This window comes from Pantoea vagans (genome assembly GCF_004792415.1).
Classification (GTDB): Bacteria; Pseudomonadota; Gammaproteobacteria; order Enterobacterales; family Enterobacteriaceae; genus Pantoea; species Pantoea vagans.
On record NZ_CP038853.1, the window covers coordinates 3318287 to 3433629 of the forward strand.

Annotated in this window: 96 protein-coding genes, 1 riboswitch and 1 other annotated feature (2 of these 98 running past the window's edge); of the genes, 39 read left to right on the forward strand and 57 right to left on the reverse strand. The window is 56.4% G+C overall.

Going from position 1 to position 115343, the window contains the following annotated elements:
* Positions 1-1156, reverse strand: partial view of a pyruvate dehydrogenase (acetyl-transferring), homodimeric type gene (aceE, locus tag EGO56_RS15735; RefSeq protein ID WP_135910077.1) — the beginning only. Its footprint begins 1511 nt before the window's first position; the window shows 1156 of its 2667 coding nt (coding positions 1-1156); it begins with the start codon at positions 1154-1156; the stop codon falls past the left edge of the window.
* 101 nt (positions 1157-1257) lie between these two features.
* Positions 1258-2022 (reverse strand): pyruvate dehydrogenase complex transcriptional repressor PdhR, encoded by a 765-nt coding sequence (gene pdhR / locus EGO56_RS15740; RefSeq protein ID WP_033781878.1) that lies wholly within the window; start codon positions 2020-2022, stop codon positions 1258-1260.
* A gap of 516 nt (positions 2023-2538) precedes the next feature.
* Here pdhR and aroP point away from each other — a divergent pair.
* From aroP to EGO56_RS15755, 3 genes are all read left to right on the forward strand, one after another.
* Positions 2539-3894 (forward strand): aromatic amino acid transporter AroP, encoded by a 1356-nt coding sequence (gene aroP, locus EGO56_RS15745; RefSeq protein WP_135910079.1) that lies wholly within the window; start codon positions 2539-2541, stop codon positions 3892-3894.
* A 198-nt stretch (positions 3895-4092) separates the two neighbouring features.
* Entirely contained in the window at positions 4093-5505 is a 1413-nt protein-coding gene (locus tag EGO56_RS15750) for a glycoside-pentoside-hexuronide (GPH):cation symporter (protein WP_033731579.1), read from the forward strand.
* Positions 5502-6461, forward strand: coding sequence for a glycoside hydrolase family 43 protein (locus tag EGO56_RS15755; protein WP_135910081.1), 960 nt, complete (start codon positions 5502-5504; stop codon positions 6459-6461). The genes EGO56_RS15750 and EGO56_RS15755 overlap by 4 nt, the downstream gene beginning before the upstream one ends.
* Here EGO56_RS15755 and ampE read toward each other — a convergent pair.
* Positions 6443-7297, reverse strand: a complete 855-nt coding sequence (gene ampE, locus EGO56_RS15760) for a beta-lactamase regulator AmpE (RefSeq protein ID WP_135910084.1) — start codon at positions 7295-7297, stop codon at positions 6443-6445. The two genes, EGO56_RS15755 and ampE, sit on opposite strands and share 19 nt — an antisense overlap.
* Positions 7298-7313: 16 nt before the next feature.
* Complete coding sequence (gene ampD, locus EGO56_RS15765; protein ID WP_135910086.1) at positions 7314-7865, reverse strand: 1,6-anhydro-N-acetylmuramyl-L-alanine amidase AmpD; 552 nt, start codon at positions 7863-7865, stop codon at positions 7314-7316.
* Positions 7866-8062: 197 nt separating this feature from the next.
* On the opposite strand from ampD, the gene nadC reads away from it, so the two are divergent.
* The 4 genes from nadC to hofC all read left to right on the forward strand — a co-directional run bounded on the left by nadC (position 8063) and on the right by hofC (position 12154).
* The gene (gene nadC, locus EGO56_RS15770) at positions 8063-8959 is read left to right on the forward strand and encodes a carboxylating nicotinate-nucleotide diphosphorylase (protein ID WP_135910592.1); all 897 of its coding nucleotides are present in this window, start codon (positions 8063-8065) and stop codon (positions 8957-8959) included.
* Between the two features lie 175 nt (positions 8960-9134).
* Positions 9135-9590, forward strand: coding sequence for a prepilin peptidase-dependent pilin (gene ppdD, locus EGO56_RS15775; protein WP_013356781.1), 456 nt, complete (start codon positions 9135-9137; stop codon positions 9588-9590).
* Positions 9577-10962, forward strand: a complete 1386-nt coding sequence (gene gspE, locus EGO56_RS15780) for a type II secretion system protein GspE (protein WP_135910087.1) — start codon at positions 9577-9579, stop codon at positions 10960-10962. Before ppdD ends, gspE begins: the two co-directional genes overlap by 14 nt.
* The gene (gene hofC / locus EGO56_RS15785; RefSeq protein ID WP_135910089.1) at positions 10955-12154 is read left to right on the forward strand and encodes a protein transport protein HofC; all 1200 of its coding nucleotides are present in this window, start codon (positions 10955-10957) and stop codon (positions 12152-12154) included. Before gspE ends, hofC begins: the two co-directional genes overlap by 8 nt.
* 26 nt (positions 12155-12180) lie before the next feature.
* Here hofC and EGO56_RS15790 read toward each other — a convergent pair whose 3' ends face one another.
* Complete coding sequence (locus tag EGO56_RS15790) at positions 12181-13221, reverse strand: GMP reductase (protein WP_033781869.1); 1041 nt, start codon at positions 13219-13221, stop codon at positions 12181-12183.
* Positions 13222-13455: 234 nt separating this feature from the next.
* On the opposite strand from EGO56_RS15790, the gene coaE reads away from it, so the two are divergent.
* Genes coaE through yacG form a run of 3 tightly spaced genes read left to right on the forward strand, consistent with a single transcriptional unit; the run spans position 13456 to position 15021 of the window.
* A complete protein-coding gene (gene coaE / locus EGO56_RS15795; protein ID WP_135910091.1) occupies positions 13456-14064 on the forward strand; it encodes a dephospho-CoA kinase in 609 nt (202 codons plus the stop codon).
* 4 nt (positions 14065-14068) lie between these two features.
* Positions 14069-14812, forward strand: coding sequence for a cell division protein ZapD (gene zapD, locus EGO56_RS15800; RefSeq protein ID WP_013356776.1), 744 nt, complete (start codon positions 14069-14071; stop codon positions 14810-14812).
* Positions 14813-14820: 8 nt separating this feature from the next.
* Positions 14821-15021 carry a DNA gyrase inhibitor YacG gene (gene yacG, locus EGO56_RS15805; RefSeq protein ID WP_013356775.1) on the forward strand — a complete coding sequence of 67 codons (201 nt, stop codon included), beginning with the start codon at positions 14821-14823 and terminating at the stop codon, positions 15019-15021.
* Between the two features lie 27 nt (positions 15022-15048).
* On the opposite strand, the gene mutT is transcribed toward yacG, so the two are convergent.
* The 22 genes from mutT to ilvI form a co-directional block, all read right to left on the reverse strand.
* Entirely contained in the window at positions 15049-15444 is a 396-nt protein-coding gene (gene mutT / locus EGO56_RS15810) for an 8-oxo-dGTP diphosphatase MutT (RefSeq protein WP_135910093.1), read from the reverse strand.
* 154 nt (positions 15445-15598) lie between these two features.
* Positions 15599-18304: a preprotein translocase subunit SecA gene (secA, locus tag EGO56_RS15815; RefSeq protein WP_135910094.1), complete on the reverse strand. Its 2706-nt coding sequence runs from the start codon at positions 18302-18304 to the stop codon at positions 15599-15601.
* A gap of 74 nt (positions 18305-18378) precedes the next feature.
* Complete coding sequence (secM, locus tag EGO56_RS15820; protein WP_323859492.1) at positions 18379-18885, reverse strand: secA translation cis-regulator SecM; 507 nt, start codon at positions 18883-18885, stop codon at positions 18379-18381.
* A 301-nt stretch (positions 18886-19186) separates the two neighbouring features.
* Entirely contained in the window at positions 19187-20104 is a 918-nt protein-coding gene (gene lpxC, locus EGO56_RS15825; RefSeq protein WP_013356769.1) for a UDP-3-O-acyl-N-acetylglucosamine deacetylase, read from the reverse strand.
* A gap of 101 nt (positions 20105-20205) precedes the next feature.
* Positions 20206-21360 (reverse strand): cell division protein FtsZ, encoded by a 1155-nt coding sequence (ftsZ, locus tag EGO56_RS15830; RefSeq protein ID WP_003854738.1) that lies wholly within the window; start codon positions 21358-21360, stop codon positions 20206-20208.
* Between the two features lie 71 nt (positions 21361-21431).
* A complete protein-coding gene (gene ftsA, locus EGO56_RS15835) occupies positions 21432-22688 on the reverse strand; it encodes a cell division protein FtsA (RefSeq protein ID WP_010253890.1) in 1257 nt (418 codons plus the stop codon).
* Positions 22685-23524 carry a cell division protein FtsQ gene (gene ftsQ / locus EGO56_RS15840; protein ID WP_013356768.1) on the reverse strand — a complete coding sequence of 280 codons (840 nt, stop codon included), beginning with the start codon at positions 23522-23524 and terminating at the stop codon, positions 22685-22687. Before ftsQ ends, ftsA begins: the two co-directional genes overlap by 4 nt.
* A gap of 1 nt (position 23525) precedes the next feature.
* Complete coding sequence (locus EGO56_RS15845; protein WP_135910096.1) at positions 23526-24446, reverse strand: D-alanine--D-alanine ligase; 921 nt, start codon at positions 24444-24446, stop codon at positions 23526-23528.
* Complete coding sequence (gene murC, locus EGO56_RS15850; RefSeq protein ID WP_013356766.1) at positions 24436-25914, reverse strand: UDP-N-acetylmuramate--L-alanine ligase; 1479 nt, start codon at positions 25912-25914, stop codon at positions 24436-24438. The genes EGO56_RS15845 and murC overlap by 11 nt, the downstream gene beginning before the upstream one ends.
* A 70-nt stretch (positions 25915-25984) precedes the next feature.
* Positions 25985-27043 (reverse strand): undecaprenyldiphospho-muramoylpentapeptide beta-N-acetylglucosaminyltransferase, encoded by a 1059-nt coding sequence (gene murG / locus EGO56_RS15855; protein WP_135910098.1) that lies wholly within the window; start codon positions 27041-27043, stop codon positions 25985-25987.
* Complete coding sequence (gene ftsW, locus EGO56_RS15860) at positions 27040-28254, reverse strand: cell division protein FtsW (protein ID WP_003854750.1); 1215 nt, start codon at positions 28252-28254, stop codon at positions 27040-27042. Before ftsW ends, murG begins: the two co-directional genes overlap by 4 nt.
* Positions 28254-29570 (reverse strand): UDP-N-acetylmuramoyl-L-alanine--D-glutamate ligase, encoded by a 1317-nt coding sequence (gene murD, locus EGO56_RS15865; RefSeq protein WP_135910100.1) that lies wholly within the window; start codon positions 29568-29570, stop codon positions 28254-28256. Before murD ends, ftsW begins: the two co-directional genes overlap by 1 nt.
* A 2-nt stretch (positions 29571-29572) precedes the next feature.
* Positions 29573-30655, reverse strand: coding sequence for a phospho-N-acetylmuramoyl-pentapeptide-transferase (gene mraY, locus EGO56_RS15870; RefSeq protein WP_013356763.1), 1083 nt, complete (start codon positions 30653-30655; stop codon positions 29573-29575).
* Positions 30649-32007: a UDP-N-acetylmuramoyl-tripeptide--D-alanyl-D-alanine ligase gene (gene murF / locus EGO56_RS15875; RefSeq protein WP_135910101.1), complete on the reverse strand. Its 1359-nt coding sequence runs from the start codon at positions 32005-32007 to the stop codon at positions 30649-30651. Before murF ends, mraY begins: the two co-directional genes overlap by 7 nt.
* The gene (murE, locus tag EGO56_RS15880) at positions 32004-33491 is read right to left on the reverse strand and encodes a UDP-N-acetylmuramoyl-L-alanyl-D-glutamate--2,6-diaminopimelate ligase (protein ID WP_135910103.1); all 1488 of its coding nucleotides are present in this window, start codon (positions 33489-33491) and stop codon (positions 32004-32006) included. The genes murF and murE overlap by 4 nt, the downstream gene beginning before the upstream one ends.
* The gene (locus EGO56_RS15885; RefSeq protein WP_013356760.1) at positions 33478-35247 is read right to left on the reverse strand and encodes a peptidoglycan glycosyltransferase FtsI; all 1770 of its coding nucleotides are present in this window, start codon (positions 35245-35247) and stop codon (positions 33478-33480) included. Before EGO56_RS15885 ends, murE begins: the two co-directional genes overlap by 14 nt.
* 16 nt (positions 35248-35263) lie before the next feature.
* Positions 35264-35584: a cell division protein FtsL gene (ftsL, locus tag EGO56_RS15890; RefSeq protein ID WP_003854764.1), complete on the reverse strand. Its 321-nt coding sequence runs from the start codon at positions 35582-35584 to the stop codon at positions 35264-35266.
* The gene (gene rsmH, locus EGO56_RS15895) at positions 35581-36522 is read right to left on the reverse strand and encodes a 16S rRNA (cytosine(1402)-N(4))-methyltransferase RsmH (RefSeq protein WP_013356759.1); all 942 of its coding nucleotides are present in this window, start codon (positions 36520-36522) and stop codon (positions 35581-35583) included. Before rsmH ends, ftsL begins: the two co-directional genes overlap by 4 nt.
* A gap of 2 nt (positions 36523-36524) precedes the next feature.
* Positions 36525-36983, reverse strand: coding sequence for a division/cell wall cluster transcriptional repressor MraZ (gene mraZ / locus EGO56_RS15900; protein ID WP_135910105.1), 459 nt, complete (start codon positions 36981-36983; stop codon positions 36525-36527).
* A gap of 494 nt (positions 36984-37477) precedes the next feature.
* Entirely contained in the window at positions 37478-38488 is a 1011-nt protein-coding gene (gene cra, locus EGO56_RS15905; RefSeq protein WP_013356758.1) for a catabolite repressor/activator, read from the reverse strand.
* A gap of 196 nt (positions 38489-38684) precedes the next feature.
* Entirely contained in the window at positions 38685-39176 is a 492-nt protein-coding gene (gene ilvN / locus EGO56_RS15910; RefSeq protein WP_010253849.1) for an acetolactate synthase small subunit, read from the reverse strand.
* Positions 39177-39178: 2 nt separating this feature from the next.
* Positions 39179-40903, reverse strand: a complete 1725-nt coding sequence (ilvI, locus tag EGO56_RS15915) for an acetolactate synthase 3 large subunit (protein WP_135910107.1) — start codon at positions 40901-40903, stop codon at positions 39179-39181.
* A 730-nt stretch (positions 40904-41633) separates the two neighbouring features.
* Between ilvI and leuL the strand changes: the two genes are divergently transcribed.
* The 5 genes from leuL to leuD all read left to right on the forward strand — a co-directional run bounded on the left by leuL (position 41634) and on the right by leuD (position 46484).
* Positions 41634-41717 (forward strand): leu operon leader peptide, encoded by an 84-nt coding sequence (leuL, locus tag EGO56_RS22700; RefSeq protein WP_099257765.1) that lies wholly within the window; start codon positions 41634-41636, stop codon positions 41715-41717.
* Between the two features lie 90 nt (positions 41718-41807).
* Entirely contained in the window at positions 41808-43370 is a 1563-nt protein-coding gene (gene leuA / locus EGO56_RS15925; protein ID WP_033781852.1) for a 2-isopropylmalate synthase, read from the forward strand.
* Between the two features lie 2 nt (positions 43371-43372).
* Entirely contained in the window at positions 43373-44464 is a 1092-nt protein-coding gene (gene leuB, locus EGO56_RS15930) for a 3-isopropylmalate dehydrogenase (RefSeq protein ID WP_135910109.1), read from the forward strand.
* Positions 44465-44468: 4 nt separating this feature from the next.
* Positions 44469-45875, forward strand: coding sequence for a 3-isopropylmalate dehydratase large subunit (leuC, locus tag EGO56_RS15935; RefSeq protein ID WP_013356753.1), 1407 nt, complete (start codon positions 44469-44471; stop codon positions 45873-45875).
* A gap of 3 nt (positions 45876-45878) precedes the next feature.
* The gene (gene leuD / locus EGO56_RS15940) at positions 45879-46484 is read left to right on the forward strand and encodes a 3-isopropylmalate dehydratase small subunit (protein ID WP_003854779.1); all 606 of its coding nucleotides are present in this window, start codon (positions 45879-45881) and stop codon (positions 46482-46484) included.
* Between the two features lie 272 nt (positions 46485-46756).
* On the opposite strand, the gene EGO56_RS15945 is transcribed toward leuD, so the two are convergent.
* Positions 46757-47935 carry an MFS transporter gene (locus tag EGO56_RS15945; protein ID WP_135910111.1) on the reverse strand — a complete coding sequence of 393 codons (1179 nt, stop codon included), beginning with the start codon at positions 47933-47935 and terminating at the stop codon, positions 46757-46759.
* 253 nt (positions 47936-48188) lie between these two features.
* On the opposite strand from EGO56_RS15945, the gene sgrR reads away from it, so the two are divergent.
* The 4 genes from sgrR to thiQ all read left to right on the forward strand — a co-directional run bounded on the left by sgrR (position 48189) and on the right by thiQ (position 53292).
* Entirely contained in the window at positions 48189-49850 is a 1662-nt protein-coding gene (gene sgrR / locus EGO56_RS15950) for an HTH-type transcriptional regulator SgrR (protein ID WP_135910113.1), read from the forward strand.
* A 35-nt stretch (positions 49851-49885) separates the two neighbouring features.
* Positions 49886-49988: riboswitch (TPP riboswitch) on the forward strand.
* A gap of 46 nt (positions 49989-50034) precedes the next feature.
* Positions 50035-51021: a thiamine ABC transporter substrate binding subunit gene (gene thiB, locus EGO56_RS15955; RefSeq protein WP_135910115.1), complete on the forward strand. Its 987-nt coding sequence runs from the start codon at positions 50035-50037 to the stop codon at positions 51019-51021.
* Positions 50997-52604, forward strand: a complete 1608-nt coding sequence (gene thiP / locus EGO56_RS15960; protein ID WP_135910117.1) for a thiamine/thiamine pyrophosphate ABC transporter permease ThiP — start codon at positions 50997-50999, stop codon at positions 52602-52604. Before thiB ends, thiP begins: the two co-directional genes overlap by 25 nt.
* Positions 52591-53292, forward strand: coding sequence for a thiamine ABC transporter ATP-binding protein ThiQ (thiQ, locus tag EGO56_RS15965; RefSeq protein ID WP_135910119.1), 702 nt, complete (start codon positions 52591-52593; stop codon positions 53290-53292). Before thiP ends, thiQ begins: the two co-directional genes overlap by 14 nt.
* A gap of 3 nt (positions 53293-53295) precedes the next feature.
* On the opposite strand, the gene EGO56_RS15970 is transcribed toward thiQ, so the two are convergent.
* Positions 53296-54060, reverse strand: a complete 765-nt coding sequence (locus EGO56_RS15970) for a DedA family protein (protein WP_135910121.1) — start codon at positions 54058-54060, stop codon at positions 53296-53298.
* Positions 54061-54228: 168 nt separating this feature from the next.
* On the opposite strand from EGO56_RS15970, the gene polB reads away from it, so the two are divergent.
* From polB to rluA, 3 genes are all read left to right on the forward strand, one after another.
* Complete coding sequence (polB, locus tag EGO56_RS15975) at positions 54229-56589, forward strand: DNA polymerase II (protein WP_135910123.1); 2361 nt, start codon at positions 54229-54231, stop codon at positions 56587-56589.
* Between the two features lie 153 nt (positions 56590-56742).
* Entirely contained in the window at positions 56743-59649 is a 2907-nt protein-coding gene (rapA, locus tag EGO56_RS15980; RefSeq protein ID WP_135910125.1) for an RNA polymerase-associated protein RapA, read from the forward strand.
* A 313-nt stretch (positions 59650-59962) separates the two neighbouring features.
* Complete coding sequence (gene rluA / locus EGO56_RS15985; RefSeq protein WP_013356744.1) at positions 59963-60616, forward strand: bifunctional tRNA pseudouridine(32) synthase/23S rRNA pseudouridine(746) synthase RluA; 654 nt, start codon at positions 59963-59965, stop codon at positions 60614-60616.
* A 59-nt stretch (positions 60617-60675) separates the two neighbouring features.
* Here the strand turns inward: rluA and djlA are convergent, their stop codons facing one another.
* Entirely contained in the window at positions 60676-61485 is an 810-nt protein-coding gene (gene djlA, locus EGO56_RS15990) for a co-chaperone DjlA (protein ID WP_013356743.1), read from the reverse strand.
* Positions 61486-61667: 182 nt separating this feature from the next.
* Between djlA and lptD the strand changes: the two genes are divergently transcribed.
* Genes lptD through apaH form a run of 6 tightly spaced genes read left to right on the forward strand, consistent with a single transcriptional unit; the run spans position 61668 to position 68481 of the window.
* On the forward strand, positions 61668-64043 hold the full coding sequence (gene lptD, locus EGO56_RS15995) for an LPS assembly protein LptD (protein WP_135910127.1): 2376 nt from the start codon (positions 61668-61670) through the stop codon (positions 64041-64043).
* A gap of 54 nt (positions 64044-64097) precedes the next feature.
* Positions 64098-65393, forward strand: a complete 1296-nt coding sequence (gene surA, locus EGO56_RS16000) for a peptidylprolyl isomerase SurA (protein WP_033731525.1) — start codon at positions 64098-64100, stop codon at positions 65391-65393.
* A complete protein-coding gene (gene pdxA, locus EGO56_RS16005) occupies positions 65383-66375 on the forward strand; it encodes a 4-hydroxythreonine-4-phosphate dehydrogenase PdxA (protein WP_135910129.1) in 993 nt (330 codons plus the stop codon). Before surA ends, pdxA begins: the two co-directional genes overlap by 11 nt.
* Positions 66368-67189: a 16S rRNA (adenine(1518)-N(6)/adenine(1519)-N(6))-dimethyltransferase RsmA gene (gene rsmA, locus EGO56_RS16010; RefSeq protein ID WP_033781836.1), complete on the forward strand. Its 822-nt coding sequence runs from the start codon at positions 66368-66370 to the stop codon at positions 67187-67189. Before pdxA ends, rsmA begins: the two co-directional genes overlap by 8 nt.
* 3 nt (positions 67190-67192) lie before the next feature.
* A complete protein-coding gene (gene apaG / locus EGO56_RS16015; protein ID WP_013356738.1) occupies positions 67193-67570 on the forward strand; it encodes a Co2+/Mg2+ efflux protein ApaG in 378 nt (125 codons plus the stop codon).
* A gap of 53 nt (positions 67571-67623) precedes the next feature.
* Positions 67624-68481: a bis(5'-nucleosyl)-tetraphosphatase (symmetrical) ApaH gene (gene apaH / locus EGO56_RS16020; RefSeq protein ID WP_033781834.1), complete on the forward strand. Its 858-nt coding sequence runs from the start codon at positions 67624-67626 to the stop codon at positions 68479-68481.
* Positions 68482-68515: 34 nt separating this feature from the next.
* Here apaH and EGO56_RS16025 read toward each other — a convergent pair whose 3' ends face one another.
* The 5 genes from EGO56_RS16025 to carA all read right to left on the reverse strand — a co-directional run bounded on the left by EGO56_RS16025 (position 68516) and on the right by carA (position 77175).
* Positions 68516-70399, reverse strand: a complete 1884-nt coding sequence (locus EGO56_RS16025) for a PhoX family protein (RefSeq protein WP_135910131.1) — start codon at positions 70397-70399, stop codon at positions 68516-68518.
* A gap of 90 nt (positions 70400-70489) precedes the next feature.
* A complete protein-coding gene (gene folA, locus EGO56_RS16030; RefSeq protein ID WP_013356735.1) occupies positions 70490-70972 on the reverse strand; it encodes a type 3 dihydrofolate reductase in 483 nt (160 codons plus the stop codon).
* Positions 70973-71392: 420 nt separating this feature from the next.
* Complete coding sequence (locus EGO56_RS16035; protein ID WP_135910133.1) at positions 71393-72532, reverse strand: porin; 1140 nt, start codon at positions 72530-72532, stop codon at positions 71393-71395.
* Positions 72533-72784: 252 nt separating this feature from the next.
* Complete coding sequence (carB, locus tag EGO56_RS16040) at positions 72785-76012, reverse strand: carbamoyl-phosphate synthase large subunit (protein ID WP_013356733.1); 3228 nt, start codon at positions 76010-76012, stop codon at positions 72785-72787.
* 14 nt (positions 76013-76026) lie between these two features.
* Complete coding sequence (carA, locus tag EGO56_RS16045; RefSeq protein WP_135910135.1) at positions 76027-77175, reverse strand: glutamine-hydrolyzing carbamoyl-phosphate synthase small subunit; 1149 nt, start codon at positions 77173-77175, stop codon at positions 76027-76029.
* A 115-nt stretch (positions 77176-77290) separates the two neighbouring features.
* Between carA and EGO56_RS22350 the strand changes: the two genes are divergently transcribed.
* Entirely contained in the window at positions 77291-77458 is a 168-nt protein-coding gene (locus EGO56_RS22350; protein WP_167493440.1) for a hypothetical protein, read from the forward strand.
* 186 nt (positions 77459-77644) lie between these two features.
* Here EGO56_RS22350 and dapB read toward each other — a convergent pair whose 3' ends face one another.
* The 6 genes from dapB to ribF all read right to left on the reverse strand — a co-directional run bounded on the left by dapB (position 77645) and on the right by ribF (position 84373).
* A complete protein-coding gene (dapB, locus tag EGO56_RS16050) occupies positions 77645-78460 on the reverse strand; it encodes a 4-hydroxy-tetrahydrodipicolinate reductase (protein WP_135910137.1) in 816 nt (271 codons plus the stop codon).
* A gap of 223 nt (positions 78461-78683) precedes the next feature.
* On the reverse strand, positions 78684-79637 hold the full coding sequence (ispH, locus tag EGO56_RS16055; RefSeq protein ID WP_013356728.1) for a 4-hydroxy-3-methylbut-2-enyl diphosphate reductase: 954 nt from the start codon (positions 79635-79637) through the stop codon (positions 78684-78686).
* On the reverse strand, positions 79618-80088 hold the full coding sequence (fkpB, locus tag EGO56_RS16060) for an FKBP-type peptidyl-prolyl cis-trans isomerase (protein ID WP_135910139.1): 471 nt from the start codon (positions 80086-80088) through the stop codon (positions 79618-79620). The genes ispH and fkpB overlap by 20 nt, the downstream gene beginning before the upstream one ends.
* Positions 80089-80091: 3 nt before the next feature.
* Positions 80092-80598: a signal peptidase II gene (gene lspA / locus EGO56_RS16065; RefSeq protein WP_061061572.1), complete on the reverse strand. Its 507-nt coding sequence runs from the start codon at positions 80596-80598 to the stop codon at positions 80092-80094.
* Complete coding sequence (gene ileS, locus EGO56_RS16070) at positions 80598-83414, reverse strand: isoleucine--tRNA ligase (RefSeq protein WP_135910141.1); 2817 nt, start codon at positions 83412-83414, stop codon at positions 80598-80600. The genes lspA and ileS overlap by 1 nt, the downstream gene beginning before the upstream one ends.
* A gap of 29 nt (positions 83415-83443) precedes the next feature.
* A complete protein-coding gene (ribF, locus tag EGO56_RS16075; protein ID WP_135910143.1) occupies positions 83444-84373 on the reverse strand; it encodes a bifunctional riboflavin kinase/FAD synthetase in 930 nt (309 codons plus the stop codon).
* Between the two features lie 306 nt (positions 84374-84679).
* Between ribF and rpsT the strand changes: the two genes are divergently transcribed.
* Positions 84680-84943 (forward strand): 30S ribosomal protein S20, encoded by a 264-nt coding sequence (gene rpsT, locus EGO56_RS16080; RefSeq protein ID WP_008925553.1) that lies wholly within the window; start codon positions 84680-84682, stop codon positions 84941-84943.
* Between the two features lie 36 nt (positions 84944-84979).
* On the opposite strand, the gene nhaR is transcribed toward rpsT, so the two are convergent.
* The 4 genes from nhaR to dnaK all read right to left on the reverse strand — a co-directional run bounded on the left by nhaR (position 84980) and on the right by dnaK (position 90394).
* Positions 84980-85888, reverse strand: coding sequence for a transcriptional activator NhaR (gene nhaR, locus EGO56_RS16085; RefSeq protein WP_135910145.1), 909 nt, complete (start codon positions 85886-85888; stop codon positions 84980-84982).
* An 8-nt stretch (positions 85889-85896) separates the two neighbouring features.
* Positions 85897-87069 (reverse strand): Na+/H+ antiporter NhaA, encoded by a 1173-nt coding sequence (gene nhaA / locus EGO56_RS16090; RefSeq protein ID WP_135910147.1) that lies wholly within the window; start codon positions 87067-87069, stop codon positions 85897-85899.
* A gap of 164 nt (positions 87070-87233) precedes the next feature.
* Positions 87234-88379, reverse strand: a complete 1146-nt coding sequence (gene dnaJ / locus EGO56_RS16095; protein ID WP_135910149.1) for a molecular chaperone DnaJ — start codon at positions 88377-88379, stop codon at positions 87234-87236.
* 104 nt (positions 88380-88483) lie between these two features.
* Positions 88484-90394: a molecular chaperone DnaK gene (dnaK, locus tag EGO56_RS16100; protein WP_013356720.1), complete on the reverse strand. Its 1911-nt coding sequence runs from the start codon at positions 90392-90394 to the stop codon at positions 88484-88486.
* A gap of 304 nt (positions 90395-90698) precedes the next feature.
* Between dnaK and satP the strand changes: the two genes are divergently transcribed.
* Complete coding sequence (gene satP, locus EGO56_RS16105; RefSeq protein WP_135910151.1) at positions 90699-91268, forward strand: acetate uptake transporter; 570 nt, start codon at positions 90699-90701, stop codon at positions 91266-91268.
* 50 nt (positions 91269-91318) lie between these two features.
* On the opposite strand, the gene EGO56_RS16110 is transcribed toward satP, so the two are convergent.
* The 3 genes from EGO56_RS16110 to tal all read right to left on the reverse strand — a co-directional run bounded on the left by EGO56_RS16110 (position 91319) and on the right by tal (position 94399).
* Positions 91319-92626: an MFS transporter gene (locus EGO56_RS16110; RefSeq protein WP_135910153.1), complete on the reverse strand. Its 1308-nt coding sequence runs from the start codon at positions 92624-92626 to the stop codon at positions 91319-91321.
* Positions 92627-92732: 106 nt separating this feature from the next.
* Complete coding sequence (gene mog / locus EGO56_RS16115; RefSeq protein WP_033731492.1) at positions 92733-93320, reverse strand: molybdopterin adenylyltransferase; 588 nt, start codon at positions 93318-93320, stop codon at positions 92733-92735.
* Positions 93321-93445: 125 nt separating this feature from the next.
* Complete coding sequence (gene tal / locus EGO56_RS16120; RefSeq protein ID WP_013356716.1) at positions 93446-94399, reverse strand: transaldolase; 954 nt, start codon at positions 94397-94399, stop codon at positions 93446-93448.
* A gap of 209 nt (positions 94400-94608) precedes the next feature.
* Between tal and yaaA the strand changes: the two genes are divergently transcribed.
* Positions 94609-95382, forward strand: a complete 774-nt coding sequence (gene yaaA, locus EGO56_RS16125; protein ID WP_135910155.1) for a peroxide stress protein YaaA — start codon at positions 94609-94611, stop codon at positions 95380-95382.
* Positions 95383-95445: 63 nt separating this feature from the next.
* Here yaaA and thrC read toward each other — a convergent pair whose 3' ends face one another.
* From thrC to EGO56_RS16150, 5 genes are all read right to left on the reverse strand, one after another.
* Positions 95446-96729: a threonine synthase gene (thrC, locus tag EGO56_RS16130; protein ID WP_033731486.1), complete on the reverse strand. Its 1284-nt coding sequence runs from the start codon at positions 96727-96729 to the stop codon at positions 95446-95448.
* A gap of 3 nt (positions 96730-96732) precedes the next feature.
* Complete coding sequence (thrB, locus tag EGO56_RS16135; protein ID WP_013356712.1) at positions 96733-97662, reverse strand: homoserine kinase; 930 nt, start codon at positions 97660-97662, stop codon at positions 96733-96735.
* Between the two features lie 2 nt (positions 97663-97664).
* On the reverse strand, positions 97665-100127 hold the full coding sequence (gene thrA / locus EGO56_RS16140; RefSeq protein WP_135910157.1) for a bifunctional aspartate kinase/homoserine dehydrogenase I: 2463 nt from the start codon (positions 100125-100127) through the stop codon (positions 97665-97667).
* A gap of 26 nt (positions 100128-100153) precedes the next feature.
* Positions 100154-100272: a sequence feature (Thr leader region), on the reverse strand.
* Positions 100211-100279: a thr operon leader peptide gene (gene thrL, locus EGO56_RS16145; protein WP_071822204.1), complete on the reverse strand. Its 69-nt coding sequence runs from the start codon at positions 100277-100279 to the stop codon at positions 100211-100213. (Overlaps the previous feature by 62 nt.)
* Before the next feature lie 188 nt (positions 100280-100467).
* A complete protein-coding gene (locus tag EGO56_RS16150) occupies positions 100468-101172 on the reverse strand; it encodes a tRNA/rRNA methyltransferase (protein WP_033781810.1) in 705 nt (234 codons plus the stop codon).
* Between the two features lie 609 nt (positions 101173-101781).
* Between EGO56_RS16150 and arcA the strand changes: the two genes are divergently transcribed.
* Positions 101782-102498: a two-component system response regulator ArcA gene (gene arcA / locus EGO56_RS16155; RefSeq protein WP_010253677.1), complete on the forward strand. Its 717-nt coding sequence runs from the start codon at positions 101782-101784 to the stop codon at positions 102496-102498.
* 71 nt (positions 102499-102569) lie between these two features.
* Here arcA and creA read toward each other — a convergent pair whose 3' ends face one another.
* Positions 102570-103043: a protein CreA gene (gene creA, locus EGO56_RS16160; protein WP_033731476.1), complete on the reverse strand. Its 474-nt coding sequence runs from the start codon at positions 103041-103043 to the stop codon at positions 102570-102572.
* 194 nt (positions 103044-103237) lie between these two features.
* Here creA and robA point away from each other — a divergent pair, with 194 nt between their 5' ends.
* Complete coding sequence (robA, locus tag EGO56_RS16165; protein ID WP_135910159.1) at positions 103238-104119, forward strand: MDR efflux pump AcrAB transcriptional activator RobA; 882 nt, start codon at positions 103238-103240, stop codon at positions 104117-104119.
* Positions 104120-104158: 39 nt separating this feature from the next.
* Here robA and gpmB read toward each other — a convergent pair whose 3' ends face one another.
* Entirely contained in the window at positions 104159-104806 is a 648-nt protein-coding gene (gene gpmB, locus EGO56_RS16170) for a 2,3-diphosphoglycerate-dependent phosphoglycerate mutase GpmB (RefSeq protein WP_013356707.1), read from the reverse strand.
* 204 nt (positions 104807-105010) lie between these two features.
* Between gpmB and yjjX the strand changes: the two genes are divergently transcribed.
* Positions 105011-105529 (forward strand): inosine/xanthosine triphosphatase, encoded by a 519-nt coding sequence (gene yjjX, locus EGO56_RS16175; RefSeq protein WP_013356706.1) that lies wholly within the window; start codon positions 105011-105013, stop codon positions 105527-105529.
* Here the strand turns inward: yjjX and trpR are convergent, their stop codons facing one another.
* Together trpR and sltY are read right to left on the reverse strand one after the other, a co-directional pair.
* Entirely contained in the window at positions 105530-105850 is a 321-nt protein-coding gene (gene trpR, locus EGO56_RS16180) for a trp operon repressor (protein ID WP_135910161.1), read from the reverse strand.
* Between the two features lie 45 nt (positions 105851-105895).
* Positions 105896-107815 (reverse strand): murein transglycosylase, encoded by a 1920-nt coding sequence (sltY, locus tag EGO56_RS16185; RefSeq protein ID WP_135910163.1) that lies wholly within the window; start codon positions 107813-107815, stop codon positions 105896-105898.
* A gap of 271 nt (positions 107816-108086) precedes the next feature.
* Between sltY and atzF the strand changes: the two genes are divergently transcribed.
* The 4 genes in view from atzF to urtA are tightly spaced (at most 27 nt apart) and all read left to right on the forward strand, a layout consistent with a single transcriptional unit that may run on beyond the window.
* Entirely contained in the window at positions 108087-109883 is a 1797-nt protein-coding gene (atzF, locus tag EGO56_RS16190; RefSeq protein WP_135910165.1) for an allophanate hydrolase, read from the forward strand.
* Between the two features lie 2 nt (positions 109884-109885).
* Complete coding sequence (uca, locus tag EGO56_RS16195) at positions 109886-113503, forward strand: urea carboxylase (protein WP_135910167.1); 3618 nt, start codon at positions 109886-109888, stop codon at positions 113501-113503.
* A gap of 9 nt (positions 113504-113512) precedes the next feature.
* A complete protein-coding gene (locus EGO56_RS16200) occupies positions 113513-114214 on the forward strand; it encodes a GntR family transcriptional regulator (RefSeq protein ID WP_135910169.1) in 702 nt (233 codons plus the stop codon).
* Between the two features lie 27 nt (positions 114215-114241).
* Positions 114242-115343: the 5' portion of an urea ABC transporter substrate-binding protein gene (urtA, locus tag EGO56_RS16205; RefSeq protein WP_135910593.1), read on the forward strand. The gene runs 167 nt beyond the window's last position; the window shows 1102 of its 1269 coding nt (coding positions 1-1102); it begins with the start codon at positions 114242-114244; its stop codon lies beyond the right edge, outside the window.

The following is a 115343-nucleotide window of genomic DNA, read 5'->3' on the forward strand; positions in this document are numbered from 1 at the left end:
CTGGCTTGCCTTTGGTATCCTGCGCTTTTTTCAGTGCCGCATAGATTTTCTTCGGATCGTGGCCGCCACGGTTCAATGCCCAGATTTCATCATCGGACATATCTTTAACCAGCGCCGCGGTTTCAGGATATTTGCCGAAGAAGTGCTCACGCACATAGGCACCATCACGGGATTTGAAGGTCTGGTAGTCACCGTCAACGGTTTCGTTCATCAGCTGAATCAGCTTGCCGCTGGTATCTTTGCGCAGCAGCTCATCCCAGCGTCCGCCCCAGATGACCTTGATCACTTCCCAGCCAGCACCGGCAAAGATGCCTTCCAGCTCGTTGATGATCTTGCCATTACCGGTTACCGGGCCATCCAGACGCTGCAGATTGCAGTTGATGATGAAGACCAGGTTATCCAGTTTTTCACGGGTGGCGATGGTAATCGCACCTTTAGATTCCGGCTCATCCATCTCGCCATCACCCAGGAAGGCGTAAACGGTCTGAGCAGAGGTGTCTTTCAGGCCACGGTGTTCCAGATACTTCAGGAACTTCGCCTGATAGATCGCTGACAATGGACCCAGACCCATTGATACGGTCGGGAACTGCCAGAATTCCGGCATTAGTTTCGGGTGCGGATAAGAAGAGAGACCTTTACCGTCAACTTCCTGACGGAAGTTGTTCATCTGATCTTCAGTCAGGCGACCTTCAAGGAACGCACGGGCATAGATGCCTGGAGAGATGTGGCCCTGGAAATAGACCAGATCGCCGCCATCCTTGTCACTGCGGGCGCGGAAGAAGTGGTTGAAGCACACTTCATAAATCGTCGCAGAAGACTGGAAGGAGGACATGTGACCACCGAGTTCCAGATCTTTCTTCGACGCGCGCAGCACCGACATGATGGCGTTCCAGCGGATTGCGGAACGGATACGACGTTCAAGAGAGGTGTTGCCCGGATAATCGGGTTCATCTTCAACGGCAATAGAGTTGATGTAGTTGCTGATTGCAGACGAACCTGCAGCCACTTTTACGCCGCCTTTGCGGGCTGCACCCAGTACCTGATCAATCAGATACTGTGCACGTTCAACACCTTCTTCACGGATGACCGATTCGATCGCCTGTAGCCAGTCACGAGTTTCAATCGGATCCACGTCATTGTGTAAACGTTCTGACATGGGTGTGTTCCTTATCTGTGTCTAATACGTTGAATAATCGGGAGCCTGTTAAAGCAGATGCAGGCAGCCTCGTCTGATGTCCGTACGATCTTTGTCGCACGTTATTCCTTACGTTGCTGTAAACGACGCAGGGAGCGTTCTCGACGGCTCTGCTCCCGACTTCTGTCCAGCAAGATTTCCTCTATGAACGCCAGGTGACGGTGTGAAGCCTCGCGCGCTTTTTCTGGCTCACGAGCCACAATCGCCTCAAAGATTCTGGCGCGGTGACCGCTCACTTTTGCCAGCATTTCCCGGCGCGAGTAGAGCAATTCGAAATTCTGACGAACGTTTTGTTCCAGCATAGGGCCCATTGAGCGTAGCAAATGTAAAAGCACAACATTATGGGCCGCTTCTGTGACAGCGATCTGATACTGCATCACTGCGTCCGCTTCGGCGTCTAAGTCGCCGCTGTCCTGCGCCTGCTGGATATGCACATGGCAGTCGCGAATGCGCAGCAGGTCTTCTTCCGTGCCGCGCAGAGCTGCGTAATAGGCCGCGATGCCTTCTAAGGCATGACGTGTTTCCAGCAGGTCAAACTGTGATTCCGGATGGTCGGCGAGAAGCTCAACGAGTGGATCGCTCATGCTTTGCCAGAGATGCTCCTGTACGAATGTTCCGCCACCCTGTCGGCGCAGCAATAATCCTTTGGCTTCTAAGCGCTGGATCGCTTCGCGGAGAGATGGACGTGAGACATCGAATTGTTTAGCGAGTTCGCGCTCAGGGAGCAGCTTCTCTCCCGGACGCAGTGTCCCTTCCATAATCAGGGATTCGAGCTGTTGCTCGATAGCGTCGGAGAGCTTGGGTTGGCGAATCTTACTGTAAGCCATCATCCCTTCTTATTAAGCCAATCGTCCGGAGTAAATTGGTAATACCAATTGCAAAGAGGTGCCGGTAAAGTAACAAAGTATTCACCTTGTGTCTATATGGTGTCTGCGACATTCACATCCCCCGCAAGCCTGTGCTGACGCTAACTCGCGGTTAAAAAAATGAAAAATCCTCGTTCCTGTAAATGTTAAATAAATGCACTTTTACCAAACCTTACACCCGCTCAGGGCCTGAGCGCAGCGGTAACCATAAGTGAAAGCTATTCGTCATTAACGGCATTTCATGGCAGAAGTTTGCGGGGGACAGACGTGACCGGGACGGCGTTTTTTCAGTCAACTCTCAGCACGAAAGGCGAAAGCAGGTGCAAAGAGATTCGCTTATCACTATTCTTGTCGCCAGGGTAGCAGATGGCAGCATTCAGCAGGCCAGATACCGTAAAATAATCAATACGTTATTGTAACTACTTCATTACAGCGGACTGCGCTGCGAACGAAGAATAAAAACATCACGAGGTTTGTATGGAACAACAGCAAGGCGAAGCGCTGAAACGTGGTCTTAAGAACCGCCACATTCAGCTCATCGCGCTGGGTGGTGCAGTGGGAACCGGGCTGTTTCTGGGCAGCGCATCGGTCATTGAATCCGCCGGACCGGCCGTTATTCTGGGCTATGCGATTGCCGGTTTTATTGCCTTTTTAATCATGCGTCAGCTGGGTGAAATGGTGGTGGAAGAGCCGGTCGCCGGCAGCTTCAGCCACTTCGCGTATAAATACTGGGGCAACTTTGCCGGCTTCGCCTCAGGCTGGAACTATTGGGTGCTCTATGTGCTGGTTGCCATGGCAGAGCTCACCGCCGTCGGTAAATATATCCAGTTCTGGTGGCCAGACTTTCCGACCTGGGCCTCAGCCGCCATCTTCTTCGTGATGATCAACGCCATCAACCTGACCAATGTGAAAGTGTTCGGTGAGATGGAGTTCTGGTTCGCCATTATTAAAGTGGTTGCGGTCATCGGCATGATCCTGTTTGGTGGCTGGCTGCTGTTCAGTGGTCACGCGGGTCCGCAGGCAACCGTGCGCAACCTGTGGGAACAGGGCGGCTTTTTCCCGCACGGCATCGGCGGTCTGGTCGCGGTCATGGCAATTATCATGTTCTCGTTTGGCGGACTGGAGCTGGTGGGTATCACCGCTGCAGAGGCTGACAACCCGGAAGTAAGCATTCCAAAAGCCACTAACCAGGTGCTGTGGCGTATTCTGATTTTCTACATTGGTTCACTGGCGGTGCTGCTGTCTCTGATGCCGTGGAGCCGTGTCACGTCAGAAGTCAGTCCGTTCGTCTTTATTTTCCACGAGCTGGGCGATGCCATGGTAGCGAATGCGCTGAACGTGGTGATCCTGACGGCGGCCCTGTCGGTCTATAACAGCTGCGTTTATTGCAACAGCCGCATGCTGTTTGGTCTGGCACAGCAGGGCAATGCGCCGAAAGCGCTGCTGAAAGTCGATCGTCGCGGTGTGCCGGTCTTAACCATTCTGGTCTCGGCTGTTGCCACTGCGCTGTGCGTGCTGATCAACTACCTGATGCCGGGCGAAGCGTTTGGCCTGCTGATGTCGCTGGTCGTCTCCGCGCTGGTGATCAACTGGGCGATGATCAGCCTGGCGCACCTCAAGTTCCGTCGTAAGAAAGATCAGCAGGGCGTCACCACCCGCTTCAAAGCGCTGCTCTATCCGGCGGGTAACGGGATTTGCCTGGTCTTCCTGGCGGCGATTCTGGTGCTGATGGCGACCACGCCGGGCATGGCGATCTCTGTCTGGCTGATCCCGGTCTGGCTGGTCATTCTGGGTATTGGTTACTTTATCAAGAACCAGACGCAAAAGGCCTGATGCCTTACCGCGTACTGTGACCTCCTGTGGGAGGTTGCAGTACGTCACCCGCGTTCCCCTGCCCCTCTTCAGCCCCGATCCAGTTCACACTTCTCTTCCCGCACCTGTTTTGTCCATCTTCATGACGAATTACTCCCATTCATCTCGCTGATTTGATGACAATAATTCCTGTTCACACTGGATGCGCAGGAGAAAACCATGAAAGGTGCAGCCCTCTCGTTTCGGGAAAAACTGGGTTATGGCATGGGCGATGCCGGATGCAACATGATTGGCGGTGCCATCATGCTGTTCCTGAACTACTTCTATACCGATGTTTTCGGGCTGGCTCCGGCGCTGGTCGGAACCCTGCTGCTTTCGGTCCGGGTGCTGGATGCAGTCACCGACCCGATTATGGGTGCCATCGCCGATCGCACCCAGAGTCGCTGGGGCCGTTTTCGTCCCTGGCTGCTGTGGGTTTCCGTGCCCTATGTGGTCTTCAGCGTTCTGATGTTCACCACGCCAGACTGGACTTACCACAACAAGGTGATCTGGGCCTTCGTCACCTACTTCCTGATGTCGCTGACCTATACCGCGATTAACATTCCTTACTGTTCGCTGGGCGGCGTGATTACCAACGATCCCGGTGAGCGTGTCTCCTGCCAGTCTTACCGCTTTGTCATGGTCGGCATCGCCACGCTGATACTGTCGCTGTCGCTGCTGCCGATGGCGGAGTGGTTTGGCGGTGAAGACAAAGCACGTGGCTATCAGATGGCGATGGCGGTACTGGCCACCATTGGTCTGGCGATGTTTCTGTTCTGCTTTGCCACGGTACGGGAACGTATTCGCCCGGCCGTGCCGAGCAATGATGATCTGAAGAAAGATCTGCGTGACGTCTGGAAGAATGACCAGTGGGTGCGCATTCTGCTGCTGACCTTCTGTAATGTCTGTCCTGGCTTTATCCGCATGGCGGCCACCATGTATTACGTGACCTGGGTCATGGGCCAGTCAACGCACTTCGCCACGCTGTTTATCAGTCTGGGAGTCATTGGCATGATGTTCGGCAGCACGCTGGCAAAACTGCTCACCGATCGCTGGTGCAAACTCAAAGTCTTCTTCTGGACCAATATCGCACTGGCCCTCTTCTCCAGCGCCTTCTACTGGATCGATCCCCATGCTACCGTGATGGTTGTGGTCGCCTATTTTGTGCTGAATATTCTGCATCAGATCCCCTCTCCGCTGCACTGGTCGCTGATGGCCGATGTGGATGACTACGGCGAATGGAAAACCGGCAAACGCATTACCGGTATCAGCTTTTCCGGCAACCTGTTCTTCCTTAAGGTGGGACTGGCGGTGGCTGGTGCGATGGTCGGCTTTCTGCTGTCGATCTACGGCTACAATGCAGGCGCTAAACAGCAGTCACCCGAGGCGATTAACGGCATCATGCTGCTGTTCACCGTTATTCCGGGCGTCGGCTATCTGATTACTGCAGGTGTGGTGCGGCTGATGAAGGTTGACCGCAAAATGATGATTACCATCCAGCAGGATCTTGCGCTGCGCCGCGAAAACTTCCATGAGTTACACACTGTTCGCCTGCGTAACGGTGTTGTCACGCCAACCGGAGATGTTAAATGACTGCAATCCTGCCGAATCCTTTTATTGAGCAGCGCGCCGATCCCTTTATCCTGCGCCATGAACAGCACTACTATTTTGTGGCCTCGGTGCCGGAATATGACCGGCTGGAGATCCGGCGCGCTACCACGCTGGCTGGCCTGCGCAGCGCCGAACCAGTTGTGGTCTGGCGCAAGCCCGCGAGTGGTTCCTGCAGCGAATTAATCTGGGCACCTGAGCTGCACTACATTGACGGTCAATGGGTCATCTATTTCGCGGCAGCCCCGACGCGGGAGATCAAAGAAGGACTGTTTCAGCACCGGATGTATGCGCTGGTATGCGAAGCCGCAGATCCGTTGCAGGGCGAATGGCAGCCCTGCCGCCGCGTCTTCAGTCAGTTCGACAGCTTCTCACTGGATGCTACCCACTTCGTGCATCAGGGCAAAAACTGGTATCTCTGGGCGCAGAAAGATCCCCTGATTCCCGGCAACTCTAACCTCTACCTGGCTGAGCTGCTGAATCCCTGGACGCTGAAAGGCACGCCGGTGATGCTAAGCCGGCCGGAATATGAGTGGGAATGTGCAGGGTTCAGTGTTAATGAAGGTCCGGCGGTCATCCGTCACGGCGATCGGCTGTTTGTGACCTACTCCGCCAGCGCCACCGATGAGAATTACTGTCTGGGGCTCCTGTCGATTGCCGCAGATGCCAACCCGCTTGATGTCGCGGCCTGGCAGAAATCAGCGCGACCAGTTTTTGTGTCCAGCTGGGACAACCACCAGTACGGGCCGGGTCACAATAGCTTTACTCAGGATGAGGCAGGACGCGACGTGCTGGTTTACCATGCGCGTAATTACACTGAAATTGAGGGCGATCCACTCTGGGATCCGAACCGCCATACCCGACTGAAATATTTCAGCTGGCGGGAAGATGGCACGCCCGATTTCGGCGTGCCACCTGCTGATTACACCAGCGTGCCGTAAATCGTCAGCAACGCGACGGCAACAACCAGCACCAGCGAAGTCCGTTTCGCTAACGCCACGGCCACCCGTGGCGTTTCAACTTTATCGGTGTGCGGATCGCGCGACAGTGAGAACTGCGCCAGCATCGTCAGCACGTGATACTGAGAACGGTGACGATCGGTCAGCGAGGCAAACCAGGCGGGCAGCGCTTTTTCGCCGTGGCCCAGCAGCGCGTAAGCGACACCCGCCAGCCGCACCGGGATCCAGTCGAGCAGATGCAAAATCGCATCCACGCCTGATTGCGCTCGCGCCATCGGTGTACCGTGCTTTGCCAGCCAGCCCTGCCAGGCGCGCAGAAACGCGTAACCCACCAGCAGCGCCGGTCCCCACGGGCCACCCACCACCAGCCAGAACATCGGGGCGAGATAAAAACGGAAGTTTATCCAGATCAGCGCATTCTGCAGCTCGCGCAGGAACTCACGTTCGCTGCACTCCACCGGCACACCATGGATTAGCGTCAGCTCAGCCGCCATCGCCTGATGTGCCGCGTCGTCGTCATGGCTGGCCGCTTTCAGGTAGCGATGGTAGTGCTGACGTACTGAGCCGGCACCGATGCAGAGCAGTCCGGCAACGATCCAGAACAGCAACTGCAGCACGCCAAACAGCAATCCTTTCAGACTCCAGACCACCAGCGCGGTCAGCGCCATCGCCAGTAAGGTCATCAGCAGGGTTCGCATCATGGAGTAATGGCGGCGATGGCGAAAAATTGGCTCCAGCCGGTGTTCGAGCTGCCAGTGCTCGCCCAGTTTGAACAGGCGCTCCCAGCCTAAAACCAACAACAAGGTAAACAACGTCATACTGACCCCGCAAAAATCACGATTTTTGCTGCGTTAACAGCTGTTTGTAGTAGTCCCAGTCAAAAGCAGGTCCGGGATCGGTTTTGCGTACCGGCGCGATGTCGCTGTGCCCCGTGATACGCGAAGGCGTTACCGGATAGTGTTGCAGCAGTAACTGCGTGACCTGCTGCAAGGCCCGATATTGCGCCTCGCTATACGGCTCGCTGTCAGTTCCTTCCAGCTCAATACCGATGGAGAAGTCGTTGCAGTTTTCACGTCCTTCAAACTGCGAAATGCCTGCATGCCAGGCGCGTTTGTCAAAGGAGACATATTGCACAATCTCCCCGTCACGACGAATCAGGCAGTGTGCTGCCACTTTCAGCGCGGCGATATCCGCAAAATAGGGATGGGCATCCGGCGGTAATGTGCCGGTAAACAGTCTGTCAATCCAGGGGCCGCCAAATTCACCGGGTGGCAGGCTGATATTGTGGATCACCAGCAGTGAAGGCGCCTCATCGTCAGGGCGTTCATTACAATGCGTTGACGGCACGTGACGCACACCGGTCAGCCAGCCCTGTTTGATTTTCATACCGTTTTTCCTTATATCGCCAGGCTGAGAATAGCATGAATAATAAAGGATTCTTGCCTCTTAGTGTGTCGGTCCGGTGACATTAAATTGCCCTTTGTTAAGGATACTAAACAAAATGCTATCCACTGCTGGAACCTGATGCCGGTTCAGGCTATTGTGACCGCCTCTGTCCTTCCTGTTTCTGGAGTAAAATGCCTATGTCATCCCGTGGTTACGATCCCGACAGTCGCCGTCAGGCCCTGATCAAACGCATTGAAAGTGACATCCCGGATGCCGTTGCGCTGGCGTTAAAAGAGGATCTCGGTGGTGAAATCGACGCCGATCGCGACATTACCGCGCAGCTGTTACCTGCTGAAACGCAGGCCCATGCGCAGGTCATCACCCGTGAAGCCGGTGTTTTCTGTGGTAAACGTTGGGTTGAAGAGGTGTTCATTCAGCTCGGCTCGCATGTGGCTCTGAACTGGCATGTTGAAGATAGTGATCGGATCGAAGCAGATCAGTTGCTGTTTGAAATTGAGGGGCCTGCCCGCCTGCTGCTGACCGCCGAGCGCACGGCGCTTAATTTTGTACAGACGCTCTCGGGCGTTGCCACTGAAGTCAGCCGCTATGTTGCGCTGCTGGCGGGAAGCCAGACGCAACTGCTGGATACGCGCAAAACGCTGCCAGGACTGCGGACTGCACTTAAATATGCCGTACTGTGCGGCGGAGGCAGCAATCATCGCCTCGGCCTCTCTGACGCCTATCTGATCAAAGAAAACCATATTATTGCCAGCGGATCGATTGCTCAGGCAGTCGAACGCGCGCAGTGGCTGCAGCCCGATGTGCCGGTTGAGGTAGAGGTGGAATCATTAGAAGAGTTACGTCAGGCGCTGGAAGCGGAAGCCGACATTGTGATGCTGGACAACTTCAGTCTGGAAGCGATGCGTGAAGCCGTCGAACTCAACCAGGGGCGGACGCTGCTGGAGGTTTCCGGCAACGTGACCGAAACCACCCTGCCGCAGATTGCCCTGACCGGCGTGGACTACGTCTCGGTTGGCGCGCTGACCAAGCATGTGCGGGCGCTGGATCTCTCAATGCGTTTTAAACAAAAATAGCCTGTCCCGCCGTAACCTGACACGGCGATTTTGCGACCCCGCTTCCGGCGCAGTTTCGACTGCGCTGCAATTCTGAAATCTCTTCACATCACGCTTTCCAGTTCGCCGATCTCTGACTGTCTTTCACCGCCCCCGATTTTTACCCTGTCGCCTTCTTAACTCAGGAGACGATGTGATGAATTATCAACGTGGATTTACGCTGGTTGAACTGATGATTGTGGTAGGTATTGTGGCCATCTTAAGTGCCATTGGCCTGCCCGCTTATCAAAACTATCTGCAGCGTGCGGCCCTCACCGACATGCTGCAAACGATGGTGCCCTATAAAACCGCGGTAGAGCTTTGCGCCATGGAGCGCGGTGGTCCCACACAATGTCAGGCCGGAGAAGCAGGCATTCCGGCAGCCAGAGGATCGCGCTATGTCTCAACACTGAGCGTGACCAACGGGGTAATTACGCTGACTGGCCAGGAGAGCCTGAATGGTCTGAGCGTTGAAATGCTGCCGATCTGGGACAGCACAGAGGGCGGCATCAGCTGGCAACGCAGCTGCACCAGCAGTAATACCAGCCTGCAGGACAACTGCCGGGAACAATTCCGCTTTGCGGATAAAGGAGCCAGCGATGAGCAAGCCTGATGAGACGATTGCGGCATTATGCCAGCGCTATCGCGCTCTGGTTCTGCACCATGATGCCAGTCTACTGCGCGTCGCCGTCGCGGAGAGCGTGCCGCCCGGACTGGCTGAAGCGCTCAACTTTGCCAGCCAGTGTCAGATTGAGATCGAATGCTGGCCGCAGGCCCGGCTTGATCAGCTCCAGCACGCTGATAAACCGCTGGTTGCGCGCGAAGAGACACCTGCCGAGTCAGCAATTGAAGCGACACAGCTTATCCTGCGTCAGGCACTGGAGCGACGAGCCTCCGATGTGCATATCGAACCCTGCCGCGAGGGTCTGCGTGTGCGACTGCGCATTGATGGCGTACTGCATCCGCTCTCTTCACTGCCTTCCACTCAGCCTGCGGCGTTGCTGGCACGACTGAAGATCCTTGGTGGGCTGGATATCGCCGAACGCCGCTTACCGCAGGATGGTCAGTTCAGCATGGAGATTGCCGGTAAACCCGCCTCTTTCCGCCTGGCGACCTTACCCATCTATGGCGGCGAGAAAGCAGTGGTCCGGCTGTTGCAGAGTGAAAGCGCGGCGCTGTCTCTGGATAAGCTCGGCTTACCCGCTGCCCAGTTGCGTCTGTTCTGTGCCGCACTGGCCCAGCCACAGGGACTGATCCTGGTCACCGGCCCCACCGGCAGCGGCAAGACGTTTACGCTTTATAGCGGACTCAGTGCCCTGAATAAACCGGAAAAAAATCTGTGCAGCGTTGAAGATCCTATTGAGATCCCACTGCCCGGCACTAACCAGACGCAGATTCACACCAAAAACGGTCTCGATTTTAACCGCGTCCTGCGGGCGCTGCTGAGGCAGGATCCGGATGTGATCATGGTGGGCGAGATCCGCGATGCCGAAACAGCGGAGATTGCGGTGAAAGCGGCGCAGACCGGGCATCTGGTGCTGTCGACGCTGCACACCAACTCCACCGCCGAAACGCTAACCCGGCTGCGGCAGATGGGGATTCCCGGTTATCTGCTGGGGTCAGCGCTGAAACTGATCGTTGCACAGCGTCTGGTCCGACGCCTCTGCCCCCATTGCCGTCAGCCCGCTGAGGCGGTGGCGCACTATCCTGCGGAACTCTGGCCCGGCACCCTGCAGACCTGGCGGGCCCCCGGCTGTGACCACTGCTTCTCCGGCTATTTTGGCCGGCTGGCGCTGTTTGAGCTGCTGCCGATCAATGCCAGGCTGCAGAATGCGATTGCAGCCGAGATGCCGCTGGAGAATCTGCTCAGTCTGGCGAAACAGCAGGGATTGCGCACTTTACTGGTTTCCGGCCTGGAAGCGGTAAGCCGCGGCGATACCTCGCTGGAAGAGATGCAACGGGTGATTGGGCTGGACGATGGCTAACACAGCTTTATTCAGCTGGCAGGCGGTCGATAGCCAGGGCCAGTTACTCAGTGGTCAGCTACTGGCTGTCGACACTGACAACCTGCTACAGATGCTGTCGCAGCGCGATCTTCTGCCGGTGAGCTGGAAGCGGGAAAAAATCTGGCGTCAGAGGGAGTGGACGTGGCAGCACAAAACCGATCTGATTCGTCAGCTGGCTACCCTGCTCAAAGCGGGCCTGCCGCTGGCTGAGAGTCTGGCTTTACTGGCTGAGGGGCATCCTCATGCAGGCTGGCGGGCTCTGATGCTCGCCCTGCATCATCGGGTACTCAGCGGTGCCCCTTTTTCACAAGCTTTGCGTGAATGGCCGCAGATTTTTCCGCCGCTCTACCCGGCTCTGATGGAAGTGGGCGAACTGACGGGGCAGCTGGATGTCTGCTGCAGTGAGCTGGCTCAGCAGCAGATCCGCCAGCAGCAATTATGGCATCAGGTGGCAAAGGCGTTACGCTATCCGCTGTTCATTCTGCTGGTGGCGATAGCGGTCACCTGCGGCATGCTGCTGTTCGTGCTGCCAGAGTTCGTTGCGGTGTATGACTCCTTTGACGCGCCCCTGCCCGCTTTTACAGCCGCGGTCATGCAGTTATCTGCCGCGCTTCAGGAATGGGGCGGTGTGCTGGCCTTTAGTATTTCGCTGATGCTGGCTGGATGGCATCAGCTGCGACGACGCTCTCCAGGCTGGCAACGCCGTGAACAGATGCTTTTCCTGCGCATCCCGCTGCTTTCCGGGTTGTGGCGAGGCACGCAGCTGACGCAGATCTATACCATCCTGAATCTCACGCAGCGCGCCGGGTTAACCCTGTTACAGGGGCTGGCCGCCGTGGAAGTCACGCTCTCTTCATTACTCTGGCGGGAAGCAATGGCCGGACTGCAGCAGCATATTGCGCAGGGGAGTCCTCTGCATCAGGCGCTGATGCAGCATCCGCTGTTCACGCCCTTATGTGGTCAGTTGATTCGGGTTGGTGAAGAGGCGGGCGCACTGGATTTGATGCTGGCTCGCCTGGCGGAATGGCACGAGGCAGAAACGCGAGAGCGCGCTGACACACTGGCGGCGTCACTGGAACCGATGATGATGGTGGTGATTGGCGGCATTGTCGGCACGCTGGTGATTGCGATGTATCTGCCGGTGTTCGGGCTGGGTGATGCGATGCATTAAGGGGGCGCAGAGTGCGCCCCGAAAGACTATCGATTGAAAACGCGGTTTTCCTGCTCGTTAACCCGGATAAAGGTCGTGCGCTTGGTCAGCTCTTTGAGGCGCTCAGCCCCGACGTACGTACAGGCGGAACGCAGTCCACCCAGAATATCACGCGCGGTATCAGCCACCGGACCACGTAATGGCAGCTTCACGGTTTTACCTTCTGCGGCACGGTATTGCGCGACCCCGCCGACATGACGCTTCATTGCCGATTCGGAACTCATGCCGTAAAAGAGCATGAAGCTTTCGCCATTCTCTTCGACGACCTGCCCTTCACACTCATCATGTGCCGCCAGCATGCCACCCAGCATCACAAAGTCAGCGCCGCCGCCAAAGGCTTTTGCAATATCGCCCGGCACGGAACAGCCGCCATCACTGACAATCTGTCCACTTAAACCATGCGCCGCATCGGCACACTCAATGACAGCAGAAAGCTGCGGATAGCCTACACCGGTTTTCACTCGTGTAGTGCAGACCGAACCCGGGCCAATACCGACTTTGACGATATCCGCGCCGGAGAGGATGAGCTCCTCCACCATTTCGCCCGTGACCACGTTACCGGCACAGATGGTTTTAGCCGGGAACATTTCACGCGCGCGCTGCAGGAAATCGACAAAATGCTGTGAGTAGCCGTTAGCCACGTCAATGCAGATAAACTGCAGATCGTCAGACAGCGCCATAATCGCGACCAGTTTAGTCAGGTCGGCTTCTGAGGTGCCGGTTGAAACCATCACATGGTTCAGGACTGTCGCAGGCACGCGCTGAATAAACGCCCGCCAGTCGTCTGCGCTGTAATGCTTGTGGACGGCAGTGAGGATATTGAAGCTGGCCAGCGCCTCGGCCATCGAAAATGTGCCGACGGTATCCATGTTGGCGGCGATGATCGGTACGCCGCTCCAGCTCAGGCCTGAATGTCTGAAGGTAAAGCTGCGCTCAAGCTCAACCTGTGAGCGACTTTGCAGGGTTGAACGTTTGGGGCGGATCAAGACATCTTTAAAGCCCAGTTTCAAATCTTCTTCAATACGCATAAACAGTGTCCTGGTAAGTGGCAATGAATCGTCGTTCACGAAGTAAGCACAGCTCCAGTGACGTTATGATACGCGCCTCTCGCTGCGCGACAAGACTGCGAATTTCACTTTATTTACGCTACAATCCGTTAAATTTAGTTGTGCTTTATCGGTGTGATCTGCCGCGCATTTTTGCCTTTTTTAGCCAGATCATTACCCTGTACCTATGTCGGATTATGAAGTCAGGTGAGAAACATGCCCTATATCGTCGCGCTTACAGGGGGAATCGGCAGTGGAAAGAGTACGATTGCCCAGGCATTCGCCGCGTCTGGCGTGGACATTATTGATGCTGACCTGATCGCCCGCGAAGTTGTTGAACCTGGCACGCCCGCTTTGCAGGCCATTCAGGCACGCTATGGCGCGTCAATCGTGACGGATCAGGGAACGCTTGATCGTAAACAGCTTCGCGACATTATTTTTCAGCAGCCTGAAGAGAAAAGCTGGTTAAACGCCCTGCTGCATCCGCAGATTAACGCCCGGACACGAGAACTGATCGCCCAGGCCACCTCACCTTATGTGCTCTGGGTGGTGCCATTACTGGTGGAAAACCAGTTACAGCACCAGGCTGATCGGGTACTGGTGGTGGATGTCGATGAGGCAACGCAGTTAGCGCGCACCCAGCAGCGTGACCACCTTTCCGTCGAACAGGCGAAACGTATTATTGCCGCACAGGCCACGCGCCAGCAGCGCCTCGCCTGTGCCGATGACATTATTGATAACAGTGGTGAGCCCGACGACGCCTTGCCACAGGTTGCCGAACTCCATCAGCGCTATCTCAGGCTGGCGGCAACGAAACAGGATTAATACCATGAGCACACCCGTTCTGTTTGAACACCCACTGAATGAAAAAATGCGAACCTGGTTACGGGTTGAGTTTTTGATTAATCAGTTAGATGAAACGACACCACTGGATAAAACCGTTAATGCGCTGACCTTTTTTCGCCTGACTGGCGAGTTGCTCGATATTTTTGAGCGCGGCGACATGCGGACAGAACTGTTGAAAGAACTTGAGCGTCAGCAGCAAAAATTACGGGCGTGGGCTGACGTGCCTGGCGTCGATATGACGCTGGTGGATGCTCTGCGCGATAAACTCAAAATTCAGTCAACGCAGTTGATGAATGCACCGCGTATGGGCCAGCAACTGCGCGAGGATCGTCTGATTGCCCTGGTGCGTCAGCGACTGAGCATTCCTGGCGGATGCTGCAGCTTTGATTTGCCGGGCCTGCACATCTGGCTCCATCTGCCGCAGGAAACGCGCGATGCGCAGGTCGAGGCCTGGATGCAGACGCTGGAGCCACTGCATCATGCGCTGGCAATGGTACTGGATCTGATCCGCCAGTCCGGCGCGTTCCATATGCAGACCAGTCTTAATGGTTTTTATCAGGATAATGCCGAGGGTGCCGATCTGCTGCGACTGCAATTGTCGCTGGACGATGCGCTCTATCCCCAGGTGTCCGGACATAAAAGCCGCTACGCCATTCGTTTTATGCCACTTGATAGTGAGCGCGGTGAAGTTCCGGCCCGCCTTAACTTCCAGCTGGCCTGTTGTTAGAGGTAAATATGCAGCAAGAAGTAATGACTGTTTCCTGTCCGCAGTGCGGCAAAGATGTGATCTGGGATGAGCTCAGCCCGTGGCGCCCTTTTTGCAGTAAGCGCTGCCAGCTCATCGATTTAGGAGAATGGGCCGCAGAAGAAAAACGCATTCCCAGCAGCAACGACATGAACGACAGTGATAACTGGAGCGAAGAAGAAGATCGCTGATGAGATGGGGCGCACTGCCCCATCCAGTCAGAGTTCGCCCGCGACCAGACGCGCAATCAGCTGGTGATTCGCGGGTGGAAACTCCTCCGCCACCAGCGCATGCTGATCAACCCAGCGCTGTGGCTGACCCTCTTTGCCCCACGGCTCGCCTTTCCACCCTTCAACCAGAAAGAAATGCAGCGTTACGCGCAAATCGTCATAGCTGTGGTCTGCATGACCAATCGGGCGTGCCTCAGTGACGTCAATCCCGGTCTCTTCGTGTAGCTCCCTGATCAGCCCCTGTTCGGCGCTTTCGCCCGCTTCAATCTTACCGCCAGGAAACTCCCACTTGTTCGCCATGTAAGAGCTTGCCGCGCGCTGGGCAAGGAAAATCTGTTTATTGGCATTGCGAATGATGCCAACTGCAACCTGCAGGTGCTTCATGGAAACTATCCGGTCGTCATTAGTGAATGAAGGCTGATTCTAGAGCATGCCGGAGCGGAAGTTAACCGCTTTAGCTCAGCGCTGGCGCAGAGATTACGTTAGCAGAGTGCATAAAAAAAGGAGCCAGCGGCTCCTTTTTTATCAGCATTCAGTCTCAGGCAATACGGCCATGACACTGCTTGTACTTTTTACCGGAACCGCATGGGCAGGGATCGTTGCGGCCGACTTTACGTTCGCCACTTTGCTCCGCCACAGGCTCGGCTGCCAGCAGATCTTCTTCTACATGGCTTAGCTGCTGTTGCTGCGCCAGACGTTCAGCTTCTTCACGACGCTGTTGCTCCATCGCTTCAACTTCTTCTGGCATGCGCACCTGCACTTTGCTCAGCGTACTGATCACTTCATACTTCAGTGATTCAAGCATTGCGGCAAACATAGCGAAGGACTCACGCTTGTACTCCTGCTTCGGATCTTTCTGCGCATAGCCGCGCAGATGGATACCCTGACGCAGATAGTCCATCGCAGCCAGATGCTCTTTCCACAATGAATCCAGCGTCTGCAGCATCACGCCTTTTTCGAAGTTGCGCATCATCTCTGCGCCAACGATCTGCTCTTTCTCTGCGTAGCTTTCCGTGGCGTGGGTCATGATGCGCTCACGCAGCACTTCTTCGTGCAGGTCAGGCTCTTTATCCAGCCACTCTGCAATCGGCAGGTTCAGATCGAAGTCAGCCCGCAGACGCTCTTCCAGACCCGGCACGTCCCACATCTCTTCCAGCGACTGCGGCGGAATATAGGTGTAGATGGTGGCTTTATAGACATCGTGGCGAATGCTATTGATGGTTTCGCTAACGTCAGAGACATCCAGCAGCTCATTACGCTGACTGTAAATCGCGCGACGCTGGTCATTTGCCACATCATCATATTCCAGCAGCTGCTTACGAATATCGAAGTTGCGGCTTTCAACTTTACGCTGTGCGTTGGCAATCGCTTTGGTGACCCATGGATGCTCAATCGCTTCGCCTGGCTTCATGCCCAGTTTACGCATCATGTTGGAGACGCGGTCTGAGGCGAAAATACGCATCAGCGCATCTTCCATCGACAGGTAGAAGCGCGAAGAACCAGCGTCACCCTGACGGCCGGCACGACCACGCAGCTGGTTATCGATACGACGCGATTCGTGACGTTCGGTACCGACAATGTGCAGACCACCAGAAGCCAGAACCGCATCATGACGAATCTGCCATGCCGCTTTAATCTCCTGGATTTGCGCTTCAGTTGGCTCTTCCAGTTCTTCCACTTCAGCGTGCCAGCTACCGCCCAGCATAATATCCGTACCACGTCCGGCCATGTTGGTGGCGATAGTGACCGCACCCGGCTGACCGGCCTGCGCCACGATATCTGCTTCGCGGGCGTGGAATTTGGCGTTCAGGACGTTATGTTTGATACCGGCACGGGTCAGTTCGTTAGAAACCACTTCTGATTTTTCAATCGAGATGGTCCCCACCAGCACTGGCTGACCGTTGGCTGTGCGCTCACGGATATCTTCGATAATGGCATCGATCTTCTCTTTCTCGGTCATGTAGACCAGGTCGGCCAGATCTTTACGCACCATGGGACGGTTGGTCGGCACCACAATGGTGTCGAGTTTGTAAATAGAGCTGAATTCGAACGCTTCGGTATCAGCAGTACCGGTCATACCGGCCAGCTTCTCGTAAATACGGAAGTAGTTCTGGAAGGTGATAGAGGCCAGCGTCTGGTTCTCGTTCTGAATCTCAACGCCTTCTTTTGCTTCAATCGCCTGATGCAGACCATCGGACCAGCGACGGCCCTGCATGGTACGGCCGGTGTGTTCATCAACAATCACCACTTCGCCATCTTTCACGATGTAATCAACATCGCGGGTAAAGAGTGCGTGCGCACGCAGCGCTGCAGTGACGTGGTGCATCAGCATGATGTTGGTCGGTGAGTAGAGAGACTCACCCGCTTCCATGATGCCCTGGCTGACCAGCAGCTCTTCCACTTTCACCAGACCACGCTCAGACATGTGAGCCTGACGCGCTTTCTCATCGACCCAGAAGTCACCTTCACCCTGATGGGTTTCGGTATCTTCTTTATCCTGGCGAACCAGATGAGGGATGATCTTGTTCACTTTGGTGTAAAGCTCAGAACTGTCTTCTGCCGGACCAGAGATAATCAGCGGCGTACGCGCTTCATCGATCAGGATGGAGTCGACCTCATCCACCAGCGCATAGTGCAGTTTACGCTGTACACGCTCTTCCGGGCTGAAAGCCATGTTGTCGCGCAGATAGTCAAAGCCATATTCGTTGTTGGTGCCGTAGGTAATATCAGCAGCATAGGCTTCACGCTTCGCCACAGCCGGCAGGCCCGACATGTTGATACCGATGCTTAAACCCAGGAACTCAAACAGTGGACGGTTATTTTCCGCATCACGCTGTGCCAGATAGTCGTTGACGGTCACTACGTGAACGCCTTTGCCGGACAGCGCATTCAGATAGGCTGGCAGCGTTGCGGTCAGGGTTTTACCTTCACCGGTACGCATTTCAGCGATGCAGCGGTCGTTCAGCACCATGCCGCCGATCAACTGCACGTCGAAGTGACGCATGCCGAACACACGTTTACTCGCTTCACGCACGGTCGCGAACGCTTCCGGGATCAGGTTTTCCAGCGATTCACCTTTTTTCAGGCGCTCGCGGAACTCATCGGTTTTCGCTTTCAGTTCATCGTCAGAGAGCTTCTCAAAATCGGGCTCCATCTTATTGATGACGTCCACCACTTTGCGCATACGGCGCAGCGTACGATCGTTACTGCTACCAAAAACCTTGGTCAATATTTTGCTTAACATAGTAAATATATTCTCAATTCAGCCGGCGCATTCCGGACTGCAAAATCTAAACAGCGTGAATAAAACCAAAAATATTAGCAGAACAATCGGGCGGGTCCGGCGCGAATGCCATGCACGCTGGCATGCCATTCTACCCATGAGCGGGTAGTGGCCGTGAAAAGAGGCGGTACAGATATCTGCTGCGGTGCAGTGTGCAGCGCAGAATGTGATGTCAGTAAATTATGCAGTGAGTCGATCAGCGCCAGCTTTTGTGCCGCCAGCGGTAACTGCTGTTGCTCCGCCTGCACCTGAGGTGCCAGCGTGAAAGAGAGGTGACGAATAACGGTGCGGATGGCGTGCTGATGCCAGTAATCCACGCTGAAGCTTGGACGTCGGGATGCTTCCTGAAGCCGGATTAAATGATCGAAGCGTGTGGCATTGCCAAGAAAGAGACTACTTGCCGGCGATTCAGACGAGGCGTTGAGTTCGGAGCTTTGCGCACAGGCTGGCAGGCCAAAGCTGGCCGCTACCATCCCTAACAGGAGATGGGGCCAGAAGTAGCGTCTACCTAATTGTCGCCAGCGCAGAAGAATCCCGATCACAACCTTTCCATCGCGCATGCTCTGTTGCGCTCTTGATTTCGTGTACCCGCCGCGAGCCGCAACGGATTTCGGCCTGTAAAAGCGCCACAGATAGTAACATTAATGTGGGGCATCCACACGTGGGATTAAAGAGGCGGCGTGAGAAAACGCGTGTAATTGTTCAGCAATTCAGCAGAACAGACAACGCTTTGCGAGCAAGGTCGCAGTCATCGAGTGTATTACGGAAGGCAATAAAAAAACGGCTGGTGCCGCTGACCGGAGAGGGTGTCAGCATAACCAGCCGTTTCACGTTCTGGGGTAGTTAAGCCAGAACCAGATTCGGTGCTTTGAATGCCACTGGCAGTTCAGCTTCGTCTTCGAAGGTTGCCCATTCCCAGGCTTCCTGCTTAGCCAGAACCGCCTGCAACAGCTTGTTGTTCAGCGCGTGGCCCGATTTGAACGCAGTGAATGCGCCAATGATGTTGTGACCACACATAAACAAGTCGCCAATCGCGTCCAGCATTTTGTGACGGACAAACTCGTCTTCAAAACGCAGACCTTCTTCATTCAGTACGCGGAAATCATCCAGACCTATCGCACAATCTAAGCTACCGCCCAGGCACAGGCCTTTAGACTGCAGATATTCGATTTCACGCATAAAGCCAAATGTACGCGCCCGGCTGATTTGACGAACAAAGGCGTCAGCAGAGAAGTTCATCGCATAGCGCTGTGAGCTGGAATCGATAGCCGGGTGTTTAAAGTCGATGGTGAAATCGAGCGAGAAACCGTTATACGGTTTGATCTCTGCCCATTTGTCACCCTCTTCCACACGCACGGTCTGCTTAACACGCACAAATTTCTTCGCGCTGTTGAGCTGCTCGATGCCCGCATCCATCAGCAGATAGATAAACGGTGCTGCGCTGCCATCCATGATTGGGATTTCTGGCGCATCGACTTCAACAATAATGTTGTCGATACCCAGACCCGCCAGGGCGGCATTAAGGTGTTCAACCGTTGAAATACGCACGCCTTCATCATTCACCAGGCAGGTACTCAGCATGGTGTCGCGCACGTATTTTGCATCAGCCGGAAAATCTACCGGTGGATTCAAGTCGGTGCGACGATAGATGACCCCGGTGTTAGCCGACGCAGGGCGTAATGTCAGTGTGACTTTTTTGCCGGTATGTAAACCGACGCCAGTCGCCTGAACAATACGTTTTAATGTCCTTTGTTTGATCATCGCATTATCTCGCAGTATCACCTTTCCGACCGCCAGTATACTTTACCAGCGGACAGACACTTTAGCACAAAGAGCGGAGAATCCCAATTATAGGGTTAATCCTAGTCGGCCTGCTTACGTAAAAAGGCCGGAATATCAAGATAGTCTGGCTCTTTATTCGACTGCGCAGCCTGATCGTTAACGACTTTGGCAGCAGGCTTCTGCTCCTGCGGCAGCGGTGACATACCGTGCTGCTGATAGCGATGATCCATCACTGGCTGGCTGGCTGGCTTGTTGGTGACCAGCGTGATTTCCGGACGCTTGTCCATGCCAATACCGGTTGCCACGACAGTGACGCGCAGTTCGTCGTTCATTTCCGGATCCAGCGACGTACCGATTACCACGGTCGCGTTGTCAGAGGCGAAGGCGCGGATAGTGTTACCCACGGTTTCGAACTCATCCAGACGCAGGTCGAAGCCCGCAGTAATGTTGACCAGCACGCCACGGGCGCCAGACAGGTCGATATCTTCCAGCAGCGGGCTGGAGATCGCCATTTCAGCCGCTTCTTCCGCACGATCTTCACCGCACGCCACGCCTGAACCCATCATTGCATAGCCCATTTCGGACATCACGGTACGCACGTCAGCAAAGTCGACGTTCATCAGGCCCGGACGGGTGATCAGCTCGGCGATACCCTGGACTGCCCCTTTCAGCACGTCATTGGCCGCACCAAACGCATCCAGCAGGGAAATGCCACGACCCAGCACTTTCAGCAGCTTGTCGTTTGGAATGGTGATCAGTGAATCGACATGCTTGGAGAGTTCAGCGATCCCCTGCTCGGCAAACGCCATGCGTTTTTTGCCTTCGAAGTTGAATGGCTTGGTGACAACCGCCACCGTCAGGATACCGAGATCCTTGGCCACTTCAGCGACCACAGGTGCTGCACCGGTACCGGTACCGCCGCCCATGCCTGCTGCGATGAAGACCATGTCTGCCCCTTCCAGCGCAGCCCGCAGTGCTTCGCGATCTTCCTCTGCAGAGTTACGGCCCACTTCCGGGTTCGCACCCGCACCCAGACCTTTGGTAATGTTATTACCGATCTGGATGGTCTGGCCGACCGCTGTTTTACGCAGCGCTTGCGCGTCGGTATTCACAGCAAAGAATTCCACACCTTCGATACGTTCGCGTACCATGTGCTCTACGGCGTTACCGCCGCCGCCACCGACGCCGATGACTTTAATCACCGCGTCGTTGGTTAATTCCATAGGTTCAAACATGATTTCTCTCCGTTATGTGCCTGTCGCCTGGAGATCACTAAAGAAAACAGCATGATCCCCTTTCACAAAAATTAAAACTCTTTTTTTAACCAACTGTTAATACGCTTGAACCAGTTACCTACTGAAACCCGTTTTTCGGTCTCTGCATCACCGTTCATGTGCGACTCTTTGCCGTAATGCAACAGTCCCACGGCGGTGGAGTAGTACGATTCCTGCGCATAGTCAGTCAGGCCGGTAATATTCAGCGGCTGTCCGATACGCACCTGCGTATGGAATACGCGTTGCGCACAGGCCGCCAGTCCTTCGATTTGCGCTGCACCACCGGTCAGGACAATGCCTGCGGCCAGATGATGCTTCACGCCCTGCTGACGCAGTTGTTCCTGTAACTGCAGAATCTCGTCATTGACCAGATTCAAAAGTTCGGTATAGCGCGGCTCAATCACTTCCGCCAGCGTCTGACGTTGCAGGCTGCGCGGTGGACGTCCGCCTACGCTCGGCACTTCAACGTTCTCATCTTTGCCGACAATCGAGCCCAGCGCACAGCCATGGCGCACTTTAATCGCCTCAGCATCCGTTGGTGGTGTACCAAACGCATAGGCGATATCGCTGGTGACGACGTTGCCCGCATACGGAATCACCTTAGTGTGCCGTAAAGCGCCGCCGGTATATACGGCTATGTCCATTGTACCGCCACCAATATCGACAACACAGACGCCCAGCTCACGTTCGTCTTCAGTCAGAACTGCAAAACTTGAGGCGAGGCCGGCAAAAATCAGCTGATCCACTTTCAGCCCGCAACGCTCAACGGCTTTAACGATGTTCTTCGCCATATCGTTGTGGCAGGTGATCAGGTGCACTTTTGCCTGCATGCGCACGCCGGACAGTCCGACCGGATTCTTAATCCCTTCCTGATAATCGATTGCGTATTCCTGAGGAATCACGTGCAGGATGCGGTGCTCGTCACGTACTCTCACCGATTTGGCGGTATGTACAACGTTCTCTACATCATCCTGAGTCACTTCCTCTTCCGAAATCGGAACCATCCCGATTTCGTTCTGACAACTGATATGTTTGCCCGATAAAGCAAGGTAGACGGAGGAGATCTGGCAATCTGCCATCAGCTCAGCCTGATCGATGGCGCGCTGAACGCATTTCACCACCGACTCAAGGTCGTTTACGCCACCTTTATCCATACCGCGGGAAGGGCAGCTGCCCACCCCAATAATGTTGACCATACCATCGGGCAGAACTTCCCCAACCAGGGCGGCAACCTTTGCAGTGCCGATTTCGAGTCCAACTACCAGTTTTCTGTCCGTTGCCTTGATCATTGTTGTTTAGCCTGTGCCTGGTTCTGTTGCTGATTACTGTCCTGTGGCTCCATCACGACCGGTGTCCAGCCAACAGAAGCGCCAGAGTCGTATCGCAAATCCACGTAGCTGATACGTTTGCTCTCGTTCTGACCTTGCTGTTGCAGCACCGGGTAGAGCTCAATAAAGCGATTCAGTCGTTTCATGGTGTCGCTGCGGCCCAGTTCGATACGTACATCATCGCTGGTGACCAGCTGCCATGAACGACGGGCCGTCATCGACGCCACCTTCAGGGTAAACTTCCGGGCTTTCAGCACATCATCCATGCTGTGATAGCCCGCCAGGACCTCTTTCTCACTCCCTTCTGGCCCATACAACATCGGCATTGTTTCTTTGCCGGCATGACTGGCGGGTACGCTGAAGGAGACACCTTCAGCATCCACCATATGCAAATCGTTCCAGCGCGCCACCGGCGTATACTCCACCAGATGGATCTTCAGTTCGTCCGGCCACTGCTTACGCACGCTGACCTGCTTTATCCACGGCAGCCGCTCAATCTGCTGCTGCAGGATATCCACATCCTGAGACATAAACGTCCCAGGCGGACCCAGCGACAGAATCGCCTGGCGGATATCGTCGTGGGTGGTGTAGTGCGTCTGTCCTGTCACCACCAGTTTTGACAGCGGCAGCCGGGACGCATCGTTCATCCACTTCAGCACTACCAGCCCGCCGGCAACCATAATCCCGATAACCATCAGCAGAAAAACAATGCCGAACAGTCGGGCTCCGTTACTGCGCCCGGTGCGAATACGCTCCTGCGGTTCACGGTTTCGAACTCTCATCGCCGCCTGTGACATATCAGTCGGCCAGCTCCAGAATATGGGCAACCAGTTGCGGGAAACTCATGCCCGCCTGTTTCGCTGCCATAGGAACCAGACTGTGGCTGGTCATGCCCGGAGAGGTATTGGCTTCCAGCAACTGAAAGCGCCCTTCCCCATCCGTCATCACATCAACCCGTCCCCAGCCACGACAGCCCAGTGCACGCCAGGCCGCCAGCACCAGCTGTTGTAATTCAGCTTCACGTTCAGCGCTTAAATCGGCCGGACAGACGTACTGAGTATCGTCAGAAATGTATTTAGCTTCATAGTCATAGAACTCACTGGCGCTCTTTATTTCAATTGAGGGCAGAATACGATCGCCCACAATCGCGACGGTATACTCCGCGCCGCTGAGAAACGCTTCGACCAGTACGTCATTGTCGTGCTTAAACGCCATGTCCAGTGCGGCAGGCAGCGCGCTCAGATCGTTAACCCGGCTGATACCCACGCTCGAGCCTTCACAGGCTGGCTTAACAAACAGTGGCAGACCCAGCGCCGCAATTGCTGCGTTGCTCTCTGCATCCAGCCCGGCATCAAACTGCTGACGCGTCAGCCAGACAAATTTTCCTGACGGTAAACCGCGCCCCTGCCACAGCAGTTTGGTGCGCAGCTTATCCATGGTCACAGCCGATGCCATTACGCCGCTGCCGGTGTAAGGCAGTTGCAGGAACTCCAGCACCGCCTGCATCGTGCCATCTTCCCCGCCCCGGCCATGCAGCGCGATAAAGGCTTTGGTAAAGCCCTGCTCTTTCAGCGTCAGCACCGACACATCACGGGTGTCGACGCCATGCGCATCGATGCCCATTTCCCGCAGTCCGGCGACGACGGCCTGACCCGAGTTCAGCGAAACCTCACGCTCTGCTGAGGTGCCGCCCATTAATACGGCAACTTTATCCGCCATGACGATCCTCCGCTTTGCGTTCCGGCTGGAGCTTAGTCTCCGCCAGCTTGCGGGCAACCTTACCGACGTTACCGGCACCCTGCACCAGGATCAGGTCATTGCCTGACAGCAGTGGTGCCAGCATTTCCGGCAGCGCGTCATGTTCCGGCACCAGAATCGGATCAACCTTGCCCCGGTTACGAATGGCACGGCACAGCGAACGGCTGTCAGCACCCGGAATCGCGGTTTCACCAGCGGAGTACACATCCAGCATCAGTAACACATCGACATGCGACAGCACGTTGGCGAAATCATCAAACAGATCGCGGGTACGGCTGTAACGGTGCGGCTGAAACACCATCACCAGTTTTTTATCCGGCCAGCCTGCGCGCGCAGCTTTAATCGTCGCGTCCACTTCGGTTGGGTGATGACCGTAATCATCCACCAGCATGGCGGTGCCCGGCTGACCGTTCACCGGCTCTGTCGGGAATTCACCCAGCAGATCAAAGCGACGGCCCGTGCCCTGGAAACTCTCCAGCGCAGCCAGGATGGCATTGTCTTCAATGCCCTCTTCACTGGCGACGGCAACCGCGGCTGCCGCGTTCAGGGCGTTATGGCGACCCGGCGCATTCAGCGTAATCTGCAGCGGCGCTTTGTCCTGACGAATCAGGGTAAAATGCCCTTGCGCGCCACTCTGCTCATAGTTTTCAATGCGCAGATCCGCATCGTCACTGAAACCATACGTGGTGATATGACGGCCCACGCGCGGGATCAGGTCACGGATAACCACATCGTCCACACACATCACCGCACGACCGTAAAACGGCAGGTTGTGCAGGAAGTTAATAAACGTCTGCTTCAGGTTCTCAAAATCGCCCTGATAGGTGTCCATATGGTCAGCTTCGATGTTGGTCACAATCGCCACCATCGGCTGCAGATGCAGGAACGACGCATCGCTCTCATCGGCTTCGGCAATCAGATAGCGGCTGTGACCCAGACGCGCATGGGTACCTGCTGCTTTAACCAGGCCGCCGTTAACGAAAGTCGGATCAAGACCGGCTTCCGCATAAATACTCGACACCATCGCCGTGGTGGTCGTTTTGCCATGCGTACCCGCAACGGCGATGCCGTGACGGAAACGCATCAGTTCAGCCAGCATCTCCGCGCGACGGATCACCGGGATACGCTGTTCACGAGCCGCTACCAGTTCCGGGTTATCCTGCGATACGGCGCTGGAGACCACAACGACGCTGGCATCGGTCACGTTTTCGGGGCGATGGTTAAAATAAATGGTGGCGCCCAGGGCGATCAGGTTCTGCGTCACCGGGTTAGGGGCCAAATCTGAACCGCTGATATGGTAGCCTTCATTTGCTAACACTTCGGCAATACCGCCCATGCCAGCACCACCGATGCCGACAAAGTGGATGTGCCGGACGCGACGCATCTCGGGCACGATAGAACGCAGTTTTGCCAATTGTTGTGTATTCATCGCTCTCAGTTACCTGCTATTTCAGTTTGTACCCACTTCGGGTACAGGTCAGACACGCTGACCGGAATGATTACTTTGCGGCGCGAGCCACTTCCTGAGCGACCCGTTCAGTCGCATCGGGGATCGCCACCTGACGGGCCTGCTCAGCCATCGTCAGCAGTGTTGCGCGGTCCCAGTGGCGTAGCAAATCCGCTACAGCCTCCGCAGTAAATTGCGGCTGCTCAAAAATTCTGGCGGCGCCCGCTTTCTCCAGCGGCAGCGCGTTCCAGTACTGCTGGCGATCTTTGTGCTGAAACGGCACGAAAATCGCCGGTAAACCAGCGGCAGCAACTTCACTCACGGTTAACGCGCCGGAGCGACATACCACCACATCAGCCCAGGCGTAGGCGGCAGCCATGTCATCAATAAACTCAGTGACCTTATGCTGCGTCTGTCCCACCTGCTGATACGCTTTCTCTGCTTCGGGCTGTGCCCCTTTACCGGTCTGATGCCACAGGGTGATCTCATCACCCACCAGCGCCGCAACCTGCGGCAGCGTCTGGTTCAGAATCCGCGCACCCTGACTGCCGCCAATCACCAGCACCCGAATCGGGCCACGACGATCCGCCAGACGTTGCGCGGGTAAAGGCAGAGCCAGAACATCGGTACGAACCGGATTCCCCACCACATCGGCGGCGGGAAACGCGCCCGGAAACGCCTGCAAAACTTTGGTAGCGATTTTCGCCAGCCATTTGTTAGTCAGCCCGGCGATCCCGTTCTGCTCATGCAGCACCACCGGAATTCCGCAGCTCCACGCCGCTAAGCCGCCTGGTCCTGAAACGTAGCCGCCCATGCCCAGCACAACATCCGGCTGCCAGTCTTTCATAATGCGACGCGCCTGGCGCCAGGCATTGAAGATACGCAGCGGTGCCAGCAGCAGTGCTTTCATGCCTTTTCCGCGTAATCCGCTGATACGGATGAAGTCGATGTCGATGCCGTGTTTTGGCACCAGATCGGCTTCCATACGGTCGGCGGTGCCTAACCAGCGAACCTGCCAGCCCTGTTCCATCAGATGATGGGCGACAGCCAGACCGGGAAAGACATGTCCGCCGGTTCCGCCTGCCATCACCATCAATCGCTTACCGCTCATCGACCACCTCGGGTAAACGCCTGCGCTTTCGCCAGGCGCGTTTCATAATCTATGCGTAATAAAAAGACGATGGCGGTCGACATAATGATCAGACTCGACCCACCGTAACTGATCAGCGGTAAGGTCAGGCCTTTGGTCGGTAACATACCGGCGGCAGCCCCGACGTTAACCAGCGCCTGGAAGCTGAACCAGACACCGATTGAACAGGCTAAAAAGCCGGAAAAACGCTGATCCAGTTCCAGAGCACGACGGCCAATCGACATCGCACGAAAAGCGACGAAGAATACCATTAAAAGTGCCAGTACCACACCGACATAGCCGAGTTCTTCCCCGATGATGGCGAAAATAAAGTCGGTATGCGCTTCCGGCAGATATTCCAGCTTTTGCACCGAGTTACCGAGTCCCTGCCCCCAGAATTCTCCGCGACCAAATGCCATCAGAGACTGCGTCAGCTGGTAGCCACTACCAAACGGATCTTCCCATGGATTCCAGAACGAGGTCACACGACGCATACGATAAGGTTCAGCAATGATCAGCAGGATCACCGCAAAAATACCGGAGCCGATGATGGCCATGAACTGCCACAGTTTGGCACCGGCCAGGAACAGCATCGCCAGCGTGGTGACAAACAGCACCACCACCGTACCCAGGTCAGGCTGCGCCAGCAGTAACACCGCCAGCACGACCATCACGCCCATCGGCTTACAGAAGCCCCAGAAGTTGTTACGCACCTCTTCCACTTTGCGCACCAGGTAGCTGGCGAGATAGCAAAACAGGGAGAGCTTCGACAACTCCGCAGGCTGGATACGCAGTGGACCCAGCGCGATCCAGCGCGAGGCACCGTTGACCGAGCTGCCGACGACCAGAACAATCAGCAGCATCGCCACCGTGACCATCAGCATCACGTTGCTGTAGCGCTGCCAGAAATCCATCGGCACCCGCAGCGTGACCAGTGCCATACCCAAAGCCAGCACAATGTAGAACGCATCACGTTTGGCGAAGTAAAAGAGGTCGTCATTCAGACGCTGACCTACCGGCATAGACGCCGACGTCACCATCACAAAACCAATTACCGCCAGGCCCAGCGTCAGCCATAACAGTGTGCGGTCATAAAGCACCAGCGAGGAATCATCACTTTCGCGTGCGCCCATCACCCAATCTTTCAGGCGTCCTGAGAAGTAACCCGCCAGTCCGGCGCCAGGAATACGCATCAGCTCAGCTCCTTCGCCAGTTGCGCGAACTGCTCACCGCGCTGCTCAAAGTTACGGAACTGGTCGAGGCTGGCGCAGGCTGGTGACAGTAGAACCATATCGCCTGCTTTAACCTGTGGCGCGATCTGCTCCATTGCCTGTCGCATCGTTTCCGTGCGCACAGCGATGTCAGGACGCAGCGCGGCCAGCGCATCGCCGTCACGGCCAAAGCAGTAAAGGCGCACGTTGTCGCCCTGCAGCCACGGGATCAGCGGTGTAAAATCGGCTGACTTACCATCACCGCCCATCAGCAGCCACAGCGTTCCCTGAACCTGCAGGCCATTCAGCGCCGCTTCGGTGCTGCCGACGTTGGTCGCTTTGGAGTCATTAATCCAGCGCACGCCCTGATGTTCATGGACCATCTGGAAGCGATGTGCCAGACCGTTAAATTGCGTTAAGGCTGCCAGGCTGGAGGCGCGTGGCAGACCGACCGCATCAGCCAGCGCCAGCGCAGCCAGCGCGTTGGTGTAGTTATGCTGTCCCACCATCTTCATTTCAGCGGTGTTCAGGACTTTCTCGCCTTTCACCCGCAGCCAGATACTGCCCTGCTGCTTGTTAAGGTGGTAGTCACCGAAATCGACACCAAAGCTGACACAGCGCTTATCCGCACCACGTACCGGCATCGTCAGCGCATCATCGGCGTTAACGATGCAGATCTGCGCATTCTCATAGACCCGCAGCTTGGCAGCACGATACTGCTGCATACCCAGCGGATAGCGGTCCATATGATCTTCGGTGACGTTAAGCACGGTTGCCGCAGCCGCTTTCAGACTGTGGGTGGTCTCAAGCTGGAAGCTGGAGAGTTCCAGTACATAAAGCTGGGCCGGTGATTGCAGCAGACTCAGCGCGGGCAGACCGATATTGCCACCGACGCCCACCTGCCAGCCTGCGGCTTTCGCCATCTCACCTACCAGCGTGGTCACGGTGCTTTTGCCGTTGGAACCGGTAATTGCCACGATGGGAGCCTGCGCCTCGCGGCAGAACAGCTCAATGTCACCGACGATTTCAATTCCGGCTTCTACCGCTTCGCTGAGAATCGGATGCGCCAGCGCGACGCCAGGGCTGGCAACAATCAGATCGGCCGCCAGTAACCAGTCACCGTTAATGCCGCCCAGATGGCGTTCAACCTGCCCGGGCAATTTATCCAGCCCCGGCGGCGAGACACGGGTGTCCATCACGCGAGGCGTGACGCCCTGCGCTAAAAAGAAATCAACACAGGAGAGCCCGGTAAGACCCAGTCCGATGATGACGACTTTTCTACCCCGATAGTCAGCCATGATTAACGCACCTTCAGCGTGGCCAGGCCAATCAGCACCAGCATTAGCGAAATAATCCAGAAGCGCACGATGACGCGCGGTTCCGGCCAGCCCTTAAGTTCATAGTGGTGATGGATCGGCGCCATGCGGAAAATACGCTGGCCGCGCAACTTGAACGATCCCACCTGCAGGATTACCGACAGCGTTTCAACCACAAATACGCCGCCCATGATCACCAGTAAAAATTCCTGACGCAGTAACACCGCGATGGTGCCCAGCGCGCCGCCTAAAGCCAGCGAGCCGACGTCACCCATAAAGACCTGAGCCGGATAGGTGTTGAACCACAGGAAGCCCAGCCCTGCCCCGACGATGGCGGTACAGACAATCACCAGCTCACCGGCGTGACGCAGATAGGGAATATGAAGGTATTCAGCAAACTTTACGTTACCGGTTGCCCAGGCAACCAGCGCGAAGCCCGCAGCGACAAAGACGGTTGGCATAATCGCCAGGCCATCCAGGCCATCGGTCAGATTGACCGCGTTACCCGTTCCGACAATCACAAAGTAGGCCAGCAGCACATAAAACAGGCCAAGCTGCGGCATGATGTCTTTGAAAAACGGCACGACCAGTTGAGTCGCAGGGGTATCTTTGCCCGCCGCATAAAGTCCGAACGCCACACCCAGCGAAATCACCGACATCCAGAAATATTTCCAGCGGGCGATCAGGCCTTTGGTGTCTTTACGCACCACTTTGCGGTAGTCATCGACAAAGCCGATGATGCCAAAGCCGACTAACACGAACAGCACGCACCAGACATAGGGGTTCGACGGATAAGCCCACATCAGCACCGAAATGGTGATGGAGGTCAGAATCATGATGCCGCCCATGGTAGGCGTCCCGCGCTTACTGAAGTGCGATTCCGGACCGTCGTTACGGACGACCTGGCCAATCTGTAATTTCTGCAGCCAGGCGATGAGGCGCGGCCCCATCCAGAGCGAGATAAATAACGCGGTCAGCAGGCTGACAATGGCGCGAAACGTCAGATAGGAAAAGACGTTGAAGCCCGAATAAAAAGCGACCAGATGCTCGGCCAGCCAAACTAACATGTTCCTTTCTCCTTTAAGCTCTGTACTACCTGCTCCATGGCGGCACTACGTGAACCTTTTATCAGGACGGTAATTTCTGAGTGTTGGGACAACAATTCTCGCAAACGTTCAGTCAGCGCCGTCTTATCGCTGAAATGTTCACCAACTCCACTGCTTTCACTGATGAAGTGGCTGAATTTTCCACAGGTCAGTACGCGGTCAAGGCCTGCTTCGCGTGCCGCTTCACCGATTTCGCGGTGGCATTTTTCAGTCTCTTCACCCAGTTCCGCCATATCACCTGCGACCAGCACCTGGTAACCTGGCATCTCTGACAGGACCTGGACGGCGGCGGTCATCGAGCCCACGTTAGCGTTGTAGCTGTCATCCAGCAGCAGCTGATGCGCAGAGAGGCGCACCGGGAACAGACGACCCGGCACCGACTGCAGGTTTTTCAGTCCCTGCTGAACGGCGCTAAGCGGCGCATCCACTGACAGGGCCAGTGCCGCCGCCGCCAGGGCGTTAGCAATGTTATGACGGCCCGGCAACGGCAGTACGATCTCAGCCGTGCCACGCGGTGTGTTCATCACAAAATGGGTGCCATCCTGCGCAATGCGGATATCACGGGCGGAGAAATCACACTCGGCCGCCTGCGGTGAAAAGCGCCACACGGTTTTGTCCTTCAGCGTGCTCTGCCAGTTTGGCCAGTCGTTGCTCTCCGCATTGAGAATCGCAATGCCGTTGGCCGGTAAGCCCTGAAAGATCTCACCTTTCGCTTTAGCGACACCCGCCAGCGAACCAAAACCTTCCAGATGGGCGGCGGCCAGATTATTCACCAGCGCGCTTTCTGGTTTAACCAGGTCGGTGGTGTAGGCGATTTCGCCCTGATGATTAGCACCTAGCTCGATGACCGCATACTGATGTTCTGCGGTCAGGCGGAGCAGGGTCATCGGTACGCCATAATCATTGTTGAGATTGCCTGCGGTGTAGAGCGTCTCGCCACACTGACGCAGAATCGCTGCGGTCATCTCTTTAACCGAGGTTTTGCCGGAGGAACCGGTCAGCGCTACTACGCGGGCGGTCGACTGCTGACGAACCCAGGCACCCAGTCGGCCAAAGGCGATACGGGTATCTTCAACCACCACCTGAGGCACAGAGACAGGTAAATGCTTACTCACCAGCAGCGCCTGTGCGCCATTCGCAATGGCCTCTCCGGCGAAGTCGTGTGCATCGAAGCGTTCGCCCACCAGCGCGACAAACAGACTGCCCGCCGTCACTTTGCGGGTATCGGTGGTCACATCATTCAGGGTTAAATCGCTGCCGTGCAGCGTGCCGCCGGTAATTTCCGCCAGAGTCTTTAATGAAACCGGAATCATGCTGCGCCTCTCAGCAGTGCCGCTACCGTGGCACGATCGGAGTAGTCGAGACGACGGTTGCCGATGATCTGATAATCTTCATGGCCTTTGCCCGCCACCAGCACGATATCGTCAGGCTGTGCCTGCATAATGGCGTTAGTGACCGCTTGCGCACGACCCGATACCACGCGGGCGCGGCCCGGATCCAGCAAACCGGTCAGAATGTCTTTTACTATCGCCTGCGGGTCTTCGCTGCGCGGATTGTCGTCGGTAATCACCACCACATCCGCAAATTGTTCAGCAATCGCCCCCATTAACGGGCGCTTGCCTTTGTCACGGTCGCCGCCGCAGCCAAACAGGCACCAGAGTTTTCCTTTGCAATGCAGACGTGCCGCTTCCAGCGCTTTTTCCAGCGCATCCGGCGTGTGGGCATAATCCACCACGACCGTCGGTTTTCCTGCAGCGCTGAACACTTCCATACGCCCGTTAACGGGCTGTAATCGTGGTGCAACGCTTATCAGCGTCGCCAGCGGATAATCCAGTGACAGCAGGGTCGCCAGCGCCAGCAGCAGATTGCTGACGTTGAACGCGCCCATCAGCGGGCTGTCGATTTCACCGTTGCCCCAGCTGGAGCTGAAACGGATATGAGCCCCGTTGTCGTGATACTCCACTGCATCGGCTTTCAGCCAGCGGCCATGGCAGCCCGATTGAAGGTTATCTTCCATGGTGACGGCAACCGCATCAGGTAAGCGCGCCAGCCAGCGACGGCCGACTTCATCATCAGCGTTAAGAATCGCCTGTCCGACCTGATGCTCAGAAAACAGTAGCCATTTGGCCGACTCATAGCTTGGCATGTCACCGTGGTAATCGAGGTGATCGCGACTGAGGTTGGTGAAGACCGCCGCGGCAAACGGCAGCGCCGCAACGCGATGCTGCACCAGACCGTGTGACGAGACTTCCATCGCGGTCAGGGTCGCCCCTTTTTCAGCGAGCTCGTGCAGCATATGCTGAACGTCCACTGCTGAACCGGTAGTATTTTCTGCAGCGACTAAGTGCCCCACCAGCCCGTTGCCGACGGTGCCCATCACTGCGCTGGTTTCACCCAGCAGCGTTGCCCACTGCGCCAGCAGCTGGGTGGTCGTGGTTTTACCGTTGGTGCCAGTGACGCCAATCAGCGTCTGCTTCTCGCCCGGCTGCTGATAAAAACGTCCTGCTAAAGCCGACAGTCGCTGATGCAGCTGTGCCAGATAGATGACCGGTACGCCGTGCATTTCACGGATTTCGCCGTCAGTCGCTTCACCTTCAGCTTCAGCCACCACGGCGGCTACGCCCTGCGCAATCGCCTGCGGAATGAAACGGCGGCCATCAACCTGATGGCCTGCAACAGCGACAAACAGATCGCCAGACGCCGCCATGCGGCTATCCAGGGTCATGTCGCGCAATGGGCGCGCCGGCGCGCCTGGCACCCAGGGGCCGAGTAAGTCGCGCAGGTTACGATCTGTCACTTGATTCCTCACTTCTGTTAGTCACCAACTCATTCCTGTCATTGGTCGTCGGTAATGCGTCCGGCTCGATGTTCATGGTACGCAGTACGCCGCCCATGATGGCACCAAACACCGGTGCAGAAACCGCACCGCCGTAATACTTGCCGGCCTGGGGATCGTTGATCACCACCACCAGCGCGAATCGGGGATGACTGGCAGGCGCAACGCCGGCGGTATAGGCAATGTATTTATTGACGTAGCGTCCGTCCGGCCCGACTTTTTTCGCCGTACCGGTTTTTATCGCGATGCGATAGCCCTTGATTGCCGCTTTGACACCGCCACCACCAGGCAGCGCCACGCTTTCCATCATGTGCATCACGGTTTTCACCAGTGACTCATCGAAAACGCGTTGTCCCGCTACGGGTGGATCGACTTTGGTAATCGACAGTGGACGGTTAATGCCATAGCTGCCAATCGTTGCGTAGACTCGCGCTAACTGTAACGGCGTTACCATTAGCCCGTAGCCGAAAGAGAAGGTGGCCCTCTCTATGTCAGACCACCGTTGTTTTTTAGGGTATAAGCCACTGCTTTCCCCGACCAGCCCCAAATTGGTCGGTTTGCCCAGTCCAAAGCGCGCGTAAGTTTCTACCAGCGCTGAGGAAGGCATCGCTAACGCCAGACGTGAAACACCGACGTTACTCGACTTCTGTAAAACCCCTGTCAGGGTCAATTCGTTGTAGCGCGCCACATCTTTGATCTCATGACCATTGACGCGGTACGGCACGGTATTCAGGACGCTGTTCTCTCTGACCACGCCGCGCTGCAGCGCGGTCATCACCACCATCGGCTTCACGGTAGAACCCGGCTCAAAGATGTCGGTAATCGCGCGGTTACGCATCAGATCTTTTGGCGTGTTGGTGAGATTATTCGGGTTGTAAGCCGGACTGTTGGCCATCGCCAGCACTTCACCGGTATTCACATCCACCAGCACCGCCGTACCCGATTCCGCTTTGTTAAAAGCAACGGCGTTATTCAGTTCACGGTAAACCAGCGCCTGTAAGCGCTCATCAATGCTCAGGGTCAGGTTATGGGCGGCGCGGCTGTCCACAGACGAGATATCTTCGATGACGCGACCGTAACGGTCTTTGCGCACCGTCCGCTCGCCCGGCGCACCGGTCAGCCATTTATCAAAGCTCTTCTCAATGCCTTCGATGCCCTGGCCGTCAATATTGGTAAAGCCAATCAGATGAGAGGTAACCTGTCCGGCAGGATAGTAACGACGCGACTCTTCGCGCAGATGAATACCGGGAAGTTTGAGTTTTTTGACGTATTCACCGATGGCCGGATTAACCTGGCGCGCCAGATAGACAAAGCGGCCTTTAGGGTTGGCATTAACGCGGGCCGCCAGCTGGTCAAGTGGAATAGAGAGCGCATCGGACAGTGCTTTCCAGCGGCTGTCGAGCGTTACACCACCACCGGCATGCAGCTCTTTTGGATCAGCCCAGATGGCATTAACCGGTACACTGACAGCCAGTGGGCGGCCAGCGCGATCGCTGATCATCCCGCGCGAAGTCGGCACTGCCTGAACACGTAGCGAGCGCAAATCGCCCTCTTTCACCAGCTTGCCAGGATTGATGACCTGCAGCCAGGCCACACGCGACAGCAAGCCACCCAGCGCCAGTAAAATACAGCCGCACAGCAACGCAAAACGCCAGCTTACAAAGCTGGCTTTATCTTCCGGTTTCTTTAACTTCAGCGTTCTGCCTGTGCCGCTCATTCGCTATCTGAAATCCTTATTTCTGCACCACGATATTTTCTTGTGAAGGATCAACGTGCTGCAGCTGCAGCTTCTCGGTGGCGATGCGTTCAACCCGGCTATGGTCGCCCAGCGCATTCTCTTCCAGAATCAGGTTGCGCCACTCGATATCCAGCGCATCACGCTCCAGCACCAGCTGTTCGCGCTGCGCGGTCAGCAGTCGTGTTTTATGGGTGGTGGTGACCACCAGCACGGCAGACACCACCACTGCGATCAGCAACAGCACCGGAATCTTGCCTTTTCGCAGCAAATCCCCGCCGATGACGGCGGGCAGACTGTGGCGCTCATTACCGATCATGCGTCGGTTTTCTCCGCGATACGTAATACCGAACTGCGCGCACGTGGATTCTCAGAGACTTCAGCATCACCCGGTGACATCTTGCCAAGCAGCTTCAGCTCACGCCCGCCCAGCGCTCGCAGCTGATGTTCAGTCATCGGTATCCCGGCTGGCACCTGTGGCCCGCGACTCTGATCGCGCATAAAGCGCTTCACCAGCCGATCTTCCAGTGAATGGAAGCTGATAACAGAGAGGCGCCCCTGTGGTGCCAGCACCTCAACCGCCCCTTTCAGAGCGATATCGATCTCTTCCAGTTCGCTGTTGATCCAGATACGAATGGCCTGGAAGCTGCGTGTAGCCGGATGCTTAAACTTATCTTTCACCGGCATGGCGACAGAGATCACTTCAGCCAGCTCCCGGGTTCGGGTCATCGGCTGTTCACGATTGCGCTCGACAATGGCCCGGGCAATACGTTTAGAGAATCGCTCTTCACCGTAGGTTTTCAGGACGAAAGCGATATCTGCTTCTTCCGCGTGCAGCAACCATTCTGCGGCGGAGTGACCGCGCGAAGGGTCCATGCGCATATCCAGCGGTCCGTCACGCATAAAGGAGAAGCCGCGCTCGGCGTCATCCAGTTGCGGTGATGAAACCCCCAGATCGAGTAAAATGCCGTCAATTTTTCCGACTAAATCCCGTTCAGCGACATACTCTGCCAGCGCGGAAAAAGGGCCATGAATAATTGAAAAACGCGGGTCGGTGATCTCAGCGGCAGCGGCGATAGCTTGCGGATCGCGATCGATGGCGATCAGCCTTCCCTTCTCTCCCAGTTGCGAAAGAATCAGGCGTGAATGGCCACCACGGCCAAAAGTGCCGTCGATGTAAATACCGTCTTCCCTGATATTGAGGCCGTTAACCGCCTCATCCAACAGTACGGTGGTATGTTTGAAATTTTCCTGCATAGCTATAGCGACAAGTCCTGCAACCGCTCAGATAAAGGCTCCTGAGCCGACTGTTCTGCGTCAATATCGTCCCTGACTTGTTGATACCAGGTCTGTTCATCCCACAGCTCAAACTTGTTGAACTGTCCAACCAGCATCACTTCTTTGGTTAATTTTGCATGCTGCCGAAGCGTATTTGCCAGCAGCAGGCGGCCTGCATTGTCCATCTGACATTCACTGGCATGTCCCAGCAGCAAACGCTGCACGCGGCGCTCAAGCGGATTCATGCTGGAAAGGCGTGCCAGCTTTTTTTCAATGATTTCCCATTCGGGCAGGGTATAAAGCAACAGGCATGGCTGGTGGAGGTCGATGGTACAGACCATCTGCCCCTGAGATTCCCCAATCAGCAAATCGCGATATCGCATGGGTACGGCGAGCCGCCCTTTGCTGTCGAGATTGACTAACGTTGCTCCGCGGAACATGCCAGTCTCTCCTCCTGGTCACCCATTTACGCCACTTTATCCCACTTTTTACCACGAAACGAGTTTAAGGATCCCATGAAATCCTTGTCAAGCCGGAGCGGTAGTTGAATATCACTCTTTACAGAGCGCAAAATTAATCTCTGGCGACGATATAAACGAATAAAAAGGGAAAGTAAAAATTAAGCCAATGAATACCTGAATAAAAATAAGGTCCCACGAAAAAACGACTAAAAATGAAACAATATGAAGCGCTGAATATTTATCGTAGTTTCTGAGACAGCGGCGGCATTTTAGGGGATTTCCGAAAGGAAGCACAGCAGCTTCAGGCGAGACGGGGCAGGAAGTTTGTTGAAGTTGTAAGCAGATAATAAAAATAAGCCTGTCGACTTTGTTAGATTTGATGAGCAGAATTTACGCTTTTTTACGTCGACCTGTTTATTTAATCAGTACATCACGGAAATAAAATGGGCGGGCAGCATAATACTGCCCGTTACTCATTTAACTTTTCTGCTTAATTGTCCGCGACGGTATAAATTACGACGAATGCGGGTTAAACCCGGTTTCGGTTTTCTGGGTTCATCCAGCGAGGCTAAAACTAATTCCAGTACACGCTCTGCCACGTCACGATGACGCTGACCCACCGCCAGTACCGGACACTCAAGAAAGTCCAGTAATTCGTGGTCGCCAAAGGTAGCAATAGCCAGCTCGGTCGGCAGCCTTCCGTCACGTTTCAGCGTCACATCCATGACACCCTGCAGCAGACCAAATGAGGTGGTAAACAGCGCCTCCGGCATCGGGTGATCTTCAAGGTATTTTTCAAACAGCGCGGCAGCGGCTGTGCGTTCGAAGCTGTTGCAATAGATATAGTCAATCGGACGGGGATCGTCTTTCCAGGCATCGCGGAACCCCATCTCCCGCAGGAAACTTACTGAGAGCTCAGGTAACGCGCCAAGGAACAGCACATTTTTAACCTCAAGCTGACGCAGTTCAGCGGCCAGCGTCTGTGCATCATCCTGATCGGCACCCACTACGCTGGTAAAATGTTCACGATCCAGCGCGCGGTCTAACGCAATAATCGGCAGGGGATCGTTGATCCAGCGCTGATAAAAGGGATGCTCTGGCGGTAATGAGGTAGAGACGATAATCGCATCGACCTGCCGCTGTAACAGATGTTCAATGCAGCGCATCTCGTTATCAGGCTGGTCTTCAGAACAGGCGATCAGCAGCTGATAGCCGCGCTGACGCGCCTGGCGCTCCAGATAGTTCGCAATACGGGTATAGCTGGTATTTTCCAGATCGGGAATCACTAACCCAATGGAGCGCGTTCGCCCGGCGCGTAGCCCGGCAGCCACCGCATTAGGGTGATAATTATGCTCACGTACCACCGCCATGACTTTCTCAACGGTTTTGTCGCTGACACGATACTGCCGCGCTTTACCATTGATCACATAACTGGCCGTGGTGCGCGACACGCCTGCCAAACGCGCAATTTCATCCAGTTTCACGATAACCCCACCATCAAATCCGCTTTAACGGCAAAAATAGCCGCAGTTAAGCTATGGATAACTTATGACTATCATCTAACAGCAGAAAAGTGCGCGGAGCAACCGCTTTTCTGAATGTAACCCGCCTGGCGCATAAAAAATAAAAAAACCCGGCATTTCGCCGGGTTAGGTGAGGATTGATGATGACGGAGCGTAATTAACGCATGATGCGATCGCCACGTGAAACGCCCACGATCCCGGAGCGTGCCACTTCAACAATTTCGGCAACATCGCGGACGGTATTCAGGAAGGCGTCCAGTTTGTCACTGGTGCCTGCAAGCTGAACCGTGTACAGCGTCGGCGTCACGTCAATGATCTGACCGCGGAAGATCTCGGCGTTTCGTTTCACCTCTTCACGGCCATAACCGCTGGCCTGAATCTTCACCAGCATGATTTCGCGCTCAACATAGGCACCCTGCCCCAGTTCGGTAACGCGCAGCACATCCACCAGCTTGTGCAGCTGCTTTTCAATCTGCTCCAGCACCTTCTGATCGCCCACCGTCTGAATGGTCATCCGCGACAGCGTCGGATCGTCGGTCGGTGCCACAGTCAGGCTTTCAATGTTATAGCCGCGCTGCGAAAACAGACCGACGACACGGGATAATGCGCCGGATTCGTTCTCCAGCAGAACTGATAAAATGCGACGCATAATTATGTCCTCTCCGTTTTGCTTAACCACATCTCATCCATGCTGCCACCGCGAATCTGCATCGGGTAAACGTGCTCGCTACCGTCAACGGTGACATCCACAAACACCAGACGTCCTTTCGCCAGCGTTTCCAGCGCCAGCGTCAGCTTCTCTTCCAGCTCAGCCGGATGTTCAATCGCGATGCCGACATGACCGTAGGCTTCCGCCAGACGCACGAAGTCAGGCAGCGACTCCATATAAGACTGGGAGTGACGACCGGAATAGATCATATCCTGCCACTGCTTCACCATGCCCAGCACCCGGTTATTCAGGTTCAGCACCAGCACCGGCAGATCGTACTGCAGTGCGGTAGAGAGCTCCTGAATGTTCATCTGGATACTGCCATCGCCCGTTACGCAGATGACGGTCTCTTCCGGCAGCGCCATCTTCACGCCCAGCGCAGCAGGCAGGCCAAAGCCCATGGTGCCCAGACCGCCGGAGTTGATCCAGCGGCGCGGTTTGTCGAAAGGATAATAGAGCGCAGCAAACATCTGATGCTGGCCCACATCCGACGTGACGTACGCATCGCCTTTGGTCAGACGGCTGATGGTTTCAATCACGGCCTGGGGCTTAATTTTGTCGCTGGTGCGATCAAACTCCAGGCAGTGACGACTGCGCCAGCCTTCGATCGCCTGCCACCAGTCGGGCAGGCTCTCAGCACGCGATGGCGTGTCGCTTTGCGCCAGCAACTCCAGCATCTGCTGCAGTACCTGTTTCGCATCGCCCACAATCGGAATATCCGCCGCAACCGTTTTGGAAATAGAGGTAGGGTCGATATCGATGTGCATCACCGTGGCGTCAGGACAATATTTTGCCAGGTTATTAGTGGTGCGATCATCGAAGCGAACGCCAATACCAAAAATCAGGTCGGTATTGTGCATCGTCATGTTGGCTTCGTACGTGCCGTGCATACCGAGCATGCCGACGCACTGACGGTGGGTACCCGGAAACGCGCCCAGGCCCATCAGCGAAGTTGTCACCGGAATATTCAGGCTTTCGGCCAGCTGTAACAGTTCCGCTTCGCAGCCAGCGGTGATGGCCCCGCCACCCGCGTAAATCACCGGCTTCTTCGCGGCCAGCAAGGTGGTCAGCGCGCGCTTAATCTGCCCTTTGTGGCCCTGAATGGTCGGGTTGTAGGAGCGCATGCTTACTGAATCCGGCCAGTGATAAGGCAGTTTATTAGCCGGGTTCAGAATATCTTTTGGCAGGTCGATCACCACCGGTCCCGGACGTCCGCTGGAGGCCAGCCAGAACGCCTTTTTCAGTACGGTTGGGATCTCTTCGGTGCTTTTTACCAGGAAGCTGTGCTTCACCACCGGACGAGAGATGCCGACCATGTCGCACTCCTGAAAAGCATCATAGCCAATCAGCGACGAGGGAACCTGACCCGACAGGATCACCAGCGGAATCGAATCCATATAGGCGGTAGCGATACCGGTAATCGCATTGGTTGCACCGGGTCCCGAGGTAACCAGCACCACGCCAACTTCACCAGTAGCACGCGCAAGACCGTCAGCCATATGCACCGCGCCCTGCTCATGGCGCACCAGAATGTGATCGATACCCCCGACGGTTTGCAGCGCATCATAGATATCTAAGACTGCGCCACCCGGATAACCGAATACCTGCTTAACGCCCTGATCGATTAACGAACGGACGACCATTTCGGCTCCTGACAACATCTCCATCTTCTGCCTCCAGGCTTGAGGACCCGGCCCGGTTACTACGCCCGTGGGTGTGTAACACGTTGCCCTGGTGCCTGCTTTGCCAATCAAAATCTTATGTTTATGCACGACAGCGAAAACATGTGCCGCTGTCCTGTTACAGAGAAATCTGTTGAGTTCATTGTTCTGAGAGTAGGTCAATTACCATAACCGCAGTTAACCGGGCAGGCAAACCGCAAACCCGCGTAAATTAAAAGGCCGGGACGTAAAGGCTCTGCCTGATAAGAATTGGCTGCGCGGAATAAACTAATTACGTCGCAGAACCGCAGACGAAAATGCTAAGTAAGAAATTATTTTCAGCGTGATATAAGAAATAACGAAAACTTATTACCGCCTGCAATAGCCCACAATCCCCTGACGCTTTTCTTTTCTGGCGTAATTAACCAGTAAATCACGCAAGGGCATTCGATTATGCTAACCGACAGGTGATAAACCCTGTGCCAACGCTGGACACACAACCAATAAACCTATTAATTTTCAATAGAATAAACCTTTAATCAGCTCGCAAAAGGCGGCATTCCGGGGCTGATTGCTTACGCAGTGACTGACGCGCTGTTCATTACGCTGCCTGACCGTTAAATAACAGAATATCTTCCTTCATCCTCCCGGATAATACCCCTGCATTGAAGGTTGACATCCCTGAGCGATTCCAGTACCAATATGTACAGCACAACATTTTATAAGGTTTGAATCCATGTTTCGTTCTGTTCGCCTTCTCGGTCTACTACTAAACGCACTCAGCTTGCGCGGTAGGCTTGTGGGCGGAATCAAACACTGATTCAAACCTGCTGAAAGTTAAAAACCCGCGCCTGTCGCGGGTTTTTTTATGCTCGTTGCCAGGCCCGAAAAAAGCAAAAGGATGAATACGATGAGCCAGCAAGTCATTATTTTCGATACCACTCTGCGCGATGGTGAGCAGGCATTACAGGCCAGCCTGAGTGTGAAAGAAAAATTGCAGATTGCCTTAGCGCTGGAGCGTATGGGCGTGGATGTGATGGAAGTGGGTTTCCCGGTCTCCTCACCAGGCGACTTTGAATCAGTACAGACCATTGCGCGCACCATCAAAAACAGCCGGGTCTGCGGGCTGGCGCGTTGTGTGGAGAAAGACATCGACGCGGCATACGAATCACTGCGCGTTGCCGAAGCCTTCCGTATCCATACCTTTATCGCGACGTCACCCATGCACATCGCGACCAAACTGCGCAGCACATTGCCGGAAGTGATTGAGCGTGCGGTACATATGGTAAAGCGTGCGCGTAACTACACCAGTGACGTTGAGTTCTCCTGCGAAGATGGCGGCCGTACCCCGATTGATGACCTGTGCCGGATGGTTGAAGCGACGATTAACGCCGGTGCGACCACCATCAACATCCCGGATACCGTTGGCTATACCCTGCCAGGCGAATATGCCCACATCATCAGTGAGCTGATGAACCGTGTTCCTAACATCGATAAAGCGATTATCTCTGTGCATACCCATGATGACCTGGGCATGGCGACCGGTAACGCCCTGGCTGCCGTTCAGGCCGGCGCGCGTCAGGTTGAAGGCACGATGAATGGCCTGGGTGAACGAGCCGGTAACTGTGCGCTGGAAGAGGTGATCATGGCGATTAAAACCCGTCAGCAGATCATGAACGTGCACACCACTATCAATCATCAGGAAATCTATCGCACCAGCCAGATGGTCAGCCAGATCTGCAACATGCCGATTCCGGCTAACAAGGCAGTCGTCGGTTCCAACGCCTTCGCCCACTCCTCCGGTATTCATCAGGATGGCGTGCTGAAGAATCGCGAGAACTACGAAATCCTGACGCCAGAGTCGATTGGCTTGCACAAAATCCAGCTGAACCTGACCTCACGTTCAGGCCGTGCGGCGGTAAAACATCGCATGGAAGAGATGGGCTATGCCGAGCAGGATTACAATCTGGATACGCTGTATGACGCCTTCCTGAAGCTGGCCGACAAAAAAGGCCAGGTTTTCGATTACGACCTGGAAGCGCTGGCCTTCATCAACAAACAGAATGAAGAGCCGGAGCATTTCCAGCTGCACGAATTTAACGTCCAGACCGGTTCCGGCATCACCGCCACCGCCTCTGTGAATCTGGGCTGCGGCGATGTCGCTAAATCGGATGCCGCCACCGGTAACGGTCCGGTTGATGCGGTCTATCAGGCGATTAACCGCATCACGCAGTTTGACGCTGAGCTGGTTAACTACAAGCTGACTGCGAAAGGCCACGGCGAAAACGCACTGGGTCAGGTCGATATCGTTGTGAGCTACAACGGCCGCAAATTCCACGGCATTGGTCTGGCGACCGATATCGTCGAGTCCTCTGCGAAAGCGATGGTCAACGCCCTGAACAATATCTGGCGTGCCCGTCAGGTTGAACAAGAATTGCAGCGCAAATTTAAAGATCAGAAGGAAACCGTATAACCATGTCCACCTCCTCTCATATCGCAGTTTTACCCGGTGACGGTATCGGCCCGGAAGTGATGGCCCAGGCGATGAAAGTGCTGGATGCCATTCGTCAGCGCTTTGATATGCAGATTACCACCCAGGAATATGCGGTCGGCGGCATCGCTATCGATCAGCATGGCGAACCTCTGCCACCGGCGACGGTTGCAGGCTGCGAACAAGCCGACGCGATCCTGTTTGGTTCCGTTGGCGGCCCGAAGTGGGAGCATTTACCACCGGCATCACAGCCGGAACGCGGTGCGCTGCTGCCGCTGCGCAAGCATTTTAAGCTGTTCAGTAACCTGCGTCCGGCAGCGCTCTATAGCGGACTGGAAGCCTTCTGCCCGCTGCGCGCCGATATCGCCGCAAAGGGCTTCGACATTCTCTGCGTGCGTGAACTGACCGGCGGCATCTATTTTGGTCAGCCGAAAGGACGCGAAGGCAGCGGCCCGGAAGAGCGTGCTTTTGATACTGAGATCTATCACCGTTTCGAAATTGAGCGCATCGCACGTATTGCGTTTGAATCGGCGCGCAAACGTCGCAACAAAGTCACCTCGGTGGATAAAGCCAACGTGCTGCAGACCTCGGTGATGTGGCGTGAAATCGTTAATGAAGTGGCAAAAGAGTACCCGGACGTGCAGCTGAGCCACATCTATATCGACAACGCCACCATGCAGCTGATTAAAGACCCGTCGCAGTTTGACGTGCTGCTCTGCTCCAACCTGTTCGGTGACATTCTCTCTGATGAGTGCGCCATGATCACCGGCTCGATGGGCATGCTGCCGTCAGCCAGCCTGAATGAAGCGGGCTTTGGCCTGTTCGAACCGGCGGGCGGTTCAGCGCCGGATATCGCCGGTCAGAACATTGCTAACCCGGTCGCCCAGATTCTGTCGCTGTCGCTGCTACTGCGTTACAGCCTGAATGCCGATGCGGCAGCCGACAGTATCGAACGCGCCATCAGCCGTGCGCTGGAACAGGGTTACCGCACCAAAGATTTAGCCGGTGATGGCCCTGCGGTCAGCACAGATGAGATGGGCAGCATCATTGCCCGCTTTATCGCCGAGGAAAAATAAAAGAATGAAAACCTTATACCAGAAGTTATTTGATGCACATGTCGTCCACGAAGCGCCGAACGAAACGCCGTTACTCTACATCGATCGTCACCTGATCCATGAAGTGACCTCGCCACAGGCCTTTGATGGCCTGCGCGCACACGGACGTAAAGTCCGTCAGCCGGGCAAAACCTTTGCCACGATGGATCACAACGTCTCTACCCAGACCAAAGACATCAATGCGTCGGGCGAGATGGCGCGTATTCAGATGCAGGAGCTGATGAAGAACTGCGAAGAATTTGGCGTACAGCTGTATGACCTGAATCACCCATTCCAGGGCATCGTCCACGTTATCGGTCCTGAGCAGGGTATGACGCTGCCGGGCATGACCATTGTGTGCGGCGACTCGCACACCGCCACCCATGGGGCATTCGGCTCGCTGGCGTTTGGTATCGGCACCTCTGAAGTGGAACATGTGTTTGCTACCCAGACCCTGAAACAGGGTCGGGCGAAAACCATGAAGATTGAAGTACTGGGCCAGGCGTCCACCGGCATTACCGCCAAAGATATCGTGCTGGCGATCATCGGTAAAACCGGCAGCGCAGGCGGCACCGGCTATGTGGTTGAATTCTGCGGTCCGGCCATTCAGGCGCTGAGCATGGAAGGTCGTATGACCCTGTGCAACATGGCGATTGAGATGGGGGCGAAAGCGGGCCTGGTGGCACCGGATGACACTACCTTCAACTACCTGAAAGGTCGTCAGTTCTCCCCACAGGGCGAGAAATGGGAGCAGGCCGTTGAATACTGGCGTACCCTGAAATCTGATGAAGGCGCGAAGTATGATGCGGTAGTGACGCTGCATGCTGAAGAGATTGCACCGCAGGTCACCTGGGGTACCAACCCGGGTCAGGTGATTGCCGTTGATCAGCTGATCCCGAACCCGGCCTCATTCGCCGATCCGGTTGAGCGTGCCTCAGCGGAGAAAGCGCTGGCCTACATGAACCTGCAGCCGGGCATTAAACTGACCGATGTTGCGATTGATAAAGTGTTTATCGGCTCCTGCACCAATTCCCGTATTGAAGATCTGCGTGCCGCCGCCGCTATCGCCAAAGGCCGCAAAGTCGCGCCTGGCGTGGTCGCGATGGTGGTGCCAGGTTCCGGCCCGGTTAAAGCGCAGGCTGAAGCGGAAGGTCTGGATAAAATCTTCCTGGAAGCAGGTTTTGAATGGCGTCTGCCTGGCTGCTCAATGTGCCTGGCGATGAACAATGACCGCCTGAATCCGGGCGAGCGTTGCGCATCTACCAGCAACCGTAACTTTGAAGGTCGCCAGGGCCGTGGTGGACGTACCCATCTGGTCAGCCCGGCGATGGCCGCGGCGGCTGCCGTGACCGGCCACTTTGCCGACATCCGTGAACTGACGACAGGAGCTTAAGTCATGGCGAATAAATTTACTCAGCACACCGGCATTGTTGCGCCGCTGGATGCCGCGAACGTCGATACGGACGCGATCATTCCCAAGCAGTTTTTGCAGAAGGTCACCCGTACCGGTTTCGGTCAGCATCTGTTCCATGACTGGCGCTTTGAAGATGACGCCGGTACGGTGCCGACGCCCGGTTTTGTGCTGAACAAGCCTGAGTTCAAAGGCACCAGCATCCTGCTGGCGCGCGAGAACTTTGGCTGTGGCTCTTCACGTGAGCATGCGCCCTGGGCGCTGACCGATTTCGGTTTCCACGTGGTGATTGCGCCGAGCTTCGCGGATATTTTTTACGGCAACAGCTTTAACAACCAGCTGCTGCCGGTGAAATTAAGCGAAGAGGAAGTGGATGAGCTGTTCAGACTGGTTGCGGCCCAGCCGGGTATCAGCTTCACGGTCGATCTGGAAGCACAGACGGTCACCGCAGGCGATAAAGTCTATCCGTTTGAACTCGACAGCTTCCGCCGCCACTGCATGATTAACGGCCTCGACAGCATCGGCCTGACGCTGCAGCACGAAGCGTCGATTTCGCAGTACGAGCAGAATCAGCCCGCTTTTCTGCGCTGATTGAGTCAAAGAAGGGCGACATCGGGTCGCCCTGCTGTTACTGACAACGTCTGCTCTGGCCCAGCTGTAAGACCGAGCCTGCGAAGGGAACACGGTCAGATCGGAAAGTCGCTTAAACCATCCCTGGCCGCTCGGCCCGCGCCGTCCCTGGCGCGGGACGCTTTCCTCCTCTGCCCGTGTTCCCTGCGTGTGAAACTTGTCAGCTGCGGTCCGATTCACTCGGGTTTGAGTTTGTCAGCACTATGAGGGCGACATCCGGTCGCCCTTCTCTTTTATACGTCGCGCACCCGCGCCGACATCACCAGCGCCACAATCGCCAGCCCGAATGCCAGCCAGTAAACGGCCTCATGTCCCAGCCGCTCACTCAGCGTGCCCTGAATCACCCCGGCCAGAATCATGCCGGTCGAGATCGAATTGGTGAACATCGTGGTCGCTGCGCCAGGTCGTCCTGGCATCAGATCCTGAAACCACAACATCCCGATCCCCGCAATAATCCCGACAAATACCGCGTTAAACAGCTGCAACACCATCAGCGCGGTGCGGGAGTTGAACAGCACCAGCCCCAGGTAAAACAGCACGCCCGCCGCCACCGCGACCAGCATTAACCGCCGTTTGCCAATGCGGCGGGCGTAATGGCCCGCCAGCAGCATCACCGGAATCTCCAGCCCGGCAGCCGTCCCCATCAGCAGGCCGGCCAGCTTCTCCGGCAGTCCCAGCGTGGTGCTGATATAGAGCGGCATGTCGATGATATACATCGTGTTGCAGGTCCACATCACGACGGAGGCGATGAACAGCAACCGCACGTCCCGATCGCGCCAGCCGCTTATCGGCAGCCCGCCGCTTTGCATCAGCGGCTGCGTGCGTGGCACCGACGGCAGCGTAAACCAGACCAGCAGGATACAGATCAGAAACAGCGCGGCGGCCACCATAAATAGCGTCACAAAGCCGTAGTTCAGCGCCAGCGCGAACGAGAGCGGCGGCCCGATTACCCACGCCAGCGACAGCTGCGCACGCATCACCGAACTGAACATTACCGCTTCCCGTGCCGACTGATCGGCATACTCCCGCGCAAGCGCAAACAGCTGAGGCATAGAAACGCTGGCCAGTGCCGACAGCAGCACCCCCAGCGTCAGCAGGGTCAGATAGTGGCGGGTAAAGGCAAACAGCAGCGCATTCACCAGCGCCATCAGGCAGCAAAAGAGAATGATATGCCGACGATCGCCAACGCTGTCTGAGCGCTTAGCCACCAGCATACTCACCACGATACCGGCCACCGCATTGATGGTGAAAAACAGCCCGACCCAGAAGGGCCGCGCCTGTACCTCGCGCGTCAGAAACAGGCTGAGCGTCGGCGCCTGTAGTGCGCCCGCGATGCCCAGCATGAACGAGGCGACCATAAAAGCGAGGTAAACCGGATTGATGCGGCGCTGCCGCGTTAACAGCGATTTCATAGCGAAATCCCTTTCAGAACAAACAGAGGGGAAAAAGAAGGGTAGACGATACCGCGCAACATGAAAAAAGCCAGCAGAGATCATCTGCTGGCGGTGTAAATGCACCCTACTCAGAAAAGCACTCCACTGAACAGCGAAGTGAGGGTTGAACGCCATTCACTGCTGAATGCCTCCCGCTCTTGCCATAGCGCAAAGTTTGCACTTAAAATGAGGCAGAAAAAACAGAGCGCTTTTCACCGGGAGTTCCCCTTTTATGTCCTCATCACGTCTGAAGCAGCAGTTCATTCGCCTGTGGCAGAGCTGCCAGGGGCAAACGCAGGAGATTACCCTCAGCGAACTGGCTGACCTGCTGCATTGCTCTCGCCGTCATATGCGTAATCTGCTCAACCGGATGCAGGCTGCAGGCTGGCTGATCTGGCAGGCGGAAGCCGGGCGCGGCAGGCGATCGCAGCTCACCTTCTGCTACACCGGTCTGGCGTTGCAGCAGCAGCGTGCTGAGGATCTGCTGGAACAGGATCGCATCGATCAACTGGTCCAGCTGGTGGGCGATAAAAACCAGGTGCGGCAGATGATTGGGGCACACCTGGGGCGCAGTTTCCGCCAGGGCAAGCATATCCTGCGTGTGCTCTACTATCGTCCGCTGCTTAACCTGCTGCCCGGTTCGCCGCTGCGGCGCTCGGAAACGCATATTGCGCGACAGATTTTTAACGGCCTGACGCGGATAAATGAGGAAAACGGGGAAATCGAACCCGATATTGCGCACCACTGGCAGCAGACTTCCCCACTTCACTGGCGCTTCTTTGTGCGTCCGGCGATTCGCTTCCATCACGGCAGAGAACTGGAGATGGAGGATGTGCTCGCCACGCTGGAGCGTCAGCGCGCCCATTCACTCTTTTCCCATATCGCGCAGATCGACTCGCCCGCCCCCTGGACGCTGGATATCCGTTTAAGCCAGCCCGACGAGGGATTGCCCTGGCTGCTGGGCAGCGTCAGTGCGATGATCCTGCCGCGCGAATGGCCGACACTGCGTGATTTTGCCCGTCAGCCTGTTGGCACCGGTCCTTACCGGGTAATCCGCAATCAGGAGAGCCAGCTGAAGATCGAAGCGTTTGATGACTACTTCGGTTTTCGTGCCCTGATTGATGATGTCTCTATCTGGGTCCTGCCCGACATCAGTGATGAGCTGGTCTATGCCGGTGTCCGACTGCAGGGCGACAGCATCGATGAAGTTCAGGAGGAGAGCCGCCTTGAAGAGGGCTGCTACTATCTGCTGTTCGATCAGCGCTCAGAACAGGGCCGCAACGAGGCGGTGCGTCGCTGGGTCAGCTACCTGTTTAACCCCATCGCCCTGCTCAATCACGCCGGTGTCGGTTATCAGCGCTACTGGTTTCCGGCGTATGGTCTGCTGCCGCGCTGGCATCATCGCCGTGACCTGACGCCCGTGGAAAAACCGCCCGGCTTAACCCATCTGACGCTGACCTGGTACAGCCAGCACGTGGAGCACGAAGGTATCGCTAATGCACTGCGTCCGCTGCTGGCAGCGCATGGCGTCACGCTGGAGACCCGTGAGATCAGCTACGAAAGCTGGTATCAGGGCGAGGCGGAAAGTGATATCTGGCTGGGCAGCGTGAACTTCACCCTGCCGCTGAACTATTCGCTGTTCGCGCAGCTTTATGAGATCCCGCTGCTGCATCACTGTCTGCCGATCGACTGGCACGGCGATGCGGCCCGCTGGCGTGAGAAGACGCTGCCGCTGGCCGAATGGAGCAAGCAGTTAGTCGAAGAAGCCGGTCTGCATCCGCTGTTTCATCACTGGCTGCTGCTTGAAGGACAGCGCAGTATGCGCGGCGTGCGGATGAATACGCTGGGCTGGTTTGATTTTAAATCGGCCTGGTTCGCGCCACCGGCGCTGTGACGCTTTCGCCCCGGCGCTGAAATGACTAGAATGTGACGTTCTCAACGGGGTGCGGCCTGCCACAAGCAAGCCGCTGAGAGAGACCCGTCGAACCTGATTCGGTTAATACCGACGTAGGGATTTGAGAGGCCTCTGTGCTCAGATCCTTTGCGACTCATCCCCTATTCTCCTGAAGGAGCGCAAAGTGTTAAACAAAGTTCTGCCGGTGCTGCTGTTACTCTCCGCCCCCGTTCTGGCGGCTAAGCCGGTTCTCACGGTATACACCTACGACTCCTTCTCCGCCGACTGGGGCCCTGGCCCGGCGGTTAAAAAAGCCTTTGAAGCCCAGTGCGACTGCGAGCTGAAATTCGTCACGCTGGAAGATGGCGTGTCACTGCTGAACCGCGTGCGCATGGAAGGCAAAAACAGTAAAGCCGATGTGGTGCTGGGGCTGGATAACAATCTGGTGCAGGCAGCGCAGAAGACCGGTTTGTTTGCCGAAAGTCAGGTCGACACCTCGAAATTAAAACTGCCCGATGGCTGGCACAACACCACCTTCGTGCCGTTCGATTATGGCTACTTCGCCTTTGTCTATGACAAAACCCGGCTGAAAAATCCGCCAAAAAGCCTGAAAGAGCTGGTCGACAGCCCGGAGAAGTGGCGGGTGATCTACGAAGATCCCCGCACCAGCACGCCCGGCTTAGGTCTGCTGCTGTGGATGCAGAAGGTCTATGGCGATCAGGCTCCGCAGGCGTGGCAAAAGCTGGCGCAGAAAACCGTGACGGTGACCAAAGGCTGGAGTGAAGCCTATGGCCTGTTCCTCAAGGGCGAAGGCGATCTGGTGCTGAGCTACACCACCTCACCGGCTTATCACATCATCGAAGAGAAGAAAGAGAACTATGCTGCCGCGTCTTTTGCCGAAGGACACTATCTGCAGGTCGAAGTGGCCGCGCAGTTAGCCAGCAGCAAACAGCCCGCGCTGGCACAGCAGTTTATGAAGTTTATGGTCTCGCCTGACTTCCAGCGTACTATCCCCACCGGCAACTGGATGTACCCGGTGATCGACACGCCACTGCCTGCCGGTTTCTCGGCGCTCAGCGTGCCTTCCACCGCCCTGCAGTTCTCGCCGGAAGAGGTTGCCAGCCAGCGTTCGGGCTGGATTAACCAGTGGCAACGCGCCGTCAGCCGCTGATGCCGCGCTGGCTGATCCCCGGTTCCATTGCCACGGTGTTACTGACACTCGTGGCGTTTCTGGCCTTCGGTGCACTCTGGAGCGCCGCACCGGACACGGACTTACGCGGCGTGCTGCAGGATGACTACCTGCATCACGTTATCGCGTTCTCTTTCGCTCAGGCGCTGCTCTCCGCCCTGCTGTCGCTGCTGCCTGCGGTGCCGCTGGCGCGGGCGCTCTATCGACGTCGTTTCCCTGGCCGCCAGCTGCTGCTGCGCCTGTGCGCCATGACGTTGGTGCTGCCGGTGCTGGTCGCGGTGTTTGGCCTGTTGACCGTCTACGGTAGCAATGGCTGGCTGGCGCAGCTGTGCCAGATGGCAGGGCTAGGTTATCACTTCTCGCCCTATGGTCTGCCGGGCATTTTGCTGGCGCACGTCTTCTTTAACCTGCCGCTGGCGACCCGCCTGATGCTGCAGGCGCTGGAGAGCATCCCGGCGGAACAGCGTCAGCTGGCGGCTCAGCTCGACCTGCGCGGCTGGCACCATTTTCGTCTGCTGGAGTGGCCGTGGCTGCGGCGTCAGCTGCTGCCGACCGGCGCGCTGATCTTTATGCTCTGTTTCGCCAGCTTTGCCACCGTGCTGTCACTGGGCGGCGGCCCGCAGGCCACCACCATTGAGCTGGCGATATTCCAGGCGCTGAGTTATGACTACGATCCCGGACGTGCGGCGCTGCTGGCGCTGATCCAGCTCGGCTGCTGTCTGACGCTGGTGCTGCTCAGCCAGCGCTTCAGCAAGGCGATTCCTGCCGGAACCAGTCAGCTGAACGGCTGGCGCGATCCGCAGGATTCCCGTGCAGCACAGCTGATGGATGCGCTGCTGATCGGGCTGGCGCTGATCCTGCTGCTGCCTCCGCTGGCGGCGGTCATTGTCGATGGCCTGCACGGCGGACTGCGTGGCGCGCTGGCGCAACCTGCACTGTGGCAGGCCACCTTTACCTCACTGCGCATCGCCATGGGTGCCGGTTTACTCTCAGTGGTGCTGACCATGATGCTGCTGTGGAGTAGCCGGGAACTGCGTCTGCGTCAGCGTCCGGCGGCAGCACAGTTGATCGACACCAGCGGCATGCTGATTCTGGCAATGCCAGGCATTGTGCTCGCCACCGGCTTTTTCCTGCTGTTCAACGCCACCATCGGCCTGCCCGAGTCGGCCGACGGGCTGGTGATCTTTACCAATGCGCTAATCGCCATTCCCTATGCGCTGAAAGTGCTGGAAAACCCGATGCGGGATGTCGCAGAGCGCTACGGCAGACTTTGCGATTCACTGGATATCCACGGCTGGAACCGGCTGCGGCTGATTGAGCTGCGAGCGCTGAAACGTCCTCTGGCCCAGGCGCTGGCCTTTGCCTGCGTGCTGTCGATTGGTGATTTTGGCGTGGTGGCGCTGTTTGGCAATGCCGACTTCCGCACACTGCCGTTCTACCTTTATCAGCAGATTGGCGCCTATCGCGGTGCAGATGGCGCGGTCACCGCTCTGCTGTTGCTGCTGCTCTGCTTATTGCTGTTCACGCTAATGGAAAAATTACCAGGCCGCCATGCTGACACTTGATAACCTCACTTACCTTTATCAGCATCTGCCGATGCGCTTCAGCCTCACTGCCGCGCGCGGCGAGCGCATCGCGATTCTCGGACCCAGCGGGGCGGGTAAAAGCACCCTGCTGAGCCTGATTGCTGGTTTTCTGCCGGTGAAACAGGGCACCCTGATGATTGACGGTCAGGAGCACACCCACAACGTCCCGGCCAGACGACCGGTTTCGATGCTGTTTCAGGAGAACAACCTGTTTCCGCACCTCAGCGTACAGCAGAACATGGCGCTGGGGCTGCATCCGGGATTAAAACTCAGCGCTGGGCAGCGTCAGCAGCTGACCGTACTGGCCGACCAGGTGGGATTAGGCGATCTGCTGGCCCGTCTGCCAGGCGAACTGTCAGGCGGACAGCGTCAGCGCGTGGCGCTGGCTCGCTGTCTGCTGCGTGACCGGCCGGTGCTGTTGCTGGATGAGCCGTTTTCTGCGCTCGACCCGGCGCTGCGTGGCGAGATGCTGCAACTGGTGCGTTCGGTGTGCGAAACGCGCAGCATCACGCTGCTGATGGTGTCGCACAGTCTGGAAGATGCACAGCAGATTGCGCCGCGCAGTGTGGTGATTGTGGATGGACGGGTTTACTGGGATGGCGAGACCCGACAGTTGCTGTCGGGCGAGACGCGGGAGGCAGAAGTCCTCGGCATCCCGCGTCGTTAAGCGTCAGGCGAAGAACACCTGCCACAGCAGATGACGGAAAACCGGCATCATCGGATGGAACTGAATACCCACAAACGCCGCAACGGCGATCACCAGCCCCAGCGGTCCTGCCCAACGCAGGCGCTCAGGCGGCAGCCAGGCAGTGGCCCAGTCGCGGCTCTTGCCGCTGCGCCACCAGCGCCAGCATAACCAGCCACCCAGCCAGATCAGCAGGGCTGCGCCGAGTAACAGCCACTTAAAGCTGCTGCCCTGCGCGGCTTTCGGCACATCAATCGCCACACCCGCCAGAATCCCGGGCAGCAGATAGAGCGGCGGCCAGAGGATGCAGCCAATAATGTTCGGCGGCAGGAATTTACGCACCGGCAGCTCCAGCATACCGGCCGCCAGCGGAATCAGCGGACGTGTCGGCCCCACAAAGCGCCCGACCAGAATCGTAAACATGCTGTGCTGATGCAGGGCGTGCTCGGTTTTATCCAGCAGGCCTTTATATTTTTGCAGATACTTCCAGCGATGCAGCGGCCCCTGGAATTTCCAGCCGATGCCGTAGGAGACCCAGTCACCAATCAGACAGCCGGCAAAGCCCGCCGCCCAGGCAGGATAGAGACCAAGCTCGCCACTTCCGACCAGCGCGCCCAGACTGGCCATCATTACCGTACCTGGCAGCAACAGCCCGACCAGCGCCAGCGACTCCAGAAACGTCACCAGCGCAACGGCAAACAGCGCCCACTCCAGGGACTGCGTAATCAGTTGTTGAATCCAGGCTTCCATAATCATCCTAAGTAAAAGCAGAAGGCTGGATTGTCCAGAGCCAGCCACACAGCGTCAAGGCAAGAATTGTAGGACAATGTTGACAAAAGCGGCGGCGGGAACTGTATAAATATCCATGATATACTTAAGCAGTTTTTTCATCCCTGAATTGCTGAGTCCGGAGAACATCTGAATATGGCCCGCGCAGGTTTTCTGCTCACCCGCCACTGGCGCGATAGCCCGCAAGGCACCGAAATTATCCTCTGGCTCGCCACGGATGCTGGCGCGCAGCGCGTGGTACTGCCGGTACAGGAGTCCGTTGCGTTTATTCCCGAGGAGTTTCAGGCGCAGGTCAGCGAATTACTCAAAGATGAACGTCAGTTTCGGATTCAGTCGCTGGCGCTGAAAGATTTCCGCCGCCGCCCGGTTTTTGGCCTCTACTGTCCACAAAACCGTCAGCTACAGCGCATCGAAAAGCGGCTGCGCGAACAGGGTATTCCGGTCTATGAGGCGGATATCCGCCCGCCGGAGCGCTACCTGATGGAGCGTTTTATTACCGCGCCGGTCTGGTTTGACGGCGAGCAGCGCGGCGACAGCGTGGTCAATGCGCGGCTCAAACCCCATCCCGATTATCGCCCGCCGCTGAAATGGGTCTCGCTGGACATTGAAACCACGCAGCATGGCGAGCTTTACTGCATCGGGCTGGAGGGTTGCGGTCAGCGCCAGGTCTTTATGCTCGGCCCGCCAAACGGTGATGCCAGCACGCTGGACTTCGAGCTGATCTATCTCGACAGCCGCCCGCAGCTGCTTGAAGCGCTGAACCAGTGGTTTGCAGAGCATGATCCGGACGTGCTGATTGGCTGGAACGTGGTGCAGTTTGACCTGCGTGTGCTGCAGAAGCATGCCGATCGCTACGGCATACCGCTGCGTCTTGGCCGCCAGCAGGCCGCCGTGGAGTGGCGTGAACATGGCTTCAAGCCTGGCGTTTTTTTCGCGCAGGCCAGCGGCCGGTTGATTATTGACGGCATCGACGCCCTGAAATCGGCGTTCTGGGATTTTCCGTCATTCAGCCTGGAGTCGGTGTCGCAACAGCTGCTGGGTGAAGGGAAAGCGATTGATAATCCCTGGGATCGCATGGAGGAGATCAACTGGCGCTTTGCCAACGATAAACCGGCGCTGGCACGCTACAACCTGAAAGACTGCGAGCTGGTGACGCGCATTTTTCACAAAACGGCGATTATGCCGTTTCTGCTGGAACGTGCGGCGGTGAATGGCCTGGCTGTTGATCGCCACGGCGGTTCGGTGGCGGCTTTTGGTCATCTTTATATTCCCCGGATGCATCGCGCCGGGTTTGTCGCCCCGAACATGGGTGATGTCGCCCCGGAAGCCAGCCCGGGCGGCTATGTAATGGATTCGCGTCCCGGCCTGTATGACTCGGTGCTGGTGCTGGATTACAAAAGCCTCTATCCGTCGATTATCCGCACCTTCCTGATCGACCCGGTGGGTCTGGTTGAGGGACTGGCCCATCCGGATGATGCCGATTCAGTGGAGGGTTTCCGCGAAGCGCGCTTCTCACGGCATACCCACTGCCTGCCCGCGATTGTTGAGCAGATCTGGCTGGGTCGTGAGGCGGCGAAAAAGCAGAACAATCAGCCGCTGTCCCAGGCGCTGAAGATCATCATGAACGCCTTTTATGGCGTGCTGGGTACCAGCGCCTGCCGCTTCTTTGATCCGCGTCTCGCCTCCTCGATTACCCTGCGCGGTCACGCCATCATGCAGCAGACCCGCACGCTGATTGAAGCGGAAGGCTATGACGTTATCTATGGCGACACCGACTCCACCTTTGTCTGGCTGAAGTCGGCGCACAGTGAAGAAGATGCTGCCGTGATTGGTCAGCAGCTGGTGCAGAAAGTAAATGACTGGTGGCGTGATCACCTGCAACAGACGCAGGGGCTGACCAGCGCACTGGAGCTGGAGTATGAAAGCCACTTCTGCCGCTTCCTGATGCCGACCATTCGCGGCGCGGAACAGGGCAGCAAGAAACGCTACGCCGGACTGATTCGTGACGCTGCTGGTGAGCGCATGGTTTTCAAGGGGCTGGAGTCGGTGCGAACCGACTGGACGCCGCTGGCCAAACAGTTTCAGCAGCAGCTCTACCATCGCATTTTTCACCGTGAGCCGTGGCAGGACTACATTCGCAACACCGTAGCGCAACTGCTGGCGGGTGAACTCGACGATCAGTTGATCTATAAAAAGCGTCTGCGGCGGCCGCTGAATGAATATGAACGAAACGTGCCCCCGCATGTGCGTGCCGCCAGGCTGGCCGATGAGCAGAATCGTAAATTAAACCGGCCATTGCAGTATCAGAAGGGAGGCCGTATTCGTTACGTTATGGCGACGGCAGGCCCGGAACCACTGGAAGCGCGCAGCACGCCGCTGGACTATGACCACTATGTAACGAAGCAACTTCAGCCGGTCGCTGAGGGGATTCTGCCCTTTGTTGAAGGGGACTTTGCTACACTGATTACAGGGCAACTGGGGCTTTTTTGACAGGTGACGAACGCCCTGCCATCCAGTACCATAGCGCCCTTCCTGAAACTCACCGCTCTTACTCCCGCTCCAGACCTCGTTTGTCTGGCGGTAACGCTATTGCCTGAGCTTTGGGAACACCTCTAAAAACGTTAAAATTCGAGCAAAAAATATATGGTTTTTACATTAGGTCAGCGCTGGATTAGTGATACGGAAAGTGAACTGGGACTGGGCACCGTGGTGGCGATCGATACCCGCATGATCACCCTGCTGTTTCCGGCCACAGGGGAAAACCGCCTCTATGCCCGCAACGATTCGCCGGTTACCCGCGTCATCTTTAATCCGGGTGATACCATCACCAGTCACGAAGGCTGGCAGATGCGCGTCGATGAAGTACGCAACGAAAATGACCTGATGACCTATATCGGTACCCGGCTGGATACCGAAGAAAGCGACGTGATGCTGCGCGAAGTGATGCTCGACAGCAAACTGGTGTTCAGTAAGCCGCAGGATCGCCTGTTTGCCGGCCAGCTTGACCGGATGGATCGTTTCGCCCTCCGCTTCCGCGCCCGTAAATACCAGAGTGAGCAGTACCGCCTGCCGATCAGCGGCTTACGCGGTATGCGCACCAACCTGATCCCTCACCAGCTGCATATCGCCCACGATGTCGGCCGTCGTCATGCGCCGCGCGTGCTGCTGGCCGATGAAGTTGGCCTGGGGAAAACCATTGAAGCCGGGATGATCATCCAGCAACAGCTGCTGGCAGGTCGTGCTGAGCGTGTCCTGATCGTGGTGCCTGAAACCTTACAGCACCAGTGGCTGGTCGAAATGCTGCGCCGCTTCAACCTGCGCTTTGCGCTGTTTGATGACGATCGCTATACCGAAGCGCAGCACGACAGCGACAACCCGTTTGAAACGGAACAGCTGATTATCTGCTCGCTGGACTTTGTGCGCCGTAACAAACAGCGCCTTGAGATGCTGGCCGATGCCGAATGGGATCTGCTGGTAGTGGATGAGGCGCACCATCTGGCCTGGTCAGAAGGCGAGCCAAGCCGCGAATATCAGGTTATCGAAAAGCTGGCCGAAAAAACTGCCGGGGTTCTGCTGCTGACCGCAACACCCGAACAGCTGGGTATGGAGAGCCACTTCGCCCGTCTGCGCCTGCTCGACCCGGACCGTTTCCATGACTTTGCCGCCTTTGTAGAAGAGCAGCAGCATTTCCGTCCGATTGCTGATGCCGTCACGGCGCTGCTGGCGGACAACGCGATCTCCCAGCAGGAGATGAATCGGATCAACGATCTGGTCGGCGAGCAGGACATTGAGCCGCTGTTGCAGGTCGCCAACAGTGACCGTGATGGCAAGCTGGAGGCGCGTCAGGAGCTGATCTCCATGCTGATGGATCGCCACGGCACCAGCCGCGTACTGTTCCGTAATACCCGTAATGGCGTTAAAGGCTTCCCGAAACGCGAGCTGCACCAGATCCGCCTGCCGCTGCCTGCGCAGTATCAGACGGCGATTAAAGTCTCCGGCATTATGGGTACGCGCAAAAGCGCCGAGGAGCGGGCGCGTGACCTGCTCTACCCGGAGCAGATTTATCAGGAATTTGAGGGCGACAGCGGCACCTGGTGGAACTTCGACCCGCGCGTCGAATGGCTGATGGGCTATCTCACCAGCAACCGTAAAGAGAAAGTGCTGGTGATCTGCGCCAAAGCCGCCACCGCGCTGCAGCTGGAGCAGGTGCTGCGTGAACGTGAAGGCATCCGCGCCGCAGTGTTCCACGAAGGTCTGTCGATTATTGAACGTGACCGTGCTGCCGCCTGGTTCGCCTCAGAAGAGAACGGCGCGCAGGTGCTGCTGTGCTCCGAGATCGGTTCAGAAGGCCGTAACTTCCAGTTTGCCAGCCGTCTGGTGATGTTCGACCTGCCGTTTAACCCGGACCTGCTGGAACAGCGTATCGGTCGTCTGGATCGTATCGGTCAGGCGCACGATATTCAGATTCTGGTGCCGTGGCTGGAGCAGACCGCACAGGCGGTGCTGCTGCGCTGGTATCACGAAGGGCTGGACGCGTTTGAGCACACCTGCCCGACCGGCCGTACCATCTATGACAGCGTCCATTCACAGCTGATCGGCTATCTGGCCGCGCCGGAGAACAATGAAGGCTTCGATGCGTTTATCACTGACTGCCGTAAACAGCACGACGCGCTGAAATTGCAGCTGGAACAGGGACGCGATCGCCTGCTGGAGCTGAACTCCAACGGCGGTGAATCAGCGCAGCTGCTGGCCAATGCCATCAGCGAGCAGGATAACGACACCGGTCTGGTAAGCTTCGCGCTTAACCTGTTTGATATTGTCGGCATCAATCAGGAAGATCGCAGCGATAACCTGATTGTGCTGACCCCTTCCGACCACATGCTGGTGCCCGATTTCCCTGGCCTGCCGGAAGATGGCTGCACCATTACATTTAACCGCGATCAGGCACTGTCACGCGAGGATACTCAGTTCATTACCTGGGAACACCCGCTGATCCGTAACGGTCTGGATCTGATCCTGTCAGGCGATACCGGCAGCAGCGCACTGTCACTGCTGAAGAACAAGGCGCTGCCGGTGGGGACGCTGCTGGTCGAGCTGATCTATGTGGTTGAAGCGCAGGCACCGAAGCATCTGCAACTGACCCGCTTCCTGCCACCGACGCCAATCCGTCTGCTGATGGATACCAAAGGCACTAACCTGGCGGGCAAAGTGGAGTTCGAAAGCTTTAACCGTCAGCTGAATGCGGTTAACCGTCACACCGCCAGTAAACTGGTGAATGCGGTGCAGCAGGATGTGCATGCGATTCTGACGCAGGCCGAAGAGAGCGTCGTCAGTGAAGCGCGTGCGGTGATTGATGCGGCACGTGCTGAAGCGAACGAGAAGCTGGGTGCCGAGCGTTCGCGTCTTAACGCGCTGAAAGCCGTCAACCCGAACATCCGCGACGACGAAGTTGAGGCGCTGGAAAGCAACCGCGAACAGGTGCTGGAAAGTCTCGACCAGGCCAACTGGCGTCTCGACGCGCTGCGCCTGATTGTGGTGACACACCAGTAAGCTCAGGGGCCTGGATGAATCTGGCCGCAACTGAGAAACTCAAAACGCAGGTAACACAGGCAGAAGAGGAAAGCGTCCCGCGCCATGGACAAAAACGCCGGGAGCGTTTTTGAACAACGCAAAGCGTTGGCCCGGTTTCGGGCGCACCTCAGGGATGAGGTGCGTAGCTGCGCGGGCCGAGCTTGTCAGGGATGACAGCTTTTGCGTCTTTCCGATCTGACTGTGTTTCCTGCGCTGGCACACTCTCACAGCTAATCAGACCAGACTTTGTCAACAATCTCAGCCGCATGGCCCCTTATTTTTGGAAAGCCCCATGGAACCTTACAATCCACCGCGTGAACCCTGGCTGCACATCCTTTATCAGGATGCGCATATCATGGTGGTGAATAAACCCAGCGGTCTGCTCTCAGTACCCGGTCGTCTGGATGAGCATAAAGATAGCGTGATGACGCGGATTCAGCGTGATTTCCCACAGGCGGAATCTGTCCACCGACTCGATATGGCGACCAGCGGCGTAATGGTAGTGGCGCTGACCAAAGCGGCGGAACGCGAGCTGAAACGCCAGTTCCGCGAACGGGAGCCTTCCAAAACCTACGTGGCCTGCATCTGGGGGCATCCTGAAAAGGAAGAGGGACTGGTTGATCTGCCGCTGATTTGCGACTGGCCAAATCGTCCAAAGCAGATGGTCTGCTTCGAGACTGGCAAAGCCGCGCAGACGGAGTATCAGGTGCTGGAATATCGGGCGGATAACAGTGCGCGCGTGTCGCTGAAGCCGATTACCGGCCGTTCACACCAGCTGCGGGTGCATATGCTGGCGCTGGGCCATCCGATTCTGGGGGATAACTTCTATGCGCACCCGGAGGCCAAAGCGATGGCAGCCCGTTTGCTGCTGCATGCGGAGTCACTGACCATTACTCATCCGGCATTTGGTAATGCCATGACGTTTCGTCAGCCCGCCGATTTTTGAGATGTCCGACCTGTCACCCTGGCCTCCTCTGTTGCAGAAGAGGCCAGGGGACACAGTGATTATTTAAAGCCTTTCTCTTTGCGAATCAGATCGTACGCCGCCTGAATTTCCTGCGCTTTCTGTTTCGCCATCTCCATCATCTCAGGCGGTAATCCTTTCGCCACCAGCTTGTCGGGATGATGCTCGCTCATCAGTTTGCGATAGGCGCGTTTAATGGTGGTGGCGTCATCACTGCTTTTCACGCCCAGTACGCTGCAGGCATCTTCCAGCGTCGGGCCGCGTTGCGCCTGCTGGAAACCGCCAGAACTGCGCTGACCACCGCCAAACTGCTGGCCACCTTCCATCATGCGCAGGAACTGGTCGAACTGGACCCGTGAAATGCCCAGCTCTTCAGCAATCACATAGAGCACCTGACGCTCATTGGGATGCAGTGAGCCGTCGGCAAAGGCGGCCTGAATCTGGATCTCCAGGAACATCCGAATCAGATCGAACCGGCCAAAACAGGCGCTGCGCAGTTCACGCAATTTGCTGCGTAACGGGTAATCCGCCTGCTTGCCTTCGCGGAACGCGCGCTGGGCTGCACTGCGGGAGTCACCGTGCAGCTGCATCCGTTCCATTAACAGCGAAGCAATCTGAATATCCGCTTCCGTGACGCGCCCTTTTGACTTGGTCAGATGGCCCATCACCTGAAAGGTCGTGCTGAAAAACAGCGTCTGTCGGGTCTGATTATTTGAGAAGTAAGCCTTGCCTTGTGCGCCGCGTACTTTGTCAATCATATGGCCAATGATCAAACCGATCACAATACCCCAAAAGCCTGCGCCGGAAAGTAATCCCACCGCCAGACCCATAACTTTTCCCCAGTAGCGCATAAACTCCTCAATTCGCCATGCTTGCGGCTGAAAATTGCATTATCATACCTGTCATTTATCTCAGCGCCTAACGGCAACGCTGACAGACCAGGATTAACACTGGCGCAACGCCGGGCAGTAAGTTAGTCTCTGACCCGATTGTCGGCATGATGCCAGTTTTCATGGAATTCTCGATACCGCGTATGAAAAAACATATACCTACCCTGCTGGCCACACTGATCGGCGCAGCCATTAGCCAGCAAGCCTTTGCCGACGATTTGATGTCGCAGTGTATGTTAGGCGTGCCGAGTTACAACCGCCCGCTGGTGAACGGTGATACGAACCAGCTGCCTGTCACCATTCACTCCGATGCCGCGAAAGGGAACTATCCCAATGATGCGGTCTTTACCGGCAACGTAAACATTGAGCAGGGCAACAGCCGTATGCAGGCGGATGAAGTTCAGCTTCATCAGCGTCAGCAGGAAGGCCAGACCGCGCCCGTGCGTACCGTCGATGCCCTGGGTAATGTGCACTACGATGACAACCAGGTCATCCTGAAAGGTCCGAAAGCCTGGTCAAACCTCAATAGCAAAGATACCAACGTCTGGAATGGCCAGTACCAGATGGTGGATCGTCAGGGACGTGGGACCGCCGATCAGATGAAGCTGCGCGGCGATAACCGCTATACCATTCTGGAAAACGGTACCTTTACCTCCTGTCTGCCTGGCTCCAACAGCTGGAGCGTAGTGGGTTCAGAAGTGATCCAGGATCGCGAAGAGGAAGTGGCGGAGATCTGGAATGCCCGCTTTAAGCTCGGTCCGGTTCCGGTGTTCTACAGCCCCTATCTGCAGTTACCGATTGGCGATCGCCGCCGGTCCGGTTTCCTGATCCCGAACGCAAAATATGGCAGTAATAACGGCTTTGAGTTCGTTCTGCCCTACTATTGGAACATCGCGCCACAGGCCGATGCGACCATCACGCCGCACTACATCAGTAAGCGCGGCATGAAGTTTGAAAATGAATTCCGTTATCTGACCACGCTGGGTGCCGGTCTGATGGAGTTCGACTACCTCGGTTCCGATAAACAGTACGATAACGACAAATCAGAGCGTGGCATCGCCGAAAGCGCTAACTCCGATCGCTGGCTGTTCTACTGGCGTCATGCGGGTGTTTATGACCAACACTGGCGTTTCAACGCGGACTACACCAAGGTCAGCGACAAATATTACTTCAACGATCTCGACTCGAAGTACTACAGCTCGACTGACAACTACGCCACGCAAAAATTCAGCATTGGCTATTCAGATACCAACTGGGACGCCACGCTCTCTACCAAAGACTTTCAGGTATTCGGCAATACCACCAGCAATAACATTTACCGCGCCATGCCGCAGCTGGACGTTAATCTCTATCAGAACGATATCGGCCCGTTTGATGGCCGCGTTTATGCCCAGGCGGTGAAGTTCACCAACGTCAACAGCCGCTATCCCGAGGCGACCCGCTTGCATGTTGAGCCAACGCTGAACCTGCCACTGTCCAATGGCTGGGCCAGCCTGGATACCGAAGCGAAGTTCCTGGCGACCCACTATCAGCAGACTGACGTTGATTACTATAACAACGCTGCTAATGGTCTTCGGGGTGATAAGAGCGGCGAACTGGATGAGTCGGTCAACCGCACCCTGCCACAGTTTAAAGTGGATGGCCGGCTGGTGTTTGACCGCGATATGAATTCGGCTGCGGGCTATACCCAGACGCTGGAACCGCGCGTGCAGTACCTCTATATCCCGTATCGCAATCAGAGCAACATCTATCCCTACGACTCAACATTGCTGCAAACCGACTACACCGGTCTGTTCCGCGATCGTACTTATAGCGGGCTGGATCGCATCGCGTCGGCCAATGAAGTGGCTACCGGTGTCACCTCGCGTATTTATGATACCGATCTGGTTGAACGTTTTAACGTTTCTGTGGGTCAAATCTACTCGTTTACCCCTTCTCGTACTGGTGTGAATCAAACCAGTAAAGAAGATGATACCGGCAGCCTGATTTGGGCTGGTGATACATACTGGAAAATCAGCGATCGCTGGGGCGTCAGAGGTGGGCTGCAATATGACACCAAACTCGACAACGTCTCCCAGGGCAATACCGTACTCGAATACCGTCGTGATGCCGACCGCATGGTACAGCTGAGCTACCGTTACAGCAGCCCGGAATATGTAGCGACCGCGCTGAACGATAGCAGCCTGGTGACAAACCCTATCTACAAAAACGGGATTTCACAGGTGGGCACTACGGCCAGCTGGCCGATTGCGGATGCATGGTCTGTGGTAGGTGCTTACTACTACGATACCCGCAACACGCGTCCGGCGTCGCAGCTGGTTGGGCTGCAGTACAGCTCATGCTGTTACGCGATCCGGGTCGGTTACGAACGCAAAATTAACGGTTGGGAAAACAACGACAGTAAATATGACAACCAAATCTCATTCAACATTGAGCTGCGTGGTCTGAGTCCTAACTATGGCTTAGGCACCAACGATATGCTGCGTCAGGGCATTATCCCTTACCAGCCCGCTTTCTGATGTTGTGATGTTTGACAGGCAATCCCGCAGTGCGGAACCAACAATGGATAAAGTATGAAGAACTGGAGAATGCTGATTCTTGGTGTGGCAATCAGTGCCAACACCGCGTTCGCAGCACCACAAGTCGTTGATAAAGTTGCAGCCGTGGTCAATAACGGCGTGGTTCTTGAGAGTGACGTGGACGGCATGATGGGCACGGTTAAATCTCAGGCCCAGCAGGCAGGTCAGCAGTTGCCGGATGATAAAACGTTGCGCCATCAGATTCTGGAACGTCAGATCATGGACAACATCATTCTGCAGATGGGTGAAAAAGCAGGGATCCAGATCAGCGACGAGCAACTGGACCAGGCGATTCAGAACATCGCTGCGCAGAACCGCATGAGCCTTGATCAGCTGCGCAGCCGTCTGGCTTATGACGGCATGAACTACAGCGTTTATCGCTCTCAGATCCGTAAAGAAATGACCATTGCTGAAGTGCGCAACAACGAAGTACGTCGTCGCGTCACCATTCTGCCGCAGGAAGTCGATACGCTGGCTAACCAAATCGGCTCTCAGAACAGTCAGGGCACCGAACTGAACGTCAGCCATATTCTGCTGCCGCTGCCGGAAAACCCGACGCAGCAGCAGGTTGATGAGCAGGAAACGCTGGCGAAACAGCTGGTTGGCGAACTGAAAAATGGCGCGGACTTCGGCAAGATGGCCGTAACCTACTCTGCCGACTCTCAGGCGCTGAAAGGCGGCAACATGGGCTGGGGTAAAATCGAAGAGTTACCAACCCTGTTTGCGCAGGCGCTGGCGACCGCGAAAAAAGGCGATATCGTCGGACCCGTTCGCTCAGGTGTTGGCTTCCACATCCTGAAAGTAAACGACCTGCGTGGCGAGAGCAAAAATGTCTCTGTCACCGAAGTCCATTCACGTCATATTCTGCTGAAGCCGTCGCCGATTCTGACAGACGAACAGGCACGCGCGCAGCTGGAACAGATCGCTGCTGATATCCGCAGTGGCAAAACCACTTTCGCCGCGGCGGCTAAACAGTACTCTGATGACCCGGGTTCGGCGAACCAGGGTGGCGATCTTGGCTGGACCTCACCGGAATCCTTCGACCCGGCGTTCCGCGACGCGCTGTTGCGTCTGCAGAAAGGCCAGACCAGCCAGCCGGTTCACTCCTCTTTCGGCTGGCATCTGATTCAGTTGCTGGACAGCCGTCAGGTGGACAAAACTGATGCCGCCCAGAAAGAGCGTGCTTACCGTATGCTGTTTAACCGTAAGTTCGCAGAAGAAGCGCAGACCTGGATGCAGGAACAACGCGCCAGCGCCTACGTGAAAATCCTGGATGGCAATGCGCAGTAATCTTCGTGTGGTGATCACGCCCGGCGAACCCGCCGGGATTGGTCCCGATCTCACCGTTCAGCTGGCTCAGCAGTCGTGGCCGGTTGAACTGGTGGTGTGCGCCTCGCCAGCACTGTTGCAGCAGCGTGCGGCCCAACTTGGTCTGCCGCTGACGCTACGGACCTACCAGCCTGACGCGGCGGCAGAGCCGCAGCAGGCGGGTACGCTGACTGTCCTGCCCATTGAAACGGCAGAGACGGTTACACCCGGTGAACTCTGCGTCGCCAACAGCGACTATGTACTGGCAACGCTGGCACGCGCCTGTGACGGTTGTCTCGACGGTGAATTTTCCGCCCTGATAACCGGTCCGGTGCACAAAGGTGTGATCAATGATGCCGGCATCGCCTTTACCGGCCATACCGAATTTTTCGCCGATCGCGCAGGTGGCCATCGCGTAGTTATGATGCTGGCGACAGAAGAGTTGCGCGTTGCACTGGCGACTACGCATCTGCCGCTGAAAGATGTCCCCGCTGCGGTCACCCGCGACTGTCTGCATGAAGTGATCACGATTCTGCATCGCGATCTGCAGCAGAAATTTGCGATTGCCGAACCGCATATTTACGTCTGTGGTCTTAACCCGCATGCGGGTGAAAGTGGCCACATGGGTCGGGAAGAGATCGACATCATCACGCCAGCACTCAACGAACTGCGTCAGCAGGGCATTAATCTGACCGGCCCGCTGCCTGCGGATACCCTTTTCCAGCCTAAATATCTGCAGTATGCCGATGCGGTGCTGGCGATGTATCACGACCAGGGCCTGCCAGTACTCAAATTTCAGGGGTTTGGCCGGGCGGTGAATATCACCCTGGGTCTGCCCTTTATCCGGACTTCCGTTGACCACGGCACCGCGCTGGAACTCGCCGGTCTGGGTCAGGCTGAACCGGGCAGCTTCATCACGGCGCTTAACCTCGCCATCACTATGATCAAGAGCAGTAATGAATAATCGCGTCCATCAGGGGCACTACGCCCGTAAACGTTTCGGGCAGAACTTCCTGAACGATCAGTACATTATCGACAGCATTGTCTCCGCCATCCATCCACAGCGCGACGAAGCGCTGGTGGAAATCGGCCCGGGCCTGGGTGCCTTAACCGAGCCGGTTGGCGAACGCCTCGATAAATTAACGGTAATAGAACTGGACCGCGACCTCGCTGCGCGTCTGGAAACCCATCCGTTCCTTGGCCCGAAACTGACTATCTTCCAGCAGGATGCCATGACCTTCGACTTCGCCGCGCTGGCGCAGGAGAGAGGCCAGCCGCTGCGGGTATTTGGTAACCTGCCGTACAATATTTCGACCCCGCTGATGTTCCACCTTTTCAGCTATACTGGTTCGATCAAAGATATGCACTTCATGCTGCAGAAAGAGGTGGTTAACCGTCTGGTCGCCGGTCCGGGCAGTAAAGCATATGGCCGTCTGACGGTAATGGCGCAATATTACTGCCAGGTCATCCCGGTGCTGGAAGTGCCTCCGCACTCCTTTACGCCGCCACCGAAAGTGGACTCGGCCGTAGTGCGGCTGGTGCCGTTTGCTGAGCCGCCTCATCCGGTCAGCGACGTGCGCATCCTGAGCCGTATTACCACGGAAGCATTCGGCCAGCGCCGCAAAACGCTGCGCAACAGCCTGAGCCACATGGTGGCTGCCGGGGCACTGGAAGAGTTATCCATAGATCCAACCCTGCGTGCCGAGAACGTCTCCGTCGCGCAATATTGTCAGCTGGCAAACTGGCTGGCGAATCATCAGGGAAAATCGCAGGAGTAAGTCATGAGTGAAACGGCCCGCGTCTCCGTCCATGTGCAAAGCCAGTACGTTGCCTCACAATCCTCACCGGATGATGATCGTTACGTCTTCGCCTATACCATTACGATACGCAATCTGGGCCGTTCCTCCGTGCAACTGCTGGGACGTTACTGGCTGATTACCAACGGTAATGGCCGCGAAACGGAAGTTCAGGGTGAAGGCGTGGTCGGTGAACAGCCGTTTATTGCGCCTGGCAATGAATTTCAGTACACCAGCGGTGCCGTGATCGAAACGCCGATGGGCACCATGCAGGGGCATTATGTGATGGTCGACGAACAGGGTGATACTTTCCACGTCGAGATCCCGGTGTTCCGCCTCGCTATTCAGACCCACATTCATTGATTTACACGCTTTTTGCCCGTTAAGTCGGGCACCTTCCTGATGGATAAAACGTTATGAGCACATACCTGATTGGCGATGTTCACGGTTGCTACGATGAATTACGTGCGTTGCTGCAACAGGTCGATTTCAATCCTGAACAGGATACGCTGTGGCTGACCGGCGACCTGGTGGCACGCGGTCCGGGCTCCCTTGACGTCCTGCGCTACGTGAAATCGCTGGGTGACGCGGTACGTCTGGTGCTGGGCAATCACGATTTGCATCTGCTGGCGGTCTACGCCGGTATCAGCCGTAACAAGCCTAAAGATCGCCTGACGCCCCTGCTCGAAGCGGACGATGCAGATGAGCTGATCAACTGGCTGCGCCGTCAGCCGCTGTTACAGGTGGATGAAGAGAAAAAGCTGGTGATGGGCCACGCCGGTATCACGCCGCAGTGGGATATTGAGACTGCGAAAAAGTGCGCGCGTGAAGTTGAAGCGGTGCTCGCCAGCGACAGTTATCCGCTGTTCCTGGATGCCATGTATGGCGATATGCCGAACAACTGGAGTGAGGATTTGACCGGCCTGGCGCGTCTGCGCTTCAGCACCAACGCCCTGACCCGCATGCGTTACTGCTTCCCCAACGGCCAGCTGGACATGATCTGCAAAGATGCCCCTGAATCCGCCCTTCCGCCGCTGAAACCCTGGTTTAACATCGAGGGACCGGTCGCACGTGACTACACCATCGTGTTTGGTCACTGGGCGTCGCTGGAAGGCAAAGGAACACCAGAAGGCATTATTGGTCTGGATACCGGCTGCTGCTGGGGCGGAACGCTGACCCTGCTGCACTGGGAAGATCAGCGTTATGTGGTACAGCACTCCAATCGCGAAAAAGCGCTGGCCTCCAGCGACAGTCTGGCACCACCCACGTTGTAACTTTGATGCTGGCCCGTCAGGCCAGCCTCCTGTTTTATGCGCCGATGATGCCGCCATCTTCACGGGTGATCATGATCACCGATGAGCGTGGGCGTGGACTGTTATTGGGAAAGTGCGAGTCACCCTCTTCACCGGGATGCTGCACGTTCACGAACAATGTTTTGTAGTCGGGCGTGAAGGTAATACCGGTCAGCTCGCACGATTTGGGGCCGACCATAAAGCGGCGGATTTCTCCGCTGTCAGGATCCCCCACCAGCATCTGATTATTCCCCTGCCCCTGATAATCCTCTTTGTTACTGTACTTGCCGTCAGTCAGGATCCATAAGCGCCCGTGCGCATCAAAGCCCAGGCCATCCGGACTATTGAAGGTGTTTTCAGCAGTGATGTTGGGTGTGCCGCGATAGATCCCCTCGGGATGCGCTATCGGGTTACCGCACAACGCATAGATATCCCACTCAAAGGTCTGTGCCGTAGCATCGCCCTTTTCATCCCAGCGGATAATCTGACCGTAGATATTTTTGGGCCGCGGATTCGCCGCATTGACCGGCATGCCCTCATTGCCGCGCTTGTTATTGTTGGTCAGGGTGCAGTAGGCACGGCCATCGTGCGGGTTAACGGCAATCCACTCGGGCCGGTCCATCCGCGTGGCGTTCACCACATCGGCCGCAGCACGTGCATTGATCAGGACATCAGCCTGACTGTTAAAGCCCTTCTCAGCGGTGAGTCCATTTTCGCCCCACTTCAGCGCCAGCCAGCGCCCGGTGCCTTTCAGCGGTGTGCCCTGCGCATCGCCGTTGAACTGCGCCACATAGAGCGTGCCCTTATCCAGCAATCCCTGACTGGCTTTGGCATCATCCGGGATGACCTTGTCGTCGGAGACATATTTATAGATATATTCGCCGCGCTCATCGTCGCCCATGTAAACCACCAGTTGCCCGGTTTTCGCAACCGTCACCGCCGCGTTCTCGTGCTTAAAGCGGCCCAGCGCGGTACGTTTGACCGGCACGGAATGAGGATCGGAGGGATCGATCTCGACAATCCAGCCGTGGCGATTAAATTCGTTGGGATTCTTCGCGATATCGAAGCGGGGATCAAAGTCAGACCAGTTGCGCTCCGGCTCGGCGGCATTCAGGGTGTAACGCTTCTGCTGTGGAGTCGGGGTAAAGTCTGCCTGATGAGTGCCAAAGTAGGTGTCGTAGTTCTCTTCACAGGTGAGATAGGTGCCCCACGGCGTTTTACCGTTGGCACAGTTACCAAAGGTGCCAAGGACATGCATTCCCTGGGGGTCAGCCGCGGTCTTCAGCGCGTTATCACCGGCGGCCGGTCCGGAAAACCGCATAGGCGTATTGGCAGTAATGCGGCGGTTGTAGTCAGAAGGACGTACCACCTGCCAGCGATTGTCTTCACCCCGTTTAACTTCAACGATGGAGACGCCGTGTGCCGCCTGTGACTTCCTCACATCTTCCAGGCTGGTCGCTTTGCTACCGCCGTGGGCAAACAGCGTCGGCTCATTCACATACTCATTGTTAATCGCCATCACGCCACGGTGGTCATTAATCGTGAAGAAGCTCATCCCGTCGTTGTTATCACCGAACTGCTTTTCCTGATCTTCCGCGCTGTTATTGCCCAGCGGGTCAAACGCGGCCGCGCCATTCACCAGCGGATCACCCCAGGAGATCAGCACGTCAGCACGATAGCCGGGAGCGACCACAACCTCATCGGCCGTGGATGCAGCAATCGCCTGAAAGCCCAGTAGTGGGCTGCCGGCAGGCTTCGTCTGCGCCAGTGCGCTGGATGAGAGCGCCAGGCCGCCGCTGAGAAAGCCGGTCAGCCCTATCGCACCGGAACCGGCAAGAAATTTACGGCGATGTGGATCACGAAGGCGGTCAGTGCTTAATGCGGAGAGTTCGGTTTTCATTATTGATTGCTTCCTTTATGACGTTCCCAGAAAAGAAGCAATGCTAATAAACAGAGATGACAGCCAGGTTACAGCCGGACTGGAAGAGGATTAACGGCGACGGTCGAGGATCTCAAAGCAGTAGCTGTGGGAGTTCTGCTCATCAGCGTCGTGGAATTCGCTGAACGTGGACTGCCACTCATCCGGCTCGTAATCCGGGAACTGCGTATCGCCTTCCACTTCCGCATCAATGTGCGTCAGATAGAGACGATCGGCACGCTTCAGCATCTGCTCGTAGACACGTCCACCACCAATCACCATGATCTCTTCTGCATCACCGGCTGCCTGTAACGCCTCATCCAGCGACGTAACCCAGGTGACGCCTTCCGTGGTGCCTGGCTTACTGCTGACAACGATGTTCAGCCGGCCAGGTAACGGGCGCCCGATGGATTCAAAGGTCAGTCGGCCCATAATGACCGGTTTCTTCAGCGTATTGCGTTTGAACCACGCCAGATCTGCAGGCAGGTCCCACGGCATGGCGTTCTCCATCCCAATAATGCGATCTGCTGCTAATGCCGCGATAAGACTAATCATGTTAACCACTCACTGAAAAAAATTGGCGCCATGATACGTAAAGGTGAAACTTTCGTCGATAGGGGGAAAGGTCTAATTGCGTAAACCTTTTCAGGACGCCGTTTTTCACGGTCTGTGCAGCGTTTTTCACCGCGTAATCGCGTCAGTTTGCTGCAGCACGCCAGCGATTTGCCTCATGCTTGCACAAAAAGCGTGTGCAAAAGGAAACGGCTCCCGGAGGAGCCGTAAAGCCTGGTCTGGCTAGCGGTAAGATCTGTGCAGCACAGGGAACACAGTCAGATCGGAAAGACGCAAAAGCTGTCATCCATGACCGCTCGGCCCGCGCCGTCCATGGCGCGGGACGCTTTCCTCCTCTGCCTGTGTTCCCTGCCCGTTAAGATCGTTTATCGCTGCAAGCCTGATTAAGGCTCGTCAGGATGATCAGAAGTCGTAGCGCAGACGCACCAGATTCATATCACCCAGGTTATCGGTGCTGGAGGTGAAGACATGTTCGTAATCAACGCGGAAACCATAGTCGAGGAACAGCGTCACACCCAGACCGTTGTCGATGCGCAGGTAATCACGGCCTGTCGCATACTCGATGCGGTCACCCATGACATAAGGCTGGACGGCTTTCAGACCATACTGCGCCACCGGGATCTTGTAACCGGCGAAATATTCAATGCCCCACGCATCGCCCGCAAAGTAGTTATGGACATCTTTGCGTTTGGTGGTCATGAAGTTTTCATACCAGCCACCACCGGCTGACAGCGTCCAGTTGCCTGGTGTCCAGCTCAGTGCGGTGCCGTAAATGTTCTGGTCGTAATCGTGACTGTCGCCGTTGTTCGGGTTACGCATCGCCGCGCGGGTGTAGTTCCATGCCGTGCCCCAGCTCAGATCGTCAGTGATGTGGTAATCCACGCCGAGCGAGCCGCCGCCTTTGCGCTTATAGCGCAGGCCGTTGCCTGGCAGATACTCGTTGTCTTCGAACAGATAAGAAGCGTAGACATCCGCGTCGCCGAAGCTGTTTTTATACTTCAGCTGTTTACGTGAGCGGTAAGATCCGTCGTAGTCGCCATTGATACCGTTGCCCGGTGCCTGGCCAACCATATCGTAATCCCAGATATCTGTCTTAGCGCCCACGGTGTCGTAATAGACGCTGTTCTGCTGACCAAAGGTAAGCTGACCCCAGGTTTTGCTTTTCAGACCGGTGTAGAGCTGGCGACGCGTGGTGTTATTGGCACCATCGGCATAGTGACGATCCCAGCTGAACACTGCCGGGATGTTAACGCCCAGCTCGTAGTAGCTGATCCAGCTAACGTCATCAAACAGGTAGTAATCCGCGCCGAAACGAAAACGGGTGCCGCCATCGAAACCGTCACGCTTGTAGGATTTGTCACCCACGCCGGTCTGATGATTGACCTGAGCACGGATGCTGCCGCCAACATTAAGGGTAAGACGGCTAAGCGGATCGCCTGCCTGCGGATCCTGTTTTAACAGGGTAATTTCCGCCTGACTGGCGAAAGGAAGAGTAACCATCAGTGCAGCCACTGCACTCAGAGAAAAAGTACGCATTTTCATTTTTTATTTATGTCCTGATACGCTTCAGTGATAAGCGGCAGGCATAGTACTGGCGAAAAATCCGCACAGGAAGTGTTTATCTTATAAATTTGTGCGAACCGGCCTCATTCGCACCTAAAGCTAAAAAATTAAGCCAAATCAGTCACTTTAACGCAAATGCTTTGCTTTACCTGAACCTGGAATTCGGATTATCGCCAGATAAGTGGCAAAAAAAACGGCTCCCGCAGGAGCCGCTTTTCACACTACATTATCTTACATCGCCTTTATCTGGGCATGCATTTCCTGAACGGAGATAACCTGTTCCGTCGGGTCAGCATTCAGCGCCATCGCAGTGGCGAAGCCGCCGTTCAGCGTGGTGTCGTAGTGCACTTTATACTGCAGTGCGCTGCGGCGAATCAGCTTCGAATCTTCAATCGCCTGACGACCCGCCGTGGTATTGACGATATAGCTATACTCGCCATTCTTCAGGCGGTCCTGAATGTGTGGACGTCCTTCATGCACCTTGTTGACCAGGCGCGGATTGATGCCCGCTTCGCCCAGCACCACCGCCGTGCCATGAGTCGCATCCAGTTCGAAACCAAACTTCTGCAGCTTCGCGGCCAGGTCGACGATACGTTTCTTGTCGCCTTCACGCACCGACAGCAGCGCACGGCCCGACTTCTTCATGTTGCTTTGTGCGCCCAGCATCGCTTTGGAGAATGCCTCAGCGAACGTGCGGCCCACGCCCATGACTTCACCGGTAGAACGCATTTCTGGTCCCAGAATCGGGTCAACGCCCTGGAACTTGTTGAACGGCAATACCACTTCTTTGACGGAGTAGTAAGGCGGAATCACTTCTTCCGTGACGCCCTGCTCTGCCAGTGTTTTACCTGCCATCACGCGCGCGGCCACTTTCGCCAGCGGAACGCCGGTCGCTTTAGAGACGAACGGAACGGTACGCGCCGCTCGTGGGTTAACTTCGATCAGATAGACTTCGTTGTCTTTCACCGCGAACTGAACGTTCATCAGGCCACGAACGTTCAGCTCAAACGCCAGCTTCTCAACCTGCTGGCGCATCACGTTCTGAATCTCCTGATTCAGCGTGTAGGCCGGCAGTGAACAGGCGGAGTCACCGGAGTGAACGCCAGCCTGCTCAATGTGTTCCATGATACCGCCAATCAGCACCCGCTCACCGTCGCAAATCGCATCCACATCCACTTCGACCGCATCATCCAGGAAGCGATCCAGCAGTACCGGCGCATCGTTGGAAACCGAAACCGCCGTCTGGAAGTAGCGTCTCAGGTCGATCTCGTCGTAGACGATCTCCATGGCACGGCCGCCCAGTACATAAGAAGGACGCACCACCAGCGGATAACCCAGGCCAGCGGCTTTCTCGACCGCCTGCTCCAGCGTCGCTACCGTGGCGTTAGCCGGTTGCTTCAGTTTCAGGCGATCAACCGCCTGCTGGAAACGTTCACGGTCTTCCGCACGGTCAATGGAATCCGGGCTGGTGCCGATAACCGGCACGCCTGCGGCTTCCAGCGCACGCGCCAGTTTCAGCGGGGTCTGACCGCCATACTGCACGATGACGCCTTTAGGCTGCTCGATGCGCACAATCTCCAGCACGTCTTCCAGCGTGACCGGCTCAAAGTAGAGGCGGTCGGAGGTGTCATAATCGGTCGAAACCGTTTCCGGGTTACAGTTGACCATAATGGTCTGGTAACCATCTTCACGAAGCGCCAGAGCGGCGTGAACGCAACAGTAGTCGAATTCGATACCCTGACCGATACGGTTTGGTCCACCACCCAGAATCATGATTTTTTCGCGATCCGGACTCGGGTTGGCTTCACACTCCTCCTCATAGGTGGAGTACATGTAGGCGGTGTCGGTGGCGAACTCGGCGGCACAGGTATCGACACGCTTATAAACCGGGTGCAGGTTAAACTGCTGACGCAGCTTGCGGATTTCGCTCTCTGCCACACCCGCCAGCGTCGCCAGCCGCGCATCAGCAAAGCCTTTGCGCTTCAGGGTACGCAGGAACGTGGCATCCAGGCTATTCACTCCTTCGCTTGCCACCTGATCTTCCAGCCGCACCAGCTCTTCAATCTGCACCAGGAACCAGCGGTCAATGTTGGTCAGATTGAACACGCCATCAACCGACATGCCAGCGCGGAAAGCGTCTGCGATGTACCAGATGCGGTCTGAACCGGCATCTTTCAGCTCGCGGCGGATGCGGGTTAACGCTTCCGGATCGTCCAGGTGGACTTTCGGGTCGAAGCCATTAGCGCCCACTTCCAGACCGCGCAGCGCTTTCTGCATCGATTCCTGGAATGTGCGGCCAATCGCCATCACTTCACCCACCGACTTCATCTGCGTGGTCAGGCGATCGTTGGCACCGGCAAATTTTTCAAAGTTGAAACGCGGAATCTTGGTGACGACGTAATCGATTGACGGCTCGAACGAGGCCGGTGTTAAACCGCCGGTGATATCGTTCATCAGCTCGTCGAGGGTGTAGCCCACCGCCAGTTTGGCCGCCACTTTCGCAATCGGGAAGCCAGTCGCTTTAGAGGCCAGCGCCGAAGAGCGCGACACGCGTGGGTTCATCTCGATGACAATCAGGCGACCATCTTTCGGGTTAACCGAGAACTGCACGTTGGAGCCGCCGGTTTCAACACCGATTTCACGCAGTACCGCCAGCGAGGCGTTACGCATGATCTGATACTCTTTGTCGGTCAGCGTCTGGGCAGGTGCGACCGTGATGGAGTCACCGGTGTGAATGCCCATGGCGTCGAAGTTTTCAATGGAGCAGACGATGATGCAGTTATCGTTCTTATCGCGCACCACTTCCATTTCATACTCTTTCCAGCCAATCAGCGACTCATCAATCAGCAGCTCATTGGTCGGAGAGAGGTCGAGACCGCGTTCGCAAATCTCTTCAAACTCTTCGCGGTTATAGGCGATGCCGCCACCGGTACCGCCCATGGTAAAGGAGGGGCGGATGATGCAAGGGAAGCCAACATCTTCTGCCACGGCCAGCGCTTCTTCCATGGTATGCGCAATGCCGGAGCGCGCGGTATCCAGACCGATACTTTTCATCGCCACGTCGAAGCGACGACGATCTTCCGCTTTGTCGATGGCATCAGCGGTCGCGCCAATCATGGTGACGCCAAACTCTTCCAGCACGCCATGGCGTTCCAGCTCCAGCGCACAGTTCAGCGCTGTCTGGCCACCCATCGTTGGCAGTACCGCATCCGGGCGCTCTTTTTCGATGATTTTGCGCACCACTTCCCAGTGAATCGGCTCAATGTAGGTTGCATCGGCCATTTCCGGGTCGGTCATAATCGTTGCCGGGTTAGAGTTCACCAGAATAACGCGGTAGCCCTCTTCACGCAGCGCTTTACACGCCTGCGCACCGGAATAGTCAAATTCGCAGGCCTGGCCGATCACAATCGGACCGGCACCAAGAATCAGGATGGATTTTAGGTCTGTACGTTTTGGCATGAATTAGCTCCTGATTACTTCGCTTGCAGACGGAATGCGTCAATCAATTCAATAAAGTGGTCAAACAGCGGCGCAGCATCACCGGGACCCGGACTGGCTTCCGGGTGTCCCTGGAAGCTGAATGCGGGCTTGTCAGTGCGGTGAATGCCCTGGACGGTTTTATCGAACAGCGAAATGTGGGTCACACGCAGATTCGCGGGCAGATTGTTCTCATCGACTGCAAAACCGTGGTTCTGGGCGGTGATCATGACGCGATTGTTTTCGAGATCTTTCACCGGATGGTTGCCGCCGTGGTGGCCGAGCTTCATCTTCACGGTCTTAGCCCCGCTGGCCAGCGCCAGCAACTGATGACCCAGGCAGATACCGAACACCGGGATCTCGGTTTTCAGGAAGGCCTGCATCGCGCTGATGGCGTAGTCGCACGGCTCCGGGTCGCCGGGACCGTTGGAGAGGAAAATGCCATCCGGGTTCAGCTTCAGGACCTCTTCGGCAGGTGTCTGTGCCGGAACTACGGTCAGACGGCAGCCGCGATCGACCAGCATGCGCAGGATGTTGCGCTTAGCGCCGTAGTCGTAAGCCACCACATGGTAAGGCAGCGACTCCGCAGCAGCCTGCTCTGGCAGACCCGCGTCCAGTGTCCAGCTGCCCTGCTGCCAGCTGTAAGTCTCCGTGGTGCAGACCTCTTTCGCCAGATCCATTCCTTTCAGTCCCGGGAACGCCTGGGCTTTTTGCAGCGCCAGCGCAGCATCCGGATTGTCGCCAGCAATAATGCAGCCGTTCTGCGCCCCTTTCTCACGCAGCAGGCGCGTCAGCTTGCGGGTATCGATATCGGCAATCGCCACGATGTTGTTGCGCTGCAGGTAAGCCGATAAGCCCTCTTCGCTACGGAAGTTGCTGGCAATCAGCGGCAAGTCACGAATAACCAGGCCCTGCGCGTGAATCTGGCTGGATTCTTCATCGGCGGCATTGGCACCGACATTACCGATATGGGGATAAGTGAGAGTAACGATTTGGCGGGAATAGGAAGGATCAGTGAGGATTTCTTGATAACCGGTCATTGAAGTGTTGAAAACGACTTCTCCCACTGCCGATCCTGTTGCCCCGATGGCCCGACCGTGGAATTGGGTTCCGTCTTCCAGAACCAGGATTGCTGACTTGATCAAAACATCCTCCAGGGAATAAACAGTCAATATATCTGCATATTAATTCAAAATAGCCGCCTGAATCAATGCAAAAACCGCCTGAATTGTCGATTTTTGGCAAATTGCGCGCATTCTAATGATCGCCCTGGTCATTGTCTACCCTGAAGCGATATTTTTTAATGATTATCTGCCTTATGAGGAAAAAACCAAGTATAAGCGGCAAAAAGAGGAGAAAACCCGGCGGAATAATCGTTTGCCAGGCGGCGTAAAAACGAAATCGGCGCAGCAGGGCCTTTATTTTTGACCAAATGGTCAAAAATGGTGTTTCACAGGGCTGCTAAACCTGAAAAACAGATAAAAATAAGCATCAGATGGATATTTTAAATCAGAATGGTATTTTTCAGATAAAATTAAGGGCAATGAAAAAATTGCCCCTTTTCAATCAATCAATTACCGATTGAAATAACCACATCACGATGGCTCACAACACTTACAACATCGACAAATCCAGCACATCCCGCATATCAAACAGGCCAGATTTTTTATCTTTCAGCCACAAAGCTGACTTAACTGCACCATTTGCAAAGGTCATACGACTCGAAGCCTTGTGGGTTATCTCTACCCGCTCACCGATATCTGCAAACATCGCTGTATGCTCACCGACGATGTCACCTGCGCGCACCGTCGCAAAACCGATGGTCTGCGGCTGGCGTTCCCCCGTGTGGCCTTCACGCGTATAGACTGCATGCTCATCCAGTTTCCACTGCATCGCGTCAGCTATCGCCTCACCCATCGCCAGTGCGGTGCCAGACGGCGCATCCACTTTGTGACGGTGGTGTGCTTCAACGATCTCAATATCCGCGTACTCACCCATCACTTTAGCGGCCTTCTCCAGCAGCTTCAGCACCAGGTTAACCCCCACACTGAAGTTCGCAGCGAACACGATGGCGATATCTTCTGCCGCCGCGCGAATGGCCGCTTTGCCTGCCTCATCAAAACCGGTGGTGCCAATGACCATCGCTTTACCCTGCTCACGGCAGATCGCCATATACTCCAGCGTGCCCTCCGGGCGGGTGAAGTCGATTAGCACATCAAAGTCGTTTATCACCGCGCGTAAATCGTCAGCGATAAGAATGCCGTTCTTGCCGATGCCCGCTAATTCACCAGCGTCGCTGCCGGTCAGCGATGAACCCGGGCGTGCCAGTGCGGCACCCAGTTCTGTGCCCTCTGCCTGCTGCGTCGCCTGAATCAGATTACGGCCCATTCGGCCTGGCGCGCCTACAATAGCAATGCGGATAGTGTTCATATTTATTCATTCCTAAAACAAAACTATGCATCCAAAGCGTCATCAGGTTAACGATGAGTTAACAGTCACGCCACTATTAATCCGTGATAATAAGAATTTTATGCCAGCCGCCTGTGATTATCAGTAAAAGCAATCACGACGGCAAACAACGGCCTTTTCAGTCTGGCCAGAAAAACAAAAAAGGCCGAACAGAGTCGGCCTTTTTATCAGTTATATCGAAGAGTTACTGCACGTTACGTACTTCGACGCGCAGCTCTTTAGGCACTTCGAAAACAATATTCTCTTCACGGCCAATCAGCTCAATCGCCGCTTCACCGCCGAGCTCACGCAGTCGCTGGATCACCTGCTGCACCAGAATATCGGGGGCTGAGGCACCTGCGGTCACACCAATACAGGCCACGCCTTTTACCCACTCTTCCTGAATATCATCCGCAGAGTCGATCAGCTTCGCCAGCTTACCGGCACGCTGTGCCAGTTCGGCCAGACGGTTAGAGTTCGAGGAGTTTTTCGAACCGACCACCAGCACCACTTCCGCATCTTTCGCCAGCGTGCGAACGGCTTCCTGACGGTTGGTGGTGGCGTAGCAGATATCATCTTTACGCGGCCCGATGATCGCCGGGAAACGCTGACGCAGGGCATCAATGATGTCAGAGGTGTCGTCCACAGAGAGCGTGGTCTGCGTCATGAAGCTCAGATTGTTTTCGTCTTTAACGGTCAGCCTGAAGACATCTTCCGGTGACTCCACCAGATACATGCCACCATTAGGGTTGTTGTACTGCCCCATAGTGCCTTCAACTTCCGGATGACCCGCATGACCAATCAATATCGCTTCCACGCCTTTACGGCTGGCGCGCGCCACTTCCATATGCACTTTGGTCACCAGCGGACAGGTGGCGTCGAACAGCATGGTCAGATTGCGCGCTTTGGCTTCGGCACGCACCGCCTGAGAAACACCGTGCGCCGAGAAGATCAGAATCGCGTCATCCGGCACTTCACTGATCTCTTCAATGAAGATAGCACCGCGCTCACGCAGGCTGTTCACCACGTAACGGTTATGCACCACTTCATGACGGACGTAGATGGGCGCGCCATACATCTCCAGCGCACGCTCAACAATACTGATGGCGCGATCAACGCCAGCGCAGAAGCCGCGCGGATTAGCTAACAGGATTTGCATCGTTCGCCTCCAGTACCGGATCGATTTCCAGTACTTCTACATCAAACTGAATACGACGACCTGCCAGCGGATGGTTGAAATCCACGGTGATAGAATCGCCGGAGACCTCACGGATCACGCCTGGCATTTCACTGCCGCCCATGCCGCTGAACAGCATGATGGCACCCACTTCCGGTTCACCTGCGTCGATAAAATCACGACGCGAGAAATACTGAATCAGGTCAGGGCTGACGCCGCCAAAGGCGTCTTCCGGCTCAAGGGTGAACTGCTTAGTTTCACCCGCTTTCAGCCCCAGCAGTGCCTGCTCAAGTGCCGCAGAGAGGCTGCCATCACCGAGACGGAACAGCGCGGGCTTGCCGTTTGCACGGGTCGATTCCGCCGTCGAGCCATCTTCCAGCTTCAGCGTAAAATGCACCAACACCGCGCTTTCGCGCTGTACGGACTCAGTCATCACTTACCCTTTCTGTTTAGCCTGTTTGCCGTTCGGGCTGAAAAAGCCCTCCAGCACCACTAATGCCGCACCAATACAGATGCCGCAGTCAGCGATATTAAATGTAGCGAAGTGCCAGTTACCGACATAGAAATCGATAAAATCGACCACAAAGCCATGGTATGAGCGGTCGAACAGATTGCCGATCGCGCCGCCAATGATCAGCGCATAGGCGATGTTCGCGATCTTCTGACTGGCGTGATTGCGATACATCATCACCATCAGCGAGATCACGATAGCCAGTGCGATGCCCGCAAAGAACCAGCGCTGCCAGCCGCCTTTGTCCGCCAGGAAACTGAACGCCGCGCCATAGTTGTGCGCGTAGAAAAGATTCAGATAAGGCATCAGCGGCTGGGTTTCATGCAGCATCATGTTGTTCATCACCCACTGCTTACTGGCGAAGTCCACAACAATCACCACCAGCACCAGCCACAGCCAGCGCAATCCGGTTGATAAAATAGGTTTACGCATCAGGCAAATTCACGCTGTTCGCCGTCACCGGCTACGTTAGTGTAACAACGACCACAGACCTCAGCATGCTCAGGATTCTGTCCGACGTCGGTAGTGTAATGCCAGCAGCGCTGACATTTCTCGCCTTCCGCCTTGTGCAGCGCGATTTTCAGACCTTTCAGCCCTTCACTCTGCTGCGCTTCGTCGTTCGCCAGGGCGTAATCCGCCACCTGTGCGCCAGAGGTCAGCAGCACAAAGCGCAGCTCATTGCCCAGCGCCTGCAGCTTAGCCGCCAGTTCCGGATCGGCATACAGCGTCACCGTGGCTTCCAGCGCGCCACCGATACGTTTATCCGCACGCGCCTGCTCGATTACCTTGTTCACTTCGCCACGCACTTTCAGCAGCTCAGCCCAGTAGGCGTCATTCAGCGCTTCATCTTCCGCCAGGCCAAACAGACCCTGATACCACTCTTCGGTGAAGACATACTGCGCACGCTCACCTGGCAGGTAGCCCCAGATCTCATCCGCCGTAAAGGACATGATCGGTGCCATCCAGCGCACCAGCGCTTCGACGATGTGCCACAGCGCGGTCTGGCAGCTGCGACGTGCCAGGCCATCGCCTTTCGCGGTGTACTGACGATCTTTGATGATGTCGAGATAGAAGCTGCCCATCTCAATCGAGCAGAACTGCATCAGACGCTGGATCACTTCGTGGAAATCGTAGTTCTCATAAGAGGCAACGATATCGGCCTGTGCCGCCTGTGCGCGACCCACTGCCCAGCGATCCACGACGACCATCTCTTCCGGTTTTACCAGATCGGTGGCCGGGTTGAAGCCGCTGAGGTTAGCCAGCAGGAAGCGTGCGGTGTTACGGATACGACGATAGGCATCGGCAGAGCGCTTGAGGATCTCATCGGAGACCGCCATTTCACCCGAGTAGTCGGTTGAGGCCACCCACAGACGCAGAATATCAGCGCCCAGCTTGTTCATCACATCCTGCGGCGCAACGGTATTGCCGATCGACTTCGACATCTTGCGGCCCTGACCATCCACGGTGAAACCGTGCGTCAGTACCTGACGATAAGGCGCTTTGCCCTTCATCGCCGTGGAGATCATCAGCGAGGACATAAACCAGCCGCGATGCTGATCGGAACCTTCCAGATAGAGGTCAGGTGCATGTCCGCCAAATTCCGGACGCGCATCCACAACGGAGTAGCTGGTAGAACCGGAGTCGAACCAGACATCCAGCGTATCCGGCACTTTGACGTAATGATCGGCGTCGTCGCCCATCAGTTCGCGCGGGTCGAGATCCCACCAGGCCTGAATGCCTTCCTGCTCAACGCGCTGCGCCACTTTCTCCATCAGCGCCAGCGTGTCCGGGTGCAGCTCTTCACTCTCTTTATGAACGAACAGCGCCATTGGCACGCCCCAGGTGCGTTGACGGGAGATACACCAGTCAGGACGGTTCGCCACCATCGATTCGATACGCGCCTGGCCCCAGTCCGGGATCCACTGCACGCCTTTGATCTCTTTCAGCGACTGCGCACGCAGTCCTTTCTGATCCATGCTGATGAACCACTGCGGCGTGGCGCGGAAGATGATCGGCGTTTTGTGGCGCCAGCAGTGCGGGTAGCTGTGCAGCAGTTTCTCAACGTGCAGCAGTGCGCCTTTCTCTTTCAGCAGCTCAACGATCATGTCGTTAGCTTTGAAGACGTTAATCCCATCCAGCGTCGGATAGGTGCCGGGCAGGTAGCTGCCATCCGGTCCGACCGGATTCGCCGTTTCGATGCCATATTTCTGACCGATGACGTAGTCATCCGGACCGTGGCCAGGTGCGGTGTGAACTGCACCCGTACCCGCGTCCAGCGTCACGTGATCGCCCAGCACCACCAGCGACTCAATCGCCAGGAACGGGTGCTGGAATTTCTGCAGCTCCAGCGCAGCGCCTTTGCATTCGCCCAGTACCTGCCATTCACTGACACCGGCGCGCTTCATGACGCTCTCAACCAGCTCTTTCGCCAGGATCAGGGCGCGTCCCTCGATCTGGATCAGCTGGTATTCAAATTCAGGATGCAGAGAGATGGCGCGGTTAGCCGGTAATGTCCACGGCGTCGTTGTCCAGATCACCAGTGAGATCGGGCCATTGACCTGTGCTACGCCAAATGCCTGACGCACCGCGTCGGCGTCGATGGCGTTGAACATCACATCAATTGACGGTGACGTTTTGTCGTAATACTCGACTTCCGCTTCTGCCAGGGCTGAACGGCAATCCAGGCACCAGTGCACCGGCTTCGCGCCTTTGTGCAGGTGGCCGTTGCCGATGATTTTACCCAGCGCACGGATGATGTTGGCTTCGGTGCCGAAGTCCATGGTCAGGTAAGGACGATCCCAGTCGCCCAGCACGCCCAGACGGATAAAGTCTGCCTTCTGGCCTTCAACCTGTTCAGCGGCATATTTGCGGCACGCGGCACGGAATTCAGCGGCGGTGACTTTCTCGCCTGGCTTGCCGATCATCTGCTCAACTTTGTGTTCGATTGGCAGACCGTGACAGTCCCATCCCGGCACATACGGCGAGTCATAACCCGCCATGCCTTTCGACTTGACGATAATGTCTTTCAGAATCTTGTTAACAGAGTGACCAATATGAATGCTGCCGTTCGCATACGGAGGGCCATCATGCAGGATAAAGGTTTTTTTCCCTTTTTTGGCTTCGCGGATAATGCCGTACAGGTTGTCGGCATACCAGCGTTGCAACATTCCCGGTTCGCGTTTGGCCAGATCGCCACGCATCGGGAATCCCGTTTCCGGCAAATTCAGGGTAGATTTATAGTCACTCATCAGATTCTCGATTCCGTTTTTCGCTCAGGTTAAAGCAGCCCAAAGAACTGCCGGGCCGTTACCACATCGTTCGCAATTTGTTCTTTCAACGCCTCCAGTGAGGCAAAGCGCTGCTCGTTTCGTATTTTCTGTTTCAGCACCACATCAATGTGACGACCATAGAGATCCATATTGATGTCGAGCAGGTGAACTTCAAGCTGCTGGCGTAAACCTTTTACGGTCGGACGGGTGCCGATATTGGCAACACCCGGCAGTGGCTCGGGCGTAAGACCCTGAACCTCCACCGCATAAACCCCTTTCACCGGTGAGACGCTGCGGCGTAAAGGAAGGTTCGCAGTGGGGAAACCCAGCGTGCGTCCCAGTGCATCACCGTGCACGACGCGGCCGGAAATAGTGAAAGGATGCCCTAACAGCGACTGCGCCAGCGCTAAATCATCTGCGGCCAGTGCCTGACGCACGGCGGTGCTGCTGATTCGCCTCCCGCCGTCACAGAAGGTTTCGGTGCTCACGACCTCAAAACCATACTCCGCACCGGCTTTCTGTAATAACAGGAAATCCCCCTGGCGACCAGCACCGAAGCGGAAATCATCGCCTACCGCGAGATACTTTACGTCCAGCTTGTCGACCAGCAGGTCACTGATAAAACGCTGGGCGGACAGGGCTGCGAAGCGACGGTCAAATCGCACACACAGCACTTTATCGACGCCGGCTTCCGCCATATAGCGCAGTTTTTCACGCAGGCGCGTCAGGCGTGCCGGGGCTTTATCACCGGCAAACAGCTCCAGCGGCTGTGGCTCAAACACCATGACCACGACCGGCAGATTACGCTTACGTCCCTCTTCACACAGACGGGACATCAGCGCCTGATGCCCGCGGTGTACGCCATCGAAATTACCAATGGTCAGAACGCAGCCGCGATGCTGCTCGTTAAGATTATGAATACCGCGGATAAACTTCATGGCTGGCCCAAACCGGTGGAAATCGGCGGATTATACCCTTGAAAGCGACTCAGGTTAACCCGTCAGCACGCCTTTCATGCTTTAGGTGCTGCATTTCCTGTTGCAGATGCGCATGTTAAGAATTTTGTCGCGAAATACTGTATTCAGTGAGGGGAAGCTGGTAGAATCTTGCGCCATCAAATACGTAACCGAGTGCTGCTCATAGAGCGACGCTTATTTGCACAAATCCATTGACAAAATCAGGTTAGAAGGGCATAGTCCTCGGCCTTTGATTTGTCTCTATAGAACACATTTGGGAGTTGGACCTTGGCTAATATCAAATCAGCTAAGAAACGCGCCGTAACATCTGAGAAACGCCGCAAGCATAACGCTAGCCGCCGCTCAATGATGCGTACCTTCGTTAAGAAAGTATACGCGGCGATCGCTTCAGGCGACAAAGCTGCTGCGCAGAACGCATTCAATGAAATGCAACCACTCGTGGATCGTCAGGCCGCTAAAGGTCTGATCCACAAAAACAAAGCTGCACGTTATAAATCAAACCTGACTGCACAGATCAACAAACTGGCTTAATCGCCCGTTGTTAATCGCTTTGTTGAAAAAGCCGGCTTACGCCGGTTTTTTTTCGTCTGTACTCTGGCGGGGAAAGAGTCCGCTGAAGTCAGCGTGACAGAGACGCTGCACCGCCGGATGCTGAATCATCCGCTCGGCGAAGAGTATGTGATATTCCTCTGACACCGCATCGAGCCGGCCAACTTCATAACTCCCCTCCAGCTGATCCCTGTCCAGCGCTGCTGCTACAAAAATCGCATTCTGCCGCGCACCAAACGCCTTCATCAGTGCCGCATCATCAAACTCACCGAGAATCTCCACCTGCAGCCCCTGGGTCGTAATCCAGTTGAGGATTTTGCGCCCCAGCATCGAGCGGCGACCCGGAATCAGCAGGGGATGCGTCTCAAGGCAGGCCGGAAAAGAGAGATCGGTGATCGGCTGCGCGGACCAGAAGCTGATCGGGCACTCCCCCAGCTTCACCGAAAACAGCCCTTCCTGCTGGGTTGGATCGATGGAGCAGTCAGAGATAATCATATCCAGCTTATGCTGACTGAGCTGCTCCAGCAGCATTTCGTGAGTCGACTCAAAGCAACGCAGGTGAATCTTCTCCTCTGCCACCACCGCGGTCTCCAGCACCTTACTGACCAGTTGTTTAGAGAGCGCATCTGCCACGCCAACATCCAGCAGCAGATGGGACTCTTTGCGGTAGTTAACGATATCCAGCATCTCCTGACCCAGCATAAACATGCGATCAGCGTAGCGGAACACCAGTTGCCCCAGTTCTGTCGGCACCAGCCCCCTCCCCTGACGCCGGAACAGCTTGCCCTGCAGGCGTTCTTCAAGCGCCTTAATCTGCCCGGTAATGGTCTGTGGCGTCAGCGAGAGGGCCTCTGCAGCACCCGCAATCGACCCCGCACGGCAGGCGTGCCAGAAGTAGTAGAGGTGATTGTAATTAATGTGCGCCACAGGATGCCCTACGCCGCACGCTGCTTCAGACGCCAGCCAAGGATCACATAGCCCAGCACCGCCGACAGAATCGAGCCTGACAGAATCCCCAGCTTCGCCAGCGTCATCAGTTCAGCACTGATGTCGCCATAGGCCAGCGAGGCGATAAATATCGACATGGTGAAACCAATACCGCACAGCACCCCTACCGCCGCAATATCTTTAATGTGCGTATTTTCCGGCAGCCTGGCTATGCCGGTTTTGTCTGCCAGCCAGCAGAACAGCGTAATGCCCAGAGGCTTGCCAATCAGCAGCCCGGCCATGATGCCCAGCGGCAGCAGCGAGAAGAGGCTGCCGAACGAAACGCCCGTCAGTGACACACCCGCATTGGCAAAGGCAAACAGTGGCAGGATCACCCAGCGCACCCAGGGATGCAGCGCATGCTCAAGATGAATCGCCGGAGAGTGGCCCTCTTTCTTCGCCAGCGGGATCAGGAAGCCGACCACGACGCCAGCCAGCGTCGCATGGACACCCGACTTCAGTACCGCCACCCACAGCACCAGCCCCACCAGCAGATAGAGACCGGTATTGCGCACGTTAAGCAGGTTCATCAGCGCCAGCACGGCAATGGCAGCGGCGGCAACGCCCAGCGAGGCCATCGAAAGGTGATGCGTGTAGAACAGCGCGATAATGATGATAGCCCCGAGATCGTCGATAATCGCCAGCGCCATCAGGAAGATTTTCAGAGCAGGCGGCACGCGGCTTCCCAGCAGTGCCAGGATGCCCAGCGCAAAGGCAATATCGGTGGCGGTCGGGATCGCCCAGCCGCTTCGGGTGGCGGCATCGGCACCGTTAAACAGCAGAAAAATGATCGCCGGGGCGATCATGCCACCCAGCGCCGCAATCAGCGGGAACAGCGCCTGTTCACGTTTAGCCAGCGCACCCATCACCAGTTCGCGTTTGACCTCCAGTCCCACCATCAGGAAAAACAGCGCCATCAGCGCATCGTTAATCCACAGCAGCAGGTCTTTGCTGATATCAAGCGCGCCAAAGCGAAACTCCACCGGAATCGCCAGCAGATCGCGATATCCCTGTTGCGTGGCGTCGTTGTTGGCCAGCAGCATCGCCAGTGCGGCAGCGATAATCAGCACCACACCGCCGGTGGCATCGCTTTCAAGGAGTTTTTTTAGTCTGATATTCACACGCGTTGTCCTTAATCCAGAGGTCAATCAAAGGCCCTAAGAATAGCGGTAACAACAGCTCGAAAAAAACAGTTTATTTGGCGGGAATCATTCGGAAATAGCGAATTGAGAAGTGCAGGCAAAAAAAAGCCAGCGGCAGGCGCTGGCTTTTCAGGAGGATGAACTTAACGGGTCAGGTCATCAAAGAATTTTTTCACGCCGTCGAAGAAGCTCTTAGAGCGTGGGCTGTTATGCTCACCGCTAGGGCCGCCAAAACTCTCTTCCAGTTCACGCAACAGTGCTTTCTGTTTCTCATTCAGGCTGACCGGTGTTTCCACCACGACACGGCATAACAGGTCGCCGACTGCGCCGCCACGGACAGATTTGACGCCACGTCCACGCATGCGGAACAGCTTGCCGGTCTGGGTTTCTGACGGCACTTTCAGCTTCACGCGACCATCCAGTGTCGGCACTTCAATCTCGCCGCCCAGCGCTGCCATCGCAAAGTTGATTGGCACTTCGCAGTAGAGATTGTTCTCTTCACGCTCGAAGATCGGGTGTTTCTTCACCGATACCTGAACGTAAAGATCGCCGGCTGGTGCGCCCTGCTCACCTGCTTCACCTTCACCACTCAGACGAATACGATCGCCAGTGTCCACTCCTGCCGGGATTTTCACTGACAGCGTTTTCGACTTCTCGACGCGGCCGTGACCATGACAGGCGTTGCACGGGTCTTTAATCACCGAGCCGCGACCATGACAGGTCGGACAGGCCTGCTGAACGGTGAAGAAGCCCTGGCGCATCTGCACCTGGCCTGCACCGTGACAGGTTGAACAGGTTTGTGGCTGCGTTCCCGCTTTCGCGCCGCTGCCGTGGCAGACATCACACTCTTCCAGGGTTGGAATGCGGATCTCTTTGGTCACGCCGCGTACCGCTTCTTCCAGCGACAGCTCCATGTTGTAGCGTAAATCGGCGCCACGGGAGGCGCGCTGACGGCGTCCACCACCAAAGATGTCACCGAATACGTCGCCAAAGATATCGCTGAAGTCAGCACCGCCGCCACCAAAGCCGCCGCCGCCGAATCCACCGCCACCCATGCCGCCCTGTTCAAAGGCTGCATGACCATACTGATCGTAGGCCGCACGCTTCTGCGCATCGGTCAGGATTTCGTAGGCTTCCTTGACCTCTTTGAATTTAGCTTCGGCTTCTTTGTCACCGGGATTGCGGTCCGGGTGGAATTTCATTGCCAGGCGTTTGTAAGCCTTTTTGATTTCACGCTCGTCCGCGGATTTGGCGACGCCTAAAATCTCGTAGTAATCACTCTTCGCCATGTTTTTTTAGCCCTTAACATGATCGCACGGGCGTGGAGAGATCTCCTACGCCCGTGCTGGTTTCAACGGCTGTCAGGCCAACCGTCGCGCCCGGTCAGGGGCAATTATTTCTTGTTGTCTTTCACTTCTTCGAATTCAGCATCGACAACGTCGTCATCTTTCTTCGCTGACGCGTCACCGGCATCCGCTGCACCCGCCTGAGACTGCTGTGCTGCTTCCATCAGTTTGCCGGACACTTCCATCAGCGCCTGCATTTTGGCGTCGATTTCCGCTTTGTCTTCGCCTTTCAGCGCAGTTTCCAGCGCGGCCAGAGCGGCTTCGATTGGCGCTTTGTCATCAGCTGACAGTTTGTCGCCTGCTTCGTCCAGCTGCTTACGCGTGCTGTGGGCAATCTGGTCGCCCTGGTTACGCGTCTGTACCAGCTCTTCGAACTTGCGGTCAGATTCAGCGTTCGCTTCTGCATCACGCACCATTTTCTGGATCTCTTCATCGCTCAGACCTGAAGAGGCTTTGATGGTGATCTTCTGCTCTTTACCGCTGTTCTTGTCTTTCGCCGATACATGCAGGATACCATCCGCATCGATGTCAAAGGTGACTTCGATCTGTGGCATACCGCGTGGCGCGTTCTGGATACCGTCGAGGTTGAACTGGCCCAGTGACTTGTTGTCATTGGCGCGCTTACGCTCACCCTGCAGCACGTGAATGGTCACGGCTGACTGGTTATCTTCAGCCGTCGAGAAGACCTGGCTGTGCTTGGTTGGGATGGTGGTGTTCTTGCTGATCAGCGAAGTCATCACGCCACCCATGGTTTCGATACCCAGTGACAGCGGGGTAACGTCCAGCAGCAGCACGTCTTTCACGTCGCCACCCAGTACACCACCCTGAACAGCAGCACCAACGGCAACGGCTTCGTCCGGGTTCACGTCTTTACGCGGCTCTTTACCGAAGAATTCGGTCACTTTCGCCTGAACCAGTGGCATACGGGTCTGACCACCCACCAGGATAACGTCGTTGATGTCTGATACAGACAGGCCCGCATCCTGCAGCGCAACTTTCAGTGGCGCGATTGAGCGTGCAACCAGATCTTCAACCAGTGACTCCAGTTTAGAGCGGGTCACTTTGATGTTCAGGTGCTTAGGACCAGTCGCATCTGCCGTGATGTATGGCAGGTTAACGTCAGTCTGCTGTGCAGAAGAAAGTTCGATTTTAGCTTTCTCTGCCGCTTCTTTCAGACGCTGCATCGCCAGTGGATCGTTGTGCAGATCGATGCCCTGGTCTTTCTTGAATTCAGCAACCAGATAGTTAATCAGGCGGCTGTCGAAGTCTTCACCACCCAGGTGGGTATCACCGTTGGTTGCCAGAACTTCAAAGGTTTTTTCGCCGTCAACTTCGTCGATCTCGATGATTGAGATATCGAAGGTACCGCCACCCAGGTCATAAACCGCGATGGTGCGGTTGCCCTGGCCTTTATCCAGACCGTATGCCAGTGCAGCAGCAGTCGGTTCGTTAATGATACGTTTGACTTCCAGACCCGCGATACGGCCGGCATCTTTGGTCGCCTGACGCTGCGCATCGTTGAAGTAGGCCGGTACGGTAATAACCGCTTCGGTCACTGGCTCACCGAGGTAATCTTCGGCGGTCTTTTTCATTTTCTTCAGCACTTCAGCAGAGATCTGCGGTGGTGCCATTCTCTGACCTTTCACTTCCAGCCAGGCGTCGCCGTTGTCAGCGCCGGTGATTTTGTATGGCATGATTTTAATATCACGCTGCACTTCTTCGTCCTGGAAACGACGACCGATCAGACGCTTGATTGCGAACAGGGTATTCTGCGGGTTGGTCACTGCCTGACGTTTAGCCGGTTGACCAACCAGAATTTCGCCATCCTGTGTATACGCAATAATTGAAGGCGTGGTGCGATCGCCCTCGGCATTTTCCAGCACGCGTGCTTTAGTGCCATCCATGATCGCAACACAAGAGTTGGTTGTACCCAGGTCAATACCAATAATCTTACCCATCTAAACATCTCCCACTTAAATTCGTTGCCAATTTGGGTTGTGAACCTTTTATGTGGGCGGGTTGTTTGCATTCAACCTGCCAGCACATGCTTTTTTTCCAACGTTCACAACGCTCGATGACAAGTAAATGGGGCCGCTTCGATGCGCATCAAGGGCTAAACCAAAAAAAATTTTTCTACCTCTGGCCCTGCCGGGATCAAAGAACAGGGTTAACCCACTGAATATGATGCGTCGCCTTGCTCCTTTCTGTGAGCAGGCTGAAGTCCTTTTATTTCATTAACGATCATCTTACTGCCGAGGAACTATGGCAAATTCAACGCTGGCTAATCCTGCCCCGCTGGGCTTAATGGGATTTGGCATGACAACCATTTTGCTGAACCTGCACAACACGGGTCTGTTTGACATGGACGTGGCAATTTTAGCGATGGGGATTTTTTATGGCGGGATCGCGCAGGTGCTGGCCGGTCTGCTGGAATTTAAAAAGAACAACACCTTTGGGCTGACCGCCTTTACCTCTTACGGCATGTTCTGGTTAAGCTTTGTGGCGATCCTGCTGTTACCGCAGATGGGTCTGGCGAAAGCGCCTGACGAACGCTTCCTGGGGGCGTGGCTGGCACTGTGGGGCATCTTCACGCTGTTTATGTTTATCGGCACGCTGAAAGGTGCGCGGATGCTGCAGTTTGTCTTTGGCTCGCTCACCCTGCTGTTTCTTCTGCTGGCCGTAGCTCACCTTCTGCACCAGCCTTCGCTGGTCGTGTCTGCGGGCTGGGTCGGAATCCTCTGCGGTGCCAGCGCCTGCTATCTGGCAATGGGTGAAGTGCTGAACGAAACCTTTGGCCGCACTCTTCTGCCGATTGGCGCAAAGGTGCTTTAAGCGTGCTTCACACCTGAAAAAGACGCGGAGCCTGGCTCCGCGTTTCCCTGTTACAACGTCTTAATGCCCTGCTGCAGCTCCGGCTCATGGCTGACATCACGCCGCAGCCAGATACCGGTCAGCAATCCCACCAGCGCCAGCGCTATCACATACCAGCACGGCCCCATCACGGAGACGTTCATCAGCAGCGACACAAAGATCGGGGTCAGCCCGCCAAAGATGGCATAGGAAAGGTTGTAGGAAAACGAGAGGCCGGTAAAACGCACCTCTGCCGGAAAGGCGCGCACCATCACAAAGGGCACGACGCCGACAATACCGACGCTCAGGCCCGCCACGCCATAGAGCAGAAAGAGTTGCTGCGGATAGAGAGCAGTCAGGTGATAGAACTGCCAGCTACAGAGTGCCAGCAGCAGGCTGCCGACACATAACGTACGACTGGCACCAAAACGATCGACAGCGAGTCCGGCAACAATGCAGCCAATGCAGAGCATCACGGTGGCGATGCTGTTGGCCTGCAGGGTCAGCGCGGGCGCGATGCCCAGTTGCTTCTGCAGCCAGACCGGCGACATCAGGATCACGACCACAATGCAGGCGGAGAGCAGCCAGGTCAGCAGCATGGAGATGACAATCGACTTTTTATGCTCCGCCAGCACAGTCTTCAGCGGCAGCGTTTCAGCCAGCGCTTTACGCTGCTGCATCTCAACAAAGACCGGCGTCTCATGCAGCCAGCGCCGCAGGTACATGGCGATCAGACCAAATACGCCACCGAGGAAGAACGGAATACGCCAGCCGCCGTCATGAATCGCCTGCTGCGACATCGAGGTATTAATCAGCGTCGCCACCAGCGAGCCCAGTAAAATGCCGATGGTCAGCCCGGCCGTCAGCGTGCCACAGGCGATGCCGATACGTTTGTAAGGCACGTGCTCAGCGACAAACACCCACGCACCTGGCACTTCACCACCAATCGCCGCACCCTGCAACATCCGCATCAACAGCATCAGCAGTGGCGCAGCAATGCCAATCGTCTGCCAGGTGGGTAAAGCGCCCATCATCAGGGTTGGCAGCGCCATCAGCAGAATACTCAGGCTGAACATCTTTTTGCGTCCGAGCTTATCGCCAAAATGCGCCATCACGATGCCGCCCAGCGGGCGTGCCAGATAGCCTGCGGCAAAAATGGCAAACGTCTGCAGCTGACGCAGCCATTCCGGGATATCGGAGGGAAAGAAGAGCTCGCCAATCACGGTGGCGAAGAAGACAAAGATGATGAAGTCGTAAAATTCCAGCGCGCCGCCCAGCGCGGCCAGCGCCAGGGTTTTGTAATCCTTACCGGTCAGACGCTGTGTGTAAGTCGGATTCATAATAGTCCAGAGGCAAAAGAGACAAGGTTGTAAAGATACCCTTACTATATCGTCAATCTTTTGCCACACCAGCAGGACTATAGCTTATGCCTGAAATGCGGAATATTTAGTTATTTATCTCACGGATGGCGCTTTTAGGCCGAAATGCTGCTACCACGTCGGGATGCGTTTCAACGTAAGGTCCTTCCAGCAGCTGTAAACAATAAGGTACAGAAGCAAAGATACCGTGAACCTTTACCTTGCCCTGCTCATCCTTCAGCCCTTCCAGCGTCTCTTTGATCGACTTCGGCTGACCCGGCAGATTGAGAATTAGCGACTGTTTGCGGATTACCCCAACCTGACGCGACAGAATCGCGGTCGGCACGAACTGCAGGCTGATCTGACGCATCTGCTCACCAAAGCCGGGCATTTCCCGATCGGCCACGGCCAGGGTGGCATCGGGCGTGACATCGCGTCGGGCCGGACCGGTGCCGCCGGTGGTTAACACCAGATGGCAAAAGCGTTCATCGACCAGCTCGCAAATGGCGTGCTCAATCATCGGCTGCTCGTCGGGCACCAGCCGGGACTCAATCTCAAACGGGCTGCTGATTGCGCTGCCAAGCCAGCTCTCCAGCGCGGGGATCCCCTGATCCTGATAGATGCCGTTCGCGGCGCGATCGGAGACCGAGATCAGGCCAATGCGTAATGTATTCATGATGAGCTTCGCTGTGATTTACCGCGGTGCGGTGGAGTAAAAGGGGAATAGCAGAAAGGATAATATAAAGTGAAAGGGTCGGAAAAGAGAAAACCGTGGCAGCCTGCGCCGCCACGGTCAGCAGATTACAGCAGTTCTGCCAGCATCTTCTCAAGTTTGCCCTGATCAACGGCAAAGTTGCGGATACCTTCTGCCAGCTTAGCCACCGCCATTGGATCCTGGTTGTGCTGCCACAGGAACTCAGACTCGGTCATGCGGGCCGGACGCGCTTTCACTTCGCCGCTGTAGCTCAGTTTACGCTCCAGGGTCCCTTCGCTCTCTGCCAGCTCTTTCAGCAGCGCAGGCGAAATGGTCAGTCGGTCACAGCCAGCCAGCTCAATGATTTCGCCGACGTTACGGAAGCTCGCGCCCATCACCACGGTTTCATAGCCGTGCTGCTTGTAGTAGTTGTAGATTTCAGAGACTGAAACCACACCTGGATCTTCGTGCGCGGCATACTCTTTCTTATCGGTGTTGGCTTTGTACCAGTCGAGAATACGGCCAACGAACGGAGAGATCAGGAACACGCCCGCTTCGGCACAGGCACGCGCCTGAGCAAAGGAGAACAGCAGGGTCAGGTTACAGTTGATACCCTCTTTTTCCAGCTGCTCTGCAGCGCGGATTCCCTGCCAGGTAGAGGCCAGTTTGATCAGAATGCGGTCATTGCTGATACCGGCATCGTTGTAAAGTTTGATCAGGCTGCGGGCTTTCGCGATGCTGCCTTCAGTGTCGTAAGAGAGACGCGCATCGACTTCAGTCGAGATACGGCCTGGGATCAGTTTCAGAATTTCCAGACCAATGTTCACGGCCAGCTTGTCAGAAACCAGCTGCAGCTGCTCTTCTTTGTTGCTGCTCTGCTCACGCGCCCAGCCGATCGCTTCATCGATCAGTTTACGGTATTCAGGGATTTGTGCGGCGTTAAGAATCAGAGAAGGGTTGGTGGTAGCGTCCTGCGGCTGATACAGCTTCATAGCTGCGATATCACCGGTGTCGGCGACGACGGTGGTGAGCTGGCGCAGGGAGGTAAGTTTGTCCGTCATGTTCTTTTCTCTTAGTTAACTGTCAGTGTGAAAAAAGGCTGTTGGGATAATATCACGCGCCAACGGTGGCGCAAGGTCAGGGAATGCCGTTTACGATAGCGCGAACAAATAGGTGTGATTCGTCATTCTTTGCGGCTTTTTTGGTACACTGCAAAGCCTGATAAGCAGCCAATGCCCTGTTAAACCAGGCATTAACCGAGGAAGCAACAATGTTGATGGTGATCTCTCCTGCCAAGACGCTCGATTATGAAAGCCCGCTGGCGACCACGCGTTTTACCCAGCCTGCGCTGTTAGAAAAATCACAACAGCTGATTGAGATTGCGCGCGATCTGTCACCCGCCAGCATCGCCTCGTTAATGGGTATCAGCGACAAACTGGCGCACCTCAATGCCGAACGGTTTAACAGCTGGCAACCCGATTTTTCTCCGCAGAATGCCCGTCAGGCCATTCTGGCGTTCAAAGGAGATGTCTACACGGGTCTGCAGGCCGAAACCTTCAGTGATGAGGATTTCAGCTTTGCTCAGCAGCACCTGCGCATGCTGTCAGGCCTGTATGGCGTGCTGCGTCCGCTCGATCTCATGCAGCCTTACCGGCTGGAGATGGGGATTCGCCTGGCGAATCCGGCGGGCAAAGATCTTTACACCTTCTGGGGCGATCTCATCACTGAAACGCTGAATGCCGCGCTGGCAGAACAGGGTGATGAGGTACTGATTAACCTCGCCTCGGACGAATATTTCAGAGCAGTTAAGCCGAAGACGCTGAAGGCACAAATGATTAAGCCGGTATTCCTCAACGAGAAGAACGGCAGCTACAAAGTGATTAGCTTCTATGCCAAAAAGGCGCGTGGATTGATGAGCCGCTATGTGATTCAGCAGCGCCTGACAAAGCCGGAGCAGCTTAAGGCGTTTGATCTGGATGGCTATCGTTTTGATGCGGCCAGCAGCAGCGAGAGCGAGCTGGTCTTTAAGCGCGCGGAGCAGTAGTACCCCGCGCGAAATGTACTCTCTGCAAATGGGCTTCCCGTCACCGGGAAGCCATTCACAGTACTACTTCAGCAGGAACGCACGCAGTGAGGCGAAGTCCGCCTTCATCTCGTGCGACAGCAGCGGCAGATCGGCACGCTCCGCTAACTCTGGCGGCAGCGTCAGGGTCTGTTCAAGGATCGCTTCCACGCTTTCGCGGAATTTCGCAGGGTGCGCGGTCCCAAGGAACACACCATATTCCCCTTCCTGCAGCTGATCGCGCAGCAGACGCCAGGCGATGGCAGCATGCGGCTCAGAAACATAGCCAATTTCAGCCAGTTCACGCATTGCGGCGCGCGTGGTCTCATCAGAGACCGCACCACAGGCGAGATCGGTTAAGCGCCAGGTTTTACGGCGGAACAGCTCTTCCACACGCGGCCAGTTGTTCGGCTGGCTGACGTCCATCGCATTCGACAGTGTAGAGACCGTCAGGTTAGGCTGCCATTCGCCGTTGCCCAGGAAGCGCGGCACCGTGTCATTGGCGTTGGTGGCGGCGATAAAGCGCTTGATCGGCAGGCCCAGCGATTTCGCCAGCAGACCGGCGGTCAAATCACCAAAGTTGCCGCTCGGCACGGAGACCACCAGCTGATTACGTTTTTCCTGCGGCAGCTGCGCGACCGCTTCAAAGTAGTAGCAGATTTGCGCCAGCAGGCGGCTGATGTTGATAGAGTTCGCCGAGTTCAGACCAATCGTCTTTTTCAGCTCTTCATCATCAAATGCCTGTTTCACCAGCGACTGGCAGGCATCGAAATCGCCGTCGATAGCGATAGTTTCAATGTTGCCGCCCAGGGTGCAGAAGAGTTTCTCCTGCAGCGGACTGATTTTGCCCTGCGGATAGAGGATCACCACACGCACGTTCTTCATGCCGTAGAACGCGTGCGCCACGGCCGCACCGGTATCACCGGAGGTGGCGGTCAGAATAGTGATCTGCTCATCTGAGCCTGAGACATACGACAGCATCTGCGCCATGAAACGGCCGCCGAAGTCTTTAAACGCCAGCGTCGGACCGTGGAACAGCTCCAGACAGGCGATATCTTCGCTGACGGCTTTCACCGGGGCCGGAAAAGCAAAAGCGGCTTTAACACGCTCATGCAGCTGATGGGCCGGAATCTCGTCGCCAATGAAAGCCGAGAGAATTTTGCTGCTGCGGCTGACAAAATCCATCTCCAGCATCGCGTCGATGTCGGTCAGTTCAAACTCTGGCAGTTCCAGCGGAAAGAACAAACCCTGCTGCGATCCCAGACCCTGTTTCACCGCCTGGGCGAAGCTGACCTGCTCGTTGTGATCCTTAAGATTGTAGAGTTTCATGCGTTATCCCAATTGTCGTGCGCCAGCCGTGTCGAGACGGCAGATATGGACGAAGCCTTCATCATTCTGCAGATAGTGCTGGCTCAGCCAGTCAGCCATCCGCTGTGCCGTTTCCATCTGATTGCAAACGGCGAAAAGTGTCGGACCAGAGCCGGAGATGCCGCACGCCAGTGCGCCAATCTCTTTCGCGGCCTGCCGCGCCTCGGCGAAGCCTGGCAGCAGCCGGGTCCGGTAAGGTTCGGCAATCACATCCTGCATAAGTTTAGCTGCCAGCTGCGGCTGACGCGTATGGCAGGCGTGAATGAAGCCGGCCAGCAGGCGGCCATGCTTAATACAGTCCTCTTTGCGGTACTGCGCCGGTAAAATGGCGCGCGCTTCGGCAGTCGACACTTTAATGCCCGGATAGGCCATCACCCACAGCCAGTCGTCAAAGCCCGGCACCGCCTGGCTGATGATGTCATTTTCCTGCAGCATCAGCTGAATGCCGCCGAGGAAGCAGGGAGCGACATTATCATAATGTACGCTGCCGGAGATCCGCCCTTCCAGCTCACCCATCAGCGTCAGTAGCGTGCTGTCGCTGAGTGGCTTGCCGCAGAACTCATTCATCGCCATTAAACCGGCCACTACCGAGCAGGCGCTGGATCCCAGACCGGAGCCGATGGGCATATTCTTCTCCAGGGTCATCGCCACCGGGATCTCTTTGCCAATCGCCTCGCAGAAACGCTGCCAGCACTGATAAACGATATTCTCTTTAGGATCGGCAGGCAGCTTACTGACAAAACGTCCGGCGTTGGTCAGTGAAAACTGCTCTGCCGCTTCAACGGAGACGCAGTCACCCAGCAGGGAGCCATCTACCGGCGAAACCGCCGCGCCCAGCACATCGAAGCCGACGCTGACGTTACCAATCGAGGCAGGTGCGTAAATTTTTACCATGATTAAACTCCCAACTTCCATGACAGCGTGCGCAGCAGATCGGCAAAGACACCGGCCGCTGTGACATCATTTCCTGCACCGTATCCGCGCAGCACCAGCGGAATCGGCTGATAGTAGCGGCTGTAAAACGCCAGGGCGTTTTCGCCGTTTTTCACTTTATAGAGCGGATCGTTGCCGTCAACGGCGTCGATCTTCACTTTGCAGACACCGCCCTCTTCAATCACGCCCACGTAGCGCAGGACTTTGCCCTCATTCTGCGCCTGTGCAACGCGGTCGGCAAAGGCGTTATCCAGCTCAGGCAGACGCTGCATAAACTGCTCCACATCCTGAATGTCGACCAGGCTGGCGGGCAGCAGCGGCTCAATCTCAATATCACTCAGCTCCAGCTGATGGCCTGCTTCGCGTGCCAGAATCAGCAGCTTACGCGCCACATCGGTGCCAGCGAGATCGTCACGCGGATCGGGCTCGGTAAAGCCCATCTCACACGCCATGTTCGTTGCCTGCGACAGCGAAACCCCTTCATCCAGCTTGCCGAAGATGAACGACAGCGATCCCGAAAGGATACCGGAGAAGCGCAGCAGTTCATCACCCGCGTTCATCAGGTTCTGCAGGTTTTCGATCACCGGCAGCCCGGCCCCGACGTTGGTATCATAAAGGAATTTACGACGCGATTTGGCGGCGGCGGCGCGCATCTGCTGATAGTAATTCCAGGAGGAGGTGTTGGCCTTTTTGTTCGGCGTCACCACGTGGAAGCCCTCGCTGAGGAAATCCGCGTACTGATCGGCAACGGCCTGGCTGGAGGTACAATCCACAATGACCGGATTAAGCAGGTGATACTCTTTCACCAGGCGGGTCAGGCGTCCGAGATTGAACGGCTCTTTCGCTTCGGCGAGTGCCGCCTGCCAGTTGCTTAAATCAATGCCGTGGACGTTTGTTAACAGCGCATGCGAGTTCGCAATGCCGCAGACCCGCAGGTCAATATGCTTCTGCTTCAGCCACGCCTGCTGGCGATGTAACTGATCCAGCAGCGCTCCGCCGACACCGCCGACACCGACCACAAACACTTCGATCACCTGATCGGTGGCGAACAGCATCTGATGCACCACGCGCACGCCGGTGATCACTTCATCATTATTTACCACCACCGAGATAGAGCGCTCCGAGGAGCCCTGTGCGATCGCCACGATATTGATATTGGCGCGTGCCAGCGCCGAGAAGAATTTCGCTGAGATGCCACGCAGGGTACGCATGCCATCGCCCACCACCGAAATCACCGCCAGGTTTTCAATGATATCCAGCGGATCCAGCAGGCCATCTTTCAGCTCAAGATAGAACTCTTCTTCCAGCACGTGACGCGCCCGCGCCAGCTCGCTCTGCGGCACGCAGAAACTGATGCTGTATTCGGAAGAGGATTGAGTGATCAGCACCACCGAGATACCGGTGCGCGACATCGCCGCGAAGACTCTGGCCGCCATCCCGACCATCCCTTTCATGCCGGGACCGGAGACGTTGACCATCGCCATATTATTCAGGTTGGTGATGCCTTTAACCGGGCTCTCATCCTGTTCGCCTTCGGCACCAATCAGCGTGCCGGGCGCCTGCGGATTGGCGGTGTTTTTGATCAGGCACGGGATCTGGAACTGGGCAATCGGCGCGATGGTGCGGGGATGCAGCACCTTGGCACCGAAATAGGAGAGCTCCATCGCCTCCTGATAGGACATTGACTTCAGCAGGCGTGCATCCGGCACCTGACGCGGATCGCAGGTATAGACGCCATCCACATCGGTCCAGATTTCGCAGCAGTCGGCGCGCAGACAGGCGGCCAGCACAGCTGCTGAATAATCGGAGCCATTACGGCCCAGCACTACCAGCTCGCCGCGCTCGTTACCGGCGGTAAAGCCAGCCATCAGGATCATGTTCTGCGGCGGGATTTGACTCGCTTCAATACGGCGGGTTGATTCAGGGATATCGACAGTGGATTCGAGGTAGTGGCCGACCGCCAGCAATTTCTCGACCGGATCAATCACGCTGACCTCATGACCGCGCGCCTGCAGCAGCGCTTCCATGATTGCAATCGAGAGTTTTTCACCACGACAGATAATCGCTGCGTTGACGCTGTCCGGGCACTGGCCCAGCAGGCTGATGCCGTGCAGTACCTGCTTCAGCTGCGCAAACTCCAGGTCAACGCGGGTTTTCAGTCGATCGAACTCAAAGCCCGGCTGCGCGGCTGCGAGCCCCTGCAGCAGCTCGCTGAAGATGCGTTCGGCGTCGCTGATATTCGGCAAAGCGTCCTGACCACTGATGGTTTTTTCAATCATCGCCACCAGATGGTTGGTGATCTTCGCAGGTGCAGAGAGCACGGTTGCAACCTGTCCTTGTTGCGCATTGCTTTCCAGAATGTCAGCGACGCGAAGGAAACGCTCCGCATTCGCTACCGAGGTCCCGCCGAATTTCAGCACTCGCATAATATTAACTCTCCTGAATTTAAGCCGAAAAAAAAGCCCGCACTGTTTAGGTGCGGGCTTGTTTTCTGTTTTTCCTGTATGCGTCAGCCCGCACCGTTACCTGAGGTAATGGTGGTGGTAATAATTGTGGTGTTCAGGCTGATTTTACGCATTTAGATTTATTTTCTGTCTGTTTTTGTCTGTCCGTCTTGCTTCCAGAAGTAAAGCAAAGCGCACATTATGTCAACCCGATTTGTCCGGCGGACAGTTTTCCACCACTGCGCACAGCCTCCGATCAAACCGTAAAACGCTGCTCGATCGTTTGCAATGCAGACATTCCCTGCGATCTGTTGCTGTAAAATCAACTTTTTGCCGAGGATTTATCTGTGAGTTTTTTTTCAATATCGTGCAGCAGACGATGCAGCATCGCGCTGTCACGCTGTTCCAGCAGACCCACCCGCTGATCGATCCAGTCTGAGAGTTTCTCATCATCACTGACGTCGAGCTGCGCCAGCAGCTGATGGAAACGCTGACGCAGCGCCTGCAGCTGCTGCCCGTCGGCGGCTGACGCGACCGGCGCTTCAACCTGATTCAGCTTCGACAGCTGATAGCAGTAGACCATCACCGCCTGACCGAGATTCAGTGAGGGATAGTCATTTGCCATCGGGATGCCGGTGAGCAGATCGACCTGCTCCAGCTCCTCGTTGGTCAGCCCGCTATCTTCGCGGCCAAACACCAGCGCCATGCTGTTGACCCACTGACGCTTTTCCAGCAGTTGCGTTTCAACCTGTTCGGGTGTGGCGTAGTAACGGAACTTTGCCCGGCTGCGCGCCGTCGTCGCGACCGAAAAATCGATATCTGCTAAAGCCTCGGCCAGGGTAGCAAAGGTCTGAACATTATCGAGGATCTCACCCGCGCCATGGGCTACCCGGCGCGCTGCCGGATCCTGCCAGGCGTCGCTGGCAACGATGCGCAGCTGGCTGAATCCCATGGTTTTCATGGCACGCGCCGCAGCGCCGATATTTTCTGGCCGCGCGGGCGAGACGAGAATCAGGGGAAAAAGCATATTTATTCCATTGGTCCATTTACATAACGCCATATTAACATGGCTGTTAATGATTCAGTTGTCAGAAGGTAATAAGAAAATCGGGTGTTAACAATGTTAAAACCAGTGAAAAGTGATGTCCTGAATATTTTTATCGCCGAAACCAGCCTTATTAAAGAAAGCATTATTAATCTATTTAACTTCAAAGAGATAGAATGTGATTACCCACTAGTTTCATTTTGGGTCACAAGCGCAATAAATGTAACGAAAATGATGCTTTTTGTGAGCTAAACAGGCAATCTGCGAGAAGTTTTTCACAAAAGTGTTAACGTGCTACAATTGCATTTGATATAAGTCAACGAAGCGTTGTTTTTATGCTTATCGGTTGTAGTTGGTGCTGTTAGGTTGCTGTTAATACAGTTAGGATATGCGCCATTATCATTAACGCCCGGGGCATGCAATTTTCATCCTGACTGGCTGAGCTAAACCTGTTGTTGACGTTGATAGATGGCTTATCAAAATATGATTTCGTACAACGGTTCAGCGCGGCCCGCCGCTCTCGATGATGGAGAACGCCATACCGCTGTACGCCCTGTTTTCAATTTGTTGGCAAATTTTAGGTAGCTAAACATGCAGACCCCGCACATTCTTATCGTTGAAGACGAACTGGTCACGCGTAATACCCTCAAGAGCATTTTTGAGGCGGAAGGTTATGTGGTGTACGAGGCGACTGATGGTGCTGAAATGCATCAGGTGCTGACCGACAATGATGTTAACCTGGTTATTATGGACATCAACCTGCCCGGTAAAAACGGCCTGCTGCTGGCCCGTGAACTGCGTGAGCAGGCCAATGTCGCCCTGATGTTCCTGACCGGCCGTGACAACGAAGTCGATAAAATTCTTGGTCTGGAAATTGGCGCCGATGACTACATCACCAAACCGTTTAATCCGCGTGAGCTGACCATTCGTGCCCGCAACCTGCTGTCACGCACCATGAACCTGGCGATGCCAGGCGAAGAGCGCCGTCAGGTAGAGAGTTATAAATTTAACGGTTGGGAGCTGGATATCAACAGCCGCTCACTGATCAACCCGAACGGCGAGCACTACAAATTGCCACGCAGTGAGTTCCGCGCCATGCTGCACTTCTGCGAAAATCCAGGCAAAATTCAGACCCGTGCCGATCTGCTGAAAAAAATGACCGGCCGCGACCTTAAGCCGCACGATCGCACCGTTGATGTCACCATCCGTCGTATCCGCAAGCATTTCGAATCCACGCCGGACACGCCTGAGATCATCGCCACCATCCATGGTGAAGGTTATCGCTTCTGTGGCGATCTGCAGGATTAATCCACTGTCAGATGCGATAAATAAAAAACGCCCCTGCGGGCGTTTTTTTTATGCTCAATACCGCAGTTTAATCAGTGCCACGGCATAATCGGCACGGCGCTGAGCGCATTTTTCGGTGAACCATCGACCACTTTATCGGAGTAGGTCAGATAGACCAGAGCATTGCGCTTTTTGTCGAAGAAGCGTACAACCTGCAGCTTCTTGAAGATTAAAGAGGTGCGCTGGCGGAAGACCACTTCGCCCTCCGCTTTGCCCTGCGCAATTTTATCACTCAGTTCGACCGGACCTACCTGCTGACAGGAAATCGCGGCATCAGAGGTATCTTCTGCCAGCCCCAGTCCGCCTTTAATGCCGCCGGTCTTCGCCCGGCTGATATAACAGGTTACATTTTTAACGTCCGGGTCATCGAATGCTTCAACAATGATCTTGTGGTCAGGCCCGAATATCTTGAATACCGTATCAACAGAGCCAATCTGTTCGGCAAGCAGCGGGCTGGAAAAGGTGAGCGTGGTCAGCGCAGCGATCATAAGACGCGTTATTGTCATGGAGTTACCATTGCAAATGGAATAGATGAGAATGTAATGTACTGTTAATCGAACTAATGACCAAACCAAAACGGGTTTAAGCCCGTACTGATTTAGCACAACCTTCCCCGGAAAACGGCCCACGTCTTTTGAGCAATGAGTGCTAATATTCTTCGAATGCGTTTAGCTGCACCACCAGAGTATGAGGATGTTTTATGGACCAAGCCGGTATCATTCGCGATTTGCTTGTCTGGCTGGAGAGCCATCTGGATCAACCCCTTTCACTGGACAATGTTGCCCAGAAAGCCGGTTACTCTAAATGGCATTTACAAAGGATGTTCAAGGACGTAACCGGTCACGCAATAGGTGCCTATATCCGTGCGCGTCGTCTGTCGAAAGCTGCTGTCGCGCTGCGCCTGACCAGTCGCCCGATTCTGGACATCGCCCTGCAGTATCGTTTTGATTCACAGCAGACTTTTACTCGCGCATTCAAAAAGCAGTTTGCTCAGACACCGGCCTGGTATCGTCGCTCTTCTGACTGGAACTCATTCGGTATTCGTCCCCCGATTCGCCTGGACGATGAGACGCAGCCGGAACCAGCTTTCGTTACCCTGCCGGAAACGGTACTGGTGGGACAAACCCAGAACTACACCTGTATTCTGGAGCAGATATCCAGCTATCGCGACGAGATGCGGATTCACTTCTGGAAGCAGTTCCTGCTGGAAACGGACACGGTTCCGCCGGTGCTGTATGGCCTGCATCAGGTGCGTGCCAGCCAGGATAAAGATGATGAGCAGGAGATTCTCTACACCACGGCGGTGCCTGCTGACAGCGCGGTCAACCTGCACTCCGGACAGAGTGTTATTCTGGAAGCGGGCGATTACGTGCAGTTCACCTACAACGGCCCGCGCGTCAATCTGCAGGAATTTATCCTGCTGCTTTACGGCACCTGCATGCCAACGCTGGGACTGACCCGTCGTCAGGGACAGGACATCGAACGCTTTTATACCGATGGTGGTAAAAAGCGCGCTGAGCCACCGACTGAGATCCGGTGCGAATACCTGATTCCGATTCGCCGCCAGACCGTCGCCAGCTAAGGTCAGGGCTGCCGTCTGTGGACGGCAGCTTTCACGACATCAGCGTTGCAGCTCGTCGAGCGCAGGCGCGTCAAGATGGGAAATATCCCCTGCCGTCTCCACAATCCACCCTTCTGCCAGCCAGGCACTCTGCTGATAATCGACACGTGAGATTGAGCAGTTACGCAGTCGCAGGCGACGTTCCGCATACGCGGGCAGACCGAGAATCGTGCTGACCAGCGATCCCAGCGCCATACCGTGACTGACCAGCAGGGGACGGCTTCCGGCAGGCAGTTCAAGGCAGGCATTCAGCGCGGCGTGCATGCGCGTTGCCATCTCCGTCATCGACTCGCCTTCTGGAATACGACCGCCTTCGGTGCCGTTGACCAGCGTGGCGCGCCACTGCTCTTCCTCCGCCGTTAAGCCATCCAGCGGACGCTTCTCCAGCACGCCCATATTCAGCTCACGCAGCCGCGGATCCAGCGTCACTGTGCATCCGCAGGCATCCGCAATAATTTCCGCGGTGCGGCGCGTACGCCCCAGATCGCTGGCAATCACGTGCGTGATGCCCAGATGCTTCACGCGCTCACCCACCTGATAAGCCTGTTGCTCACCTTTTTCCGTCAGCGGACTGTCGGATTGCCCCTGAATGCGGCGTTCCGCATTCCATACCGTTTCACCGTGACGAACAAGATAGACCTGTAGCATGTTAGTTTCCGTTATACTGCGACAAAAATCGTCTCAGAGCCTGCCCCATCAGGCGTCATTGTTGCAGGCAGTCTGGACACGGAGCGTGCGGAATAACCCGGCGTACACGGAGTACGCGAGGATCGTGGCACTGCTCAGGTTCAGACCAGCCCGTAAAATTGCCTGATGGGCCAGGCTCTTAATCACCTGAGGGTTCAACCAATTATGTACCATGTTGTCGCAGCCACAACCAACCCAGCGAAGATTCACGCGATTGCTCAGGCTTTCAGCGACGTTTTCGGCGAGGGATCCTGCCATATTGAAGGGGTCGAGGTCGATAGCGGCGTAGCAGCACAACCGTTAACCCATCTGGAAACGCGAACAGGCGCACGTCAGCGCGTCATGAATGCCCGCCAGGTCCGGCCTGAAGCGGCGTTCTGGGTGGCGATTGAGGCAGGCATCGAAGATGACACCGCATTTGCCTGGATGGTCGTGGAAAACCAGAAGCAGCGCGGCGAATCGCGCTCAGCCAGTTTTACCCTGCCGCCAGTCGTGCTGGCGGGCCTGCGCGAAGGCCGCGAACTGGGCGAAGAGATGGCGCGGTTAACCGGCATCGACAATATCAAACACCAGGGTGGTGCTATCGGGGCGTTCACGAACGGCCTGCTCAGCCGCTCCAGTGTCTATCATCAGGCACTGATTCTGGCACTCTGCCCATTCGTCCATCCGCTCTATCAGCAGTAATCAGACGCGTCCCAGATGCGCTTCCAGCCAGCGTTTCAGCTCTGGCGGCGCCTCTTTCAGGCTGTTAGAGCCGCGGGTAATGGTCGCGATGCCGACGCCGAGCTCATTTTTCAGCTCACGCTGGCTCATTTCGCCGTTCATCAACTCTTCGATAATCCGCAGTCGGGTGCCGAATGCTTCCCGCTCATCAGGCGTCATCATCAGTTGCATCAGTGGCAATGCATGACCATCGGCAAAGGCCTGCTGCATCAGCACGACAAAGCGTTGCCAGCTATCTTCTGGCGGATGCGCATCGGTAGAGGGGGAATCAGAATGGGTCATGAAGAGGCTTCCGTACTCGCTAAAGAGTACGGAAGCTTAGCACAGCTAGTAACGGCGATTCCACTCAGCATCTGACAGGATCCAGTCAGGCTTGCCCATGAAGTGACGATAGTAGGCGTCATACGCCAGCACATTCTTCACGTAGCCGCGCGTTTCAGAGAACGGAATGGTCTCAATAAACGCGACGGCGTCGAGATTGCCTGCACTGGTTTTCTGCCAGCTTCGCACCCGGCCCGGACCGGCATTATAGGCCGCAGAGGCGAAGATCCGGTTCTGGTTAAACTGCTGATAGACATATTCCAGATACTGCGTGCCGATCTGGATATTGGTTTCCGGATCCAGCAGCTGGCTGGTATTGCTGTAGCCAGGAATGTTGTACATCTTCACGGTATGCGCCGCGGTGGCAGGCATAATCTGCATCAGACCACTGGCCCCGACCGGCGAACGCGCTTTCGGGTTCCAGGCACTTTCCTGACGCGAAATCGCCATCGCATAGCTCGGTGGGATCTGTTTGACCTCAGTGTTACGCTCATAGACGCTCTGCCACGCCAGCGGGAAGCGCTCTTTCAGGCTGTCCCACATTTTGGCGGTGATGGTCGCCTGCACGCTGAGATCCCACCAGTCCTGCTCATTAGCGTAACGCGCCAGCATCTGCTGCTGCGAGTGGGTGCGGCTGGCAATCAGATTGCTCCACTCGCTGCGTGCCAGATTATCCAGCCCCCAGTACATCAGTTCGCGTACGCGGGCCAGCTCCGGTCCCTGCACCGTGGCACTGTCAGGCTTCGGCGCTTCATCGACCTGCAACGGGTAGTCAACACCGAGCCGCTGGGCAGCCACCATCGGATAGAAGCCACGTGCCTGCATCAGCTTGCGCAGGATCTCTTCTGCTTCCTCTTTACGATCTTTCTCAAACAGCAGGTCAGCCTGCCAGTACTGCCACTCATCTTTCTCTTTGGCTTCCAGCGGCAGACGGGCGATCCAGGTATTCAGGCCGCGTCGATCATGCTGAGAAAGCGCCAGGCGCACCCGGCGTTCCACCAGCGCGGTCGACTCACTGTTCATCACCACCGCATCGCGCCAGCGCGCCTGCTCAGAGGTGAGATCGCTGCCCATCATGCGCCAGACCACAATCTCCTTCAGCGCCTGCTCATCTTCCGGCCCCATCTTCTGTGCCCGGACCAGAATCGGAATCAGGCTGCGGGCATTTTCCATGTCCTGCCGCGCCACGCGCGTAAAGGCGTAAATCGTGGCCTGACGGGTAAAGTCGGTTGGCCCGACGGCGCTGGCAAAGGTGCTGACCGTTAACGGATCATGCTGCAGGGACTGTATCGCGTCAGACATGGTCTGATAGTCAGCAGGTAACGTTTTCGCCAGATAACTCACCAGGCTGTCGTTGCCCGCTTTCATCGCCAGCCGGATACGTTCCAGGATGGTAATCGGCGAAACCTGACCGGACGCCTGCCATACTGAGAAGAGCTTATCGCAGTCCGCGGGCAGCGCCGTGCCGCGCAGCCAGATCTGCTTCGCGCCATCAAACGCGGCCTGCTGCTGACCGGTGGCCCATTTGGCGTAATACCAGTTACAGCGTGCCTGCACTGGCTTCGGTTCGGTCGGACTGAAGTTCAGCACGCCCTGCCAGTCCTGACGGTAAGCCAGCACATTAATAAAGCGGGTACTGAGCGAGCGCGCGGGTGGCAGCGTCGGATACTGGCGAATAAAGTTCTGTACGGCCAGCGCGGTTTCCTGATCGAGATCCTGTGCCAGCAGGCGATATTGCAGATAAGGATAGAGCGGATAATCCTGGAGCGTCGGCAACAGCTGATCGACGGTCGCCATCTGGTTGCTGTCCCAGGCCTGTTTAATTTGTTGATAACGTTGCCGTTGTTGATCCAGCGAATCGGCCCATGCGCTGCTGGCCGAACCGACCAGGCAGATCCCTATCATCCAGTTACGCCACTTCACCACGTAAATCTCCTCTGTTGCTGGGCGCCGGCGAGTTGCCAGACAGTCTTTCATGCTAACCGGGCCACCGGACTCTTGCCATGTTCTTCACAAAATTTACGCACACGGACACTAAACGCACCGTCATCGATCAGCGTGCGCGCCGTCATTGTGCAAATTATCATCAGAAAATCTTATCACTGAACGCATTAAACTGTTGAATCATTGCGTTAAAAAAGTGGCACACCCTTTGCTCTGTTGAATCCCATCTTGTATACCAGCTGGAATTCTTCATATGACTTCAACCATCGGCCTGACACTTCCCGCCTGGCAGCAGCGCTATCAGCAGGCTCCGCAACAGATAACCTCACTGCTGACTGCACACCTGGCAGCAATCGACACCCGTGATAATGCCTGGATCTATCTCGCGACACCGGATCAGTTAGCGGCACAAATTGCGCCACTGCTGGCGGATTATCAGCGCGATCCCGGCTCGCTGCCGCTGTTTGGTGTGCCCTTTGCGGTCAAAGACAACATTGATGTGGCAGGCTGGCCGACCAGCGCCGCCTGCCCTGCCTTTACCTATACCGCCAGCGAAGACGCGGTCGCCGTCGCCCGGCTGAAAGCCGCTGGTGCCGTCGTCATCGGCAAAACCAACCTCGATCAGTTCGCGACCGGTCTGGTGGGCACCCGTTCGCCTTATGGCGCGGTCAGCAACACCTTTGATGCTGATTATGTCAGTGGTGGCTCCAGCTCCGGCTCGGCATCCGTGCTGGCGCGCGGGCTGGTTGCCTTTTCGCTGGGCACCGATACCGCCGGTTCGGGCCGCGTGCCGGCGGGCTTTAACAATATAGTCGGACTCAAGCCGACCAAGGGCTGGTTCTCTGCGCGTGGCGTTGTGCCCGCCTGTCGCCTCAACGACACTATTTCGGTGTTTGCGCTGACGGCAGAAGATGCGTTTAGCGTCGCCAGCGTCATGGGTGGCTATGATGCCAGTGACGCCTATTCGCGCGTGAATCCGCGCACCGCCCCGGCCAGCCTGCCCGTTCATCCCCATTTTGCTATACCTTTGAACCCGGAATTTTTTGATGATGCGGCGGCCGAAGCAGCCTGGGATCAGGCGCTGGAGGCATTGCAGACGGGCGGCGCAACGCTGCACCCCATCGACTTCACCCCGTTCAGCAAGCTGGCTGAACAGCTCTATTACGGTGCCTGGGTCGCCGAACGCACGGCGGCGGTGGGCGGGATGCTCGATCGTCCGGCAGAGATGGACCCGGTGGTGCATGAGATCGTCGCCAGCGGCCTGAAATACAGCGCGGTCGATGCTTATAAGGCGGAATATCTGCGGGCGGAGCTGACGCGTCAGATCCAGCAGACGCTGGCACAGTTCGACGCGCTGGTGGTGCCCACCTCGCCCACCATCCATACCCTGGAGGAGATGAAGCAGGAGCCGATTCTCTACAACTCGCATTTCGGCACCTATACCAACTTCACCAATCTTGCCGACCTCTCTGCACTGGCGCTGCCCGGCCCGTTCCGCAACGACGATCTCCCGGCGGGTATCACGCTGATTGCGCCTGCCTGGCACGATCGGGCGCTGGCGGAGTTTGGTCTTCGCTGGCAGCAGCAGCTCGCTCTGCCGCTGGGCGCCACCGGCCAGCCCTTCCCGGCCCGGCGCACTGCGCTGCCCGCCTCACCCGCCCACGTCCGGCTGGCGGTCGTGGGCGCGCATCTGACCGGCATGCCGCTTAATTTCCAGCTCACTGAACGCAAGGCCGTCTGGGTCGAAGAGACGCAGACCGCGCCCCACTATCGCCTCTTCGCCCTGCTGGAGGGCGCGATCAAAAAGCCCGGCCTGATGCGTGACGAACAGGGCGCTGCGATCACCGTTGAACTGTGGGATATCCCGGTCGCGCGTTTTGGCGAGTTTGTGGCGGAGATCCCCGCACCGCTGGGTATCGGCAGCCTGACGCTGGCTGATGGCCGGGTGGTGAAAGGCTTTATCTGCGAAGGCTCGGCGCTGAAGAGCGCGCTGGAGATTACTGAAACGGGCGGCTGGCGCAACTGGCTGGCATCACAGGGGAGTCACTGATCATGTTCACCACCGTACTGATTGCCAACCGCGGCGAAATTGCCTGCCGCGCCATCCGCACGCTGAAGCGCCTCGGCGTGAAAAGCGTCGCAGTTTACTCTGACGCCGATCGCAATGCGCAGCACGTTAAGCAGGCCGATATCGCTATCGCGCTGGGCGGCGACAAAGCCAGCGACAGCTATCTGCGCATCGACAAAATTCTGGCGGCGGCGCAGCAGAGCGGCGCGCAGGCGATCTGGCCAGGCTACGGTTTTCTTTCTGAAAGCCAGCCGTTTGCTGACGCCTGCGACGCGGCGGGCATCGCCTTTGTCGGCCCCACCGCGCAGCAGATTGGTGAGTTCGGCCTGAAACACCGCGCCCGTGAGCTGGCTGCCAGCGCGGGTGTCCCGATGACGCCAGGCACACCGCTGCTCGGCTCGCTGGAGGAGGCGTTACAGGCTGCCGAAAAGATTGGCTATCCGGTGATGCTGAAAAGCACGGCGGGCGGCGGCGGCATTGGCCTGACGCGCTGCGCCGATGCCGGGGCGCTCGCCAGTGCCTGGGAGAGCGTGCGCCGTCTGGGCGAGCTGTTCTTCAGTGATGCGGGCGTGTTTCTGGAGCGCTGTATCGATCGCGCCCGCCACGTTGAAGTGCAGATTTTTGGTGACGGCAAAGGCACCGTGGTGGCGCTGGGGGAACGCGACTGCTCCCTGCAGCGCCGCAATCAGAAGGTGGTGGAAGAGACGCCTGCACCCGGGCTGTCGCAGGCGACGCGTGACGCCCTGCTCTCCTCAGCGGTACGGCTGGGTGAGCTGGTCAACTACCGCAGCGCAGGCACCGTGGAGTATATCTACGACGTCAGCCAGCAGGCCTTTTACTTTCTGGAAGTGAACACCCGTCTGCAGGTGGAGCATCCGGTCACCGAATGCGTCACCGGACTCGATCTGGTCGAATGCATGTTGCAGGTAGCGGCGGGCGATGCGGTGGACTGGTCACGTCTGCAGCAGCCACCCAAGGGCGCGGCCATTGAGGTGCGGCTCTACGCGGAAGATCCGCTGAAGAACTTTCAGCCCAGCCCTGGCCTGCTCACCGGCGTCACCTTCCCTGACGGCGTGCGTGTCGACAGCGGCATCGAAACCGGCAGTGAGGTCTCCAGCTTCTACGATCCGATGATCGCCAAGCTGATTGTCCATGCCGACACCCGCGATGCGGCGCTGGAAAAACTGCACCAGGCGCTGGATGCCACGCAGCTGCATGGCATCGCCACTAACCTCGACTATCTGCGCCAGATTACCAGCAGCGACGCCTTTCGCAGCGGCAACGTCTGGACGCGCTACCTCGACAGCGTCGTCCCGGCTGCCTCCGTAGTGGAAGTACTGCAGCCCGGCACCTTCAGTTCGGTTCAGGACTATCCTGGCCGCCTCGGCTACTGGGATATTGGTGTGCCGCCTTCCGGCCCGATGGATGACTTCGCGTTCCGGCTGGCTAACCGCATCGTCGGTAACCATGATACGGCTGCGGGCCTGGAGTTTACTTTGCAGGGGCCGACACTGCGCTTCCACTGTGATGCCATTCTGGCGCTGACCGGCGCGGACTGCGACGCCACGCTTGATGGTGAACCGGTCAGCACCTGGCAGCCGCTGGCGGTGAAAGCCGGACAGACACTGAAACTGGGACGCGCCCGGCAGGGCTGCCGCAGCTATCTGGCGGTGCGCAACGGCTTCGACGTGCCGGAGTATCTGGGCAGTCGCAGCACCTTCTCACTGGGCCAGTTTGGCGGTCACGCCGGACGCACCCTGCGGGTGGCCGATATGCTGCCGATCTCACAGCCTGAACGGGCAGCCTGCACCACGCCTGCCCCGGTCAGCGACCCGCAGCCGCTGGATGCCGCGCTGATCCCGCATTACGGCAGCGAATGGCGCATCGGCGTGCTCTATGGCCCGCACGGCGCACCGGACTTCTTCACCCAGGCCGCCATCGATGAGTTCTTTGCCAGCGACTGGCAGGTGCACTACAACTCCAATCGCCTCGGCGTGCGGCTGGTTGGCCCGAAACCGACCTGGACCCGCGCCAACGGCGGCGAAGCGGGCCTGCATCCTTCCAACGTTCACGACTGTGAATATGCCATTGGCGCGGTCAATTTCACTGGTGACTTCCCGGTGATCCTGACGCACGACGGCCCGAGCCTGGGCGGCTTTGTCTGTCCGGTGACCATCGCTAAAGCCGAGCTGTGGAAAGTAGGCCAGGTCAAACCTGGCGACACCATCCGCTTCCACCCGATTACCGCAGACGATGCGCTGGCGCGGGAAAAAGCGCAGATGCATCTGATTGAAACCCTGCGGCCGGAACATCCACCGACCTTTGCCGTGCCGTCGCTGGCCGAAACCGCCCACGGCTCCGCCACCATTCTGGCCGCCATTGAGGCCACCGGCAGCACGCCGAAAGTGGTCTATCGCCAGGCGGGAGACAAATATGTGCTGATTGAGTATGGCGACAACGTGCTGGATCTGGCACTGCGCCTGCGCGTCCACCTGCTGATGAATGCCCTGACGGCGCAGGCGGAGCCAGGCGTGGAGGAGCTGTCGCCAGGCGTGCGATCGCTGCAGGTGCGCTACGACAGCCGCATTATTCACCAGTCCGCACTGATGTCGCTGCTGCTGGCGCTGGAAGCGACACTGGGCGATGTCAGCACGCTGAAAGTCCCGTCGCGCGTGGTGTGGATGCCGATGGCATTTGAAGACAGCGCCACGCTGGGTGCGGTCAGCCGCTATCAGGAGACGGTGCGTGCCAGCGCGCCCTGGCTGCCGAACAATGTGGACTTCATCCAGCGCATTAACGGCTTAAGCAGCCGCGAGCAGGTGCGCGATACCCTGTTCGACGCCAGCTATCTGGTGCTCGGCCTGGGCGACGTCTACCTCGGCGCACCCTGTGCCGTGCCGATCGATCCACGCCATCGCCTGCTGAGTTCTAAATACAGTCCGGCACGCACCTTTACCGCCGAAGGCACCGTCGGCATCGGCGGCATGTACATGTGCATCTACGGCATGGATTCCCCCGGCGGTTATCAGCTGGTGGGCCGTACGCTGCCTATCTGGAACAACTTCCTGAAAAACGCACAGTTCGCGCCCGATGCGCCGTGGCTGCTGCGCTTCTTCGATCAGGTGCGCTTCTATCCGGTGAGTGAAACCGAGCTGAACCAGCTGCGCGAAGATTTTCGGGAAGGCCGCGCCAGCCTGCGTATTGAAGAGACGCAGTTTGATTTTGCTGCCCACCAGCAGTTCCTCGCCGATCACGCCACTGAGATTGCCGCGTTCCGCCAGCGCCAGGCCACCGCCTTTGAAAAGGAAGTGCAGCTCTGGGCGCAGGAAGAACAGAACGCACCAGAGGCGGATGAGGCGCAAGCCATCGTCAGCGCGGAGGAGGAAGCCGGGCTGGCGGTGCAGGCGGATCTCAATGGCAACATCTGGAAAGTGCTGGTACAGCCGGGCGATGAGGTCAGCGCCGGACAGACGCTGATCATCGTCGAGGCGATGAAGATGGAGCTGGCGATTGTCGCGCCGCAGGCCGGTCGGGTCACGCGGATTGCCTGCCAGGCAGGCCGCCCGGTCAGCCCTGGCGATAACCTGCTGTGGCTGGAATAAGGAGCGCCGATGACAACCCAACCTCAATCCCCTAAAGCGCGCCCGGAAGCGCTGGCAGAACGGGTCTATCAGGCGCTGAAGGCCGATATTTTCGCCTTTCGGCTGATGCCGGGCGATCGTTTCAGCGAAAGCGAAATCGCCGGACGGATGGCGGTCAGCCGCACGCCGGTGCGCCAGGCACTGTTCCGGCTGGAGCGCGAAGGCTTTGTCGAAGTCTGGTTCCGCAGCGGCTGGCAGATCAAAAACTTCGATTTTGCCTTGTTCGAATCGCTGTATGACCTGCGCACCGTGCTGGAGTGCGAGGCGGTAAAACGCCTCTGCGCCCTGCCCGCGCCGCAGTGTGCCGCGCTGTTAAGCGAACTGAACCAGTTCTGGTGTGAGGCAGAGGCACTCACCGAGGGCCTGGTAGTGTCGCAGCATGACGAGGCATTTCACATGACGCTGGTCGCGGCAGCGGGCAATCCGGAGATGGCGCGCATTCACGCCGAACTCACGGAGAAGATCCGCATTATCCGTCGGCTCGACTTCACCCGCGATGACCGCGTCTGGGCCACTTATCAGGAGCATGCACAGATTTTACAGGCGATTTTTCAGCAGCAGACAGGCGAGGCACAACGCATCCTGACCGATCACATCGCCGTCAGTAAAGCGGAGGTCAGGAAGATCACCCTGCACCGCCTGCAGCAGGCCCGGCTCCAGCTCACCGAATAACATAACAACCACTCAGGGGTTTAAATGATGAAAAGACGTTCGTTGATCAAGGCTTTCGCGCTTTCCGCCACCGTTGTCAGTCTGGGTTTCGCCTGGAGTGCGCAGGCGGCTGACACCATTAAAGTGGGGATCATGCATTCGCTCTCCGGCACCATGGCGATTTCAGAAACGCCGCTGAAAGATGTGGCGCTGATGACCATTGATGAGATCAACGCCAAAGGCGGCGTGCTGGGGAAAAAGCTGGAGCCGGTGGTGGTCGATCCCGCCTCAAACTGGCCGCTGTTCGCCGAGAAAGCGCGGCAGCTGCTGACCCAGGATAAAGCGGCGGTGGTATTTGGCTGCTGGACCTCGGTGTCACGCAAATCGGTGCTGCCGGTGTTTGAAGAGCTGAACGGCCTGCTTTTCTATCCGGTGCAGTATGAAGGGGAAGAGATGTCACCCAACGTCTTCTACACCGGCGCGGCACCTAACCAGCAGGCGATTCCGGCGGTGGAGTACCTGATAAGCGAAGATGGCGGCAGCGCGAAACGCTTCTTCCTGCTGGGCACCGACTATGTCTATCCGCGCACCACCAATAAGATCCTGCGCGCCTTCCTGCACAGCAAAGGCGTGGCGGACAAAGATATCGAAGAGGTTTATACGCCTTTTGGTTACAGCGACTACCAGACCATTGTCTCCAACATCAAAAAATTCGCGGCAGGCGGTAAAACCGCGGTGGTCTCGACCATCAACGGCGACTCCAACGTACCGTTCTACAAAGAGCTGGCTAACCAGGGCATCAAAGCCACTGACATTCCGGTGGTCGCCTTCTCAGTGGGCGAAGAGGAGCTGCGCGGCATCGACACCAAACCGCTGGTGGGTCAGTTAGCCGCCTGGAACTATTTCGAGTCGATCGATAATCCGACCAACGCGAAATTCGTCGCCGATTATCGTGCCTACGCCAAAGCACACAACCTGCCGAACGCGGCTACCGTCGTGACCAACGACCCGATGGAAGCGACCTATGTCGGCATTCATATGTGGGCGCAGGCGGTGGAAAAAGCGGGCACGACGGACGTAGACAAGGTGCGCGCGGCAATGGCCGGTCAGACCTTCAACGCGCCGGATGGCTTTACCCTGACCATGGATC

Excerpts from the sequence above, each read along its gene's own strand:
- ampE (WP_135910084.1), bottom strand. The coding sequence starts at position 7,297 with ATGACGTTGTTTACCTTGTTGTTGGTTTTAGGCTGGGAGCGCCTGTTC.
- leuL (WP_099257765.1), top strand. The coding sequence starts at position 41,634 with ATGTTTCGTTCTGTTCGCCTTCTCGGTCTACTACTAAACGCACTCAGC.
- EGO56_RS16035 (WP_135910133.1), bottom strand. The coding sequence starts at position 72,532 with ATGAAAATGCGTACTTTTTCTCTGAGTGCAGTGGCTGCACTGATGGTT.
- ilvN (WP_010253849.1), bottom strand. The coding sequence starts at position 39,176 with ATGCGTCGCATTTTATCAGTTCTGCTGGAGAACGAATCCGGCGCATTA.
- ampD (WP_135910086.1), bottom strand. The coding sequence starts at position 7,865 with ATGAAAATCAAACAGGGCTGGCTGACCGGTGTGCGTCACGTGCCGTCA.
- leuD (WP_003854779.1), top strand. The coding sequence starts at position 45,879 with ATGGCGAATAAATTTACTCAGCACACCGGCATTGTTGCGCCGCTGGAT.
- robA (WP_135910159.1), top strand. The coding sequence starts at position 103,238 with ATGGACCAAGCCGGTATCATTCGCGATTTGCTTGTCTGGCTGGAGAGC.
- trpR (WP_135910161.1), bottom strand. The coding sequence starts at position 105,850 with ATGACCCATTCTGATTCCCCCTCTACCGATGCGCATCCGCCAGAAGAT.
- ribF (WP_135910143.1), bottom strand. The coding sequence starts at position 84,373 with ATGAAGTTTATCCGCGGTATTCATAATCTTAACGAGCAGCATCGCGGC.
- ftsW (WP_003854750.1), bottom strand. The coding sequence starts at position 28,254 with ATGCGTATTCCTGGCGCCGGACTGGCGGGTTACTTCTCAGGACGCCTG.
- thrA (WP_135910157.1), bottom strand. The coding sequence starts at position 100,127 with ATGCGAGTGCTGAAATTCGGCGGGACCTCGGTAGCGAATGCGGAGCGT.
- thiQ (WP_135910119.1), top strand. The coding sequence starts at position 52,591 with ATGCTGACACTTGATAACCTCACTTACCTTTATCAGCATCTGCCGATG.
- secA (WP_135910094.1), bottom strand. The coding sequence starts at position 18,304 with ATGTTAAGCAAAATATTGACCAAGGTTTTTGGTAGCAGTAACGATCGT.
- lpxC (WP_013356769.1), bottom strand. The coding sequence starts at position 20,104 with ATGATCAAACAAAGGACATTAAAACGTATTGTTCAGGCGACTGGCGTC.
- satP (WP_135910151.1), top strand. The coding sequence starts at position 90,699 with ATGGCAAATTCAACGCTGGCTAATCCTGCCCCGCTGGGCTTAATGGGA.
- ftsQ (WP_013356768.1), bottom strand. The coding sequence starts at position 23,524 with ATGTCACAGGCGGCGATGAGAGTTCGAAACCGTGAACCGCAGGAGCGT.
- zapD (WP_013356776.1), top strand. The coding sequence starts at position 14,069 with ATGAGCACACCCGTTCTGTTTGAACACCCACTGAATGAAAAAATGCGA.
- lspA (WP_061061572.1), bottom strand. The coding sequence starts at position 80,598 with ATGCGTAAACCTATTTTATCAACCGGATTGCGCTGGCTGTGGCTGGTG.
- leuC (WP_013356753.1), top strand. The coding sequence starts at position 44,469 with ATGAAAACCTTATACCAGAAGTTATTTGATGCACATGTCGTCCACGAA.
- uca (WP_135910167.1), top strand. The coding sequence starts at position 109,886 with ATGTTCACCACCGTACTGATTGCCAACCGCGGCGAAATTGCCTGCCGC.
- gspE (WP_135910087.1), top strand. The coding sequence starts at position 9,577 with ATGAGCAAGCCTGATGAGACGATTGCGGCATTATGCCAGCGCTATCGC.
- EGO56_RS15790 (WP_033781869.1), bottom strand. The coding sequence starts at position 13,221 with ATGCGTATTGAAGAAGATTTGAAACTGGGCTTTAAAGATGTCTTGATC.
- dnaK (WP_013356720.1), bottom strand. The coding sequence starts at position 90,394 with ATGGGTAAGATTATTGGTATTGACCTGGGTACAACCAACTCTTGTGTT.
- surA (WP_033731525.1), top strand. The coding sequence starts at position 64,098 with ATGAAGAACTGGAGAATGCTGATTCTTGGTGTGGCAATCAGTGCCAAC.
- pdxA (WP_135910129.1), top strand. The coding sequence starts at position 65,383 with ATGCGCAGTAATCTTCGTGTGGTGATCACGCCCGGCGAACCCGCCGGG.
- aroP (WP_135910079.1), top strand. The coding sequence starts at position 2,539 with ATGGAACAACAGCAAGGCGAAGCGCTGAAACGTGGTCTTAAGAACCGC.
- dapB (WP_135910137.1), bottom strand. The coding sequence starts at position 78,460 with ATGAACACTATCCGCATTGCTATTGTAGGCGCGCCAGGCCGAATGGGC.
- ftsZ (WP_003854738.1), bottom strand. The coding sequence starts at position 21,360 with ATGTTTGAACCTATGGAATTAACCAACGACGCGGTGATTAAAGTCATC.
- ppdD (WP_013356781.1), top strand. The coding sequence starts at position 9,135 with ATGAATTATCAACGTGGATTTACGCTGGTTGAACTGATGATTGTGGTA.
- mraY (WP_013356763.1), bottom strand. The coding sequence starts at position 30,655 with ATGTTAGTTTGGCTGGCCGAGCATCTGGTCGCTTTTTATTCGGGCTTC.
- tal (WP_013356716.1), bottom strand. The coding sequence starts at position 94,399 with ATGACGGACAAACTTACCTCCCTGCGCCAGCTCACCACCGTCGTCGCC.
- nadC (WP_135910592.1), top strand. The coding sequence starts at position 8,063 with ATGTCATCCCGTGGTTACGATCCCGACAGTCGCCGTCAGGCCCTGATC.
- sgrR (WP_135910113.1), top strand. The coding sequence starts at position 48,189 with ATGTCCTCATCACGTCTGAAGCAGCAGTTCATTCGCCTGTGGCAGAGC.
- lptD (WP_135910127.1), top strand. The coding sequence starts at position 61,668 with ATGAAAAAACATATACCTACCCTGCTGGCCACACTGATCGGCGCAGCC.
- folA (WP_013356735.1), bottom strand. The coding sequence starts at position 70,972 with ATGATTAGTCTTATCGCGGCATTAGCAGCAGATCGCATTATTGGGATG.
- coaE (WP_135910091.1), top strand. The coding sequence starts at position 13,456 with ATGCCCTATATCGTCGCGCTTACAGGGGGAATCGGCAGTGGAAAGAGT.
- mraZ (WP_135910105.1), bottom strand. The coding sequence starts at position 36,983 with ATGTTCCGCGGAGCAACGTTAGTCAATCTCGACAGCAAAGGGCGGCTC.
- EGO56_RS16200 (WP_135910169.1), top strand. The coding sequence starts at position 113,513 with ATGACAACCCAACCTCAATCCCCTAAAGCGCGCCCGGAAGCGCTGGCA.
- arcA (WP_010253677.1), top strand. The coding sequence starts at position 101,782 with ATGCAGACCCCGCACATTCTTATCGTTGAAGACGAACTGGTCACGCGT.
- EGO56_RS16150 (WP_033781810.1), bottom strand. The coding sequence starts at position 101,172 with ATGCTTTTTCCCCTGATTCTCGTCTCGCCCGCGCGGCCAGAAAATATC.
- murD (WP_135910100.1), bottom strand. The coding sequence starts at position 29,570 with ATGGCTGACTATCGGGGTAGAAAAGTCGTCATCATCGGACTGGGTCTT.
- EGO56_RS15750 (WP_033731579.1), top strand. The coding sequence starts at position 4,093 with ATGAAAGGTGCAGCCCTCTCGTTTCGGGAAAAACTGGGTTATGGCATG.
- apaH (WP_033781834.1), top strand. The coding sequence starts at position 67,624 with ATGAGCACATACCTGATTGGCGATGTTCACGGTTGCTACGATGAATTA.
- gpmB (WP_013356707.1), bottom strand. The coding sequence starts at position 104,806 with ATGCTACAGGTCTATCTTGTTCGTCACGGTGAAACGGTATGGAATGCG.
- yacG (WP_013356775.1), top strand. The coding sequence starts at position 14,821 with ATGCAGCAAGAAGTAATGACTGTTTCCTGTCCGCAGTGCGGCAAAGAT.
- ispH (WP_013356728.1), bottom strand. The coding sequence starts at position 79,637 with ATGCAAATCCTGTTAGCTAATCCGCGCGGCTTCTGCGCTGGCGTTGAT.
- rsmA (WP_033781836.1), top strand. The coding sequence starts at position 66,368 with ATGAATAATCGCGTCCATCAGGGGCACTACGCCCGTAAACGTTTCGGG.
- fkpB (WP_135910139.1), bottom strand. The coding sequence starts at position 80,088 with ATGACTGAGTCCGTACAGCGCGAAAGCGCGGTGTTGGTGCATTTTACG.
- leuA (WP_033781852.1), top strand. The coding sequence starts at position 41,808 with ATGAGCCAGCAAGTCATTATTTTCGATACCACTCTGCGCGATGGTGAG.
- EGO56_RS16110 (WP_135910153.1), bottom strand. The coding sequence starts at position 92,626 with ATGAATCCGACTTACACACAGCGTCTGACCGGTAAGGATTACAAAACC.
- ileS (WP_135910141.1), bottom strand. The coding sequence starts at position 83,414 with ATGAGTGACTATAAATCTACCCTGAATTTGCCGGAAACGGGATTCCCG.
- EGO56_RS15755 (WP_135910081.1), top strand. The coding sequence starts at position 5,502 with ATGACTGCAATCCTGCCGAATCCTTTTATTGAGCAGCGCGCCGATCCC.
- apaG (WP_013356738.1), top strand. The coding sequence starts at position 67,193 with ATGAGTGAAACGGCCCGCGTCTCCGTCCATGTGCAAAGCCAGTACGTT.
- mog (WP_033731492.1), bottom strand. The coding sequence starts at position 93,320 with ATGAATACATTACGCATTGGCCTGATCTCGGTCTCCGATCGCGCCGCG.
- EGO56_RS22350 (WP_167493440.1), top strand. The coding sequence starts at position 77,291 with ATGATCGCCCTGGTCATTGTCTACCCTGAAGCGATATTTTTTAATGAT.
- atzF (WP_135910165.1), top strand. The coding sequence starts at position 108,087 with ATGACTTCAACCATCGGCCTGACACTTCCCGCCTGGCAGCAGCGCTAT.
- murF (WP_135910101.1), bottom strand. The coding sequence starts at position 32,007 with ATGATTCCGGTTTCATTAAAGACTCTGGCGGAAATTACCGGCGGCACG.
- creA (WP_033731476.1), bottom strand. The coding sequence starts at position 103,043 with ATGACAATAACGCGTCTTATGATCGCTGCGCTGACCACGCTCACCTTT.
- thrB (WP_013356712.1), bottom strand. The coding sequence starts at position 97,662 with ATGGTAAAAATTTACGCACCTGCCTCGATTGGTAACGTCAGCGTCGGC.
- leuB (WP_135910109.1), top strand. The coding sequence starts at position 43,373 with ATGTCCACCTCCTCTCATATCGCAGTTTTACCCGGTGACGGTATCGGC.
- ftsL (WP_003854764.1), bottom strand. The coding sequence starts at position 35,584 with ATGATCGGTAATGAGCGCCACAGTCTGCCCGCCGTCATCGGCGGGGAT.
- yaaA (WP_135910155.1), top strand. The coding sequence starts at position 94,609 with ATGTTGATGGTGATCTCTCCTGCCAAGACGCTCGATTATGAAAGCCCG.
- murG (WP_135910098.1), bottom strand. The coding sequence starts at position 27,043 with ATGAGCGGTAAGCGATTGATGGTGATGGCAGGCGGAACCGGCGGACAT.
- mutT (WP_135910093.1), bottom strand. The coding sequence starts at position 15,444 with ATGAAGCACCTGCAGGTTGCAGTTGGCATCATTCGCAATGCCAATAAA.
- rsmH (WP_013356759.1), bottom strand. The coding sequence starts at position 36,522 with ATGCAGGAAAATTTCAAACATACCACCGTACTGTTGGATGAGGCGGTT.
- pdhR (WP_033781878.1), bottom strand. The coding sequence starts at position 2,022 with ATGGCTTACAGTAAGATTCGCCAACCCAAGCTCTCCGACGCTATCGAG.
- EGO56_RS15845 (WP_135910096.1), bottom strand. The coding sequence starts at position 24,446 with ATGGCGGATAAAGTTGCCGTATTAATGGGCGGCACCTCAGCAGAGCGT.
- EGO56_RS15970 (WP_135910121.1), bottom strand. The coding sequence starts at position 54,060 with ATGGAAGCCTGGATTCAACAACTGATTACGCAGTCCCTGGAGTGGGCG.
- rapA (WP_135910125.1), top strand. The coding sequence starts at position 56,743 with ATGGTTTTTACATTAGGTCAGCGCTGGATTAGTGATACGGAAAGTGAA.
- djlA (WP_013356743.1), bottom strand. The coding sequence starts at position 61,485 with ATGCGCTACTGGGGAAAAGTTATGGGTCTGGCGGTGGGATTACTTTCC.
- murC (WP_013356766.1), bottom strand. The coding sequence starts at position 25,914 with ATGAATACACAACAATTGGCAAAACTGCGTTCTATCGTGCCCGAGATG.
- carB (WP_013356733.1), bottom strand. The coding sequence starts at position 76,012 with ATGCCAAAACGTACAGACCTAAAATCCATCCTGATTCTTGGTGCCGGT.
- ftsA (WP_010253890.1), bottom strand. The coding sequence starts at position 22,688 with ATGATCAAGGCAACGGACAGAAAACTGGTAGTTGGACTCGAAATCGGC.
- rluA (WP_013356744.1), top strand. The coding sequence starts at position 59,963 with ATGGAACCTTACAATCCACCGCGTGAACCCTGGCTGCACATCCTTTAT.
- hofC (WP_135910089.1), top strand. The coding sequence starts at position 10,955 with ATGGCTAACACAGCTTTATTCAGCTGGCAGGCGGTCGATAGCCAGGGC.
- dnaJ (WP_135910149.1), bottom strand. The coding sequence starts at position 88,379 with ATGGCGAAGAGTGATTACTACGAGATTTTAGGCGTCGCCAAATCCGCG.
- EGO56_RS15885 (WP_013356760.1), bottom strand. The coding sequence starts at position 35,247 with ATGAGCGGCACAGGCAGAACGCTGAAGTTAAAGAAACCGGAAGATAAA.
- EGO56_RS16025 (WP_135910131.1), bottom strand. The coding sequence starts at position 70,399 with ATGAAAACCGAACTCTCCGCATTAAGCACTGACCGCCTTCGTGATCCA.
- thrC (WP_033731486.1), bottom strand. The coding sequence starts at position 96,729 with ATGAAACTCTACAATCTTAAGGATCACAACGAGCAGGTCAGCTTCGCC.
- yjjX (WP_013356706.1), top strand. The coding sequence starts at position 105,011 with ATGTACCATGTTGTCGCAGCCACAACCAACCCAGCGAAGATTCACGCG.
- EGO56_RS15945 (WP_135910111.1), bottom strand. The coding sequence starts at position 47,935 with ATGAAATCGCTGTTAACGCGGCAGCGCCGCATCAATCCGGTTTACCTC.
- ilvI (WP_135910107.1), bottom strand. The coding sequence starts at position 40,903 with ATGGAGATGTTGTCAGGAGCCGAAATGGTCGTCCGTTCGTTAATCGAT.